Origin of the sequence: Streptacidiphilus alkalitolerans (assembly GCF_042511045.1) — a bacterium.
GTDB lineage: Bacteria > Actinomycetota > Actinomycetes > Streptomycetales > Streptomycetaceae > Streptacidiphilus > Streptacidiphilus alkalitolerans.
This window is the reverse complement of the sequence record NZ_JBHEZX010000015.1, coordinates 1-111,009: the sequence shown is the minus strand read 5'-3', so window position 1 is coordinate 111,009 and position 111,009 is coordinate 1. Positions and strand designations below refer to the sequence as shown.

Genomic DNA, 111,009 nt, shown 5'->3' with positions numbered 1-111,009 from the left:
AGCTCATGATGAGTGTGCAGAGCGTCGCCGCCCTGCTCACCTCACTCCTGGTCATCGCCCGGGCCGTCAGCATCCTGCACTGAGGACTGTCAGCCGTTGGTCCGGCCCAGCCGGATCCAGCGGTAGCCGTAGGGGCCGAGGGCGACGCCCCGCAGGCTCGGTTTGGGGTCGCCGTAGTCCTGGTCGCCGAAGACCTCGCCGAAGTCCGGCCCGGTGCCGGGCAGCCGCCCCAGGTCCAGTTCCACCGGCTGCTCGCCGAGGTTGTGCAGGAAGAGCACCGAGCCCTCGGCCGAGTCCGCCCGGTGCGCCAGCACCTGGCGCGGGACGACCAGGTCCACCACCTCGCTGGTGCCCTCGCCGATCTCCGGGCACTCACGCAGCATCCGCACCAGCCCCTCGAAGAACCCGAGCAGCGAGTCGGGGTCGCGGCGCTGCTCGGTGACGTTCAGCTTGCGGTAGCCGTAGCGGCCCCGGGTGATCAGGTGCGCGGCCCGCCCCCGCTCCGGCTCGGAGGAGAACCCGGCGCCGCGGTGCGCGGACCACTGCATCGGCGTACGGATGGCCTCCCGCCCGGGAAGTGACAGGTCGTCACCCATTCCGATCTCCTCGCCGTAGCGCAGCACCGGGGTCCCGCGCAGTGCGAACAGCAGGGAGTACGCCAGCCTGATCCGGCGCTGGTCGCCGCCCAGCATCGGGGCCAGCCGGCGGCGGATGCCGCGCCCGTACAGCTGCATCTCCGGCTTCGGGCCGAAGGCGGCGAACACCTCCTCGCGCTGGTCCGCGCTGAGCCGGCTCAGGTCCGCCTCGTCGTGGTTGCGCAGGAACGTCGCCCACTGGGCCGGTCCGGGGACGTCCGGGGTGTTGCGCAGGGCCTCCGCGACCGGCTCGGCGTCGCCGCGGGCCAGTCCCAGCATCAGCGGTCCGTTGAGGTGGAAGTCGAACATCATGTGCAGCCGGTTGGCCGAACCGCCCGCGTCGCCGAAGTACTCGGGCACGGCGGAGGGCTCCACATTGGCCTCGGCCAGCACCACCCCGTCGCCGCGGACCCAGGACAGCTGCTCGCGGAGCTCGGTCAGGAAGCCCAGGTCCTTCGGCGGATCGGGCACCCCCGGCACGGTCAGCTCGGTGACGAAGGGCGCCGCGTCCATCCGGAAGCCGGCCACGCCCAACTGGGCCCAGAAGCCGACGATCCGCTTGATCTCCTCGCGGACGGCCGGGTTGGCGATGTTGAGGTCCGGCTCGAAGTCGTAGAAGCGGTGGTAGTACCAGGCCTTGGCCTGCTCGTGCCAGGTCCAGGTCTCGGTCTGCTCGCCCGGGAACACCATGCCCTGCCGCCGGTCCTCGGGCTCCTGCTCGGACCAGACGTACCAGTCGCGGTAGGGGGAGTCGGGGTCGGACACCGCCGACTGGAACCAGGGGTGCTGGTCCGAGGTGTGGTTGACGACCAGGTCGATCATCACCCGGATACCGCGGTCCTGGGCCCGGTGCAGCAGTTCGGCGAAGTCGCCGAGGCTGCCCAGGCGCGGGTGGATGCCGTAGTGGTCGGTGATGTCGTAGCCGTCGTCCCGCATCGGGGACGGATGGACCGGGTTGAGCCACAGGCAGGTGGCCCCCAGTCGGGTGATGTGGTCCAGCCGGCTCGCCAGCCCCCGCAGGTCGCCCGTGCCGTCGCCGTCGGAGTCCTGGAAGGAGTCGACGTCGACGCAGTAGATCACAGCGCGCTTGTACCAGTACTCGGTCATGCCGGGCGTCTGCCCGGTTGTGCTGCTTCCGCACCTGCGGGTCGGCGGTGTGGCGGAAGGGGTTCGGTCTGACGGCTAGTCAACTGCAAGGCCCGCCCGTATGTTAAGCCCATCTTGCTGATGTTTGCAGCAAGACTTTGCCGCAGCAGTCCCCACCCGTACTGCAGGAGCATCCATGTCCGTACCACGTGTGCGCCTCGGCGCCGCCGCCGCCCTGCTCGCGATCGCCTCGCTCGGGGTCGCCGCCACCCCCGCCCACGCCGCCACCGCACCGGGCGGCCCCGGCTCCGCCTCGACCTGGAACGAACCGCTGGGCACCCAGGGCTACGCCACCGCGATCGGCCCGAACTCCAAGGTCTGGTACATGCTCGCCAACGGCGCGCTGCAGAACGTGTACTACCCGCAGACCGACAATCCGGACACCTACGGGCTGCAGTTCTACGTCACCGACGGCGCCGGCTTCACCGACAGCGAGACCACCAGCACCACCCACGCCATCACCCTGGCCGACCCCGCGTCCCTGACCTGGACCCAGACCAATACCGCGACCAGCGGCAAGTACAGCATCACCAAGACCTATGTCGCCGACCCGGCGCGCTCGGTGATCCTGGTCGACACGAAGTTCACCAACAACAGCTCCACCCCGCTGTCGCTGTACGCCGACTACCTGCCGCAGCTGAACAACCAGGGCAACGGCAACTCCGGCAGCACCGACGCCGCCTCGGGGGACCTGGTCGCCTCCAACGGACCGGTGGCCAGCGCGCTGGCCGCCTCGGTCCCGTTCAGCACCGCGTCCACCGGCTACGTCGGCACCGCCGGCAGCGGCAGCACCCAGCTGACCACCGGTCACACCCTGGCCACCGCCTACACCGGGACCACCAGCCCCGGCCACATCGACCAGACCGCCGGGATCCCGGTCGCCGCCTCCGGTTCGACCAGCTTCACCCTGGCGCTGGCCTTCAACAGCACCACCTCCGCGGCCGTCGCGGACGCCTCCGCCGCACTGGCCACCGGCTTCACCGCGACCGAGTCCGCCTTCCAGAACGGCTGGCACACCTGGAACGCCGGGCTCAACTCCCCACCCGCGTCCGTGACGTCGAGCCCCAGCCTGCTCACCCAGTACCGGGTCGCGCTGATGGAGACCAAGGCCGACGAGGACAAGACCTACGTCGGCGGGTTCGTCGCCTCCCCGTCCACCCCCTGGGGCAGCTCGGTCAGCGCCGACAGCCCCGGAGGCCACGGCTACCACCTGGTGTGGACCCGCGACGAGTACCAGATGGCCTCCGCGCTGCTCGCGGCGGGCGACAAGCAGGACGCCGATGACGCCCTGACCTACATCCTGGCCTACGAGGAGGGCGCCACCGGCCAGGTCAAGCAGAACACCTGGCTCAACGGCAATCCGATGTGGGGCGGCAACCAGCAGGACGAGGAGGCCGACCCGATCATCCTGGCCTACCAGCTGGGCCGGACCGGCGCCGCCGACTTCGCGAGGATCAAACTGCTGGCCGCGTTCATCGCCGCCAACGGGCCCACCACCGGGCAGGAGCGCTGGGAGGAGAACGGCGGCTACTCCCCCGCCACCATCGCCGCCGAGATCGCCGGCCTGGTCACCGCCTCCGCCATCGCCACCACCAACGGCGACACCGCCGACGCCGCCTCCTGGCTGGCCACCGCCAAGACCTGGGCCGCCAAGGTGGACAGCTGGACCTACACCACCAACGGCTCCTACGGCAACGGCAGTTACTTCCTGCGGATCACCCCCGACGGACAGCCGGACTCCGGTGCCACCATCGGCCTGGCCAACGGCGGCGGCAACCACGACGACCGCACCGTGGTCGACCAGAGCTTCCTGGACCTGGTACGCCTCGGCGTGCTGGCACCCGGCTCCACCGAGGTCGTCAACACCCTGGCCGTCGACGACGCCCAGATCGCGGTGAACACCGCCGAAGGGCAGATCGACCACCGCTACGGTTTCGACGGCTACGGTGAGAACAGCGCGGGAGCCGACTACACCGGCGCCGGCACGGGTCGGCCCTGGCCGGTCCTCAGCGGCGAACGCGGCGAGTACGACGTCGCCGCAGGCAATCTGACGGGTGCTCAGTCCACCCTGCAGACCATGGCCGACTCCGCCTCCAACTACCAGATCTCCGAGCAGGTCTGGGACGGTCCCACCGGCACCAACGGCTTCACCGCCGGCAAGCCCGACAACTCCGCCACCCCGCTGATGTGGGCCATGGCCCAGTTCGTCCGGCTGGCCGTGGACATCTCGGCCGGCCAGGACGTCGACACACCGGCCGTGGTGTGCCAGACGTTCAACAGCTGCGCCGCACCGCCCACCAAGGCCCCGGTGGCGCCCGCCGGCCTAGCGGCCACCGCGGTGCACACCACCGGAATCACCCTCTCCTGGACCGGTGCGCCGCTCGCGGCCGGCTACCAGGTCTACCGCGCCACCGGCACCGGCAGCCCGGCGCTGATCACGACCACGGCGAACACCACCTACAGCGACACCGGCCTGACGCCCAGCACCGCCTACACCTACCACGTCACTGCCTACAACAACATCGGCGCCTCGCCCGCCTCCAACAGCGTCACCGCCACCACCAAGGCCCCCAGCCCGCCACCGGACGCGCCGAGCGTCCTCAACTCCACCAGCACGACCAGCACCACCGTGGCGCTCACCTGGCAGGCCGCCACCGACACCGCCGGCGGCACGGTGGCAGGGTACGACGTCTACCGCGCCGACGGCACCGGCACCGCGGCCCTGGTCGGCAGCACCACCGCCACCGGCTACAGCGACACCGGGCTGAGCCCGACCACCGCCTACACCTACTACGTCACCGCCTTCGACACCGACGGCAACGAGTCCGCCCACTCCAACAGCATCACCGCCCTCACCACGGCGAACAACGTCGAGGTCGTCAACGTCACCGTCCCCGGCTACACCGACCAGACCGGGCTGAAGGTCTACCTGGACGGCACCCTCTCCGCCCTCGGCGGCGGCCTGCCCGACTGGGCCGCCGGCGGCATCCCGTTCACCCGCGTCGACGCCACCCACTGGACCGCCACCGTCACCGCGGCCGGCCCCACCACCCTGCAGTACAAGTACACGATCGGCGCCGCTTGGGCGAACAACGAGGAGACCGGCAGCTGCGGTTACGTCGGCAACCGCACCCTGGTCATCAACGGCGGCACCACCACCGACACCGTCGCCAACTGGGCCGGCCCCTACGCCTGCGGCACCGCGCCCACACCGACCCCCACGCCCACGCCGACCCCCACCCCGACTCCGACCCCCAGCACCGGCCCGACCGAAACGGTGAACGTCACGGTCCCGGCCTCCACCCCCGCCAACGCCCAGGTCTACCTGGCCGGGAACCTCAGCGTGCTCGGCGGGGGCCAGGCCGACTGGGCCGCCGGCGGCGTGCTGATGACCCGCGTCGACGCCACCCACTTCACCGCCACGGTCACCGCGACCAAGGCGGTCACGCTGGCCTACAAGTACACGGTCAACGCGAACTGGGCCAACAATGAGGAGACCAGCGGCTGCGCCTACGTGGGCAATCGCAGCATGAGCGTCAATGGCGGCACCGTCACTGACACCGTCGCCAACTGGAAGGGCTACGGCGGCTGCTGACTGATCATCAGTGGCCCTCGCGCGCGGCGAGCAGGGTGCGGAGCTGGTCGATGAGCTGGCCGGCGTCGCTCCTGTCCGCCGCGCGCCCGGCGCCGCCGAGGGCGTCGGTGACGTCCTGGAGCTGGCTGGCGACGTCGGTGTCATAGGCCTGCTCGTGCTCGACCATGCTGCCCGGCTGGCGCAGTCCGACGGTCAGGTCGACGGCCTTGCCGATCACCGCGGTCATCACGAAGGAGAACAGCCCCAGCGCCAGCACGGCCACCAGTTGGTTCCCCAGCAGGGTCCACGAGCCGTCGTAGAACAGGCCCTTCTTGCCGGTGACCGCGCCGGTCGCGGCCAGGCCGGTCATCAGCATGCCGAACAGCCCGCCCCAGCCGTGGATGCCGACCACGTCCAGGGTGTCGTCCACACCGAGGCGGTACTTCCAGCTGATCGCGAAGGCGCAACTCAGCCCGGCCAGGAAGCCGATCACGGTGGCCCACACCGGGGTGAGGTCGGCCGCGGCGGGGGTCATCGCCACCATGCCGGTCACCGCCCCCATGCACATGTCCAGCAGGGTGACCCGGCGGGTGCGCCAGTAGCTGGTGGCGGCCCAGCCGCTCATCGCCGCACCCGCCGCGAACTGGGTGTTGACGAAGGCCATGGTGGTGGATCCCGGCCCGCTCAGGTAGGAGCCGGCGTTGAAGCCGAACCAGCCGAACCACAGCAGCGCCAGGCCGATCACCACCAGCGGAAGATTGTGCGGACGGATCGGGCGGCGCTCGAAGTCCTCGCGCTTTCCGGCGACGATGGCCAGCGCCAACCCGGCGGCCCCCGAGCTGAGTTCGACCACGGTGCCGCCGGAGAAGTCCACCGCGCCGACCTGCTTGGCGACCCAGCCGTCGGTGTCGAAGACCCAGTGCGCCATCGGGACGTAGACCAGCAGCGTCCAGGCGCAGACGAAGACGGTCCAGCCCCGCATGGTGGCCCGTCCGGCGACCGATCCGCTGATCAGGGCGACGGTGACGATCGCGAAGCTCATGTGGAAGACCGAGTGGATGACCGTCGGCACATCGCCGGTGGCGCTGTTGAGGCCGATGCCGCGCAGGAACGCGTGGTCGAGGGTGCCGATCATGCCGAGGCCCGCCGCGTCCGGGCCGAAGGCGAGGGTGTAGCCGACGGCCCACCAGATCAGGGTGACCGCGGCCAGGCAGACGAAGCACATCTTGAGCATGGCGATGATCTGGCTGGTCCTGACCATGCCGCCGTAGAAGAAGGCGAGGCCGGGAGCCATCAGCAGGACCATGGCGGCGGCCATCATCAGCCAGGCGGTATTGCCGGAGTCGAACAGGTGGTTCATGGCGGTCCTCCCACGGACGGCTGGTCGGTACGGTCGGCCGCGGGCGCGGTCATTTGTTGTTCTCCCGCCGCTGCAGCGTGTCCAGCACCTCGTTGACGAGGGCGAGGTCGCCGGCCGGCCGGCGCGGCTGGTCGAGCCGGGCCTTGATCTGGTCCAGCGTGGTGTTGTCGTAGGCGATCTCCTCGTCCTGGCCGGGGACGTCCTCGTACTCGTCCCGGGTGCGGAAGCCCACCGTGCTGTTGATGGCCTTGGCGATCAGCCAGGTGGCGACGAAGGAGAAGGAGCCGCAGGCCAGTACGGCGACCGCCTGCCGCCAGAGCAGGTCGAAGCCGCCGCCGTAGAACAGGCCCTGCTTGCCGCTCATGGCGGCGGTGGCGAACAGGCCGATGGACCCGGTGCCGACGATGCCGCCCCAGCCGTGCACGCCGACCACGTCGAGGGTGTCGTCCACGCCGATCCTGAACTTGAGGTTGATGGCGAAGGCGCAGACGACCCCGGCGGCGAAGCCGACGCACACCGCGCCCAGCGGAGACACCTCGCCGCAGGAGGGGGTGATGGCGACCATGCCGGCCACCGCGGCCGAGGCGACGCCCAGCATGTCCACGCTGCCGAGCCGCCACTTCTCCACCATCGGCCAGCCGACCATGGCCGCGCAGGCGGCCAGTTGGGTGTTGAGGAAGGCGGTCGGCGCCGCGCCCTCCACCTGGAGCGCGGAGCCGGCGTTGAAGCCGAACCAGCCGAACCACAGCAGCGCCAGCCCGATCACCACCAGCGGCAGATTGTGCGGACGGACCGGCTGGCGCTCGAAGTCCTGCCGCTTGCGCAGCACAATGGCCACGGCCAGGGCGGCGGCGCCGGAGTTGAGCTCGACCACCAGGCCGCCCGCGAAGTCCAGCGCCCCCAGCTTCGCCGACACCCAGCCGTCCGGGGCGAAAACCCAGTGCGCCAGCGGCAGGTAGACCAGCAGGGTCCAGGCCACCACGAACACCAGCCAGCCCCGCATGGTGGCCCGCCCGGCGATGGAACCGCTGATCAGCGCGACGGTGATGACCGCGAAGGACATCTGGAAGCAGGAGAACAGCAGGGTCGGCACCGAGCCGTGCAGCTCGTTCATGCCGACCCCGCGCAGAAAGGCGTGGTCCAGGTTGCCCAGCAGGCCCCAGCCGAGGTCGGGGCCGAAGGCGAGCGTGTAGCCGACCGCCAGCCACAGCGGGGTCACCAGCGCCAGGCAGACGAAGCTCATCTTGAGCATCACCAGCACATGCTTGGTGGCGACCATGCCGCCGTAGAAGAACGCCAGACCCGGCGTCATCAGCAGCACCATCGCGGTGCTCGCCAGGAGCCAGGCGGTGTTCCCCGTGTCGGGGGATGCGGCCATGAGCAAGGAGTACTCCCTGGAGGGCTCGGGGTCGGTCAGGGTTTGCGCATCACGGGTGCCGGTGAGCCGGTCAGCAGTCGGCGCACGGCGTCCCAGGCGGCCCGCACGGCCGCGCTCGCCGCACAGGGATCGCTGGTGAGCAGCCGCACCCAGGCGCCGCAGTCCTGCGGCAGCACGCTCACCCCGAACAGGGTGCCGCTGTCGGCGAGGGCCCGGTGCAGGGCGTCGGCGACGGCAGCGGCCGGAGCGAGGGAGGTGACCGCGTAGAAGGTGCTGACGATGTCGTGTCCGGCCAGCACGGCCGGACCGGCCACCCCGGCCGTCCCGGGCACCAGGCGCATGGTGTCCAGCGCCAGCAGCCCGCCGTCCGGACGGCGCAGCTCGAAGTCGGAGGCGAGGACGTCGTAGTCGTAGCGCTCGCCGCGGGCCAGCCGGCCGGCGTAGAGGGTCTCCCCGGCCAGCACGGTCGCGGTGGGCGCGGCGGTGACCACGGTGCGCTGGTAGAGGCGGGAGCCGATGAACGGGATGGTGGGGTCGGGCAGGTACTCGACGTAGGAGTCGGCGCCGGCCTCGACCGCGACCTGCTGGGTCGCGTAGTCGAACTCCATCCGGTGCACCTTGGTCGCCGCCTGGGTGGTCAGATGGACACTGGCCCCGGGCCCGCAGCGCAGGTCGATCCGCAGCCGGTCGCCCTGCACGATGCCGCCGCCGGTGGACATCACCTGGATGATCGGCAGGTCCGGGCGGCACGGGTCGTAGTAGAGCGGTCGCATCACCTGCAACGGGGCCTTCTGGAACTGGCCGACCAGCTCGGTGCGCTCGCCGCGCCGCTCGAAGCAGAGCTCCAGCAGGCCGACCTTGCCGGCCTGGCCCACCGCGAGGGTGTCCGGCACGGCGGCGTGCCGAACCACCTCCCGGGGCACCCTGACCGGTTCGTAGTGCGCCGGGGCCAGCCGCTCCAAGGGAGTTGACGCAGGCTCGGCCGCCCGGCGGGGAGCCCGGGCGGCCCGAGCGGCAGCAAGCGTCATACCGGGACCTTGCGGTAGGACTCCAGGAAGCCGGCGATCTCCTCGATGCCCTGCCCGGTCAGGCAGTTGGTGAGGACCACCGGTCCGCCCTCGCGGACCCGGAGCGCGTCGGACTCCATCACGCCCACGTCACAGCGCACGTACTGGGCGATGTCGACCTTGTTGATGACCAGCAGGTCCGACTCGGTGATGCCGGGGCCGCGCTTGCGGGGCATCTTCTCGCCCTCGGCGGTGTCCAGCACAAACAGGAACAGGTCCACCAGGACCGGGCTGAAGGTCAGTGTCAGATTGTCCCCGCCGGACTCGAACAGCAGGGTGTCGACGTCGGGGAACCGGGCCAGCAGCTCGGCCCCGGCGGCCAGGTTCATGGTGGGGTCGTCGCGGACCGCGGTGTGCGGGCAGGCGCCGGTCTCCACGCCCACCACCCGCTCCGGGTCGAGCACCCCGTCCAGGGTGCGCCGGACGTGCTGGGCGTCCTCCTGGGTGTAGATGTCGTTGGTGACGACCGCGGGCCGGTGGCCCCGGGCGGTCAGGACCGGGACCAGCGCCTCGATCAGCGCGGTCTTGCCGGAGCCCACCGGGCCGCCGATGCCCACCCGCAGGACCTGGTGTTCCTTGTGCATATCTTCCACCTCAGGGGAGTTGGGGAGTCTGGTCAGGTCATGAACAGCCGGGCCTCGGCCCGTTCGTGGCGGCCGGACATGGCGTCGGCCACCGGGACGCAGCCGCCGAGGTCGGCCAGTTCCGCGTCCAGGGCCAGCGCGGCCACCTCCTCGATCACCGGCGCGACCGCCCGCAGCACCACCTGGGCCCGGACGTGGTCGGTCAGCCGCAGCCGCAGCGCCGCCCCGACGAAGCTGGCGGCGAAGGCATACAGGTCGCCGACCGCCGCCTGCCGCGCGTCCACGCCGCAGGCGGCGTAGACCACCCCGGCCACCGCGGCCTGCACTCCCGGCGCGGTTCCCGCCGCCACCAGCGCGGCGTAGCGCTGGACCACCGGGCCGCCGACCACGGTGCCGGCGAGGTCCAGCAGTTGCCGGCCGGTGCGGGTGGAGGCGAGCCGCAGCTCGCGGTTCAGCTTGGCGGCGTGCAGCCGCCGGTCGACCTCCGCCACCGCGTCCCAGTCCTCCGCGCACACCGCCCGGTGCGCGAGCACCAGGGCGGTGGCGTCCGAGGGACCGACCGTGTGGCGCAGCAGGTCGACCAGCAGCTCCGGCATGCTCTCCGCGGTGACCGCCCTGGCCTGGGCGAAGCCCTCCAGGCTGTGCGAGAGGGTGTAGAAGCCGCTGGGGAAGGCCGAGTCGGTCAGCTGCAGACTGACCAGCAGGGCCCCCGTGGTGTCGCTCATGCCAGGAAGAACAGCTGGTTCAGCGGCAGTTCCCGGGCCGGCTCGATGGTCGCGGGGGCGCCGTCCAGGGTGACCTTGTAGGTCTCCGGGTCCACCGTGATCTTCGGCAACGCGCTGTTGCGGACCATGTGCTGCTTGCCGATCGAGCGGCAGTGACGCACCGCCAGCACCCGGCTCTCCAGGCCGAGTTCGCCCGGGACCCCGGCCGCGATTCCGGCCTGGGACATGAACGAGACTCGGGTGGCCTGCTTGGCCCGCCCGAACGCGCCGAACATGGGCCGGTAGTAGATCGGCTGGGTGGTGGGCAGCGAGGCGTTGGGATCGCCCATCTGGGCCCAGTTGACCAGGCCGCCCTTGATCACCATCTTCGGCTTGGCCGCGAACGAGCCGATCGGCCAGAGCACGATGTCCGCCAGCTTGCCCGGTTCCAGCGAGCCGATGTGCTCGGCCATCCCGGCCGCGATGGCCGGGTTGATGGTGATCTTGGCGAGGTAGCGCAGCACCCGCTGGTTGTCGTTGCGCTCGCTGTCGCCGTCCAGCTTGCCGCGCTTGTCCTTGCAGTGGTGCGCGGTCTGGAAGGCGCGGGTGAAGGACTCGCCGACCCGGCCCATGGCCTGGGAGTCGGAGGAGAAGATGGAGATGACGCCCTCGTCGTGCAGCACGGTCTCGGCCGCGATGGTCTCCACCCGGACCCGGGAGTCCGCGACCGAGACGTCCTCGGGGATGTCGTGGCTCAGATGGTGGCAGACCATCACCATGTCCAGCAGCTCGTCCACCGAGTTCACCGTGTACGGCAGGGTGGGGTTGGTGGAGGACGGCAGGACGTTGGGCTCGCCGGCGATCCGCATGATGTCCGGGGCGTGCCCGCCGCCCGCGCCCTCGGTGTGGAAGGTGTGGATGGTGCGGCCGTCGATCGCGGCCAGGGTGTCCTCGAAGAAGCCGGACTCGTTGAAGGAGTCGGTGTGGATCGCCACCTGCACGTCGTAGTCGTCGGCGACCCGCAGCGCGGTGTCGATCACGGCCGGGGTGGTGCCCCAGTCCTCGTGCACCTTCAGCCCGCACGCCCCGGCCTCGACCTGCTCCACCAGTGCCTCGGGCAGCGATCCGTTGCCCTTGCCCAGCAGTCCGACGTTCACCGGCAGGTCCTCCGCCGCCTGGTACATCCGGGCCAGGTTCCACGGCCCGGGCGTGCAGGTGGTGCCGTTGGTGCCGTCGGTGGGGCCGGTGCCGCCGCCCACCAGGGTGGTGATCCCGTTGCTCAGCGCCGTCTCGGCCTGCTGCGGGGAGATGAAGTGGATGTGCGAGTCGATGCCGCCCGCGGTGGCGATCAGGTGCTCGCCGGAGATGACCTCGGTGCCGGGGCCGATGACCAGCTTGGGGTGCACCCCGTTCTGGGTGTGCGGGTTGCCGGACTTGCCCACCGCCGCGATGAAGCCGTCCTTGACCCCGATGTCGCCCTTGAGCACCCCGAGGATGGGGTCGAGCACCACCACATTGGTGATCACCAGGTCCAGCGCCCCCTGCAGCGCGGTGGCCTGCGGGTCCTGCGCCATGCCGTCGCGGACGCTCTTTCCGCCGCCGTAGACCGCCTCGTCCCCGTACAGGCCCTCGTTGAAGTCCTTCTCGACCTCGACCACTAGATTGGTGTCGGCCAGGTGGAACCGGTCGCCGACGGTGGGGCCGTAGAGGTCGGTGTACTGCTTGCGCGGGAGTACGGCCATCACCGGTCGCCCTTCGTCTGGTGCTGCGCGGAACTGTCCGCGGGGCTGCCCGCGGCGGTGTTCTTGAAGCCCAGGGCGGCGGCACGCGCCCTGGCGTGGATCCTGGTGCTCTCGGAGTTGACGCCGCCGCCGACCAGGTTGCTGAAGCCGACCAGCCGGTTGTGGCCGCCGAACGCGGTCAGCGGCACCTCGCGCGAGTCGCCGGGCTCGAAGCGGACCGAGGTGCCCGCCGGGATGTCCAGGTGCATTCCGTACGCGGCGTCACGGTCGAACTCCAGGGCCCGGTTCGCCTCGTAGAAGTGGTAGTGCGATCCGACCTGCACCCCGCGGTCGCCGGTGTTCGACACCGTGACCGTGCCCTTGGCACGGCCCGCGTTGATCTCCACGGGATCGTCGCCGTACAAGTAGTTCGGCATGGCTGGCTCTCTCTTTCCCGCAAGCAGCGGATCAGTGGTGCGTGTGGTCGTGGTCGTGGTCGCCCGGGCCGTGGGAGTGCGCGAATCCGTGCCCGTGCTCGGCGTCCAGGCCGGCCGCGACCCCGTTGTCGCCGTGGGCCAGCCGGTGCAGGGCCTCGGCGCAGCGCACCGCGAGGACCGCCTCGACCGCCGCCGGGCTCAGCAGCGGTCCGCCTTCGACCACCCCGAGCGCCTCCGGCAGCGCGGCGGGGGTCCCCAGACCGGCCGACACCCGCAGCACCCGCTCCGCGCCGAGCCGGCGGCAGCGCTCCACGCCCGACGCCGGGTCCGGGTCACCGCCGGCGAAGGCGACCTCCACCCAGCGGTGCCGGCCGTACTGGCGCACCAGCCGGGCCACCCGGAACAGCTCGGCGTCCGCGAACGGGTCGGCCGCCGGCGCGGTGACCAGGACGGCGGTCCCCGGCAGCGCGGCAGCGGGTACCGCGGCAGCGGCGCGCAGCCAGCCCACCAGGTGGTCCTGGGTGGCGAACGGTGCGCTCAGCACGGTGCGCCCGGGCCCGCCGCGGTCTCCCAGCCAGGCCAGCGCCCGGGCCGCTTCGGCGACCAGCGAGCGGTCCCGACCCAGCGTCATCGGCACCACGCAGACCGGAAGTTCACTGTCCGTCAGCGCGCGGGTGAGCGCCTCGGTGAGCGGCGCGCCGATCGGGACCGCGGTGCCGCCGATCCCGTCCCAGCAGGCGAGGTCCGCGCCCCGGGCGCTCTCGTGGCCGCCGACGAGCAGCAGCGTCGCGGCGCTGTCCCGCATCCGCTCGGCCGCCGGCGCGGGGACGGACCCGAGCGCGGTCATGCCCCGACCGGGTCGTGGCAGGAGACCAGCTTGGTGCCGTCCAGGAAGGCCGCCTCCACCTGGAGCAGCGGCAGCATGTCGCGGACCCCGGGCATCACCTGGTCGCCGCTGACCACCTGCTTGCCGAGCTCCATGCACTCCGCCACGGACCTGCCGTCCCGCGCGGCCTCCAGGATCGCTTCGCTGATCAGCGCGCAGGCCTCGCTGTAGTTCAGCTTCACACCGCGCTCACGGCGCTTGCGGGCCAGGTCGGCGACCACGTAGACGAGCAGCTTGTCGATTTCACGGGGCGCGAGGTTCATCCGTTCACTCTCTTCTTCGGCGGTTTCGGCGGTTTCGACGGTTTCGGCAGCGGAATTGACGACGGGTCAGGTACGGCGCAGCCGTGGGATCGAGGGCACCGCGGCCACGAAGAGCACCGCGGTCAGGACGAACGGCCAGGTGAAGGTGTGGCCGCCGAACGGTCCGACGAAGGAGTCGAAGGCCGAGGTCAGCACCGTCGCCGCACCGGCCCCGCCGATCGCGTAGGCCACGCTCCAGGCGCTGGGCGCGACGAAGACCCCGCACAGGGCCATCGCCACCAGGACCGCGTTGTAGCCCATCAGCCCCTGCGACACCCCTTCCGCGGGGGAGCCGAGCAGCACCGCGACCACCAGTCCGGTCACGCTCCCCAGGCAGGCCATCGCGGCGGCGAGCCGGTTGGCCAGGGCGATCCCGACCAGGAACATCAGCCCGACATACCACTGCGGCATGAAGAAGATCTGGCCGAAGTTGCCGAAGAAGGCATGCCAGGTCTGCTGCCAGCTCAGCGCCGTGGCGCCGCTCGCCGGCACCGGCAGGGCGGCCAGGCCGTGCGCCCCGTGCCAGGCCTTCTCAAGACCCGGGGCGCCCACCGTCATCACCGATGTGACCAGGCAGAACGGCATGGTGAAGGTCGGTACGTTCCAGGTCCCCAGCATGATCGCCAGCGCCGAGGTGACCACGACCACCAGGCTGGAGCCGAACAGGGTCAGCAGGAAGGTCGACAGGTGCGCGGGGCCGAGGAACACGGCGAAGCCCGTGCCGATCAGGCACCCGTTGAATCCGCGCAGGCCGGCCCCGACCAGCGCGTGGTCGATGCCCAGCGCATGGGCGGTCGCGGTGGCGACGGCCGCGCCCAGCAGCCCGTACAGCCCGTAGCGCCAGCCGGAGGCGAACAGGGCCGCGAGGAACACCGCCCCGCACAGCGCGCTGGGCATGAAGTCCACCTGCGCGATCCCGCGCAGCACCTCCAGCAGGAAGCGCGCCGGCCGGCTCTCCGCCGGAGCGCTGCTCGTACCGACTTCCTGGGGCATGCAGGAACCCGCGCCTTCGGTCAGTACGGCTGTCCGGACAAAAGCCGCAAAAGGTCAATGCCCGGCAAGCTAACAGCGCCGACCCCGCAGCCCGCCGCGACACGGCCGCAGTACGCCAAGTGGCGCAGCGGACCCGGACGGAACCCGCTCAGCCCAGCGCAAGCCGAACCCTCCCGGACACGGCCGATCCGGCCCGCCCCGAGGGGTGGGCCGGATCGGCTTCCTGCGTGTGCCTGTGTGCCTGGTACCGCCTACGAGGTCCAGACCTGGAACTCAGAGACCTGGCCGGCCGGCCAGCCGGTGTTGGCGGTGATGGTGACCCTCAGGTACCGCTCCGAGGCGGCCGGGAAGGTGAGGGTGACGGTGTTGTTGGCGGTCGGGGTGAAGGTGTAGGCCGCGGACGACTTCAGGGTGCTGAAGTTCGACCCGTCGGTCGAGCCGAGCAGCGACAGCGTCTCGTCCCGCGCGCCCCACCCGGCGGGCAGCTGCAGCACCACCCGGCTCACCGACTGGGACGACCCCAGATCCACCTGCACCCACTGCGGGAACGCGTTGTTGGCGCTCTCCCAGTACGAACCCTGGTTGCCGTCGGTGACATTGGACGACCCGTAGACGTCGTTGTGCGAGGACTCGGCGGTCGGCCTGCCCGCGGCCAGGTTGGTGCCGGCCGCGGCCGTGCCGGTGCCGGTCAGCGCGACCGTGGTCGGGCTGTTGGTCGCGCTGCCGGTGATGGCCAGCGATCCGGTCCTGGCGCCGGTCGCGCTGGGCTTGAAGCTGACGTTCACCGTGCAGGAGGCGTTCGCGGCGATGGAGCCGCCGCAGTTGTTCGTCTGGCTGAAGTCGCCGGTCGTGGCGACCGAGGCGACCGAGGCCGCCGCCGTGCCGGTGTTGGTGACCGTGACCGCCTGGGCCGCACTGGTCGTGGACACGGTCTGGCTGCCGAAGCCCAGCGCGGACGGGTTGGCCGTCAGCGTCGCGCTTCCGCCGCCGCCCGTGGCGGCGAACTGCAGGCTGTTGAGGTTCCAGCCGCCGTTGTCCTGATTGACCGTCAGCACCTGTTGCCCGGCGGGCAGGGTCACCTGGGCGGTCGCGGTGCCCCAGGCCTGCCAGTCGCCGGTGGCCGGCAGGTTGACCGCGCCGCTGAGGTTGGTCCCGGCCGCGTTGGACAGGTGCAGGGCGCCGGTGACCGCGCTGGGCGCGGCGACCCTCAGGCTGACCGTGTAGGTCCCGGCGGTGGCGACGTTGACGGTGTAGCGGAACCACTGGCCGCCCGAGGTCCAGCCGACGTTGTAGCCGCCGCCGGTGTCCGAGGTGGCCTCCAGGTCCACGCCGTCACCGCGGTAGCCGTTGCCGCTGCCGTTGCCGGAGGAGACGTTGTAGCCGAGGCCCTGGCCGCCGGTGTCGTAGTTCTCGGCCTGGACCAGACCGGGCACGGCCGCCGCGGTCCCGCCGTACGGTCCCTCCACCGGCCCGGTGCCGTTCTGCCAACTGTTGCCGCTCGCCGTGGCGGTGAAGCCGGACGAGTTGTTGATGAACGGCAGCATCCCGCTGGCGAGGCCGGTGACGGTGTTGCCGGTGAGGGTGGCCGACCCGGTCGGCGCCGGGTAGAACGGCGGCTGGATCACCACGCCGTTGCGCCAGGGCGCGGTGATGGTGTTGTTCTGCAGCAGCGTGTTGGTGGAGGTGGAGAACCCCACCCCGTCGTACAGGGCGTTGACCACGGTGTTGTTGGTGACGGTCACATGGTCGACCACGCCCACGTTCTGGCCGTCGCCGCCGTTGCCCACCTGCAGGGCCGGCTGGCCCTGGCTGTAGCCGTTGCCGCCCGACCGGACCACGACGTTGCCGTTGACCGTGGCGGTGAGCAGGTCGCTGCCGTTGACGCCGAAGCGTCCTGCGCCGAGGCCGATGTAGCGGGCGGTGTCGGCGATGTAGTTGTTCTCGACGTCCTGGTTGCTGCCGCCGTAGATGCCGATGCCCTTGCCGCCCCAGGGCGCGATGACGGTGTTGTGGGTCATCGTGATGTGCGACATGGCGGTGTAGTAGGTCTTGTTGCCGTTGGAATCGGTGTTGTAGTTCACCGAGTTGATGGCCATGCCGTCGTCACCGGTGCCGCGGACGAAGTTGTTGGTCGCGGTGATGTTGTTGCCGACGGTGTTGTTCAGCGAGACGTTGTTGAGGTTGATGCCGTCCGCCCACACCGCGGTGACCCGGCTGTTCTGCACGGTGCCGCCGGTGCCGGAGGCCCAGAAGCCGGACTCGGCGTGCTGGCTCCAGATGCTGTCGGCGACCCAGTTGGTCCCGGAGGTGTCCATCGCGCCGCCGCCGCCGTCGACCATCTCCCGGCTGGTGGAGTCGGAGTCGGTGTGGAAGTCGTGGACGTTGCAGGAGGTCAGCTCGAAGGTGGCGGCCAGCGGGGTGTTGTTGGGCAGCGGGACGTCACGGTAGATCGTGCTGTACCACATGCCCGCACCGGCGATGGTGATGCCCTGGGCCTTCAGGCCGGTGGTGCCCTTGAGGTAGAAGGTCCCGGCCGGGATCCACAGCACCTTGTTCTGGGTCTGGGCCTGGTTGATGCAGTTCTGGATGGCCGCGGTGCTGTCCACCGCGCCGCTGTCGGCGGATCCGTTGGTCGGGTTGTTGTCGGCCACCGCGCCACAACTGGTGATCGAGATCGAGTTGGCCGGCTGGGCGGCCGGGGCCGGCGGGTTCTCCGCGTCCAGGACGTCGAGGTAGTAGAAGGCGGCCGTATTCGCGGCGTCCTTCTTCAGCGCGATGGTGCTGCCGGGGGCGATCGGCGCGCCGGTGACGAAGGTGTGCGACTCGTCGAAGAACTCGCGGGGGTCGCCGTCCGCCGGGTTCTGGTCGCTGCCGTTGTAGTGGTTGCTGCCGCCCTCGTAGAACCAGCTCTGCTTGGAGTTGAGGTTCAGCGCCTGCCGGAACACCCCGTCGACGTAGAGGTCGAGCGTCGCGGTGCTGCCGCCGCCGGACGCGGAGTCCGGAATGCTCTCGCGGAGGTTGAGCGCGCTGATCGGCGCACCGGTGGTGTTGGTCCACTGCACGCCCTGGCCGGTGCCGTTGAGCTGCACATACGCGTGCCCGGACGCTTCCACCGCCGGGCTGGAGTACTGGGTGGTCGGCGCCGAGGTCAGCGACACGGCGGTGGCGCCGCCGGTGAGCGTGCCCGCCTCCGCCTCGAAACTGGTGAACGGGACGGTCGCCCCGGCCCCGGCCACCGGCGTCACGGCCCGCGCCGAGACGGCCGGGAGGAACGCCGAGCCTGCGAGTAACGCGGTGACGACCAGTCCGGTCCAGGCACGTGGGGCAATGTGCGGCAGATGCCTCATCGGCTTCCTCCCTGGGACTACGACACACAACGGAAATACAGTGCGCCGGAGGGGAACGTAGCCGGATCGACAGCAGTACGCAATGCTTTGATACATCTACGCAAAAACTGCACTTCTCCATCGGTTCGCCGCTGCGGACGCTGAGCCCCCGCTTGCGCGGAACCGTGCGGCGGGGTGCGATGAAGGACATGGAGAGGCCGCGGTCAGGACCGGCACTGCTGGCGATCCCGCTGGCCATGATGGCGGTGATCGCCACCGTCGACATCCTGTCGCCCTCCGACATCCACCTGGGCCCGCTGCTGGTCGTCGCCCCCGCCATCACCGCCTCCTTCGCCGGCCCGCGCCCGACCGCGTGCGTCGGCGCCCTGGCGGTGACCGTGCTGGTGGTGATCGGTCTCGCCCGAGGGGTCATCACCACGGCGAACCTGCAGGTCCAGATCGTCTCCCTGATCGCGATCTCCGCGTTCATCGTGGCCTTCGACTATCTGCGCGAGCACAGCCGACGCGAACTGGTCCAGGTGCGCACCGTCTCCGACGCGGCCCAACGCGTCCTGCTGCGCCCGCTGCCACCGCACCTGGGCCCGCTGACCGTGGCCTCCAGCTACCGCGCCGCGCACACCGGCGCCCACATCGGCGGCGACCTCTACGCCGCCGCGCGCACCCGCAGCAGCACCCGACTGATCATCGGCGACGTCCGCGGCAAGGGCCTGGGCACGCTCGGCGACACCGCCCAGCTGCTCGGCGCCTTCCGCGCCGCCGCCCACCGGCAGGCGCCGCTGACCGACCTGGTCGCCTACCTGGAGGGCAGCGTCGCCTGGGGGCTCGCCGAACCCGGCGCCCAGGAGGACCAGGATCCGGCCGCCCCGCCGCCGACCGAGATCGGCGAGGGCTTCGTGACCGCGCTGATCATCGACATCCCGGACCAGCAGGCCCAGCTGACGATGATCAACTGCGGGCACCCCTCCCCGCTGCTGCTGCGCCACGGCCGCGCCGTCGCCCTGGACGTGCCCCAGCCCGCACCGCCGCTGGGGCTCGGCACCCTCACCTCGGCCGCCCACCCCTACACTCCGACCTGCTTCCCGTTCCAGGCCGGCGACCTGCTGCTGCTCTACACCGACGGGGTCAGCGAGGCCCGGGACAGCGGCGGCGAGTTCTACCCGCTGCCGGCCCGCCTCGGGCACCTGCACCAGCTGGGGCTGCACACCCCCGACGCGCTGCTGACCGCGCTGAACGCCGACCTCGACACCCATGTCGGCGCCCCGCTGGCCGATGACGCCGCCATGCTCGCGGTCACCCGCAGGCCGTCGCCGCCGACCACCGCCGGGTAGCGGGTCGGGCGGCATGTCGGGCGGCATACTGGAAGGCGTGGCTGCTGCCGAGGGTGCGGGGATCCGGTGACCGGAAGTTATCTGAAGGGACGGATCCGCCGGGAGGACATCATCACGGCCACCGTCGCCGTGTACGCCGAGGCGGGGTACCACGGTTCCTCGCTCCGGGAGATCGCCCGCCGGGTCGGCATCACCCACGCCGGCCTGCTGTACTACTTCCCGACCAAGGAAGCGCTGCTGGCCGCGGTGCTGGAGCGCCGCGACGCCGAGGACACCGAGCGCGAGCGGCTGTCCGTACCGCCCGGGCTCGACGCCCTGCGCCGCCTGGTCGCGCTGGCCGCCCACAACATGCGCCATCCCGGCATCGTCGACCTGTACGCCAGGCTGGCCGCCGAGGCCGTCACCGTCGACCACCCGGCGCACGAGTACTTCGAGCAGCACTACCGGATGGCCCGCGGCTACGCGGTCGAGTCCTTCAGGGCCCTGGCCGCCCGCGGCGAGCTGCGGGCCGGCACCGACCCCGAGTGGGCCGGGCTGACCTTCGTCGCCCTGATGGACGGTCTGCAGGTCCAGTGGCTGTCCAACCGCGAGGAGGTGGACCTCGTCGGCTCACTGCGCTTCTACCTGCAGAACCTGCTGACCGTCCCGCTCGACCAGGACCAGCCCTGACCTAGAGCGTCCGGGCGAGGGGGTCCCAGTCGGTGGGCAGTACGGCCGGGACCTCGACCGTGCTCTGGACCGACACCGGCCCGCCCGCGGCGATCGACTCCTCGATGGCCTGCATGGTGTCCAGCACATGGTAGGCGAGCTCGCCCGAGGCCCGTTCCGGGACGCCCGCCCGGATCGCCCGGGCCAGCTCCAGCACACCCGTCCCGCGCGAGGCGGCATGGCCCTCCGGCAGCAGTTCCACCGGTTCCTGCTGACCCAGCAGGTGCAGCAGGACGGACCCGTCGAAGCGGTTCGGGTCCGGGAGCACGGCGGTGCCGAGCGTGCCGGCGACCTCGAAGCCGGTCCGCGGCAGCGCCGAGTCGAAGGTCAGCACCAGCTGCGCGGAGCCGCCCCCGGCGAACTCCAGCAGTGCGGTCACCGTGGTGTCCACGGTCACCGCGAACTCGGTGCCCGCGCGGGGCCCGGAGCCGATCACCCGGGTGTCCCGGGCCCGGCCGCCGGTCGCGGTGACCCGGCGGACCGGGCCCAGCGACAGCACCAGCGTGGTCAGGTAGTACGGGCCCATGTCCAGCAGCGGGCCGCCGCCCTCCTGGAACAGGAACTCCGGGGCCGGGTGCCAGCTCTCCGGCCCGGGCGACTGGAACAGCGCAAGCGCGGTCCTCGGCTCGCCGATCCTGCCCTGCTCCAGGGCGCGCCGCGCGGTCTGCAGCCCGGCCCCGAGCACGGTGTCCGGCGCGCTCGCCACCCGCAGGCCCAGATCCCGGGCCCGGTCCAGCAGCTTGCGGGCGGCGGACCGGTCCAGCGCCAGCGGCTTCTCGGTCCACACGTGCTTGCCGGCCTCCAGCGCGGCGAGCCCGACCTCCACATGCGCGGCCGGAACGGTGAGGTTGACGACCAGTTCGATCCCGGGGTCGTCCAGCAGCTCGGCCACCGTGCCGGATCGCGCCACGCCGTGCTCGGCCGCCTTCGCGGCGGCGCGGGCGAGGTCCAGGTCGGCGACCATCTCCACCCGTACGTCCGGAAAGCTGGAGAGGTTCTGCAGATAGGTGTCGCTGATGACGCCCGCGCCGATCACGCCGATCCGGATCGGCCCGGCCGTCACTGCTCGGCGCCGATCAGGAAGGCACGGCTGGCGGTCAGTCCGGCGAAGATGTCGCCGTCGTAGCGGTCGAACTCGACCACCCGGAGCGCGTTCGGCGCCGCGGCCAGCACCTCGGTCACCGGCACCCGGCCGCTGCCGGCCGGGACCTGGCCGGAGGCGTCGACGGCCAGGCCGCCGTCCTTGACGTGGATCGCGCGGACCCGGTCGCCGAGCCGGCGCAGCAGCGCGGGCGCGTCCTCGCCGCCCGCGGTGGCCCAGTAGCTGTCGACCTCCAGCACCAGCGCGGGGTCGAGCTGCTCGGCGAACACCTCCAGGGCGCTGCGGCCGTCGATCCGGGACTCCAGCTCCCACCAGTGGTTGTGGTAGCCGACCGTCACCCCGTGCTCGGCGGCGACCTTCGCCGCGTCGTTGAGCGCCGCCGCGGTGGCGGCGATGTCGGCCGGGTCCTGCCACTGCGCGGCGTCGACCAGCGGCTCGATGACCACCCCGATGCCGAGCTCGGCGGCGGCGGCGAACACCGCGGCCTGGTCGGCGCCGAGCAGCTTCGCGTGCGCGGTCGGCGCGCTCAGCCCGTTGGCCGCCAGGCCGGTGCGCAGGGCGGCGAGGTTCTCCACCACGCCGTACGGCTCGACCTGCGTGAAACCGATCCCGGCGAGCCGCGCGAGCGTGTCGGCGGGGTCCGCCGCGAACGCGTCCCGGACCGAGTACAACTGCACAGACACCTGACTCATCCGTTGCCTCCAAGGCAGTCGGCGGGTAGTGGTGGCCCGCTCGCAACATTTCTACCACTCGGTCAGGATCCTCGCTAGAGAGCGCTCTCTCGGAATCCGTTGTCAGTGCTCGGGTCTAGCGTGGGAGGTGGCAGAAACCCGGTGTGACCAAGGAGAGAGCATGACCACACTCAAGGACCGGCCGAACACCGCGCTGCTCGTCATCGACGTGCAGAACGGCGTCGTCGAGGGCGCGCACCAGCGCGACGCGGTGGTCGCCAACATCGGCGGCCTGGTCGAGAAGGCGCGGCGGGAACACGTCCCCGTCGTCTGGGTGCAGCACTCCGACGAGGAGCTCCAGGAGGGCAGCGACGCCTGGCGGATCGTCCCCGAGCTGGTCCCGGACGGGACCGAGCCGCGGGTCGGGAAGAACTACGGCGACTCCTTCGAGGCCACCACGCTTGAGGCCGCGCTGTCGGGCCTCGCGGTCGGGCGGCTGCTGGTCGTCGGCGCGGAGAGCGACGCCTGCGTCCGCTCCACCCTGCACGGCGCCTTCACCCGGGGGTACGACGTGACCCTGGTCGGCGACGCCCACACCACCGGCGACAAGTCGGCCTGGGGCGCGCCGCCGCCGGAGCAGGTCATCGCGCACACCAACCTGTACTGGACCTACCAGTCGGCCCCGGGGCGGACGGCCGGCACGGTCGAGACCAAGAATGTGGACTTCGGCGCCACGCCCTGAGGGAACGGCGGTCGCGAGCATGCCGTATCCGCACGGCCGGGGACAGTCACTGCGCGGGCTGCGCGAACGCCTGCGCGGGCGGGCGGCCGACCGGCGGTCGCGGGCCGCCGCGCGGCGCTGGAGCCACGACGGCTCCGAGCCGCGCCTGGCCCGCAGCGACCTGCCCGCGCGGCGGCTGCTCGCGGGCGTCTTCGCGCCGCTGCTCACGCTGGGCGCCGTGGCCTTCGCCCTGCTGGCGGCGGACGGGCCGCACCTCGACCGCGGTATCAACGCCGCGGTCGCCGCCCTGTGCGCGGTGTGCGCGGTCGCCGCCGTGGTGGACCTGCTGGTGATCCGCCGCCGCATGGCGGAGCAGCGCAGGTGGAGGCGCTGAGGCCAAAACCGCAGTGACGACCGGCCTGCCCGGCGGCGATAATCCGACCATGGGAAAGACCTATGACCGCATCGACGGTCGGCTGCGCGAGTTCATCGAGGCGCAGCCCCTCTTCTTCACCGCCACCGCACCGCTGGCGGACACCGGCACGATCAACCTCTCCCCCAAGGGCCTGACCGGCTCCTTCGCCGTCCTCGACGAACTGACCGTCGGCTACCTCGACTTCGCCGGCAGCAATGCCGAGACCATCGCCCACCTGCGCGAGAACGGCCGGATCACGCTGATGTGGTGCGCCTTCCAGGGGCCGCCGAACATCGTCCGGGTGCACGGCCGGGGCGAGCCGGTGTTCCGCGACGACCCGCGCTGGGGCGAACTGGTCAGCCGCTTCCCCGACATCGACGACAGCCTGCACGGGCTGCGCGCGATCATCGTCGTGCACGCCGAGCTGATCCGCGACAGCTGCGGCTACGCCGTGCCGTACCTGAGCTACGACGAGGACCGCGATCTGCACGCCAGGCGGTTCGCCCGCGAGGACGACGAGTCACTCAGCGCGTACTTCGAGAAGAAGGACCACATCGCCTCCAGCATCGACGGCCTGCCCGGGCTCCCGCTCCCGCTGCCGCCGATGCCGAACGCCTCCGTCTGAGCCGCCCGCGGCCGTCCGGGCCGCTCAGGGCCGGAGGTGGGTGCGCTGTCCGTCGTGGTCGAGGATGCCGAGGATCTCGACCGGGCCGCCGTGGGCTCCGAAGGCATGCGGGACCATGGTGGAGAACTGCGCCGCCTGCCCGGTCTCGACCAGGATGGTCCGCTCCCCCAGCAGCAGGGTCAGCGTTCCGGAGAGCACCGTGAACCAGTCCGTCCCCGGATGGACCTTGAGCTCGTCCACCCCCTGCCGGGCGGGTCTGGTGATCCGCATCTTGGCGACGGTCACCCCGGGGTCGGCGCTGAGCATCCAGGTGGTCACCCCGCGCGCGGGGTCACGGTGCGGCCTGATCACCACGTCCTCGTCGCCGGGCGGTTCCACCAGCTGGTCGATGGTGGTGCCCAGCGCCCTTGCTATGACGCTCAGTTGGTCCAGGCTGATGCGGCGGTGGCCGGTCTCGATCCGGCTCAGGGTGGACGGGCTCAGGAAGCAGCGGGCGGCCAGCTCGTCCAGCGACCAGCCCTTCGCCACCCGGAGCCCCCTGATCCGGGTGCGGACCAGGACGTCGAGCTCACTGTCTTGCGTCATACGCAAGAGTGTATGTCATACCGGCAAGGCCGTCGTAGGCTCGAACCATGGCACACCAACCGCACCACCACCATCACTGCACCAGCGAGACCGACCACGCGCCCCTGGCCGAACTGCTCGACCTCGACGCGGAGGTCCTGCACAAGCACCTGGCCAACCTGGTCGGCTGGGTCGACGAGCTCACCGGCGGCACTGCCCCGCGCCGGATCCTCGACCTGGGCTGCGGCACCGGGACCGGGACCTTCGCCCTGCTCCAGCACTTCGAGCGGGCCGAGGCCGTCGCCGTGGACGGCGACCCGCAGATGCTGCGGCACCTGAGCGGCAAGGCCCGCGCGCTCGGCCTGGCCGACCGGATCAGCACCGTCCAGGCGGACCTGGACGCGGACTGGCCCGCCGTCGGCACCGTCGACCTGGTCTGGGCGTCCGCCTCGCTGCACCACATGGCGGATCCCGACCGCACCCTGCGGGAGGTGTTCGCCGCGCTGCGTCCCGGCGGGCTGCTGCTGGCGATCGAGATCGACTCCTTCCCCCGGTTCCTGCCCGACGACCTCGGTTTCGGCCGCCCGGGGCTGGAGGCCCGCGCCCATGCCGCGATGGACGCCCGCCGCGCCGTGGACATGCCGCACCTGGGCTCCGACTGGGGACCGCGGCTGACCCGCAACGGCTTCACCGTCGAGGCCGAGCGCCGCTTCGCCATCGACCTGAAGCCGCCGCTGCCCGCCTCCGCCGGCCGCTACGCCCAGGCGTCCCTGCAGCGGATCCGCGGCGGCTTCGACGGCGAGCTCGCCGCGGACGACCTGGCCGCGCTCGACACCCTGCTCAGCAGCGAGAGCCCGGCCGGCCTGCTGCACCGCGACGACCTCACCGTCCGCGCCGCCCGCACGGCCTGGGCAGCCCGGCGCCCGGAATAGCCTCCCGGTTGCCCGGGAACCCTGTAGGCAGGGACGGACACATCCAGGAGGCCACGGTGTCGCAGGTGATCGGCGGGCGGTCGTTGCGGCGGTGGATCGGGTCGCGGGTGAACTCCACCGTCCACGGCGGCGACCTGCGGCTGCAGCGCTACCGGGAGCCGCCGGGCGATCCCGGGCTGTTCGGCCCGGACACCGTGGTGTGGCGGGTGCACTGCGACATCCCGGGGATGTTCACCGGCGGGCTCGCGGCGCTGCTGCTGCAGTCCCTGCACCCGCTGGCCATCGCCGGCGTCGACCAGCACTCGGACTTCCGGCAGAACCCGATCGACCGGCTCAACCGCACGGCCGGCTTCGTCTCGGTCACCAGCTACGGATCCACCGAGGCGGCCGAGGCCGCGCTGTCCCGGGTGCGCCGGGTGCACGAGTACGTCCGCGGCACGGCGCCGGACGGCAGGCCGTACTCGGCGGCCGATCCGGAGCTGCTCACCTGGGTGCATGTCGCCGAGACCAGCTGCTTCCTGGCCGGCTACCAGGTGTTCGGACGCGGCCGGCTCACCGCGGCGGAGCAGGACCGGTACTTCGCCGAGGTGGCGGTCGTGGCCGAGCGGCTCGGCGCGACGGACGTCCCGGCCTCGACCGCCGAGGTGCGCCGCTACTTCGCCGCGGTGCGCGGTGAACTCGCGGCCACCGAGGCGGCGTTGGCCGCGGTCGAGTTCCTGCGCGGCTTCGGCCCGACGCCGGGCCAGCGCGCCGCGGTCCGGGTGCTGATGAACGGCGCGGTCAGCCTGCTCCCCCCGTGGGCGGCGCAGACGCTGCGGGTGCGGCGCCCGCGCCCGGTCCAGGAGCTGGTCGACCGCCCGGCCGTGCACGCCCTGGGGGCAGTGATGCGCTACGGCTGCGAGCCGTCCGCGATCGTCGGGGCGGCCAGGGCCCGGGTCGCCGCACCGAGGGCGGAACCCGGCCGCGCGCCGGCCGGAAACCCGGTGCCGATGAATGGTTCCTGACCGCGATCCGCGAAAGACTGTCCCGTGGATCGTCCGACAGTGGAGGGAACCCCATGCTCAGCGTCTTCTCCTCCCCCGGGCACTACGTCCAGGGGCGTGACGCCACCGCGTCGCTCGGCCCGGAGATGGCCCGGCTCGGCCTCGCCGGACCGGTGCTGGTGGTCGCCTCCCCCAGCGCGGAACGCCTGCTGGCCGCGACCTGGCGGGAGACCTTCGCGACCGCCGGGTCCGACTACGCCGTGCACCGCTTCGGCGGCGAGTGCAGCCGCGCCGAGATCGCCCTGATCACCGGGGCCGCCACGGCCGACCGCAGCGCCGTGCTGGTCGGCGCCGGCGGCGGCAAGGCCCTGGACGCGGCCCGCGCCGCCGCGGACGAGCTGCGGCTGCCGATGGTCAGTTGCCCGACCGCGGCCTCGAACGACGCGCCGTGCAGCGCCCTGTCCGTCGTCTACACGCCGGAGGGGCAGTTCGAGTCCTACCGGCTGGTGCGGCGCAACCCGGCCCTGGTCCTGGTGGACAGCAGCGTGGTGGTGCGGGCGCCCGCGCGGCTCTTCTCCGCCGGCATGGGCGACGCCCTGGCCACCTGGTTCGAGGCCCGGACCTGTGTGGCCGGCCGGGTCCGCAACATGCGCGGCGGCGCGTCCACGAGCGCGGCCGCGGCGCTGGCCGAACTCTGCCACCGGACGCTGCTGGCGGACGGCCCGCAGGCCCTGGAGGCGGTCCGGCAGCAGGTCGTGGTCCCGGCCGTGGAGCGCCTGATCGAGGCCAACACCCTGCTGTCCGGCCTCGGGTTCGAGTCCTCCGGGCTCGCGGCGGCGCATGCCGTGCACAACGGCCTCACCGCCGTTCCGGAGACGCACGCCTACCTGCACGGCGAGAAGGTGGCCTTCGGGGTGCTGACCCAGCTGGTGCTGGAGGGCGCGCCCAGCAGCGAGACCGCTTCCGTGCTCGACTTCTGCACCGCGGTGGGCCTGCCGGTGACGCTCGCCGAGCTGGGCCTCGCCGACGTCAAGCGCGACACCGTCGAACAGATCGCCGTGCGGGCCACGGCCGAGGGCGAGACCATCCACAACGAGCCTTTCGCCGTCGACGCCGCGATGGTCGCCGACGCGATCCTGGCCGCGGACGCCCTGGGCCGGGCCCGGCCGTCCCGCCCCTCGGGCGGATGTTGACTTGGCCCCGGCGTGCTGTTGGACTGTGCTCCATGAGTACCGAGCAGCACCTGGTCACCCGGTGCCACATCGACTTCGGTCGGGTGTGGTCCGCGGCGTGTTGCCGGTAGCGCTCCGGTAGCGGGAGCCGCTCCGCCCGGCTCGTCCCGCACTCTCCTCCCACCCCGTGCTGTCCGATCAGCATCTCGCGCTCCCGCCCCGCGGCTGACGCGTCGTCATTTCCTGCTGCCTCCATGCCCCTTGTGCCGTCCGCCGGCGGGGCTGTGCGGCACGCCCACCCCCGGAAGGGCCCCAGCATGCCTGTCGAGTTCCTCGGTATCGCCGCCACCAATGACGGTTCGGAGACCAACCCCCGCAGCGGAGCCTCCTTCGACAAGGAGTACACCCTGCGGCTGGCCCGGGCCCACGAGGACCACGGCTGGGACCGGGTCCTGTTCGCCTACGGCTCCGGCTCGCCCGAGCCCGGCACCGCCGCCGCGTACATCGCGGCCCACACCAGCCGGCTGCAGATCCTGCTCGCGCACCGGCCCAATGTGTCCTACCCGACCTTCGCGGCCAAGGAGTTCGCGACCCTGGACCGGATCAGCGAGGGCCGGCTGACGGTCCACTTCATCACCGGCGGCAACGACCACGAGCAGCAGCGCGAGGGCGACTTCCTGCCCAAGGACCAGCGCTACGCCCGCACCCGCGAGTACATCGAGATCGTCAAGCGGGCCTGGACCGAGCACGAGCCCTTCGACCACCAGGGCGACTACTACCGGTTCAACGACTTCGCCGCCGACGTCTTCCCGGTGCAGCAGCCGCGCCCGGACGTCTCCTTCGGCGGGTCCTCGCCCGCCGCCTACGCGGCCGGTGCCGCCGTCGCCGACATCTACGCCCTGTGGGGCGAGCCGCTGGCGGAGACCGCCAAGCAGATCGAGGCCGTGAAGGCGGCGGCCAGGGCCGCCGGGCGGAGTACCCCGCCGCGGATCCAGGTCGCCTTCCGTCCGATCATCGCCCCCACCGAGGAACTGGCCTGGGAGAAGGCCCACCGCACCGTCGACACCATCAACTCCCGGCGCGAGTCCGGGGCCTGGAGCCGCCGGGCCGGTGCCGGAAGCCCGCAGAACACCGGGTCGCAGCGGCTGATCGCGATCGCCGAGCAGGGCGAGCGCTACGACCGCGCGCTGTGGACCCCCACCGCCGCGGCGACCGGCGGGGCGGGCAACTCCAACGCCCTGGTCGGCACCCCCGAGACGGTCGCCCAGGCCCTGCTCGACTACTACGACCTGGGCGTCGACATCCTCTCCGCCCGCGGCTACGACCTGCTCGGCGACGCCATCGACTTCGGCCGCCAGGTCATCCCGCTGGTCCGCGAGGAGGTCGCCAAGCGCGACGCCGAGAAGGCCCGCGCCGGCGCCCGCGCTGCCGCGGAAGGGGCGCTGCGTTGACCACCACCGCCCCGCAGTACGAGGTCCGCACCGCCGTGCTGGCCGACGAGCTGGTCCAACCACTGCTCAGGGAGCTGGAGTACGAGTACTCCACCCGCTACCCCGCGGTCGCCGGCGCGGCCGGCCGCAAGCGGGAGCTCGACCGCTACCCCGCCGAGGAGTTCGAGCCCGAGCACGGCGGCCTGCTGCTCCTGCTGCTCCAGGACGGCGCGGCCGTCGCCGGTGGCGCCTACCGCCGCTACGACGAGCACACCGCCGAGCTCAAGCGGATCTGGACGCACAGCGCGCACCGCCGCCGCGGCCTGGCCCGGCGTGTGGTGCACGAGCTGGAGCAGGCGGCGGCCGCCGCCGGGTACCAGCGGGTCTACCTGACCACCGGGCCGCGCCAGCCCGAGGCCAAGGGCCTCTACCTGGTCACCGGCTACACCGCCCTGTTCGACCTCGCGGCCGACCCGGAGACCCTCGGCGGGCCGCTGCCCTTCGCCAAGTCGCTGACCGGCGCCGCGGCCACCGATACCGTCGGTACTGCCAGTACCGACGACAAGGAGCTCCCGGGATGACCCGCTATGTGATCGTCGGAGCCGGGGCGGTCGGGGTCACCCTCGCCGCCGAGCTGCACCGCTCCGGCGCCGAGGTGCTGCTCGTCGCCCGCGGCGGGCAGCTCGCCGCGCTGCGCGAGGGGCGGCTGCGCTTCGTCCGCCCCAGCGGTACGACGACCCTTCAGATCCCTTACGCCGCAGGCCCCGAGGAGGTGCGGCTGACCGAGGGCGATGTGCTGGTGCTCGCGGTCAAGTCGCAGGACACCGAGCGGACCGTGGGCGACTGGGCCTGGCGCCCGGTGGCCCTGGCCGACGGCGGCCAGGGCCTCGCGGCGACCGCGCTGCCGCTGGTCACCCTGCAGAACGGCCTGGACAGCGAGCGGATCGCGCTGCGCCGCTTCGCCCAGGTCCTGGGCGCCACCATCTGGGTCCCGGCCGTCTACGTCGAGGACGGTGTGGTGGTCAACCCCGCCGCCCCGCTCCCGGCCGCGCTGTGGATCGGCCGCTACCCGCACGGCGACGACCACCCGGCGCTGGGCCCGCTGGCCGAGGACCTGCGGGCCGCGTCCTTCGCGGTCCAGGTGGTGCCGGACATCACCGCCTGGAAGACGGCCAAGCTGCTCGGCAACACCGTGAACGTGCTGGATGCCCTCTACCCGCCCAGCCCGCTGCGCGACCGGGCCGCGGGGCTGCTCGCCGAGGAGGCGCGCTCGGTGTTCGCCGACGCCGGCCTGCCGGTCGTCGACCACGGCGAACGCAGCACCCTGGACCTGGCGGGCTTCACCGTCCAGGAGCTCCCCGGGTATCCGCGCTTCGGCGCTTCCACCTGGCAGAGCCTGGTCCGGTCCGGCTCGCTGGAGGCCGACTTCCTCAACGGCGAGGTCGTGCTGCAGGCCCGGCTGGCCGGACGCACCGCCCCCGCCAACGCCGCCGTGCTGGAACGGATCCAGCGCGCCGTCCAGGAGGGGACACCGGCCGGCTCGCTGGACGACGCGGATCTCGCCGCCACCCTCCCGGAGTTGCGCGCCGCGGTCCCGGTCCCGGCCGGGAACAATCACTGACACGGAGCAGCGGAGAAAGGGAGCACATGACGACGTTGGAGGAAGCCGTCGCGCTCGGGCGCGAGGAGAACGGGCTTGCGGTGGTGTCCACCCTGCGGGCGGACAGCACCATCCAGTCCTCGGTCGTCAACGCCGGAGTGCTGGCGCACCCGGCCACCGGCGAACCGGTCCTGGCCTTCGTCACCTACGGGCGGGTGAAGCTGGCCAACCTCCGGGCGCGGCCCCAGCTCTCCGCCACCTTCCGGCACGGCTGGCAGTGGGCGACGGTCGAGGGCCGGGCCCAGCTGGCCGGCCCGGACGACCCCCAGCCCTGGCTGGACCCGGAGAGCCTGCGCCTGCTGCTGCGCGCGGTCTTCACCGCGGCCGGCGGCGACCACGAGGACTGGGACGAGTACGACCGGGTCATGGCCGAGCAGCGCCGCACGGCGGTCCTGGTCCAGCCGCTCCGCAGCTACAGCAACTAGGGTCCTAACGCCCTCCGCTGTTCGTCCATTCGTCCTCGTCGAGGACGCCGAGGTCGAGGTCGCGCAGCCGGTCCGGTTCCGCGATCACCTCGATGGCGGTGATCAGGTCGTCCGCCATGGTGAAGCGGAGGACCAGGAACAGCCGTCCGAGCGGGGCCATCGCCAGTCCGACCGCACCGTTGACCAGCGCCGGGCCGGTGGACCGAGCCCGCTGCATGGCGGCCATCGCGCCCTCGGCCACGGTCTGCGCGCCGCTGACGACGATCGGCTCGGGGCTGGGCACGACCCACCTGTCGGCCCGCAGCACCACATCCGGGTGCAGCAGGGTGACCAGCGCGTCGAAGTCCCCGCCCCGGGTGGCGGCCAGGAAGGCGTCGACGACCCGGCGCTGACGGGTCAGATCGGCCGCGGGCAGCGGGCTGCCCCCCTTGACCCGGCGGCGGGCCCGGCTGGCGAGCTGCCTCGTCGCGGCCGGGGTCTTCTCGATCATCGGGGCGATCTGGTCGAAGGGCACGGCGAACATGTCGTGCAGCACAAAGGCGAGCCGCTCCGCCGGTGCCAGCGTGTCGAGCACGACCAGGAGGGCGAGGCCCACCGAGTCGGCCATCAACGCCTCCTGCTCCGGATCGACCCCGGCTCCGGCCGCATTCACCGACCCGCGCTCGGGGACCGGATCCGACCCCCGCCCGTCGAACCCGTCGAGCGGGTCCTCGCGCCGGTTCCCACGGGCGCGCAGCATGTTCAGGCACACCCGGGCGACCACCGTGGTCAGCCACCCGCCGAGGTTCTCCACCTCGCCGGTGTCCGCCCGGTCGACCCGCAACCATGCCTCCTGGAGCGCGTCGTCGGCCTCGCTGAGCGAACCGAGCATCCGGTAGGCGACGGCCCGCAGCTGCGGGCGCTGCTCCTCGAATCGTTCCGTCACGCTGTCACATTCCTTGATGGCCGGGGGTCATAGCTGCAGAGGCAGTCAGACAAGATCAAACAAGGAGACAGTCATGGCGTCAACGATCCTGGTCACCGGTGGTACGGGCACCCTGGGCAGCCATGTGGTCCCGCTGCTGCGCGAGGCCGGCCGCGAGGTGCGGGTGCTGAGCCGGCACGGCCGTGCCTCCGCGGACGGCGTCGAGTACCTGACCGCCGACCTGCTCGGCGGCGAGGGCCTGGACCCGGCGCTGGCCGGGGTGGAGACCGTGCTGCACCTCGCCGGCGGCCCCAAGGGCGACGACCTGGCGACCCGGAACCTGGTGCGGGCCGCGGCGCGGGCCGGGGTGAAGCACCTCCTCTACATCTCCGTCGTCGGGGCGGACACCATGCCGATCGGCTGGTTCCGCGCCAAGCTGGGGGCCGAGCGGGCCGTCGCGGAGTCCGGCATCCCCTGGACCACCCTGCGGGCCGCGCAGTTCCACGACCTGGTCCTGGACACGGTGGGCAAAATGGCCAGGCTCCCGGCCGTCCCCTGCCCCGGCGGCCTGCGGTTCCAGCCGGTCGACGCCCGCGAAGTCGCGGCCCGGCTGGCGGAACTGACGCTCGGTGAGCCGTCCGGCCTGGTCCCCGACCTGGTCGGACCGACGGTGTACGGGGTGGCGGAGCTGGCCCGCGGCTACCTGGAGGCTCGCGGCAAGCGCCGCCCGCTGCTGCCGGTCCGGATGCCCGGCAAGGTCGGCCGCGCCTACCGCGCCGCCGACAACCTCTCCGTCACCGGAGCCCTCAAGGGCCACCGCACCTGGGAGGACTTCCTCGCCGAGCGGGTCGGCCAGTAGGTCGGCCAGTACGTCGGCTCCGGGTGGGTGGCAGCCCACCCCCCGCCTCCAGAATGACAGAGCACCGTCAACTCCCGCTCCGCAAAGAACTCCTGACGGATGGTCAGCCAACGGGCGTTCCTGTCGCCGACGGCCGTGTTGACTGAAGTTATTCATCTGCATACCATCACTGCCATGCACACGCTGCGCACATCACCGAAGCAGACGACCTACCGGGTCGTCCTGCTCGCCGTGAGCGCGCACAGCGTCGCCGACATCCTGTGTTGATGTCCATTTCGGGTTGATATTCCCCGGTTATCCCCTCACGGGTTGACGTTTCTTCACTTTCCGTGTGCGCCCACTGCCGCACGGTTGCCTCTGCCAGGGCACTCCTATCTTTCGAGGACCCCCACCATGCTTCGCCATGCCCGAATAGCTGTATTCAGCGTGTCCACTCTGCTGGTCGGCGGCCTGCTCGCCGCCTGCGGCGGCAGCGGCTCGACGTCCGCTTCCTCCTCCTCCGCCGCGTTCTCCGCGTCCACCTGCCAGGGCGGCACGCTGTACGTGCTGAACCAGAGCAAGAACAGCAGCGGTTTCGACCCGGCCGTGCTCTACACCTCCGGCGGCGGCGCCATCCCGCGGCTGCTGTTCCGGACGCTGACCACCCGGCAGAGCGTGGCCGGCACCGCGGGCACCAAGGTGGTCCCCGACCTCGCCACCGACACCGGCGAGCCCAGCCAGAACGCCACGGTGTGGACATACCACCTCAAGCCCGGCCTGACGTACGCGGACGGGACCGCGATCACCTCCGCGGACATCAAGTACGCCGTGGAGCGCTCCTTCTCCTCCCAGCTTGCCGGCGGCCCGCCGTACCTGCGCGACTGGCTGGTCGGCGGGGCGACCTACCAGGGGCCCTACAACGGCGGCGGCGAGCTGGCCTCGGTCAGCACGCCCGACCCCGCCACGATCGTGTTCCATCTGCGCAAGCCCGAGGGCGACTTCCCCTACCTGGCCGCCGAGACCCAGTTCGCGCCGGTCCCCAAGGCCAAGGACACCGGGAAGAACTACAACTCCGCGCCGGTCTCCTCCGGCCCGTACACCATCGCGAGCTACACCCAGGGGCAGTCGCTCGACCTGGTCCGCAATCCGCACTGGTCGCGCACCAGTGACAGCCAGCGGCTGGCCTGCCCCGACAAGATCGACATCAGTCTCGGCCTCTCCCCCGCCGTGATCAACCAGCGGCTGAGCGCCTCGGTCGGCCACGACGCGGACGCCATCAGCACCGACACCACCCTCGACCCGGCCACCCTGGCCAAGATCGCCGCCAACCCCGCGTTGAAGAAGCGCACCGTCAGCGGCACCTTCGCCCAGGCCAACTACCTGGCCTTCAACCTGACCAAGAAGCCCTTCGACAACCTGCTGGTCCGCGAGGCCTTCTCCTACGCGGTGGACCGCACCGCCGTGGTCAACGCCGAGGGCGGCACCCAGCTGGCCACCCCGGCCACCGCCTACACCCCGACCAGCCTCGTCGCCGCCTACCACCCCTACGACTACTTCCCGGCGGGCGCGACCGGGAACCCGGCCAAGGCCAAGCAGCTGCTCGCCCAGGCCGGCTACCCCGACGGGCTGACCGTGTCGCTGGCCTACAACAACAGCGACCCGGCCGCCGCCACCGCCCTGCAGCAGGCCTACGCCAAGGCCGGGATCACCCTCAAGCTCGACGCCATCGACGCCTCCAGCTTCGACGACAAGGTCACCAACACCACCACCCAGCCCGCCCTCACCCTGTTCGGCTGGGGAGCGGACTGGCCCAGCGGCGGCCCCTTCCTCACCCCGATCTTCGACGGCCGCGAGATCGTCAAGGGCGGCGGCAACTTCAACCTCGCGCAGTACAACGACGCCTCGGTGAACGCCGAGATCGACCGGATCAACCAGATCACCGACTACGCCACCGCCCAGAAGGCGTGGGGCGACCTGGACGCGCGGCTCGGCAAGCTCGCGCTGACCGTCCCGCTCTACACCGGCATCGACCAGGTCCTGTACGGCTCCAACGTCAAGAACGCCTACGTCGACGAATGGCGCGGCTGGTACGACATCGCCTCCGTCTCGGTCAAGTGAGCACCGGTCAGATGACGCTCGCCAGTACCGAATCCGGCGCCGAACCCGGCGCGGAGTCCGATCCCGGCGCCGCTGCCGCCGCCCTGCCGAGCTCCGGCTCGGCGGGCGGCGGCCCCGCCGTGCTGCGCCGGCTCTGGTCCCGGCCGGGCGCGCGGACCGCCCTGATCGCCGTCGCCCTGCTCGTCCTGGTCACCCTGACCGCGCCGCTGCTGACCCGGCTGGAGGGCCAGGACCCCGACACCTTCCACGACACCCTGCTCAACTCCGCCACCGGCGGCAGCCCGCTGGGCCACTTCGGCGGCATCAGCGGCCGGCACTGGCTCGGCGTCGAACCCACCACCGGCCGCGACCTGTTCGCCCGGCTGGTCTACGGCGCACGGATCTCGCTGTCCGTCGCGGCCGGGGCCACCCTCGGCCAACTGCTGCTCGGCCTGCTGGTGGGCCTCACCGCCGGACTCTCCGGGCGCCGGGTGGACGCCCTGCTCAGCAGGCTCACCGATCTGACGCTGTCCTTCCCCGGGCTGTTCTTCTCGATCGCCCTGCTCGCGGTCGTCCCGGCCTCCTTTCCGCGCCCGCTGCTGCTGTGCCTGATCCTGGCCGGTTTCGGCTGGGCCGCCACGGCCCGGATCGTCCGGGCCGAGACGATGGTGCTGCGCGAGCGCGACTACGTGTCCGCCGCGCTGCTCACCGGCGCCAGCACCTGGCGGATCGCCCGCCGGGAGATCCTGCCCGGCCTGGTCCCGCCGGTGGTGACGTACACCGCGCTCGCGCTGCCGGGGAACATGGTCGCCGAGGCCGGACTGTCCTTCCTCGGACTGGGCGTCAAACCGCCCACCCCGTCCTGGGGGCAGATGCTCTCCGGCGCCACCACCTGGTTCCAGGTCGACCCGACCTATGTGCTGATCCCGGCGCTCACCCTGCTGCTCTGCGTGTTCGCCTTCACCGCGCTGGGCGAGTCGCTCCGGGTCGCGCTCGACCCCAAGGCGACGACGACCACCGGAAGGACGGCCGGACGATGACCCGCTTCCTGCTGCGCCGGCTGCTGGGCGCGGCCGGGGTGCTGCTCGCCCTGGCCGCCGTGATCTATGCGATCTTCTACCTGATGCCGGGCGACCCCGCAGTACTGGCCTGCGGCAAGGGCTGCACTGCGCCCCAACTCGCCGCGGTCCGCCACTCCCTGGGCACCGACCGGCCCGTCCCCCAGCAGTTCTGGACGTTCCTGTCGACCCTGGTGGCCGGCCACCGCTACAGCACCGGGCCGACCACGGTCTGGTGCTCGGCGCCCTGCCTCGGCTACTCCTTCCAGAGCGCCGCGCCGGTCACCGGCATGCTGCTCGACCGCCTCCCGGTGGACGTCTCGCTGACCCTGGGCGCGGCCGTGATGTGGCTGGCCCTGGGCATCGGCGCCGGGCTGTACTCGGCCCGGCGGCCCGGTACGCTCCGGGACCGGATCACCAGCTTCGTGGTGCTCGCCCTGGGCTCCACCCCGGTGTTCATCCTGGCGCTGTTCCTGCTGCTGGCCGCCTGTGTGTGGCTGCAGGTGCTGCCCTTCCCCAGCTATGTGCCGTTCACCGAGAACCCGGCCCTGTGGGCGCAGAACCTGCTGCTGCCGTGGCTGGCGATCGCCCTGGTCTCCGCCGCCGGCTACGCCAGGCTCACCCGCGCGGGCGTCCTGGAGGCGCTCAGCCTCGACCACATCCGCACCCTGCGCGCCTACGGCTGGAGCGAGCGCCGGATCGTCACCCGGCACGCCGTCCGCGGGGCGCTGCCGACGCTGGCGACCGTGGCCGCGATGGACATCGGCGCGCTGCTCGCCGGGGCGGTGTTCACCGAGACCATGTTCGGCCTGCCGGGCCTTGGCAAGCTCACCGTGGACTCGGCCTCCTCGCTGGACCTGCCCGTGGTCTGCGGGGTCACCCTGCTCGCGGGAGTCCTGGTCATCGCCGCCAATACCGCCGCCGACCTGCTGTATGCGGCGCTCGACCCGAGAGTCAGAATCTGATGAGCACACCCGTTCCGCAGCCCGTTCTGCAGGTCGAGAACCTCCGGATCCAGTTCCCCGGTCCCGGGGGCTCCTTCGAGCAGGGAGCCGTCACCGCGCTGGAGGGACTGAACTTCGAGCTGTCCGCAGGCCAAGTGCTTGGCCTGGTGGGCGAGTCCGGTTCGGGCAAGTCCGCCGCCGCGCTGGCCCTGCTCGGTCTGCACCGCGGCACCGGCGCCCGGGTCGGCGGAGCCGTCCGGCTGCACCGGGACGGGGCACCGGTGACCGACATCAACACCGTGGACAACGCGCAGTTGCGCAAGCTGCGCGGCCCCGAACTGGCCATGGTCTTCCAGGAGCCGCTGACCAGCCTCGATCCCTACCGCACGGTCGGCGCGCAGATCGCCGCCGTCCACCGGTTGCACCACGGCAGCAGCCGCGCGGTCGCCCGGGAGCGCACGGCCGAGGCGCTCGACCGGGTCGGCATCGATCCGGCCACCCGCTACGGTGCCTATCCGCACCAGTTCTCCGGCGGCATGCGGCAGCGGGCCCTGATCGCGATGGCCCTGGTGCTGCGCCCCCGGGTACTGGTCGCCGACGAGCCGACCACCGCGCTGGACGTCACCGTCCAGGCCCAGATCCTGGACCTGCTGGACGAGTTGCGTGCGGAGACCGGCATGGGCCTGGTGCTGATCAGCCATGACCTGGGCGTGGTCGCGGGCATCGCCGACGAGGTGCTGGTGCTGCGGCGCGGCGAGGCCGTCGAACACGGGCCGGTGGGACGGGTACTGGCCACGCCGACGCACGACTACACCCGCCGGCTCCTCGCCGCCGTCCCGAGGATCGACGCTCCGCTGACACCGGCTCAGATCCCGTCTGTGGAAGCGGACCCGGTGGACGACGTGCTGCTGCGGACCGAGAAACTGACGGTCCGTTATCCCCGCGGCGCGTCCCGTTCGGCCTCGATCCACGCGCTGGACCAGGTCGATCTGGAGATCCGGCGCGGTGAGTCGCTCGGCATCGTCGGGGAGAGCGGCAGCGGCAAGACCACGCTCGGACGCGCCCTGGTCCGGCTGCTCGACCCGACCGAGGGCCGGGTGCTCTACCGGGGGCAGGACATCGGCGCCTGGCACGGTCAGCAGCTGCGCCGGTCCCGGCGCGACCTGCAGATGGTGTTCCAGGATCCCGCCTCCTCCCTCAACCCCCGTCGCAGCATCGGTGATTCGGTCGCCGAACCGCTGCGGGTCACCGGGGTCAGGGACTCCCGGCAGCTCAGGTCCAGGGCCGGCGGGCTGCTGGAGCGGGTCGGACTCGGGGCCGAGCTCTACGACCGCTATCCGCACCAACTGTCCGGCGGCCAGCGGCAGCGGGCCGCCATCGCCCGGGCGCTGATCCTCGAACCGCAGCTGGTCGTCTGCGACGAACCGGTGTCGGCCCTTGACGTCACCACCCAGGCACAGGTGGTGGCCCTGCTCGCGGAACTGCGCGCGGACTTCGACCTGACCCTGGTCTTCATCGCCCACGACCTCGCCGTGGTGCGGCAGGTCAGCGACCGGATCGCGGTGATGCGGCGGGGCGAGATCGTGGAGACCCTGACCGCCGCGTCCCTGGCCGAGGCCGCCCACCCCTACACCCGCTCGCTGCTCGACGCCGTGCCGATCCCCGACCCGGTGGCCGCGCGCGAACAGCGGAGGGCCAGGATCCCGGCGGCCTGAGGCATGGACCGGGTCGGACGGGCGGAGCGGCTCACCAGCTCTCCGCGTCGGCGGCGGCGGGGTTCGCGGTGCCCCGCACGGTGGACGCCGCGAGCGGGAACAGCAGCACGGACAGCATCCCGGCCCCCACCAGCGCGGCGGCGCCCGCGTCGCTCAGGCTTCCGGCCTGGGTCTCGATGGTGGTGATCGCCACGATCAGCGGCAGCCCGGTCGCGGCATAGAGGCCCAGTCCGACCCGGTCCCGGCGCGGAAGCGGCCCAGGGGCGGTGAGCGCGGCGGCCGTGCCGCGCAGCAGGAGCATCAGCAGCAGGAAGAGCGGCAGCAGGAGCAGCGCGGTGCCGCCGTCGAGCAGTGCGTCGAGGTCGAAGTTCAGTCCGCTGACGACGAAGAACACCGGCACCAGGTAGCCGAAGCCCAGGCCCTCGAGTTTGGCGTCGATCCACTGCGCCTGGCTCTCGGGGACCTCGCGCAGCAGCAGCCGGCAGACCACCCCGGCCGCGAACGCCCCCAGCAGGATGTCCAGTTGCAGCAGATAGGCCAGGGCCACCATCAGCGAGAGCACCGTGACCACCAGCCGGACGGCGAACTGTCCGCTGGTGCGCAGCGTCGCCTCGATCAGCCGGCCCAGGACCGGGTTCCGCGGGCGCCGGGCCCACCGCAGCGCGCCCAGGGTCAGCACCCCGAAGAAGGCCAGGACCAGGGCCGATTTCACCGAGGAGCGCTCGGTGGGGAGCAGCGAGATCGCCACGATCGGGGCGAACTCGCCGACCGCGCCGGTGGCGGTGACCAGCGCGCCGAAGCGGGTGCCCAGTTCCCCCGAGTCGCGCAGCACGGGGAGGACGGTGCCCAGGGCGGTGGTGGTCAGCGCGACCCCGACGAACGGGCTGGTGGTGATGGAGTCCGGCAGCAGGGCGGCCACCGCGACGGCCGCCAGCAGCGACACGCCCCAGGCGATCCCGGCCCGGCGCAGCGGCCCGCCGCTGAGGTCGGCGAAGTTGATCTCGAATCCGGCCAGGAAGATCAGCATGGCCAGGCCGAACTGCGACAGCGTCTGCAGAAAGCTTGAGTTCGGGTCGACCCAGTGCAGGACGGAGGGCCCGATCAGCACGCCCAGGGCGATCTCGAAGACCACGGTGGGCACATCGATCCAGCGCCGGGCCTGGTAGGCGAGCACCGGCGCGAGCAGCGCGGCGGTCGGCACAAGGATGAGGGCGGAAGCCTTGATTTCAGACGGATCGGACATATCGTCAGCGTGTCAGCCGACAGTCGCGCCGAACGGGATCCCACGCCGGGGCCGCCCCGGATCACCGCAGGCCGCAGCAGGTCACGGCGTGGCGGCACGGGCGAGCGTGGCGACCAGGTCGCGCAGTTGTCGCTGGAGGTCCGGCCCGTCGGCTCCGTAGCCGGTCATCAGCAGATGGTGGGTGGTGCCGATCAGCGCCAGGGCGAGGGAGCCGGTGTCCGCCGTGGCAGCGACACGGCCGAGCCGCTGTTCGGCGTCCAGGTAGCGGGTGACCGTGTCCTGGATGCTGCCGAATCCCGGGGCTCCGCCCTGCAGCGCCCGACGGATCCTCAGCGAGGCGCCCGGCCTGGTCAGCGCCACACCGGCGATGGTGGGGCTGGTGGACGTCAGCAGGGTGAGGGCGACCGCCAGCAGGTTGTCGGCGACGGTGTCCTGACCCGCCCGCGCGGAAAGCTGCTCGGCCTGCCGCGCCGCGCGCGCGAAGCGGTCCAGGACCAGATCGGCGACGAACTCGTCCAGCCCGGCGAAGTGGGCGTGCAGCAGCCCTTTGGCGCAGTCCGCCTCGGCGGTGACCGCCCTGCTGGTCAAGGCGCCGGGACCGTCGCGGTCCAGGACCCGCTCCGCGGCGGCGAACAGTCGCTCACGGACGTCGGGGGTGGCCACTCCACGCGGTGACATGGTGCCTCTTTCGCTTGCTCTTGCCAGTATGGGCACCCGCCCATACTGTTTGGGCATACGCCCATACTAGACCGGGCAAGGACTCGCTCCGCGCAGGAGGCACCGCATGGGACAGATCGTCAACACCGAACAGGCGCAGGCATGGAACGGTTACGAGGGCATCCAGTGGGCGCGCAGCCAGAGCCGCTGGGACGCGGTGAACGAGGGCTTCAACGCTCCGCTCCTGGGGGCTGCCGCGATCGGGGCGGACGCCACCGTCCTCGACGTCGGCTGCGGGGCGGGACGCACGACCAGGCTGGCCGCACGCCAGGCCGTCCACGGCCGCGTCCTGGGCCTGGATCTGTCACTGCCGATGCTGGAACGCGCCCGGGCGACCACTCGCCAGGAGGGCATCCGCAATGTCGCCTTCGAGCACGGGGACGCCCAGGTCCACCCCCTCGCACCCGGCGCCTTCGACACCGTGATCAGCCGCTTCGGGGTGATGTTCTTCGCCGACCCGGTCGCCGCCTTCGGCAACCTCGCACGCGCGCTGCGCCCCGGCGGCCGGATGGCGTTCATCTGCGGGGCCGATGCCGAACGCAACCAGTGGATCGAGGTGCTGGCGGTACTGCGGCCCTTTCTGCCGGCCAATGACTTCGGCGCCCCTGGCAGCGCCGGCATGTTCTCGCTGGCCGACCCCGGCCGCATCCATGACGTCCTGTCAGCCGCCGGCCTGGCCGCCGTCTCGGTGGAACGCGTGGAGGCCGAGGGCACTTGGGGGCAGGACGCGGACGACGCGGCGGCCTTCATGCTCGACACCGGCCCCGGACACCATCTGGCGGCCACGCTCGAACCGGCCACCCTGGACCGCGCCCGCCGGGCGCTCACCGAGGCCCTGCACGACCACGAGGTGCCGCAGCAGGAGGGCGGCCACACGGTCCGCCTTCGCGGCACCGGCTGGCTGGTCACCGCCGACCGCCCCGGCTGAGGCGGGAGCTGCGGCCCTGCCAGACCTCCCCAGGCGAGGCAGGGCCGCACGCGTCCGGCATCTACCTCGAACTGCCGGAAGCGGTAGGCAGTTTCGCACACGCCTCTGCTCGGCGTCTTGGCGTATCGGCGTCAAAGGACTGGTCAGTCGCCTTGCAGCGGGCCGCGCTGCCGCGGCAGCCAGGCCCGCTCGCGGCCGACGTCCTGGTCCGCGAAGGGGTCGGGGCCCGGCTCCGGATCGGGCCGGGTGAGGTCGGCGCCCAGTCCCAGGCATTCAAGGACCCGCCGGTGCAGGGGAGAGGGTGCCAGCACATGCACCGCGACGCCGTGGTCCCGACCGCGTCGGCGGGTGTCGCTGATCAGATGGGCGGTCTCGGTCCCCAGGAAGGTGGTCCCGCTGAGGTCGAACACGATCTCCCGTAACCGCGGGAGGGGCTCCCACAGTTGTGTCCGCGCTGCCGCGCGGACGTCCTCGATGTTGGTGATGTCGACTTCCGCCGGCAGCGCGACGACGGCGCGGCCCGCGATGGTGTGAATGCGCAAGGACACGGGTCCTCGCCTCCCATGGCAGTCGAAAGCCAGGGGTCCGGGCGGACTCCGGCCTTGTCACTACCACCCTGTCCCGACCTGCCGCGGCAATGCCCGCCGAGCGGCAATATCCCCCGAGAGGATGAACCGGTTGCGCGCGGAACACCCGCGCGCCGCGCGGACGTGCCTACACCCACCCCCCCGGGGGGCCTACGCTGCTCCGACGCCGGTCAGCAGCGTATGGACGCGCTGCCAGGCGTCGGCCGCCGCGGCCGGATCGGTGTTGAGGAAGCCGTGACCGGCCCCGGGATACACCACGACCTCGTGGTCGACGCCGGCCTCGCGCAGCGCGTCGGCGATCTCGCTCCGGTGGCCGGGCGGGACGACCTGGTCGTCCTCGCCGACCAGGAAGAGCACCTTCCCGGTGATGGACGGGGTCAGCGACAGGGTCGGCTGGGGTCGGCCCAGCGGAATGTCGGTCGTCGGCAGCCAGCCGCCGTAGAGGACGGCCACGGCGGCGAGGTCGAAGGCGGTGGCCGCGAGGTAGGCGATATGACCGCCCAGGCTCAGCCCGACCATGCTGACGGGTTCGCTGCCCGAGGCCCGCAGGTGGTCGATGCAGGCGCCGACGTCCTGGAGCACGGTGGTCCGTGTCATCAGCCCCAGGAGTTCGAAGCCCCGCTCCCGGCCCGCCGGGTCCCTGGCCAGTTCCTCGCCGGGCGCGGTCCGGTGGTGCAGGTCCGGTGCGAGCGCCACGAAGCCGAGCCCGGCCAGCCGGTCGCAGACGTCACGGACGGCGGCGTCAACGCCGAACAGCTCCATGCCCACCACCACGCCCGGAAACGGCCCGGGGTCGGCGGGACGGGCGAGATACGCCCCCATCGGCGGCCCCTCCCCCACCCGGACGTCAACGTGTTCGACCTGGATCGCATACGGCCCGGTGGCGCTCTGTGTGGTCATGGCGCCAAGGTAGCCGCGTCCTAAACTGGTAACCACAGCATGCTGTTCCTAGTCACAGGAGTACCAGGATGACCCGGCCCGCGGTCCCGGCACGGGAGTTGGGAGACCTGCTGCGTGCGCGGCGCGAACGGCTGCAGCCCGCCGACGTCGGCCTGCCGCCAGGTGTCCGGCGCCGGACCCGGGGCCTGCGCCGCGAGGAGGTGGCCCAGCTCGCGGCCATCTCCTCGACCTACTACACCGTCCTGGAACAGGGCCGCGACGTGCGCCCCTCCCGCCAGGTGCTCGACGCGCTGGCGACCGCGCTGCGGCTCGACAGCACCGAACGCACCCACATCCACGAGCTCATCCACGGCGCGCCGTCGGCGGCGGGCCGGGCCGCCGCCGAGTCGCTCCCGCCCGCGGTCCTCGCGCTCGTCGACCGGCTCGACCCGTCTCCGGCCTATGTCACCGGTCGCCGCTGGGACGTGCTGGCCTCCAACCGCGCGGCCCGGGCCCTGTGGACCGACTGGCCCGCCCGACCGGCCCAGGACCGCAATATGCTCTGGTGGACGTTCGCCGACCCCGAGGCCCGGGAGATCCTGGTCGACTGGCCGGCCGAGGCGTCCGCGCTGCTCGGCCGGTTCCGCACGGCCGCGGCCCGCCACCCGGGCGACCCCGGCTTCGCCGAGCTGCTGGAACGGCTGCACGCGGTGAGCCCCGAGGTGCGGGACTGGTGGCCCCGACACACCGTCACCCCGCTGAGCTCCGGCAGCAAACGGCTGCGCCATCCTGTGCTGGGAGAACTCGAACTCCAGCACCTCGTGCTTCAACTCGCCGACGATCCCGAACAGAAGCTCGTCACCTTCACAGCAGCCGAAGCGGACCAGGACCGAATCACCGCACTGCTGGGATGACCACCACCGAGGAGACACCATGCCGTTCGCCGACGAGCTGATCGGCGACCACGCCGCGAAGGCGCTGGTCACCGCGATCCGGGCGGCGGCGCCCGGCACGCCGCTGCCGACCCTGCGCGCCGCTGCGAAGGACCTGACCGGACGCGCGCTGCGGGAGCGCAGCGACCTGCTGCGCGACGCGCTGCTCGCGGACCTCCCCGGCGACTACGCCGCCTTCGCCGGGACGATCCGGGCCGCGCAGCAGGGGTCGCCGCCGTTCGAGGGCTGGCTGATCTGGCCGGTCACCAGCGCCGTCGCCACCCGAGCGATCACCGACGGGAGCAGCGGGGCCTTCGACGACGCGGTCCGGCTGCTGGCCGAGCTCACCCCCCGACTCACCTCCGAGTTCGCCCTCCGGGTGCTGCTGGACCACGACCTGGACCGGACCCTGGCCATCGTCCGGACCTGGACCGGCTCGCCCGACGAGCACGTACGGCGGCTGGCCTCCGAGGGGACCCGGCCGTTCCTGCCGTGGGCCCGGCGGGTCCCCGCCCTGCTGGCCCGGCCGGAGGAGACCCTGCCGGTCATCAACGCCCTCTACCGCGACGAGAGCGAGTACGTCCGCCGTTCCGTCGCCAACCACCTCAACGACCTGAGCCGGCAGCAGCCGGAGCTGACCGTGCGCACCGCCGCCGCCTGGCTCGCCGCCCCGGACCAGAACACACCGTGGCTGGTCCGGCACGGGCTGCGGACGCTGATCAAGAAGGGCCACCCCGGGGCGCTCGGCCTGATGGGCTTCGCGCCCGCCACCGTCGAGGTCACCGGCCCGGCACTGGCCGCCGCCGAGGTCCCGTTCGGCGGCGAGCTGGCCTTCACCGCCACCGTCGTCAACACCGGGACCGCACCAGCCACCCTGGCGATCGACTACATCGTGCACCATCGGAAGGCGACCGGTAAGCAGAGCGGCAAGACCTTCAAACTCACCACCGCCACCCTCGCGCCCGGGCGGAAGCTGGAGCTGTCCCGCAGGCACTCGTTCCGCGAGATCACCACCCGGCGCTACCACCCCGGCGTGCACGCCGTGGAACTCCAGGTCAACGGTGTGCAGCACGGCCGCACCGACTTCACCCTGCTGCCGCCGACCGGCTGAGGTGAACCCCCTGACCGGCGCTGACGCTGCTGCTGTCACCGTTGCCTCGGGAAATGGAGGAGAAGACGGTGGACAGCAGTCCCAGCAGCAGGAACAGCAGCACCAGGGCCTTGGCGGCACCGGAGAGGATCAGCGGACGGCTGGCCGACCGCGGCGGCACCAGTGAGGGCACCGGGTCGCCGAACAGGTGCTTGGGGTAGGCCGGAGTCAGCAGAACGACATAGGCGCTCAGCCGCATCGCATAGCGGGTGACCGCGGCGGTGGCCTCGAACAACGGCACCGGCAGGCGGCCCAGGACCAGCGCCACCAGCCAGATGACGATGCTGATCGCATACCAGCCCGTGGTGACCAGGCTCTCCACGATGGCGGCGGGGATCAGCAGGATGATCCGGAACAGCACCGCCAACCGGTTCAGTTCGGTCGGGTGCAGTTCGACCTGCACCGGGTGGTCCGGGGCGCTGAATCCGAACGGCGGGTAGCGGTCCACCAGCAGCATCCCGTAGGCGTACACCCGGGTCTGGTAGACCAGGCAGCCGCCCAGGAACCAGGCGATCGGCCCCGGCAGCCGGCCCAGGACCAGGGCCGCGAACCACCCCAGCACCATCACCAGGAAGCCGGCGATCCCCAGGAACACCAGGACGATGTACTGCGGGACCAGCAGCAGCCACCGCAGCAGGACGGTCCAGCGCCGCTGCTCGCCCGGCTCCGGCAGATCCAGCTCGGGAAGCACCTCTCCCGTCGTCGGGAACACCGGTGGGGACACTGCCCATGTCTCGCGCGCCATGCTCGGCTCCTGTCGTCCTGGTGCGGTGCGGCCGTTCCCGTCGTGCCCTTGGCCCCATGGTCGGTCCGGGCGGCCGGGCACGCCCCTGGCATGGGCCGGACAGGGCATCGGGCTCCGCCGAACGGGGTGACCGCGGCAGCGTCCGCCACACGATCGGCCCACCCCGGCGCACGATCGGCCCACCTCCGCACCTGCTGACCGCGCGTCAGCAGACGTCCCGTGAGCTGCGCGGACGTACGGGATCTGACGGCCGGTCGGGTGACGGGGCGTCGGCCGACACCCCGGTTCCCGTGGTGCGGCCGGCATCCGACTGCGGTCTGGTGGGTGGAGTGGGCCACTGGTCCCAGGTTCCGGGCCCCGAGACCCGGGGCCGAGGATGCGCCTGCCGTTGATCCGTCCTCCCTGGAAAGGCTGTTCCATGCGTACTGCGCGTACCCTCGCCGCCGTCGGTCTTACCGCTGCCGCGATAGCCCTGCCCTCGTCGGCCGCCTTCGCGGCCGGGAACCAGAACCAGATCGAGACCTCGCCCTCGACCGTGGCCCCCGGCGGAACGGTCACCCTGAGCACCGCGGTGACCTCGTGCCCGAAGGACAGCACGCTCAAGGTGACCGAGCAGAACAACGGCTGGGCCGCGACGCTGACCAAGGGCACCATGTCCCTGGTCGGAACACTGCAGGTGCCCGCGAGCGCCAAGCCCGGCGCCTACACCATGGTCGGCAGCTGCCCCACCGGCGGCCTGATCATCGCGGGTGGGTTCACCGTCTCCGGCGGCACCCCGGTCGGACCGGTCGGGACCGGCATGGGCGGCAGCATCGGCCCCGACACCGCCGAGCTGGCCGGCGGCGCCGGCCTGGCCGCCGCGGCCCTCGTGGGCGCGGTCGCGCTCAAGCGCCGCCGCACCGGCGGCGACGTCTGATCGCCAACTGACCGTGCGTCATGCATGCGCCGTGGGACGCAACGCGGCTCGGGGTGGGCACCGGCCCTGGCGCACCTCGCGCAGGCCGGCACCCACCCCGTCGTCCCGTCGTGCCGTCATCCCCCGATCAGCCGGCCGGCACCAGCACGATCGCGTTGACCTGGGGCTGGTTCGCACCGTCCCGGGTGAAGTCGAACGTCACCGTGCCCGAGGCGTCGACGGTGACCGGGAAGTCCCGCTCCACCCCGAACGCCTCCTGGCCGTCCGCACCGGCATTGATGGCCGTGCCGATGATATCGAAATTCGTCAACACCTTCGTACCGTTCACCGCCACATCGAACTCACGCTGACCCGCATGCGTGAAATACCAGTCCATGAAATACAACCGCGCCTGATACGACACCCCCGGCGTCAGACCAGGAACCACATAGTGCGACTCACCCACCCGCGACGTATTCCACACCGACGCCGCAATGGGATGCGCAACCGTCGGCCCCCAGTTCGGGAAAGTCGCCGCCCCACCCGGCAACGAATCCGCACTACCCCCACTGCCGTACGCATCCGCCACAAACCCACCGCCCCCGGCACCACCCAGATCGATCGACACCCCATTGCTGTTGGCGGGCACCAGCACGATGGCGTTGACCTGGGGCTGGTCGGCCCCGTCCCGGGTGAAGTCGAAGGTGGCCGTGCCCGAGGCGTCGACGGTGACTGGGAAGTCCCGCTCCACCCCGAACGCCTCCTGGCCGTCCGCACCGGCATTGATGGCCGTGCCGATGATATCGAAATTCGTCAGCACCTTCGTACCGTTCACCGCCACATCGAACTCACGCTGACCCGCATGCGTGAAATACCAGTCCATGAAATACAACCGCGCCTGATACGACACCCCCGGAGTCAGACCAGGAACCGCATAGTGCGACTCACCCACCCGCGACGTATTCCACACCGACGCCGCAATAGGATGCGCAACCGTCGGCCCCCAGTTCGGGAAAGTCGCCGCCCCACCCGGCAACGAATCCGCACTACCCCCACTGCCGTACGCATCCGCCACAAAGCCGCCGCCCCCGGCACCACCCAGGTCGATCGACACCCCGCTCGCAGTGTCCGCGTGGGCGGGCAGGGCGTTCACCAGGCCGTTGAGCAGAACGCCCAGGATCAGGGCCAGGACGGCCAGCAGAGCGAGGTGTGCGCGGCCTGCGGCCGGATGCGCAGCGAAACGTTTGCTCATGGATGCTCCTCATGTCTTCAGACGGGTGGGTGTGACGAAAGAAGCCTTGGAGAGCGCTCTCCGAGCCGTTTCCAGTGTTGCCTCCCAGCAGACGGACCGTCAAGAGTGCCGCATAACGCGCAAAGCGCCGAAGCCCTTGCCCGCTACGCCCCGGTGCGGACGTGCTGGGCGAGGAAGAGGGCCGCGCGATCCAGCGCCTCGTCGGCCTCGTCGAGCACGCCGGTGAACGACTGGAACACATGGGGCACGTCCGCGGTGATGTCGAGGATCACATCCACGCCGGCATCCCTCGCGCGCACCGCCAGGCGGGTGGAGTCGTCCAGCAGCACCTCATTGGCGCCCGCCTGCAGCAGCATCGGCGGGAAGCCGGTCAGGTCGGCGAGGACCGCCGGGCTGATCAGGTGGTGTCGCGGGTCGCGCCCCGCGAGGTACAGGTCCTTGGTGTGCTCCAGCTCCTCGCGCGTGAAGATCGGATCGATGCCGGCCTTGGTGTCCATGCTCGCTCCCGTCCGGGTGGCGTCGAGTCCGGCCGAGAACGCCAGGATCGCGGCGGGCAGCGGGAGGCCCGCCTCACGGGCGGCAAGGCAGGTGGTGACGGTGAGGCCGCCGCCGGCCGAGTCCCCGGCGAACACGACGGTCGAGGGGTCCTCGCCGCTGTCGAGTAGTGCGCGGTAGGCGCGCAGCGCGTCGTCGATCGCGGCCGGGAACGGGTGCTCGGGGGCGAGTCGGTAGTCCAGCGACAGGGCCCTGAAGCCGGTCCTGGCCACCAGGCTCCCGGTCAGCGACAGTGCGGTCTCGGGCGAACCGAACACAAAGGAGCCGCCGTGGAAGTACAGGATGGTGCCCGTGCGCGGGTTGGCGACCGGCTCGACGAGCAGCGCCGGACGGTCACCGAGCGTCACCGCTGTGGTGCGAATGCCGTCCGGGACGATCATCTCGGCCATGATCGCCCTGAACCCGGCCCGGATCTCCTCGACCGACTGCGGCTCCGCGGGACGGGGCTGCCGCAGCATGGCGTCGACGGCCGCGCGTTGTTCCTTGCTCATGGTGCTGCCTCCAGAAGTAGATTCCGCTACAGTATCTTCCATGGCATATAAGTCAACCGGCGGCCCGATCGACCTGCCGAGCCTCTTCTCCGACCTCGTCCGATGCGAGACGCGGCTCTACAACGCCCTCAACGACCGGCTCCGCGAGCGGCACGGGATCGTCACGTCCCAGTTCGAGTTCCTGAGCTACCTCCGTGACCGTCCCGGGGCGCGGGTGGCCGATGTCGCCGCCGAGTTCGCCATCGGGATCGGGGCGACCAGCAAGAGTGTCGACCGTCTGGAGAAGCTGGGGTGGGTGGTCCGGCAACCGAACCCCTCGGACCGCCGGTCGTCGTTGCTGGCCCTGACCGACGACGGCCTGACCCTGGTCGACGCGGCGGCGGAGACCTTCGCCGAGCACTTGGCCGAACTGCTCGGAGGCATGGTCGGAGACGTGCCCGGGGCGTCCCGCATGTCGGCCGTCGCCCAAGTCCTCGCGGAGCTCCGCCGCGCGCTGGAACGCGACCAGATCGGCATGCCCACCGGCTGAGTGAGCGGTCCGTACTCCCGGGTCAGCGACTGCCGCTGCCGCTGCGGCGGGCCTGCCAGAGCTGGACCACCAGCGGCAGCAGCGAGACCGCGACCACCGCGGCGACGATCGGCAGCAGGTAGCGCTCGACCCCGGGTACCGAGGCGCCCAGCACGTAGCCGGCCAGCACCAGCCCCTGCGACCAGACCAGCGAACCCACCGTCTGCCACAGCGTGAAGGTCCGCACGGGCACCTCCAGCGCGCCGGCCAGCGGGCTGACCACCGTGCGCGCCATCGGCACGAACCGGCTCAGCACGATCGCCCGGCGCACCCCGTACCGGGTCAGCAGTTCCTCGGAGCGCGCCACCCACCGCTTCACCTGCCGGTTCCCCCCGCGCGACAGCAGCGCGCGACCGCTGTGCCGTCCGATCCAGAAGCCCAACTGCGCACCGGCCACCGCGCCGACGGCCGCACACAGCAGCACCTGCCAGAGCACCAGATGCGGACCGCTCCGCTGTCCCGTGCCACAGAGGACCCCGGCCGGGAACAGCAGCGTGTCCCCGGGCAGGAAGAAGCCGACGACCAGCAGCCCCGACTCGGCGAACAGCACGATCAGCACGCCGAGCGCACCGAAGGCCGCCAGCACGGACGTGCCGTTCACCATCGGTCCCGAGGCCGTGACCATGCTCAGAACGTCCATGGCCAACGGCTGCATCGGGCGCATTCCTGTCCTCGGTCGACACCACGGAGTGGCTGGGGCGCGCACCCGTCTCGAACGCCCCAGCCTTTCACTCGCCGCACACCGTCACCACCACTCACACTACCCAGGTCCTGCTCTGACTGATCGTCGCAACAACAGCCCGGGCGCTGTGCTTCCCCGCTTGCGGGCTCAGGGGGTGACGATGGCGAAGTTCGGGTCGAAGGTGTCCAGCAGGCCGGCATAGGTCTGCAGGATGCCCTCGTCGCCTTCGAGCTTGATCTTTCCGGCCTGGGCGAGCTGTCCCGCGCTCGCGGGCTGCAGCAGTACGCCGGCCAGCGCGGACTTGGGCCCGGTGACGGTGAGCCCGGTGTCGGACGAGGCGCCGGGGCGGGCGTTGAGCACGCCGTGGCCGATCCACATGGTCCAGGTCTGGCCCTGGTCCCGGCCCTGTCCCTGGTCCCGGCCCTGGTCGGTGAAGTGGAAGTCGATGCGCAGGTCGGTGCCGGCGGCCCTGGGGCCGTCGACGTGGACGGCGGCGTAGTCGAAGAGGATGTCGATCGGCATCGCCAGGATGGTGTCGGGGCTGGCGGTGGCGAAGGTCGCGGGCTGGACGCCGGTGCGGAGCTCCTTGGCCGCGGTGAGCAGGATGCCGCGCCACTGCGGGCCCTCGGCCTGGTAGCCCATCTGCTCATAGGCGTCGGCCTGCAGTTCCCGGGCGGCCTGGTGCTCGGGCTGGGCGAAGACCAGGGTGTGCAGGATCTGGGCCGCCCAGCGGTAGTCCCCGGCCTCGAAGGCGCGTCGGCCCTCGGCCAGGACCTGCTCGGCGCCGATCAGGTCGACGAAGCGGCGGGCGGACTCGACCGGCGGGTGCGGGTGCAGCGAGACCGGGTCCCCGTCCCACATGCCCAGTTCCTTGGTGAACACCGCCCGCACATCGTGGTGCAGGGTGCCGTGGTAGCCGCGGTTGAACCACTTGCGGCCCAGCGCCTCCGGCAGCTCGATCTCCTCGGCCGCCTCCAGCGGGGTGTAGCCCTGGTTGGCCAGGCGCAGCGCCTGGTCGTGGACGTACTTGTAGGTGTCGCGCTGGGATTCGAGCAGGGTGACCACGCCGTCGTTGCCCCAGACCGGCCAGGTGTGCGGGCCGTAGTGCACCTGGGCGGCATCGCCCCAGCGCTGCAGGGTCTCGTCCAGGTAGCGGGCGAAGTTGCGGGCGTCGCGGGTACGGGCGCCGCGCAGCGTCTGGATGTTGTGCAGCGAGTGGTTGGCGTTCTCCGCGCAGGTCAGCGCGGCCAGTTGCGGAATCCAGATGTGCATCTCCTCGGGCGCCTCGGTGTCCGGGGCGTAGAGGAACTCGAACTCCAGCCCGGCCAGTTCGCGCCTGGTGCCGGTCTCGGTGATCCCGTCCGTCGGCGAGAGGTAGGAGACGGTGACACCGGGGACGGTGGTGATACCGATGCCGCAGGTGACATGGCCGGTGGCGTCCAGGTCGAGCAGGCTGCCGAAGGCGTAGGACGCGCGGCGGGACATGGCGTTGCCGGCGATCACGTTCTCACCCAGCGCGTACTTGTCGAAGGAGGCGACGGTGCCGGGGGCGATGACCGGCACCTTGCCCGACGCCACGTCAGCCGGGTCGACCACGCCCTTGACGCCGCCGTAGTGGTCGATGTGGGTGTGGGTGTAGATCACGGCGACGACCGGCTTGTCGCTGACATGCTCGCGGATCATGGCCATGCCCTGGGTCGCGGCCTCGACCGAGGCCATGCAGTCGATCACCACGAGCCCGTCCTCGCCCTCGACGACGGTCAGGTTCGCGATGTCGTTGTTGCGCACCTGGTAGAGGCCGTCGACCACCCGGTACAGGCCGCCCTTGCGGATCAGCTGGGACTGCCGCCACAGGCTCGGGTGCACGCTGTCGGGGGCGGGGGCGTCCTCGGCCAGGTAGTCGAACCGGGCCGGGTCGAAGATGACCCGCCCGTCCGTGGCGTACAGCTTGTCCGGGAACGGCGCGAGCAGGTCGCGGTCGGCGTCGGCGAAGTCCTGCCGGTCGTCCATGTCGTACCGGGACACTGCCTCGCGGTTCGCGGCGGCGGTCGCGGCGGTGGCGTCCTTCGGGCTGTAGGACATGGCGGGCCGGCCTCTCTGTCGGTCGCGACCGTCCGTGACCTGCGGCCCCTGCGGCAGCGACGCTCTGCTGTGCCTGCCCTCAGGCTTTCCCGGACCCCCGGGCTCGGCAAGGCGGATCCGCCATTAGGGGCAGGGCTCAGCAGAAGGGGAGACGCCGCGCCCCACCGCCGCCGTGTGTTGGGGGTGTCAGCCCGCCAGGTCCACCGGAGGCAGGTCTCCCAGCTCGGCCTTGGACAGGGCGACCCTGACGCCGCCGCCCTCGTAACTCACGGCGCGGATCGGGATGGCCACCGTCTTCTTCCCCCACAGGTGCCCCTCCTGGAGCAGCACATGGGTGACGCCGTGGTCGCGCGGGTCGATCACCAGGCCCTGGACCCGCCCGATCTCGCCGTCGGTCGCCGCGACCCGCTCGCCCCTGCGGATCTGCACCTCGCCGCTGGGCACCCGGTCGTAGGTCGTGGTGCCCGGGCCCTCCCCGATCGGCACGATGCCGGGCATGCCCATACCGATGGCGCCGGTGCCGGCGCTCGCGCCCAGGCCGAAGTAGGGCCAGACGATCATCTGCTCCGGGGTGTAGCCGAGGCCGTCCTCGGCGCCCGGCAGGAACTCGGTCTCCTCGGCCGCCTCCAGCCGAGCGAACTCGCGGGTCGTGCAGCCCAGGCGAATGCCGCCGCTGCCGCCACTGCCGGAGCCGTCGGAGCCGCCCGTGCCACCCGTGCCACCCGAGTCGTCGACCAGGTCGACCGGGACCAGCCGCTGGATCTCGTGGCCCGGGTCGACCACGAGGTGGGTGAGCCGCCGGGCCACCGGGTCGACGACCACCCGGTCCAGCCTGCCGCACTCGCCGTCCTTGCAGTGGACCTCGGTCCCGATGGCGTACTGCGTCGTCGCTGCTTCGTCACTCATGCCGTCGTCCTTTCCACGCTCACGTCCAAGCGCACGCGCACGCTCACGTCCACGCGCACGGTGTCACGGTGTCCGGACCTGGCGTCTTCCCGGCGGGGGCGGACGGAAACCGGGCTGGCGGTGCGGCCGACCGGGCGGGCATCGCGGCGGCCAAGCACTTCGTCTCCCAACTGCCGCTCCAAACCTTGACGTTGGCCACGCGGGCCCCTACGTTGGGGCCGCCGAGAGAGCGCTCTCTCACCAATGCTTGGGGGTAGGCAATGGAACTTCGCCCGATCACCGGAAGACGCCGCATCGCCGCGCTGGTCACCACCGTCACCGCCGTCGCCGGCGCCATGGTCCTCGCGCTGACACCGGGTACGGCCTCGGCGGTCACCACCTGGCACACCGGCAGCGGCCGGCCCGCGCTGGCCGTCGTCGGCAACCGGCTGTACGTCGCCTGGGCCGGCAGCAGCGGCACCGCCGCGGCCAAGGAGCTGGTCTTCGGCTACTCGACCAACCAGGGTGCCGACATCGTCAAGCTCGACAGCACCGAGCACGTGCCGCAGGACGAGGGCGCGGCCATCGACGGGGACGGCACCGGCGCGTACGTCGCCTGGCCGGCCGGCGACAACGGCGACACCCTGACCGCGTTCTACTACAGCGGCACGGCCAAGACCTGCCGCACCGCGTTCACCGGTGTGACCAGCCCGCATGCGCCCGCCCTGGTCAACGACCGGGCCGGCAACCGCTACCTGGCCTGGACCGACCCGTCCGGGCACGTCAATGTCGGCCGCCTCGACAGCAGCGGCTGCGCGACCACCCACACCCTGGCCCTGACGGACCGCCATACCTTCGCCGACACCTCCCCCGCCGGCCCCGCCCTGATGTTCGACGAGAGCGGCAGCAGCAACCTCGGCGTCGTCATCGCCTGGACCGGCACCGATCCTGCCCACACCCTCGACGTGGCCACCTACAACAGCAACGGCACGCTGACCGCGCGCTCCCACGTCACCTCCCCCGTCGGTGCGACGGACGGCCCCGGGCTCTCCTTTGCCGACAGTGATGTCTACATCGGCTTCCGCGGCACCGACGGCGGTTTCCACCTCGCCTACTCCGAGGGCTGCAACCCCACCTGCTTCAATGACGCGAGCAGCGGAAACCCGCAGGCCAGCGGCGGTATCGGCATGGTCGGCGGCTATCGCGTCGCCAACCTGTGGTCCTACTTCGACGCCACCGGCCACCTGGTCATCAGCCACTTCTGACGCCTGACGCCGGATGCCTGATGCCGGGTCAGCGGGCGTCACCAGTCCCGGGCGGCGATCAGTTCCTCGATGTCGGCCTCCGCGAATCCGTACGCGGAGGCCACGAACCAGAAGTCCTCGGCTATCTCCTCCCGGGCGACGGTCTCGATCTCGCTCCCCGCCGCCTCGAACTCCGCTTCCAGCGCGTTGAATTCCTCCGTCGCCACCTCGGTGAGCGCATAGAGCGCGGCGAGGTCCGCCGGCTGCTCGGCCTCGATCCGCGCGCACAGCCTCAGCAGGATCGCCTTCCCCTTGTCGACGACATGGTCGGGGAAGTACCCGTCCGCGTACAGCAGTCGTAGAAACGCATGCCCTGCCACCTGCTGGTTTGTGATCGACACAGCGATCCCCCCATCCCTTGAAGACCCTGCTGCAATCCTGCACCACACCACTGACAACAGCGGGTGGGGTTTTCCCCACCCCGCTGGCCCCACCCCGCTCCGGGGCGCAGCCCCATGGGAACGGCGGTCGTGGCGCGGAAGAGTAATGCCTCGTCAGCAGCTCTCCCGCGGTCCCGAGAAGGCGAACACGACGATGCCCCTCAGCAAGCGCAGCTCACGCTCCCGTGCCCGCACCCTCACCGTCGCCACGCTCTGCGTGTGCGCCGCGGTGGGTTCGGCGGCGCCGACGCTGGCCGCCGGACAGGTCCACCACGCGGGACTGCAGCGTGGCGCGCTGCTCTCCGCCACCGAGGTGGAGGGTTTGGACGCCGCGGAGGCCACCGCGTACGTCCGAGGCATGGGCTTCGCCGCCCCGGCCGCCCAGCACGGCGTCGACGTCTACCGCGTCACCTACCGGACGATCGGCCCGACCGGCCTGGCCACCATCGCCAGCGGCGTGGTCGCACTCCCCCGCGCCGCGTCCCGCCACGGCCGCCTGCAGGGGCTCCGCACCGTGGAGTACACCCATGGCACCCTCCCCTACCGCGGCGACGCGGCCTCGGTCACCGACGGCCCCGACCGCGCGGTGACGGTGATGTTCGCGGGTGCGGGCTTCGCCGCCGTCGCCCCCGACTACCTCGGGCTGGGGGTCGGCCCCGGGCAGCACCCCTACATGGACATCAACTCCGAGACCACGGCCTCGGTCGACCTGCTCAAGGCCGCGCGGACCTTCGAGGCCGGGAAGCGGGCCACCCTGGACGGCAAGGTCATGGTCACCGGCTTCTCCCAGGGCGGCACCGCCGCGCTGGGCCTGGGCCGGGCCCTGCAGCGCGACGCCGTCCCGGGCCTGCGGCTCGCGGCGCTGGCCCCGGTCAGCGGCCCGTACGACCTCAGCGGCGCCGAACTGCCCGCCGCCTTCGACGGGCGGCTCGCACCGCCGACCGCGACCTTCTACCTCGCCTATGTCCTGACCGCCTGGAACCGGTTGCACCATCTCTACCGCTCGCCCGCCGAGGCGTTCCGCGCCCCCTACGCCGGCACCGTCGAGGCCCTGTTCGACGGCAACCACACCGACGAGCAGATCGCGGCCGGCCTCCCCGGCACCCCGGAGGAGCTGCTCACCCCGCAGTTCATCCACTACCTGAAGCACCCCACCGGCGTCCTCGCCCAGATCCTGCGCACCGCGGACACGGTGTGCACGGACTGGGCCCCGCGCGCCCCGATCCGCCTCTACGACGCCGACCTCGACCGCGACGTGGCCGTCGCCGACACCCTCTCCTGCCAACACAGCCTGGCCGCCAACGGCGTGACCGCGCCGATCGTCAACGCCGGCAACGTCGACCACATCGGCTCCGCCCTGGCCTCCTACCCGAAGATCCTGCACTGGTTCAGCCAACTGACACCCACTCAGCAGTGACGCCGCCCTTCGATATCCTGGACCAGCGCCGACGTGAGCGGTTCTGTGCGGGCGGATGCACTCATGCCTGGCACCAGTTGAGGACGTGATCCGGGACCGCCCCGGTACGTGCCCGGATCTACCAACCGTCAACCCTCGCAGCTGAGTTCGCCCAGGTAACGGGTGGGGAAACTTCCTCAGACCCGGGCATTCCCGACGCCGACGACAGTATCGTGGTGCTGACGGCGAGGGGGGTCCGTATGGCGCGCTCTGTTCGATGGGGTCTGGTCGTTCTTGCGGTGGCTGCCGCCTACGTGCTGGCGGTGTGGTTGGCCGCCTCGGTCCGGGTGCCGTTCGGGCCGACGATGGAGGCCGACCGCTGGGTGGTCGACGCCGGATTCGCGACCGCGCTGTCGGCCGCCGTACTGACCTGGGCCGGCTGGTGGATGGACCGCGGCGAGCGGAGCGAGAAGGCGTCCGAGTCGACGGGCTCGGACGGCCGAAGCATCGTCTTTCACAATGAGCACAACACCCACTACGGGCCCACGCACACCGGCAGCGGCAACCAGTACAACACTCCGCCGAAAGAGGAGGAGGCCTCATGAGCAAGCGAAGAGAGCCTCCCAGCGGTGACCACTTCGACAACAGGGACAACACCCACCACGGGCCGACGCACACCGGCAGCGGCGACCAGACCAATTTCTTTCTCGCAGTGCCGCGGTGGTGGATTTACGGCCTGTCATCCGTCGTCGTCGCCGCCGCGATCACGGTGGCGATCCTCTTCCGGTCCGGCCCCGGAACCGGGGTGCCGGTTGCGAAGGGCTCCACTTCGCCGAAGGGCTCCACATCGTCACAGCACGCGGCCGAGGATCTGGAGACGCAGGCGAGCTGGTGCTGCAAGTTCGCCACCGTTCTCGCGAGCACCGGTTTCTACTGGCCAGGGACATCGGCCACCCTCACTACCGCGTTGGCGCCCACGGGAACTGCGCTCGATCCGGCGACGCTCATGCCGGCCGGGCTGGGGCTGATCGAGATCTTGCTGCAGACCAGCGGCACTGAACCGATCATGGTCGAGCCACCGAAGGCGATCGTTCGGACCCGCTCCCCGAACCTGCGCGACGGCGTAGTCGCCATCCTGCCGCGGGGTGGCCAGGGTGGCGGGGCCGCAGCCCAGTTCGAGGCGGACGTCGACGACACCGCGCCGGTCACCAGACCGGTCGGATCAGCCAACGCGCAGGGCGCCAACTACCAGTACGTGTCGGCCAACAGCCCCGAGGTGATGACGCTGTTCGTCGCCGACACGCACTACGACTGCAGCTTCGACGTCCAACTGACCTGGCTGGAGCAGGGCGTCACACACACGGCACTGCTGACCAACGGCGGCCGCCATTTCCGCATGGTCGGGTCCGAAGGCCTTCTCTGGTACGCCGGCGACCCGAGACTCGGGGCCCCATTGGCTCGGGTAGCGGGCAAGCCCTTCTCCTATTACGCCCAGGCCAAGTGAGGATGGAGAACGCATTGGCGCTCAAGGCACGCAGACGCCGGTGGATCGCGGTGGCCTGCATCGCGGTGGCCGCACTGGTCTCGGGCACAGTCGTCGGAGTCCGGCTCCTCTCCTCCAGCGGGGCCAAAGCCCCCTTGGGCTCTTCCGGCGGGGCAAAAGTCCACCTGGGCGTGGTCGTCGGGCTTCAGGTCGACGATCCGGTCGACGCCCTGCGGTTCAGCCCGAACGGCAAGTTACTGGCAGCCAGGCTGGAGACCGGTACCGTGCAGTTGCGGAACGCGGCCACCGGTGTGCTGCTGAAATCGGTGGGAGCGCCTGATGCCGTGGGCGCCGGCACCTACCCGACACTGGCCTTCAGCCCGGACAGTGGGACCATCGCGATAGGGGCCGAACCGAAGAACGGTGCCTCCGAGGTCGAGCTGATCAGTGCCGCCACCGGCAAGGTGACCGCGTCGGTGGCAGTCGGCGCGGGAGAGATCCACGGCCTCGCCTACAGCCCCGACGGCAAGACCTTGGCCGTCGCCGCAGGGTCAGAACTAATCTTCTGGAACTCCGCCACCCGCGCAACCGTGTCCGTGGCCACGAAGCAGTTCGACTTCACGGGCGACTCCATTTACGTCAACTACAGCGCCGACGGCAAGTCCCTCGTCGACGCGAACAATGAGGGCAATGTGCGGCTCTGGGACGTCGTCAAGAACGGGTTCACCAAGTCCACGACACTGAAAGCAGCCTCGGTCTCCGGTGCGTCAGTCAGCCGGGACGGCAACACCGTGGTGCTTTCCGGCAACATATCAGGCTACAAATCCAACGGAGCCGGCTACTCGAATCCGGAGGTATGGCTCTGGCACCCGGCCGGCGGGACCACCACGCCGGTCCCGATCACCGCACCGCGGAACGGAGCGGAGGACAACGTCGAGGAGCAGGCGCTCAGCCCTGACGGGAAGCTGCTGGCAACCGGCGACGACTTCGGGGCCATCGCCCTGTGGAGCACCGATTCCGGCCGGCTGGTGGCCAACGACCAGGCCCCCGCCGCCGTCCTCTCGATATCCGCGATGGCCTACGCACCGGACGGCAGGTCGCTGGCGACCGCGCAGTCCTCGGGGCGGACGGCGACCATCCAGCTGTGGAACCTCTACTCCTCGTCCGGGCACGCGTCCGGGCACGGTCCGGCCTCCGCGCCCCCGAACAGCTCCGGCCCGGCCGAGCCGCCACTCCGCGCGGGTGTGTACAACGTGGCCCGGAAGATCACGACCGAAGGCAGCTGGATCGTCACGCTGGACAGCGTCCAGGTGGCCGCGGACGGGCAGACGACCTTCGTCTTCTCGGCCACCAACACCAGCACGGTGGCCGGCCAGGTGTCCTGCGCCGGTTCCCAGGCCCCGCTCGGGGCCTCCATCAACCTGGCTTCCGGGAAGGTGCTCAACTCCACCTCCGCCTACTGCCCGGACAATCCTGACCAGGACGCCATCAGCGTGCCGTCGCAGAGTGCCCTCCGGGCCTACGCCGTGTTCGCGAACTCCCAGGGCCTGGGGCAGCCCTTCACCCTCACCTGGTCCGGGCCGAGCGGCCTGTCCGGAGCCGCGGCGAACGTGACGCTGGGCTCCCCGGCGGCCCTCAGCCCCAGTCCGTCCTCCCCGGCCTCTGCCGCAGGCGTGACCTGCGGGAGTGTCGGCACCGGCCCGCTCGGCGATCCGCTTCGACTCGTCATCAACTCCGGCCAGGTCACCTGCGCCCAGGCACAGCGTGTGCTCAAGGACTACCGCGCCACGAAGGACCGTCAGGGATCGGGAGGCTTCGCGACCGTGGACGGCTGGAGCTGCGGCCACAACAGCATCGCCGGGTACGGTGAGACCCATGAGTTCGAGTCCTGCCAGCACGGCAGCGACCAGCTCTCCACCGTCGGGACACCCTGACGTGCAGTTCGGGGACGGGTTGCGGGCGGAGTTGGGGCGGCCTCGGCGGGCGCGTCGGCTGGCGAGCAGCCCGCGTTCGCGGGTGTGGCGGGTCCAGTTGGACGGGCGGTCCGCGGTCGTCAAGCAGATCGTGGACGGTCCCGACGCCGCGCGGCGCTATGCGCGCGAGGTGGCCGCGCTGCGGCTCGCCGCCCGGGCCGAACCGGCCGTGGTGCCCGCGCTGCTGGGTACGGATCCCGGCAGGCGGATGCTGGTCCTGGAGCAGCTGGAGCACCGCGCGCCCCGGCCCGACTGGACCGTCGACTACGCCGCCGCACTGGCCCGGCTGCACGCCACCGGGACCCGTGCGGCGACGCGCTGGTGGAGCGGGACCGGCGGGAGACTGTCGACCATCTGGCCCGGATCCCGGGCCGCGAATGGGGCTGGGGCACCGCGACCGCGCGGCAGCGGCTGCTCCACCGCCTCGGCGTCGTCGCCGACCTGACGACCGATCGCACCGACCTGCGCGGCCTCCACCGCCTCAGCGCGGACCTGCGGCAGCGCGTCCGGGCCCGCTGGCCCAGCCTGACACCCGTACCGTCACAGCGCCCACCGGCCTAGGTCTGTCCGGCCGGTCCTGAACACCTCACGCAGCGGGCAGGATCCGGCCGGTCACCTCGCCCAGGCCGATCCGGGTGCCGCCGGGCCCCGGGGCGGTGGCGGAGATGACGACCTCGTCGCCGTCCTCCAGGAAGGTACGGGTGCTGCCGTCGGGCAGCTTGATCGGTTCGGTGCCGTTCCAGGCCAGCTCGATCAGCGAGCCGCGCTGGTCGTGGGCCGGGCCGCTGACGGTGCCCGACGCGAAGAAGTCACCCGCCCGCAGCCGGGCGCCATTGGCGGTGAGGTGCGCCAACTGCTGGGCCGCGGTCCAGTACAGGCTCGCCGCCGGCGGACGGGACAGCAGGTGGCCGTTCAGCCGGACCTCCAGGGTCAGGTCCAGCCCCCACGGCGGCGCGTCCTGGTCGTCCAGGTAGGGCAGCAGCGGCACGTCCCTGGGCGGCGGGGTGGTGCGGGCCTGCTCCAGCGCCTCCAGCGGGACGATCCACGGGGAGACCGAGGTGGCGAAGGACTTGCCCAGGAACGGGCCGAGCGGCACGTACTCCCAGGCCTGGAGGTCGCGCGCGGACCAGTCGTTGACCAGGCAGACGCCGAAGACGTGCTCGGGGAACTCGGCCAGGGAGACCGGTCGGCCGAGCTCGGTGGGCGCGCCGACCAGGAAGCCGACCTCCGCCTCGATGTCCAGACGCCGCGAGGGCCCGAAGCTGGGGGCCTCGTCCTCGGGGGCCCTGCGCTGCCCGTTCGGACGCACCACCTCGGTACCGGAGGCCACCAGCGACCCGGCCCGGCCGTGGTAACCGATGGGCAGGTGCTTCCAGTTGGGCGTCAGCGCGGGCGAGCCGGGCCGGAACAGCGCGCCCAGGTTCGCGGCGTGGTGCTCGGAGGCGTAGAAGTCCACGTAGTCGGCGGGTTCGAACGGCAGGTGCAGGCTGACCTCGGCCAACGGGTGCAGCTGCGGCTCGATCGCGGGCCGGTGCGCGGGGTCGGACAGCCAGCCGGTGACCGTGCGGCGCAGCGCGGTCCAGACCGGGCGCCCGGCGCCGAGCAGCGGCGTCAGCGAGGCGGCGTCCAGGTACGCGTCCCGCAGGCCGGTCGCGCGGGCCGCCGCGCCGAGGTCGAGCACCTGGTCGCCGATACGCACGCCCAGGCGGTGCCGGCCGTCGGGCAGGCTGAAGACGCCGTAGGGCAGGTTGGCGAGGCCGAACGGGCTGTCGTCCGGCAGGTCGAGCCAGGTGTGGCCGGTCATGCGGGCTCCGTGGAGTCGTGGTGGGCGATCAGGCCGAGCGCGGCCAGGTCGTGCAGTGGTTCGGCGATGTCGCAGGTGCCGTAGGCGGTGAACATCTCCCGCACCGAGTGGACCTGATGATCGCTCAACCGCCGCAGCTGCGCGGCCAGCACACGCCCGTCGCGTTCGTCCAGGACGCTGCGGACACGGGCCGGGTCGGCGCCGTCCAGGGCCGCGTAGGTGGCCGCGAGGATGTTGAGGAAGCCGTGATGGGTGAAGCCGGTCCGCGGGTCGGTGTGCCGGACCGCCCGGTGCAGCCCTGCGGTGCACTTGAACGGCAGGCCGCGCGCGACGCAGCCGCGTACGAAGCGGGCCAGCTCGTCCACGCTCGGGAACGCCTCGGCGACGGTGCCGCCGGTGCGCAGCTTGGCCCGGTGGCGGGAGTCGGCGACGGCGTCGAGCGCCGCCTCCAAGTCCTGGTCGCGCGGGATCTCCACCACACCGGCGGCGGGCAGCTCCGGCAGCATGGCGTCCAGCGCCTTCACCGCCTCGACCGGGTGGCCGCCCGGCCCGCAGGCCAGCTCGGCGCCGACGACCCGCAGGCCGGCGGCCTGCGCGGCGGCCAGGGCAGGCCCCAGCGTCTCCGGGCCGCCGGGGAGGACCAGCACCACTGGGCCGGGGTCCCCCGCCCGGCCCACCGCCGCCAGCTGCGCGGCACCGACCAGGAACGGGCCGACCAGCGGCGCGTACCAGGAGGCACGGTGACCGCGGTGGGCCGGTACGGCCCGCTCGGCCGGCAGATTTCCGGGCGGGAACATCGCCGCGTCGTCGCACAGGCCCGCGAACAGCTCCGGGACGACCGGCCTCGGAACGCCCGGCCTCGGGACGACCGGCTCCGGGTTCCGGACGCCACCGCCGCTCACTGCGCGGGCCCCCGTCCGGACCAGGTCCAGGCGTAGCCGGGGTCGGCGCAGGCCAGGCCGCCCTCACCGAGCTGCAGCGGGCGGAAGGTGTCGACCATGACCGCGAGTTCGTCGAAGAACTCGGCGCCGATGCTGCGTTCGTAGGCGCCGGGCTGGGGTCCGTGGGTGTGGCCGCCGGGGTGCAGCGAGACCGAGCCCTGGGCGATGCCGGAGCCCTTGCGGGCCTCGTAGTCGCCGCCGACGTAGAACATCACCTCGTCGCTGTCGACATTGGAGTGGTAGTAAGGCACCGGGATCGACAGCGGGTGGTAGTCCACCTTGCGCGGCACGAAGTTGCAGATCACAAAACCCTCGCCCTCGAACACCTGGTGGACCGGCGGCGGCTGGTGCAGCCGCCCGGTGATCGGCTCGAAGTCGGAGATGTTGAAGGTGTAGGGGTAGAGGCAGCCGTCCCAGCCGACCACGTCGAAGGGGTGCTCCGGGTAGGTGTAGCGGGTGCCCGCGATGCCGTCCGGGGTGCGGTGCTTGACCAGCACCCCCACGTCCTGCCCGGTGGTCTGCAGCGGTTCGACCGGTCCGTGCAGGTCGCGTTCGCAGAAGGGGGCGTGCTCCAGCAGCTGGCCGTACTTCGACAGGTAGCGGCGGGCGGGTGTGATGTGGCTGTTGGCCTCGATCAGATAGACCCGCAGCGGCCCTTCGCCGTCCGGTACCCAGCGGTGGGTGGTCGCCCGGGGCAGCAGGACGTAGTCGCCCTGACGCACCGGCAGGGCGCCGAAGACCGTCTCCACCACGCCCGCCCCCGCCTCGACATAGGCGCACTCGTCGCCGATCCCGTTGCGGTACAGCGGTGAGGGCGCGCCGGCGACCGCGTAGGACAGCCGGACATCGGCGTTGCCGAGCACCAGGCGGCGGCCGGTGACGGCGTCGGCGGCCTTCCACTCCTCGCCCGCGGCGAGCTCGTGCAGCCGCAGATGACGGGGGATCAGCGGGTGATTGCTGGTCAGGGCCTGGTCCGGCAGCTCCCAGACCGAGGCGTCGACGAGGGCCGAGGGCAGATGGCGGTGGTAGAGCAGCGAGGAGTCGGAGGAGAAGCCCTCCTCCCCCATCAGCTCCTCGAAGTACAGGCCGCCGTCGGGTCGGCGGTGCTGGGTGTGCCGCTTGGGCGGGACCGAGCCCAGTGCGCGGTAGTAGGCCATGGCCTGCTCTCCTCGGTTGCTCTCCTCGGCTGCGTCTCCTGGCGCTGCACGGCATGCGCTATGCGGCAGTAGACGGCCCAGGTAGGCCGTCTGACAACCTCCCTCTGACAGACTGGGCAATCTGTACAGTTCATCGCCGCAGCAAGGGGTTGACATGGAAGAACAGCACAGGAGTCTGGACCAGCTGGACACCCTGTTGATCCGCACCATGCGGGAGCAGCCCCGGGTCGGCTTCCTGGAGCTGTCGCGCCGCACCGGCGTCTCCCGGGCCACCGTCCAGGCCCGGGTCAGCCGCCTGGAGACGGCCGGCGTGATCACCGGCTACGGACCGGACCTGGACCTGCCCGCGGCCGGCTATCCGGTCCTGGCCTTCGTCACCCTGCAGATCGCCCAGGGCGGCCTGGACGAGATCGCGGCGGAGCTGGACCGGGTCCCGGAGGTGCTCGACGCCTACGGCACCACCGGCTCCGCCGACGTCGCCTGCCGGGTGGCCGCCGGCTCGCACCAGCATCTGCAGGAGGTGCTGATCCGGATCAACCGGATCCCGGCGGTGGTCCGGTCGACCAGCGAGGTCGCCCTGTCCGAGGTGGTCGCCCCGCGCTGCCTCCCGCTGCTGGAATCAGGACAGCTCCCCCGCCCCACCCGGGTCCCGGCGTATCGCACTGGCTGAGCCAGGCGGGAGTAAAACCTTGTAAAAAGGGTGATAATCGGTGTATCTGCAATCCTTCGGGAGGAAGTGAGTTGGATGTCTGACCTTGGGCATCGCACTCCTGACATCAGCGGCCATCCGGATGCCGCTGAGATGCGGGAGCGGTACGCGCAGGTGTTGGGTGGCAGCAGGGCCGTCGCCATCGACGGCCTGATGCTGCTGACGGGGCTGTACGCGGCGATCTCGCCGTGGGTGGTGCACTTCCACGGCACCAACCCCGAACTGTCCGCGAACAACCTGATCATCGGTATCGCCCTGGCCGCGTTCGGACTGGGGCTCGGCACGGTCGGTGAGCGGATGTACCCGCTCGGCTGGACGGCGGCCGTGCTCGGCGTGTGGATGATCATCTCGCCGTGGGTCGTCACCATCGGCCACAGCCCCACCTCGGGGATGATCTGGAACAACGTGCTGATCGGCGCCGTCGCCTGCGTGCTGGGCCTCGCCGCCTCCGGGATGACCATGCTCGGCGCCCGCCGCGGCAGCAACACCTAGTACCGGTCCGGCAAGTACCGGTCCGGCCCCGGCGACCCCGCCGCTGCCGGACACCAGCAGCCTGCGGCCACGTCCTCCGGCGTCGGCCGCAGGCTGTCGTGTCCGGCGGGTCCCGAACTGACGCATCCTTCAATCCGCTGGATGATGGCTCATACACGAATACCGGAGTCGGTCAGGGCGTGCGGTCGGCAGCAAGCGGGAGGTACCGGGATGGACGAGTTCAACCAGGGGCTGGTCGCGCGGGTGCAGGCGGCACGGCGCGGCGTGCAGGAGGCCGTGGCCTCGCACAATCCGGCCGCGGTGTCCACGGCGGTCGACGAGCTGGAGGACGCGCTGCGGTCGGCACGGGAGAACGGCCTGGAGGTCCCCCCGACCGGGGCGGAGGACGCGGCAGCGGCCAGGACCGAGCCCACGGCCGGGCCCGTCCCGTAACCGCCCCGTCCCGCAACCGCCCAGGCGGGGCGCCGCGGACGCGCCGGGGCAGAGTACACCGGGCGGTTCCGCGAGTTGCAGACTTCTGCAATTCATTCAGGGCGTAGTCGTTCGACTGCCTAGCGTTACTCCCATGGCGAATACGGAGATCGCGCTCAAGGAAGCAATGATGATCGAGGGCGCGCTTGGCGTCGCCCTCGTCGATGTGAACAGCGGAATGTCGCTGGGAGCGATGGGGGGCGGCAAGGACCTGGACATGGCGGTCGCCGCGGCCGGAAACACCGACCTGGTCCGGGCCAAGCTCCGGGTCATGGAGATGCTCGGCCTGACCGGGACCATCGAGGACATCCTGACCACCCTCAGCACCCAGTACCACGTGATCCGCCCGCTGACCGCGCACAGCGGCGCCGGCCTGTTCCTCTACCTGGTCCTGGACCGCAAGCGCGCCAACCTGGCCCTGGCCCGCCGCCAGCTGCAGCTGGTCGAAGCCGGCCTGGACCTGTGACCCAGCCACCGCTCTACCAGGTCAAGGCCGAGTTCTTCCGCCTACTCGGCCACCCGGTCCGGATCCGGGTCCTGGAACTGCTCCAGGACGGGCCGGTGCCGGTCCGCGACCTCCTGGCCGACATCGGGGTGGAGCCGTCCAGCCTGTCCCAGCAACTGGCCGTCATGCGGCGCTCGGGCCTGGTCACCTCCACCCGCCGGGGCACCACCGTGCTCTACGCGCTGGACAGCAGCGACGTCGCCGACCTGCTGCGGGTGGCCCGGCGCATCCTCACCACCATGCTCGCCGACCGGCAGGGAGTGCTGGAGCAGCTGCGCGAGGCCGACGCCCCGGCGGTGGCCCAGCGGCGGACCTGACCTGCCAGCAGACCTGACAGCTACCGCCGGGCCGAGTCGAGCGGGCCGGACTCAGTCGGAGTCATGGGTGAACTCACGGATGGCCCGGGCCAGCCCCGCCGGCTGGTCCAGCGGCAGGAGGGTGTAGCTGTCGTCGATCTCGACCAGCCGTCCCTGCGGAAGGAGCGCGGCCAGGCGCCGTCCGTGCTCCGGCGGCATCACCCGGTCGCCGGCGGCCCAGACCACCAGGGCCGGCTGCTTGAAGCCGGTCAGCCGCTCGGCCGCGGCGATCAGCAGGTCCGGGTCCGCCGCTGCCGCCCGCAGCAGCCGTACCGCGTCGCGGCGGATCTCCGGCTGCTTCAGCACGGGCCGCAGCCACCGGGCGGTGGCGGCGTCCCCGCGTTTGGTCAGCCACCCGAAGGCGATCGGCAGCCGCCGCATCGCCCGGAGCCGCATCTGCTGCATGAACAGCCCGAACAGGCGGGGCGGGAGCTTGCCGCTGAGCACCAGCGTCCGGCCGGTCAGCCCCGGCGGGAAGTTGTCGAACCCCTCGCAGGAGGCGAGCACGATCCGCCCCACCCGGCCGACGCCGACAGCGTCAGCCCCCTCGGCGATCAGCAGTTGGACCAGCGCTCCGCCCGTGTCATTGCCGACCAGGGTGACGTCCCGCAGGTCGAGGCGTTCGAGGAACTCCCCGACCAGCCGGGCGATCCCGGGCAGCGACAGCTCGGCGTCGGCGTGCGCCGGGCGGCGGTGGGCGCCGAGGGGCAGGGTGGGTGCCAGGCAGCGGTGGTCGGCGGACAGGTCGGCGACCGGTCCGTCCCAGAGCGAGGCGTCCATCATCAGCCCGTGCAGCAGCACCACGGTGGGGCCGTCGCCGCCGGTGTCCAGGTACTCCACGGTTCCGGCGGAGAGCTCGATCTCGCTCATGGCCGTCCCGCTCATGACCGGCGGCGCGGCGACGGGTCCGCATCGAGCAAGTTGCGTTGCAGAAAGGACAGTTCGGCGTCGACGATCTGCTCATGGCCGCCCAGGAAGGGCTCGTAGTGCCCACCGGGGATCCGGACCAGCTCCGCACAGGGTGCCCGCTTCGCCGCGGCGACGGAGGGCTCGCACAGCGCCGACTGGTCCTGTTCGCAGACCACGACCAGCAGCGGGCACCGCACCTTGGGCGCGTCGCGGCCCGGCCGGTAGAAACCGAGCCGCAGCGCCGAGCGGGCGGCGACCGCCTGCTGCCAGTCGGGGTACCTGTTGCCCGGGTTGAGCACCCTGTCGCTGTCGAGCGCGTCCGGTGTCGTCAGCATCGCCACCGTTCCCGGCGGCCCGACCAGCGGCACCAGCAGCGGCGGCCGGCCGACCAGGCCGCCGAGGGCGTCCAGGATGCCCAGGGCGGTCACCCGCAGCATCGCCAACGGTTTCTGATGGTGCATCAGGTTGCGTGCGCCGGCCACGCCGTCGGCGTTGGGCGTCTGCGCGATCGCCGCCGCGAGCTGCGGATTGCGCGCCGCGACCTGGAAGACATAACCGCCGGAGACGGAGAAGCCCCAGGCGGCGATCCTGGCCGGGTCGACCTCCGGCAGGGTGGCCGCGAACCCGATCGCGGCCTGCCAGTCGGCGAGTTGGTCGCTGACCCGCACCACCTGGCGCGGCTGCCCGCCGCTCTCGCCGAGGCCGCGGTAGTCGAAGGCGAGGACGCTGAACCCGGCCTGGTGGAACCGCTTGGCGAACGGGTCGGTGCCCGGCTCCTTGGTCACCGCGAAGCCGCCGGCCATGATCACGCAGGCGCCGTTGGTCCCCGGGTAGTGCCAGGCGGCGCAGTCGGCTCCCCCGCTGATGAAACGAACCTTCTCGCGTTGCACGGACACCTGCATGCCGACCTCCGAGTGGACGTTCTTCATCCTCCAAAAAGTGAACCACGTGGTTCGCAACCTGTCCATCCCGGCCCGAGCCGGGCTACGCCTCGGCGGCCTCCTCCCGGTCCAACGCGCGGACCAGGGCGTCGAACCCGGCGGCGACCCCCTCGGCGTCGCCGCTGGTCCGCGAGTCGACCAGGAAGCCGCGCAGCGTCGCGAGGATCATCTCCGCGACCTCCAGCTTGCGCCGGTCGGACCAGTGCTCCGGGCAGACCGACAGCAGGTACGGCAGGTACTGCTGCGACGCGCCCCGGCCGAGTTCCGCATAACGCTCGGAGTCGTACATCGCCAGGCCGATGGCCTGGTCGAGCACCCGCGCCTCGGCGCCCACCAGCACCGGCCACACCACCCGCACCCACTCCCCCAGCGGCAGCCGGGTCGGCCCCCGGGTCGCCGCGGCCAGCGCATTGTCGATGCGCCGGTCGCGCAGCTTGAGGATCGCCTGCACCAGCAGGTCGTCCGCCCCGTCGAAGTGGTAGAGCAGCACCTTGTGGGTGGTGTCGGCCGCCCGCGCGGCGCGGCGCAGCGAGAAGTCCACCAGCCCGTTGACCGCGAGGTCGTCGGTGACCCGGTCGAGCAGTTCCCTGCGCCTGGCCTCGCCGCGCGGCGACCCCGTCGATCGCCGGTAGCCCGCTCGTCCCTGTGAGCCGTCGTCGGCAGAAGTGTTCGTCACCTGCACAGCTTCCACGATCCGGGGTCCGCACGCACCGAACCCCCCGCCCCGCCCCACCCTCGCGTCGCGGCGCGGGGGTGGGGGTTGGGCAGTGGTGCGGTGTCCGGCTCAGCGGGGGTCCAGGCCCTCCAGCAGCTCCGGCAGTTCCCCGCTGTGGATGACCCCGAGGCTCCTCGTCGCGCGGGTGAGGGCGACATAGAGGTCGTTCACCCCGCGGGCGTGCGCCGCGAGGATCTCGGCGGGCTCCAGGACCAGGACCGCGTCGAACTCGAGCCCCTTGGCCTCGGCGGCCGTCAGCAGGACCACCGGCGAGTCCAGTGCCGACGGATCGTCAATAACGGTGACGCCGTCCAACTCGACCAGCCCGTAGAACAGTTCGGCCGACCAGGTGGGCGGGTAGATGATCGCCATCCGGCCGCCGTCCAACGCGGCGACCTCCCGCTCGACGGCGGCCCGCAGCACAGACGCCCGGCCGCCCTTGGCCTCGCCCCCGCCCTCGGGGAGCAGCCGCAGGCTCCACGGGCGGATCCCGCCACTGCGCACCGCGCTGGGGGCGGTCAGCGCCGGGTCGATCGCCCGCAGGACACCCTCGGTGATCCGCATGATCTCGGCCGGGGTGCGGTAGTTGACGGTGAGTTCCACCGAACGCCAGCGTCCCGCGGTGTACTCGTCCAGCGCCTCGCCCCAGGAGTTCAGCCCGGCCGACGCGCCGGTCTGCGCCAGGTCGCCGACGATCGTCATGGAACGGCCCGGGCAGCGGCGGGTCAGCAGCCGCCAGGCCATCGGCGACAGCTCCTGCGCCTCGTCCACGATCACATGCCCGAAGCCCCAGGTCCGGTCCTCGACCGCACGCTCCGCCAGGGGCCGGAACGACTCCTCGCCGCGGTACTGGCGGGCCAGCATCGCCGCGTCCATCTCGACCAGCCCCACGCCGAAGTCATCGAGGACGATCTTCGCGAACTCCAGCTCCCTGGCGTCGGCCGCGGCATCGGTCGGACCGGCCGCACCGCGGCCGGGAAGCGGGCCGAGCAGCTCGGCAGCCTCGTCCAGCAGCGGCACATCGGCGGTGGTCCAGGCGGCCTCCTCGTCCGGGTTCACCGCCTGGCCCGGGTCCGGGGCCGGAGGCTCGCGCAGCAGCGTGGCGCGTTCGGCCTCGGAGAAGTCCGGCATGGCCGCCGCCAGCAGTTCCGGGGAGCCGAACAGCGCAGTGAGCAGCTGCTCCGGGCTCAGCAGCGGCCACAGCCGCTCCACCAGCGCCCGGACATCGGGTTCGTCAACGAGTTCGTCGGCGAGGTCCGCCACCTCGTCCAGGTCCATCCTGCCGCCCTCGCTCCTGGCGTTGCGGTCCCTGGCGATCCGCAGCGCCAGTTCCGAGGACAGCCGCTCGACCAGGGCGGGCCGGGCCAGGTTGTGGGCTTCGCCGGTCCGGTGCGCGGCGGCGTGGGCCCGCTCGCAGAGGGCCCGGCTGATCTCCAGCTGCTCCTGGTGGGCCGACCGCCGGCCCACGGTGACGGTCCAGGACTCCTCCGGCAGCTGCCGGAAGCTCTCCAGCGCGGTGGCGAGCACCCGCGCCATCCGTGCGTCGCCCTTGACGGCCGCGGCTTCGGGCGTCTCCGTGTCGGCCCCGGTCACGCCCGGGTAGAGCGCGCCGATGCTGCTCAGCACGACCTCGCTCTCGCCGAGCGCGGGGAGCACCTGGTCGATGTAGCGCAGGAACATCCGGTTCGGCCCGATCACCAGCACCCCGCTCTTGGCCAGCCGGTCCCGGTGGGTGTAGAGCAGGTACGCCGCGCGGTGCAGCGCGACCACCGTCTTGCCGGTCCCCGGACCGCCCTGGACCACCAGCACGCCGCCCAGCTCGGAGCGGATGACCCGGTCCTGCTCGGCCTGGATGGTGGAGACGATGTCGCCCATCCTGCCGGTGCGGGGCGCCGTCAGCGAGGCCAGCAGCGCGGTCTCGCCGCTGAGCTCGGAGCTGTCCCGGCCCTCCAGGGCGCTCACCCCGAAGGCGTCGTCGTCGAAGTCGACCACGGCCCTGCCCCTGCTGCGCAGATGCCGTCGCGCGGTCACCGCGCCGGGCGCGGCGGGTGTCGCCCGGTAGAAGGGCTCGGCGGCCGACGCCCGCCAGTCGGTGAGCAGCGGCTCCTGCTCCTCGTCGGCCAGGGCGATCCGGCCGATGTACTGACGTTCGCCGTCGGCGCTCTCGATCCGGCCGAAGCAGAGGCCGTACTCGGCGGCGTGCAGTTCCGACAGCCGTCGGGTGTGGTGGATCTCCAGGGTGTCGCGTTCCATCCGGGACTGACTCGTCCCGCCCTTCTCCCGGCGGTGGATCTCGCGCAGCCGGGTCGCCGCGAGTTCGCGCTGGGCATCGAGGCGGTCGTACAGCTTTCCGACGTACTCGTTCTCCGCCCGCAACTCCCCGGCTCGCCAGCCGCCGGAGGGATTGGCAACCGAATCGGATTCGAATGAGGACGATGACGATGACGTGGGGACCAACACAAACTCCCATTCACAGCACAACAGGCACAGGCCCACGATTCTGCGCCAGGGCGGGGGCCTTGCCGCAAGCCCCCCAGTGCGCTATACGTTAGAAGTGGAAAGAAGTGGCTAATCCCCTTTCCCTCACACCCTCGTCGCGGTCAAGCACCGGAATTGACGCAGGGTCAGCTGGCCAGCATCTTCTGGATCGCCTGCCGGCTGACACCCAACTCCCGTGCGATGTCGGCCTGTGACAGGCCCTCGCGCAGGAGGCCCTGCATCAGCCGCCTCCGTTCCGCGGAGTACTCCCGGGCCAGCCGGGTGTGCCTGATGGCCTCGGCCCGCACCTCGCGGATGCGGTCGAAGGTCTGCTGATGCGTGGGAACGTTCTCGTCGGTTGCCATGCGGGCATCATGTCAACCCCCCGTTGTCAATGTCAACCCATGGTTGTCAAAACACTGACGGCAACAGCGGCCGTGGCCGCGCGGGTGTCGATCCCCCGCGCGGCCACGGCCGGGTCAGCGGCTCACCGCCGGCTCAGGAGGTGTGCCGCGCCGCCTCCTCGATGACCGCCGTCACCTTGTTCGGGTGGGAGATCAGCGACAGGTGGGAGGCGTTCAGCTTGGTGATGGTGGCTCCGGCCCGCTTGGCCATGAACTCCTGCGCGGCGGGCGGCACCGCGTGGTCGGCAGTGCCGACCACGGCCCAGCTGGGAATGCTGGTCCAGGCCGGTGCGCCGGACTCCTCGCCCAGCGCGGAGGCCGCCAGCGGGCGCTCGGTGGCGGCGAGTTCGGCGGCCTGACCGGCCGACAGGTCGTTGGCCATGATCTCGCGGAACTGCGCCGGCTTGATGTAGACGTCGACGACGCCGTCGGCCGACGGGACGAAGTTGAGGGCGTCAGGGACGACCTCGCTGCCCGGGAACTGGGCGCTGAGGCTGTTCAGGCTCTCGCCCTGGGCCGGGATATAGGCGTCGACGTAGACGAGTGCCTTGACGTTGGTGTTGCCGGTGGCGGCGTTGGTGATGACGAAGCCGCCGTAGGAGTGGCCGACCAGGACGATCGGCCCGGGGACGGTGGCGAGGTAGCTGGCGAGGTAGGCCGAGTCGCTCGCCGCACCCCGCAGCGGGTTCGGCGGCACGTCGACGGTGTAGCCGTCGTGCTGCAGGTCGCGGACGACGCCGCTCCAGCTCGAGCCGTCCGCCCACGCGCCGTGCACCAGCACGACCGTCGGCTTGGCCGCCGCCGGGTGGCCCGACCTGGCGCCGGTGGCGCCGGAGGCCGTCGAGGCGGGGATGATCGCGGCCGCGAGGACCAGGGCGGCGCCCAGTAAGGCGAACCGTCCTCCGCGCAGACGCAGGTTCAGCGGAAACTGCATGGTCGTTCCCTTCCAGGTAGACTTACCAGTAACTCCACCTCACAGTAGCACGTCGTCCTGGGCGCGGGAACGACCGAAGACGCGTCACAATCGGGGGAGGATGGAATGGTGAACCACATGACACAGCAGCACTCCGACCCGGCGCGCACCGATCCGGCAGCGACCGATCCGGCGCAGACCGGCCCGGCGCAGACCGGCAAGCCCTCGATGCGGCAGCGAATCATCGAGGCCGCGACGGAGCTGTTCTATACGCAGGGCATCCGGGCGGTGAGCGCGGAGAAGATCATCGCCAGGGTGGGGATCACCAAGGTGACCTTCTACCGGCACTTCCCCACCAAGGACGACCTGATCGTGGCCTATCTCGAACGTCGCGCCGCCTGGGAGCGCGACGCCGTCGGCGGAGCCCGGCGGGCCGCCGCGGGCAACGCCTGCGAGGCGTTCCGGATGATCGCCGAGGGGATCGGCGCCGAGAGCTGCGGCCCGGGCTTCCGAGGCTGCCCCTTCATCAACGCCGCGGCCGAGTACGCCGAAGCCGAGCACCCGGTCCGGCAGGTCGTGGACTCACACCGCCGCTGGTTCAAGGGCACCATCGAGGAGATGCTCCAGGAGCTCCACGTGGCGGACGCCTCCGGCGTCGCCGACCAGTTGGTGATGCTGCGGGACGGCGCCATGGTCGGCGGCTACCTCGGCGACCCGCAGACCATCGCCCGCTCCCTCTACAACGGGGGCCGTGCCGTGGTCGAGTTCCACGCCCCCCAGGACGCGCCGTCCTAGAGTTGGCGCATGGGAGATCCGCGGCCGACTTCGGCGTTCCACGCAGACAATATGTCGGCCACGGCCACCGACCGGCTGGTCGGCGCGCTGGACGCGCAGGCGGCGAACGCCGGCGTCCGGAACCTGCGCGCCTGGGCGCACCGCGGTCTGGCCGCGCGTCCCGGCGAGCGGGCCCTGGACATCGGGGCCGGGACCGGATCGGAGACCCAGGTGCTGGCCTCGGCGGTCGGCTCCGGCGGTGACGCGACCGGGGTCGAGCCCCATCCCGGGCTGCGCGAGGTCGCCGAGCAGCGGGCCTCAGCGAGCGGCAGCACCGCCCGCTTTGTCGACGGCAACGCGCTGGACCTGCCGGTGGCGGACGCCGCGGTCGACCTGGTCTGGTGCGAGCGGGTGTTCCAGCACCTCGACGAGCCGGAGCGGGCCGCGGCGGAGATCGCCCGGGTGCTCCGGCCCGGCGGCCGGGTCGCCCTGCTCGACAGCGACTGGGGGACCACGCTGCTCCACCCCGGCGAGCCCGCCGTCGTCGCGGCGCTGACCGGTGGCGCCCTGGCCGCGGCGGCCAATCCGCAGGCCGGACGGAGGCTGCCGGCCCAGCTGGCCGAGGCCGGTCTCGTGGTCGACGAGATCGGCTCGCAGGCGCTGGTCCAGGACCACCGCCGGGTCAACTGGGCGATCGTCCGGATGCTGGCCGAGACGGCGGTGCGCCGCGGGCTGATCACCGAGGAGCAGCGGGACACCCTCTACGCCGACCTCACCGCGGCCGCCGCGAAGGGCGCGCTGCACATGTCCGTCACCATGTTCGGCGTCCTCGCGCACCGCCCCGGCCCCGCCCCACAGACATCGGGCAGCGAATGAGGGCAATCGGGCACATCCCGCCCCGGTGATATGCATGAACATGCCAGCACGCTGCGCACTCCCGGTTTTCCGATCGGGCAGATCCGGGCAACGTATTGCCCGGTCTGGGCCGGTGCACCGGCCCGGGGCGACGGTATAAATCTCTTACGGGCAGAACCGGGCCCCGGACACCCGAACGGGCACAACGCTGGGAGGAGGGATTCCACGGATGCGGGCAGAGGAGCGGCAACACCGACTGCTCGTCCTCGCCCGTCATGAGGGCCGGGTGGAAGTCGCCACCGCGGCCACCGATTTCGGGGTCGCCCCGGAGACCATCCGCCGCGACCTGAGCGAGTTGGAGCGCAGGGGCCTGGTGCGCCGCACCCACGGTGCCGCCTACCCCGTCGAGAGCGCGGGCTTCGAGACCAACCTGGCCCAGCGGGTCACGCTCCACGTCGAGAACAAGCGCCGGATCGCCGCCGAGGCGGTCAAACTCATCGGCGAGGCGGAGACCGTCTTCGTGGACGAGGGCTACACCCCGCAGATCCTGGCCGCGCTCCTGCCCAGCGACCGGCCGCTGACGGTGGTGACGGCCTCGCTGTCCACGGCCGCGGCCATCGCCGACTCCCCCAATACGACGGTGCTGCTGCTGGGCGGCCGGGTCCGAGCCCGGACCCTGGCCACCGTGGGCTCCTGGGCCTGCGCCATGCTCTCCGGCTTCGTCATCGACCTGGCGTTCCTGGGAGCGAACGGGATCTCCCGGGAACTCGGCCTGACCACACCCGACCCGGTCGTGGCCGACGTCAAGGCCAAGGCCCTCCAGGTGTCACGCCGACGCATCTTCCTGGGCGACCACAGCAAGTTCGGAGCCATCAGCTTCTGCCGCTTCGCGGAGGTCTCCGACTTCGAAGCCATCGTCACCGACAACGGACTGTCCGGTGCCGAGGCCCACCGCTACGCGCTCCTCGGCCCGCAGGTCATCCGGGTCTGAGCCCCGCCCCACCCCGCTTCGACAACCCGCGGCCGATCGGCCGCCGGGCAGCCCCGCCATTGCCTCACCCAGCCGTACCCCCACCCACCTTCTGCCCGGTCCCATCCGGCCGGGTCCCTCGCGAAGGGGAACACCATGACAATCAGACCGAGCATCCTGCGGCGCACCGTCCCGATCGGGGCCATGGTGCTGTGCGGCGCCCTCCTCGCGGGCTGCGGCGGCGCGGGCGGGGCCGGCGGCGGCTCCGCGGCGCACTCCGTCAATGTGCTGATGGTCAACAACCCGCAGATGCTTGACCTGCAGAAACTGACCGCGGCCAACTTCACCAAGTCCACCGGCATCAAGGTCAACTTCACGGTCCTGCCCGAGAACGACGTCCGCGACAAGATCAGCCAGGACTTCGCCAGCCAGGCCGGCCAGTACGACGTGGCCACCATCAGCAACTACGAGACCCCGATCTTCGCCAAGAACGGCTGGCTCAGCCCGCTCAGCGCCGACGCGGCCGGCGACAGCAGCTTCGACCAGAGCGACATCCTGCCCACCATCGCGGCCTCGCTGACCTACCAGGGCAAGGTCTACGCCGAGCCCTTCTACGGCGAGTCCTCGTTCCTGATGTACCGCAAGGACGTCTTCGCGGCCAAGGGGCTGACCATGCCCGCCAATCCGACCTGGACCCAGGTCGCCGACCTGGCGGCGAAGGCGGACGGGGCGCAGCCCGGGATGAAGGGCATCTGCCTGCGCGGCCAGCCGGGTTGGGGCGAGGTGATAGCCCCGCTGACCACCGTGGTCAACACCATGGGCGGCACCTGGTTCAACTCCGACTGGTCGGCCCAGCTGACCGGCCCGGGGTTCACCAAGGCGACCAACTTCTATGTGAACCTGGTCCGCGCCCACGGCGAGCCGGGAGCGCCCCAGTCCGGCTTCACCGAATGCCTGAACGACCTGGAGCAGGGCAAGGTCGCCATGTGGTACGACGCCACCTCCGCGGCCGGGTCGCTGGAGGGCAGCGGCTCACCCGTCGCCGGGAAGATCGGCTACGTGCCCGCGCCGGTCGAGCAGACCAAGAGCTCCGGCTGGCTCTACAGCTGGGCCTGGGGCCTGCAGAAGAGCAGCAAGCACCAGGACGACGCCTGGAAGTTCATCTCCTGGGCGTCGAGCAAGCAGTACGAGGCCCTGGTCGGCAACACCCTGGGCTGGTCCCGGGTCCCGGCCGGCAAGCGCACCTCCACCTACGCCGACCCGCAGTACCTGGCCTCCGCGGGACCCTTCGCCGCCGCCACCAAGACCGCCATCGAGAGCGCCGACCCGGCCCAGCCCGGCGTCCAGCCCAGGCCCGCGGCCGGGATCCAGTTCGTCGACATCCCCGAGTTCGAGGACCTGGGCACCCAGGTCTCGCAGCAGATCAGCTCGGCCATCGCCGGGCAGACCAGCGTCGCCCAGGCCCTGACGGCCAGTCAGGCCCTCGCCGCCAAGGTCGGCGCCAAGTACTCCGGCAAGTAGCCGCCCGCCCGCCCACCCCTGATTGCCTCCCGGCCCGCTCCCCCGGGTCGGGAGGCCGCCCGCGGACCGGAGAGACCCATGAGTTTTCCCTCGACCGCCGGACGTCTGCGTCCGGCCCCGCACAGACAGACCGACCCGCCCCTGTCACTGACGAAGCCCCGTGGCGCCTGGGCCCGGCGGGCCCCGCTGCTGCCGGCCCTGATCTTCATGATCGTGGTCACCCAACTGCCCTTCGTGGGAACCGTGGTGATCTCCTTCATGCGCTGGAACGCGCTGGACCCTTCCGACCGCGGCTTCGGCGGCGTGGCGAACTACAAGTCCGCGTTCACCGACCCGTCGCTGCGCTCCTCGATCGTCACCACCGTGGTGCTGACCGTGGCGGTGGTCCTGGTCAGCCTGCTGCTGGGGCTCGGCCTGGCGCTGCTGCTGGACCGGAAGTTCCTCGGCCGGGGCATTGTCCGCACCCTGCTGATCACCCCCTTCCTGGTCGTCCCGGTGGCCTCGGCGCTGCTGTGGAAGCACGCGATCTACAACGCCACCTACGGGCTCCTCAACGGCACGCTGACCTGGGTCTGGAGCCTGTTCGGCAGCAGCCGCGCACCGCAGCCGGACTGGCTCTCCAGCATCCCGCTGATCTCCGTCGAGGCGTCACTGGTGTGGCAGTGGACCCCGTTCATGATGCTGATCCTGCTGGCCGGGCTGCAGAGCCGGCCGATGGACGTGGTCGAGGCGGCCCGGGTGGACGGGGCGGGCACCTGGCAGGTGTTCCGCTACCTCACCTTCCCGCACCTGCGCCGCTACCTGGAACTGGCCGCGCTGCTCGGCAGCATCTACGTGGTCCAGAACTTCGACGCGGTGTTCACCCTCACCTCCGGCGGCCTGGGCACCGCCAACCTGCCCTACACCGTCTACGAGACCTTCTACCAGGCCCACGACTACGGTCAGGCCTCCGCCGAGGGCGTGATCGTGGTCATCTGCTCCATCGCCATCGCCACCTTCGCGCTGCGCAGCGTCTCATCGCTGTTCCGAGAGGAGTCACTGTGACGACGACGGCCGCGGCAGCGACCACCCACGCCCCGATCACCCGTTCCCCCGTGCGCCACCGCCGCAGCGTGCTGGGCCTGCTGGCCTGGCTCTGCGGGCTGGTGTTCTTCCTGCCCTTCGCCTGGATGGTGCTGACCTCGCTGCACAGCGAGTCCAACGCGGCGACCAACCCGCCGAGCGTCGGCGCGGGTCTGACGCTGCAGGGCTACCGCGAGTTCTTCGGCGCCAGCTCGGGGGTCAGCCCCTGGCCGCCGCTGATCAACTCGCTGACCGCGAGCGTCGCCTCCACCCTGCTGGTGCTGGCCCTGGCGATCCCGGCCGCCTACGCGCTGTCGATCAAGCCGGTGCGCAAGTGGACCAATGTGATGTTCTTCTTCCTCTCCACCAAGATGATGCCCGCCGTGGCCGGACTGCTGCCGGTGTACCTGATCGCCCAGCACGCCGGGCTGCTGGACAACATCTGGCTGCTGGTCATCCTCTACACCTCGATGAACCTGCCGATCGCGGTGTGGATGATGCGGTCCTTCCTGGCCGAGGTGCCCAAGGAGATCCTGGAGGCCGCCGCCATCGACGGCGCCGGACTGCTGACCACTCTGGGCCGGATAGTGGCGCCGGTGGCCGCGCCCGGCATCGCCGCGACCGCGCTGATCTCCTTCATCTTCAGCTGGAACGAACTGCTCTTCGCCCGAGTGCTGACCGGCGTCGTCGCCGGCACCGCACCGGTCTTCCTGACCGGCTTCGTCACCAGCCAGGGGCTGTTCCTGGCCAAGGTCTGCGCCGCTGCCGTCTGCATCTCCCTGCCGGTGCTCGTCGCCGGGTTCGCCGCCCAGGACAAGCTCGTCCAGGGCCTCTCCCTTGGAGCAGTCAAGTGAAGGCAGCTGTCATCAGCTCACCCGGCGTGGTGGGGATCGAGACCGTCGAGGACCCGGCGCCGGGGCCCAGGGACGTGGTGGTCAAGGTCTCCGCCTGCGGCCTGTGCGGCACCGATCTGCACATCCTGCAGGGCGAGTTCGCGCCGACCCTGCCGATCGTCCCGGGCCATGAGTTCGCCGGCGAGATCGTCGCGATCGGCGCCGAGGCCCGCCGGCTGAACCAGGTGGCCGTGGGGGACCGGGTGGCGGTGGACCCCTCGCTGTACTGCCACGAGTGCCACTACTGCCGGCTGGGACGCAACAACCTCTGCGAGCGCTGGGCCGCGATCGGCGTGACCGCCCCGGGCGGCGCGGCCGAGTTCGCGGTCGCCCCGGCCGCCAACTGCGTCCGGCTGCCGGACCACATCCGCACCCGGGACGCGGCACTGATCGAACCGCTGTCCTGCGCCGTGCGCGGCTACGACATCCTGCGCAGCCAACTGGCCACCAATGTCCTGATCTACGGCTCCGGCACGATGGGCCTGATGATGCTGGAACTGGCCAAGCGCACCGGCGCCGCCACCGTGGACGTGGTCGACGTCAACAGCGAACGGCTGGCCACGGCCAGGTCCCTGGGCTGCAGCAACGCGGCCACCTCGGCCGACGAGATCGAGCGCCCGCGCGGCTGGGACGTGGTCATCGACGCCACCGGTAACGAGAAGGCGATCCAGGACGCCCTGGGACGGGTCGGCAAGGGCGGCACCTACCTGCAGTTCGGCGTCTCCCCCTACGAGGCGCGGGCCACCATCGAGCCCTACCGGATCTACAACCAGGAGATCACCATCACCGGCTCGATGGCCGTGCTGCACAGCTACGAACGCGCCGCGGACCTCTTCGCGGCCGGAGTGCTCGACCCGGAGGTCTTCATCAGCGACCGGCTCCCACTGGACGACTACGCCGCCGCGCTCCAGCAGTTCCAGGCCGGCCGAGGCCGCAAGATCCAGGTCGTCCCCTGAGATGCCCGATATACCTGACGCATCGTCAACTGCACTGCCAGTCCTGGTCGTCGGCGAAGCACTCACCGACGTCCTGGTCGATCCGGACGGCCGCCGCCGCGCCTGCCCCGGCGGAAGTCCGGCCAATGTCGCCCTGGGGCTGGCCCGGCTCGGCCACCCGGTCAAGCTGGCCACCCTGGTCGGCCGGGACCACTTCGGCCGACTGCTGCAGGCCCACCTGGGCGGCAGCGGCGTGCTGCTCACCGAGGGCTCGGTCACCGGCGGGCCGACCTCCACCGCCACCGCCAGGATCGACCCGCGCGGCGCGGCGAGCTATCAGTTCGACATCCGCTGGGACCCGGCCCCGGCCGCCGTCGACCCGGCCCGCACCGGTCCGATCGCGCATCTGCACACCGGATCGATCGCGGCGGCCCTGGCCCCCGGCGCCGCCCGGGTACTGGCCGCGGTCCACGCCGCCCGGCCCGGGGCCACCGTCTCCTACGACCCCAATCTGCGGCCCGCCCTGCTGGCGGCGGCGGACGTCGAACGGCCGCGCGTCGAAGAGCTGGTCGCCGCCAGTGACCTGGTCAAGGCCAGCGACGAGGACCTCGGCTGGCTCTACCCCGGCCGGAGCGTCCGGGAGGTGGCGGCCCGCTGGGTCCGGTCGGGGCCCGCGCTGGTGGTGGTCACCCTGGGCGCCGCCGGGGCGCTGGCCGTGTGGCGGCACCGGCAGTTGGCGCTGCCCGCGGCGCCGGTGCAGGTCAGCGACAGCGTGGGGGCCGGCGACGCCTTTATGTCCGGGCTGATCGGCGGGCTGCTCCGGGCCGGGCTGCTCGGCGCAGCCGCACCGGAGGTGCCCTCGGCCCGGACCAGGCTGCGGGAGGCGACGGGCGGCGCCCAGCCGCCCCCGGAGCTGGTCCGGGCGCTCTCGCTGGCGATCCGCGCCGCCGCCCTCACCTGCACCCGTCAGGGCGCCGACCCGCCGACCGGGGCCGAGCTGCGGCAGTGGACGCCGGTGGGCAGTTGACCCGGGGCAGTTAGTTGACCCGGGGCAGTTGACCCGGGCCGTCGGCCGCCCTTCCCGGCGCCGGTGTGGCAGGGTGGCTGGGCAGGCAGCGATGGGAGGCTGACGACCCGTGACCGTACTCGTCTGGATCACCGAGGGCACCTGGCAGGCCGCCGTGGACGCCGCCCGGGCCCACGCCCCGGCCGGCGCCGAGGTCACCCTGTTGCACGTCACCGGGGACGACATCGCCGCGACCGCCCACGGCTCCTTCGCCGGGCTGCTCGGCCGCGGCCACCGCGAGCGCGACCCCGGGGACCAGTTGGAGGTCCTGTCCGTGAGCGCGGTGACCGCCCTGCTGGACGCCGCGGCCGAGCGCCTCGGCCGCCCGGCGGCCCGGTCGCAGGCCCACGGCCGGGTCGAGCGCGAGGTGGTGCGGGCCGCCGAGGGCGCCGAGCTGCTCATCTGCGCCCGGGACGGGGACCGCCACCGCCTGGGCCCGCGCAGCCTGGGGCACACCACCCGCTTCGTGGTCGACCACGCCCCCTGCCCGGTGCTGCTGGTCTGGCCCGGGGCGGCACCGGACCTGGGCTCGATCCCGCCCCCGCCGGACCGACCGTGATCAAGCCATCAGTAAAACTGTTCAGTACAGACTTATGATATAGGTGTCCCATGAGTGATTCCCTGACTGCGGAAACTGTTCGGATCGCCGGTCACGGCGGCGACGAGGTCGAGGCCTACCTGGCCCGGCCCGAAGGCGGCGAGCGGCGCGGCGGCGTCGTCGTCATCCACCACATGCCCGGATACGACCGGGGCAGCAAGGAGATCGTCCGCCGCTTCGCCGAGCTCGGCTACGACGCGATCTGCCCCAACCTCTACTTCCGCGAGGCGCCCGGTGCCGCACCGGACGACGCCGCCGCGGTCGGCCGCGCCAACGGCGGCGTGCCGGACCCCCGCCTGATCGGCGACGTCGAGGGCACCGCCGCGTACCTGCGCGCGCTCCCCACGTCCAACGGCAAGGTCGGCGTGATCGGCTACTGCTCCGGCGGACGCCAGAGCGTGCTGGCCGCCTGCAACCTGGACCTGGACGCCGCCGTGGACTGCTACGGCGCCTTCGTCACCGGCATCGTCCCGGAGGGCTTCCCGCTGCGGATCACCAACCTGGTCGACCAGCTGCCGCAGCTGCGCGCACCGCTGCTCGGCCTGTTCGGCGCCGAGGACCAGTACCCCACCCAGGCACAGGTCGCCGAGCTGGAGCAGATCCTCACCGCCAACGGCAAGGACTTCGAGTTCCACAGCTACGAGGGCGCGGGCCACGCCTTCTTCTCCACCGACCGGCCCTCCTACAACGTCGCCGCCGCCAACGACGGCTGGGAGCAGATCAGCACCTTCTACGCCAAGCACCTGGGAGCCTGACCATGTGCACCTACACCACCGTCAAGGAGACGATCGACGGCAGCGCCAAGGGGCCGAACGGCTCCTGGTTCCACGTCACCGACGTGACCGTGTACTTCGACCACCCGGTGCACGCCATGGCCGAGCACACCCTCAACATCGACTTCGCGGACCCGTCCAAGGGCCCCGCCGCGCGGGTCGCCCTGGAGCTGACCGCCGAGTCCGGACGCCGGCTGGTCGCCGCCATCCAGGAGGCGCTGGCCGCGGTCCCCGCCGAACTGGCCGTCTGACGACCCGCTCGTCCTCCCGCCGGGTGCGCCCGGGGCTTAACCGCCCCGGTGCGCGCCCGGCGGTTCTGCTTGACGCCTCCCTGGAGTGGGCCTAACGTCGGTGCCTGATCTAAACTAGCCGGGCGGCAAGTAAGTGCTCGGACCCTGCGAGAGGGAGAAGCCAATGGCTGATACCAAGCCGCTGTCCACGGCGGAGGCCGACGCTCCTGTCGTCCTCGGCCGCTCCGTCTACATCGCGGTGTTCGGGCTGATGCTCGGCATGCTGATGGCGATGCTCGACAACCTGATCGTCAGCACCGCGCTGCCGACCATCGTCGGCGACCTCGGCGGACTCTCCCACCTCTCCTGGGTGGTCACCGCCTACGCCCTCGGCGCGGCCGTGACCACGCCGGTCTGGGGCAAGCTCGGCGACCTCTACGGCCGCAAGCCGATCTTCATGATCGCCATTGTGCTCTTCCTGATCGGCTCGGCGCTGACCGGCCTGGCGCAGAACATGGACCAGCTGATCGCCTTCCGCGCGCTGCAGGGCCTGGGCGCGGGCGGCCTGATGGTCGGCGCCATGGCCGTGCTCGGCGACCTGGTGCCGCCCCGCGAGCGCGGCCGGTTCCAGGCGATGATCGGCGGCATGATGCCGGTCGCGTTCGTCGGCGGCCCGCTGGTCGGCGGCCTGCTGACGGAGCATCTGAGCTGGCGCTGGTGCTTCTACATCAACCTCCCGCTGGGCATCGCCGCGCTGCTGGTCACCGGCCTGGGCATGAAGCTGCCGCGCCAGCACATCGAGGCCAGGATCGACTACCTGGGCGCCGCGCTGCTGGGCCTCGGCGTGGTCGCGATCACCCTGGTCGCCTCCTGGGGCGGCAACCAGTACGCCTGGGGCTCGACCGTCATCATCGCGCTGGCCCTCGGCGGTGTGGTGGCGCTGATCGCCTTCGTCTACTCGCAGAGCAGGGTGGCCGAACCGATCCTGCCGCCGTCGATGTTCCGCGACCGCAACTTCACCACCGCCCAGATCATCAGCTTCCTGGTCGGCGCGGCGATGTTCGGCGCCATCAACTTCCTTCCGCAGTACCTCCAGTACGTCCGCGGCGCCTCCCCGACCGCGAGCGGACTGCTGCTGCTGCCGCTGATGTTCGGGATGCTGGCGGTGATGATCGGCAGCGGACAGGTGGTCTCCCGCACCGGCAAGTACCGCACCCTGATGCTGGTCGGCGGCGCGGTGATGACCGCCGGCATGGCCCTGCTGCTGGTGCTGAAGGTGGACACCAGCACGGTGTCGGCCTCGCTGCTGACCACCGTGCTCGGCCTGGGCATGGGCTTCCTGATGCAGAACACCATGCTGATCACCCAGAACAGCGTCCCGCTGCGCAACATGGGGGCCGCCAGCGGCGCCGTCACCCTGTTCCGCACCGTCGGCGGCTCGCTCGGCATCGCGGTCTTCGGCTCGCTCTACACCCAGCGCCTCACCAGCTCGCTCACCAAGAGCCTGGGCCCGTCCGGCCACCAGCTGGCCGCCAACGGGACCAGGATCCCGCCCTCGGCGCTGCCCGGGCTCCCGGCCCCGGTGCAGCACGCCTTCAAGGTCGCGGTCACCGACGGCCTGCACAGCGTGCTGATCGGCGGCACGGTGCTGGCGCTGCTGACCTTCCTGGTCACCTTTCTGATCCGCGAGGTCCCGCTGCGCTCCGGCGCGGCGCCGGGCGCCCCGCTGGAGTAGCGGCTCACGGGACCACGGTCACCGGCCAGCGCCGGGCCTTGACCAGCCGCACCGCGGCCGAGCCGAGGACCCGGTGGCCCAGGCCCTTCGAGGCCCCGACCACCACCGCGTCCGCCCGCAGTTCGTCGGCCAGTTGGGACAGCGCCGCCACCACGTCGGCGCCGACCACCCGGTGGAACTCCCAGCGCAGGGCCCGGACCTCGGCCATGCCGGCCAGCCCGGCCCGCATCCGTCCGCAGATCGCGTCGGCCGCGGCCAAGTCGGACTCGGCGGTCACCGTCGAGATCCCGGCCACGGCGGCCATCGAGGACACCGGCTGCACATAGACCATGGCGAGCAGCGCGCCCTGACGGCGCGCCAGCCCGACCGCGTAGGCCGCCGCACGCCAGGACGGGTCGGAGCCGTCCACGCCGACCACTATCACCCTGGGGCCGTCCGTCCCGCACTCGAACACCGTGGCACCCCTCCCGGGTCCGGCCCGGCGCGGCGCCCGTGGACGCCGGCGAGGAGCCGAGTGATACTTAGTTTACGTGCGCTAAGTACTATCGGGTAAGTACCCGGGCCCGAACGGACGAGGAGACAACGATTCAGACCCCTCCCGAGACCGACCAGGACACCGAGGTCACCCGGCTGCGGCTGGCCATCGCCCGGATGTACCGGCAGATGGCCCAGGCCTCCCACACCCAGGACCTCACCTTCGCCCAACTGTCGGCGCTGGCCCGGATCGAGGAGCACGGCCCGCTGCGGCTGGGCGAGCTGGCCGCCAAGGAGTGCGTCACCGCGCCGTCGATGACCCGGACCCTCACCGCGCTGCGCTTCGGCGGCCTGATCGAGCGCACCTCCGACCCCAGCGACGGCCGCTCCGCCCTGGTCACCGTCACCCGCCGGGGCGCCGCGCTGCTGCTGAGGCTGCGTCAGGAGCGCTCCGAGCTGCTCACCGGCCGGGTCGCCCGGCTCACCGGCGAGCAGCGGGAGACCCTGTGGTCCGCCGTCGGGATCCTGGAGCTCCTGGTCACCCCCGAGGACGAGTCCTAAGGTGTGGCGCTCGGGGTCGGCGGTGTCGGGGGCGGCTTGGACAGGGCCTGCTGGTCGGCGAGGGCGATGGCGAGTTCGCCGGCCGCGGTCGGGTGCAGCGGGGCGTTGGCGTCCAGGCCCTGGACGAAGGACTGGTCGCTGCAGAGCTGGTGCCCCTCGAAGTGCTGCGGCACGTCGGTGAAGTCGAAGGTCCCGGCGCCCTGCCGGAGCACGGTGTTGAGGGTGTCGAGGCGGGATTGCAGGATCTTCGCCTTGGCGGTGGTGATGCCCTGGGACTTCAGGCAGTCGACGTTCTCGCCGAACGGGTTGTAGTACTCGTTGACCAGCACCCGCGGGTGCTGCGGCAGCGCGGCCAGATCGCCGAGCAGCTGGTAGTAGTCGGTGGCGAAGCCGGCGATCTGCTGCTGGAAGTAGGCGGTGGAGGCCCGGTCGTCGCAGGCGTCGGCCGCCGCGCACAGCGCGGTCAGCGCGGACCAGTGGATGTCGTTGGCGCCGATGCTGACGATGACCACCGACGCCTTGGCGGCCTGCGCGGCGACCGAGAGCTGGGAGGGCGCCTCGGCGGTGCCCAGCTGCTGCGGGCCGAGCAGGCCGTCGCGGATGGTGGCGCTGCTGCAGGCCAGGTTGAGCGTGTTCCACCCGTTCACCGCGCCCAGGTAGACCGCGTAGGAGTCCCGGCTGCGCCCGCAGGCCTTGTCCAGCGCGTCGGGGTGCTCGACCAGGGGGTTGCCGATCGCGGCGGCGGTGGAGTCGCCGAGCACCACCGCCTGGACGCCCTTGAGGACCGGACCGTTGCGGGCCGGCGGAGCCGTCGGGCTCTGTCCGACCAGGTCCGCGATGCTGCGCACCTGCCGCAGCGCCTTCGGCGTGGACGAGGCCAGCAGATAGACGCCGACCGCGTTCAGGGCGCACACCGCCGCCACCGCCGCGGCCAGCGTGCCGAGCATCAGCCGGCGGCTGGAGCGGCGGATCCCGGCGATGGCGACCGCGACCAGCGCCGCGAAGCCCACCGCGATCAGGGTCTCCCAGAGCAGGTAGCGGGTCCAGCCCGCGGTGAGCGCCCGGCTCAGCCCGGCCTCGGCCGCCCGCTGCTCCCCCGGCTTGGTGATCGTGCTCGCCTGGGCGTTCAGGGAGATATGAGTGAGCCTCAGCCGCGGCCGGATCGGCCCGTCGAACCGCGGCTGGGTGGGGACGACCTCGCCGAAGAGGTCGAGCTCACCGGGCCCGGACAGGCTCAGGCTCGGCGAGGCCGCTCCCACCTGCACGCTCTGGCCGACTGCGGACACCGACTGCAGCGGGGTGACCCGCACCGACAGCCAGACCGAGAGCGCCGCGACGACCAGCAGCACGACGAGGGCGGAGATCACGGACAGCACACGGCGCTGCCACCGACGCATGGGCATCCCTCCGATTCGTCCGGTGTCACCAGCGGTGGTGCACCTGGTCCCGGATCCGCCGGTCGTAGAGCGCGCGGACGGCGCTCAGGGTGGCTTCCGGCAGCGCCGGGACGGCGGCGGCCCGGGCGTTGGCGCGGGCCTGCTCGGTCGACCGCGCGCCGGGGATCACGGTGCTCACCCCCGGCTGCTGGATGATCCAGCGCAGCGCGGTCTGCGCGGGGGTGGTGCCGGGCGCGGCCAGGGCCGAGAACTCGGCGGCGGCCTCCACCCCGGTGTCGTAGTCGACCCCGGCGAAGGTCTCGCCCTGGTCGAAGGCCTCGCCGTGGCGGTTGTAGCTGCGGTGGTCGTCGGCGGCGAACACGGTGTCGTGCCGGTAGCGGCCGGAGAGCAGCCCCGAGGCCAGCGGGACCCGGGCGATGATGCCGACCCCGGCCGCCTCGGCGGCGGGCAGCACCTGGTCCAGCGGCTTCAGCCGGAAGGCGTTGAAGATGATCTGCACGGTCGCGGTACCGGGCCGGGCGATGGCCTCCAGTGCCTGTTCGCAGGTCTCCACGCTGACCCCGTAGGCGGCCACGGAGCCCGACTCCACCAGCGCGTCCAGGGCGTCGAACACCGCGTCCGACTCGATCACCGCGCTGGGCGGGCAGTGCAGTTGCACCAGGTCCAGCCGGTCAACGCCCAGATTCTGCCGGGAACGGTCGGTCCAGGCACGGAAGTTGGCGGCGGTGTAGTGCTCCGGCAGCTGCTCGGCCCGGCGTCCCATCTTGGTGGCGGTGAACACCCCGGCGCCCGGATTCTCCTTGGTCCAGCGGCCGATGACGCGTTCGCTGCGCCCGTCGCCGTAGACGTCGGCGGTGTCGAAGAAGGTCACGCCCTCCTCGGCGGCGGCGTCCAGGACGGCCAGCGCGTCCTTCTCCTCGACCTGGCCCCAGTCGGCGCCGAGCTGCCAGGTGCCCAGGCCGACGACCGAGACCTCGCGGCCGAGACGGCCCATGATTCGCTTGTCCATGCTGACATTCTCGCAGGTCGATGATCCGCACCGGAAACCGCGACGCGGATGAGTCGTCCGCCGCACGGACGTCCGCAAGACGGTATTCACCGGGCGGCCATGAGCTTCCACCAGGGTTCGGTAGTCTGCCGCGCCAATCTGGAGGAACCCGATGGACTCAGAGCTTGAGACGCCCCAGCCTTCCGCGCTGTCCACTCCGTCCGACCAGGCCGAGCCGTCCGGGGGGCTCTCCCGTCGGCACGCCCTCGGCCTGCTGGGCACCGCCGGCGCCGGCGCCGTCGCGGTACCGCTGCTCGGCGCCGGGACCGCCGCGGCCGACGCGCCGATCGGCGCCCCCGCGTTCAACCCGACCCCGGACACCGCCGGCGCCCCGCCGGTGCAGGGCCTGCACCTGACCTTCGGCGCGGACCCGCGCACCCAGATGGTGGTCTCCTGGCTGACCGACGGACCTGTCAAGAAGCCGCGGGTGCTCTACGGCACGCTCAAGCACGGCTTCGGCTCCAGCGCCGACGCGCGGACCCGCACCTACGTCGACGGCAAGTCCGGCCGCACGGTGTACGTGCACCACGCCGCGCTGAACCGGCTCAGCCCCGGCACCGACTACCTCTACCTGGTGTCGCACCAGGGCAGCACCCCCGACAGCGGCAACTTCCGCACCGCCCCCAGCGGCCGGGCGCCGCTCACCTTCACCAGCTTCGGCGACCAGTCCGCCCCGCAGGTGACCTGGACGGCCGACGGCACGGTGGGCCTGGACGCCAACTCCACCCCCGCGACCAAGGACATCGTCAGCGGGATCGAGCAGGTGGCGCCGCTGTTCCACCTGCTCAACGGCGACCTCTGCTACGCCAACCTGGACGTCGACCGGGTCCGCACCTGGAACAACTTCTTCACCAACAACACCCGCTCGGCCCGCTTCCGCCCGTGGATGCCCGCGGCCGGCAACCACGAGATCGAGTCCGCCAACGGGCCGATCGGCCTCGGCGCCTACCAGACCTACTTCTCGCTGCCCTCGACCGAGACCGACCCCGAGCTGGCCGGTCTCTGGTACGCCTTCACCGCGGGCTCGGTCCGGGTGATCGTGCTGCAGAACGACGACAACTGCCTCCAGGACGGCGGCGACGTCTACATCAGCGGCTACTCCGGCGGCCGTCAGCTGGCCTTCCTGGAGAAGGAGCTGCGCGCGGCCCGGGCCTCCCGGGAGACCGACTGGATCGTGGTCGCCATGCACCAGGTGATGATCAGCTCCTCCGACGCCAACGGCGCCGACCTGGGCCTGCGTCAGAAGTACGGCCCGCTGTTCGACAAGTACGGGGTGGACCTGGTGGTCTGCGGCCACGAGCACAACTACGAGCGGTCGCTGGCCGTCCGCGGCGTGGTCACCAGCAGCGAGACGCTCACCCCGAACCCGGTGTCGACCGCCACCGACGACATCGACACCTCGCTCGGCACCGTCCACATGATCCTCGGCGGCGGCGGTGTGTCGGGCACGACCAACCAGGCGTTCTTCAAGGACGGCACCGCGAAGGTGATCACCGCCGTGGCGTCCAGCGCCCCGACCGGCTCCAAGCGCGCCGCCACCTACGTCAAGGAGCAGGCGATCTGGACCGGGGTGCGCGACCTGGAGCACCCCTACGGCTTCGCCGCGTTCACGGTCGACCCGGGCCGCTTCCCCGGCGACACCACCCGGCTGCACGTCACCTACTACAACGTCAACAAGCCGCACGGCGAGCTCTCGGTCTTCGAGAAGTTCACCCTGCACCGCAAGCGTTCGGACGGGCACCGCTGACCCGGCGTCACCGCCGGGCCAACGCGACCCTCTACGGCCGGCCGAGCTCCAGCAGCTCGGCCAGCCGGCGCCAGCCGTCGCGCGGCAGACCGGGCTGGTCGCCGCCGGTGACCAGTTGCAGCGCCAGATGGTCCGCGCCCGCCGCCAGGAACTCCTCGGCGCGGGCGCGGACCGCGTCCGCGTCGCCCCAGGCGAACAGGGCGTCGACCAGCCGGTCGCTGCCGCCGTCCGCGAAGTCCTGCTCGGAGAAGCCCAGCCGCAGCAGGTTGCCGGTGTAGTTGGGCAGTTGCAGATAGCGCGCCAGGTAGTCGCGGCCGGTGCTGCGGGCCCGCTCCGGGTCGGCGTCGAGCACCACCTTCACCTCGGGGGCGAGCAGCGGGCCCGGGCCCAGCGCCGCCCGCGCCTCGGCCGTGTGCTCCACGGTGACCAGGTACGGATGGGCCCCGGCGGTCCGCTCCCCCGACAGCCGCAGCATCTTCGGGCCGAGCGCGGCCAGTACCCGGGCCTCGGCCGGGACCGGGACCGGGGCGGCGTCGAGCGCGTCCAGGTAGGCGACCATCGCCGAGTACGGGCGCTGGTAGCGGTCGCCGGCCAGCAGCGCGTGGCTGGCGCCGAGGCCGAGCAGGAACCGGCCGGGATGGGCGGCGGCCAGCTCGGCGGTCTGCGCGGCGACGTCCGCCGCCTCCTCGTCCCAGATGCTGAGGATGCCGGTGGCGACGGTCAGCGAGTCCGTGGCCGCGATCAGCGCCGCCGCGTGCCGGACCGAGCTGCTGCCGCCGATCCACACCGCGCCGTAGCCGAGCTTCTCCAACTCCTGGGTCGCCGCGAGGACCTCGCCGTCCGCGGACGAGCCCTTCACCTGCAATGCCGAACTCCAGATACCGAACCGGCCGAGAGACATGGACCACTCCTGTTCAGAACAGTGCGTACACCTGCGGCAACCCGGCCCCTGCCGCAGGGTATTCCCGGCCCCGTCCCCGCCGCGATCGGCTCAGGCGGGTTCCGGGGCCGGGCGGGCGCGGAAGCGGAAGCCGACGCCGCGCTCGGTGGTGAGCAGTCCGGCCGCGCAGGGTTCGAGCTTGCGGCGTATCCGGTGCATGTGCAGGTCGACCGAGCGGCTGCGGCTGCCGGACCAGTCGCCGATGCTGCTCCGCAGCTCGTCCCGGGTGACCACCCGCCCGTTGCTCCGCAGCAGTTCGCTGACCAGTCGGAACTCCAGCGGGGTCAGCGCCACCGGCCGGCCTTCCACCAGCAGCCTGCTGCCGGTGGGGTCCAGGATGATCCGGCTGGACACCGCCGCGACATAGGAGCCGGTCATCGTCGGCCCCGGAACGACCGGCAGGCCGGCCTCCGCCCAGGCCTCGAAGCCGCCGATCACATCGGTGGCCCGGTGCAGCCCCAGGTCGTGCAGGCCGGCCGCGGCGAGGCTGGAGGTGTAGCCCTGCGGGCAGACCAGCACCACCCGTAACGAGTGGTCCGCCGCCTCCTCGATCCGGGAGCCGCTCTGCGGATCGAGCCGCCATTCCAGCACATTGCGTTCCAGCACCAGCGATCCGGGGATCTCGCCCTGCACCCGTCGCTGCAGCTCGGAGCGGAGGTCCACCAGCAGCGCGCCCTCGGCCTGCGCGCAAGCCGCCTGACTCGGCGTCAGCCGTTGCAGCCGGGCCCGGGCGTCCCGCAGCAACTGCTCCACCGAGCGGTACGTGCCTGTCTGCTGAGGCTGCATGTCTGACTGCTCCTGGGCCTGATCCGGAGGCGACACCGACGCTGACTGCTGCCGCAAGGGCGACAGCGCTCGGTGGTGCACATGGGGCTCGTGGTGGAGGTCACGGGGCCAGCCTACGTGAACGGTCGGGCTCGGCACACGAACTGTGTCTCGATTCCGAAACACTCCATCCATTGTGGCCGGACCGCGCCCGCTGCTATCAATGACCTTGTGACCAGGACCGAGACGCTGACCCGGAGACTCCACGTGGACCTCCAGCGGGTCGGCGCGTCCGTGTGTCCGCTCTGCCGCCGATAGGCCCGGCCTTTCCCGCTCCTCGCACCGCGTTCCCCCGCGCACCGCAGCACCACACCGGCCCGCGCTCCCCCGCAGTGAGCTTTCTCCGCCCGTAGCCGTCCCCGGCCGAAACCGAGGACAACTGCGGGCCGCCCGACGTATCCGCCCACTCGACTCCACGGAGACCTCCGATGTCCGAGACCCCCACTGCCGACGCTCCGTCAGAACGCTGGCAGGACCGGCTTCCTGGCGCCACCCGACGCGGATTCCTGGCCGCCGGCGCCGGCGGTGCGATCGCCGCGCTGCTCGCCGCCTGCGGTTCGCAGAGCTCCGGCGGAACGGCCGCCAAGCCGGGCAAGGGAGGCAGCGGTGGCGCGGCGAGACGCGGCGGCACCCTGCGTGCGGGCTCGCCACCGCCGCCCACCGCCGTCGACCCGGTGACCGCCTACGACGGCACCTCGGTCGCCCTGATCCAGCTGGTGGCGGAGTACCTGGTCTGGCTGGACGAGGACTTCAAACTGGTCCCCAAGCTGGCCACCGCCTGGAAGTCCGACCCCGCCGCCAAGGTCTGGACCTTCACCCTGCGCAAGGGCGTGACCTTCTCCGACGGCACCCCGCTGGACGCCGCCGCGGTCAAGGCCAGCTTCGACCGGCTGCTCGACCCGAAGAACAAGTCCTCAGCGCTCTCCGCCTTCGACACCGTGCTGGGGCAGGGCGGCGTCAGCGCCCCCGACGACTCCTCCGTCGTCTTCACCCTGAAGCGCCCGTTCTCCGACTTCCCCTACCTGGTCTCCGCCGGGAACTACAACGCGGTGATCCTCAAGAAGGACTACGCCGGGAACTTCACCAGCAAGGCGATCGGCACCGGACCGTTCCTGCTGAAGTCCTACGACCTTTCCACCGGCGCGGTGTTCACCCGCAACCCCTCCTACTGGGACGCCCCCAAGCCCTACCTGGACGGGGTGGACATCACCTTCTTCGCCGACGACCAGGCCGACCTGGTCGCGCTGCAGAGCGGCAGCATCGACGTGCAGGTGATCAGCCAGCCCGACCTGGTGCAGCCGCTGGCCGCCGCGGGCGGGGACATCACCGTCGACCAGGTCCAGAGCACCGGCGTGACCGTGCTGACGCTGCGCACCGACAAGGCCCCGTTCGACCGCAAGGAGGTCCGGCAGGCCGTCGCCTACGCCCTGGACCGGCCCGCGATCAAGACGGGGGTGGCCGCGGGCGTCGGCGACCTGGGCAACGACCACCTGTTCGCCCCGCTGTTCCCGGCCGCGCCCAAGGACATCGAGCAGCGGGCCAAGGACCAGGCCAAGGTCACCCAGCTGCTGCAGACGGCCGGGGTCGGCAGCCTGCGCTTCACCCTCACCTTCGACCCGCCGAACAAGAACTACGCGGTGACCATCCAGAGCCAGCTCAAGCAGGTCGGCATCACCGTCGATTTGGACCAGCGCTCCTCCAACGACTTCTACGGCGGCGACCAGGCCAAGGACACCCCCTGGCTGTTCACCACCGCCAACCTGGTCGCCTGGGCCGGCCGTCCGGTGCCGAGCCAGTTCATCACCCCGATGGTGAAGAGCGGCGCGGTGTGGAACGGCTCCAAGTACGCCAACAAGGCGCTGGACGACGCCGCCGACGCCTACGACGCGGCGACCACCGACACCGCCCGCGCCGCCCAGGCCGAGATCATCGCCAAGGCGCTGCACGAGGACGTGCCGATCATCGTCAGCTACTGGGCCGGAACCGTGCGCGCCTTCAACGGCAGGAAGTTCACCGGCATCAAGGCGCACCCCAGCGAGTTCGTGGACTTCAGCACGGTCTCCCAGGTCTGAGGGGGCCGCCGCGATGAGGTCCTTCCTGCTCCGCCGGCTGGCCGCCGTCCCGCTGACCCTGTTCCTGCTGTCGTTCCTGGTCTTCGCCGCCACCCAGGTGCTGCCCGGCGACGTCGGCCGGACCGTGCTCGGGCACGAGGCGAGCGACGCCTCGGTGCGCCAGCTGGACCACCAACTCGGCCTGGACCGGCCGATACTGAACCAGTACGGGCACTGGCTCAGCCAGTTCCTGACCGGGAACTGGGGCACCTCCTACACCCTGCACACCCCGGTCAGGGAACTGCTGCTGACCCGGCTCGGGCACTCGCTCCAACTCGCCCTGTTCGCCTTCGTCCTGCTGGTCCCGATCGCGCTGACGCTGGGCGTGCTGGCCGGTCTGTACCACGACCGCCCGCTGGACCGGGTGATCAGCACGGCGGGCCTGGCGCTGGGCGCCACACCGGAGTTCGTCACCGGCGTGGTGCTGCTGGTGGTGTTCTCGGTGAACCTGCACTGGCTGCCCGCCTCCGCACAGACCGAGCCGGGACAGGGCGGGCTCGGCCAGACGCTCTATCACTTCCTGCTGCCCGCAGTCTCGTTGGTGCTGGTCTGCCTCGGTTATGTGGCCCGGCACGTCCGTGCGGGCACCATCGCCGTGCTGTCCGGGCCGCATGTCCGCGCGGCCCGGCTGCGCGGACTGCCGGAGCGCCGGGTGGTGCTGCGGCATGTGCTGCGCAACGCCACCGTCCCGGCGACCAGTGCGCTGGGGGTGCAGCTGCAGTACCTGCTCGGCGGGATCGTGGTGGTGGAGCTGCTGTTCAACTACCCCGGCGTCGGCGCGCTACTGCTGCAGTCCGCGGTGGACAAGGACCTGCCGACGCTGCAGGCCACCGCCATGGTGCTGGGCCTGCTCTACATGCTGGTGGTGCTGCTGGCGGACCTGGCCTACCGGCTGCTCGACCCCCGGGTGCGGCTGGGGGTGGCCGCGTGACCGCGCTCACCGTACCCGCCGAGGCGACGGCCGGGGCGCCCGCGCCGCGCCGGCGCCGACCGCAGCTGCTGCTGTGGCTTGGCACCGGCGTCCTGGTCGCCTGGACCCTGGTGGCGCTGCTCTGGCCGCACTTCGCGCCCTACCCGCCGGACGCCCAAGCGCCGCAGGACCGCTTCCTGGCTCCGGGCACGGCGCACTGGCTGGGCACCGACCAGTTCGGCCGGGACGTGCTGTCCCGGATGCTGGCCGGCTCGCGTCCGGTGATCGAGGTCGCGCCCGCCGCCACCGCGATCGCGGTGCTGGCCGGCACCGCGATCGGCCTGGTCACCGGTGCCTACGGCGGCTGGCTCGACGAGGTGGTGATGCGCATCGTGGACGCCGCCGTGGTGTTCCCTGCGATCATCGCGGCGGTGCTGTTCGTGGCCCTGCTGGGCCACTCGGTGGTGGTGCTGCTGCTGGTGATCGGCACCGCGCTGGTCCCGCTGGTCTCCCGCAGCGTACGGGCGGCCACCCTGGTGGAGCGTGAGAAACCGTATGTGGAGGCGGCCAGGCTGCGCGGTGAGCCCGGCCTCTCGCTGCTGCTGCGCGAGCTGCTGCCCAACATCCGCGGCACCGTGCTGGTCGAGGCCACCTCCCGGCTGGGCGACGCGGTGTTCGCCGCGGCGACGCTGTCCTTCCTCGGCCTCGGCCAACCGCCCGGCTCCCCGGAGTGGGGGTCGACCATCGCCGACAACCGGGTCTGGCTGCAGAACGCGCCCTGGACCGTACTGGCCCCAGCGCTGGCCATCGCCACCCTGGTGGTGGGCGTGGCGCTGGTGGCGGACACGCTCAGGAACAGAAGGGACCGAGCATGGTGACCCCGCCGGAACCGCGGACCGAAGCGCTGCCGCAGACGGAGGGCCTGCGCGTGGAGGGGCTGAGCATCAGCTATGACTCGGCGTCAGGCCCGGCCCAGGTGCTGCACGACGTGTCCTTCCGGGTCGCCCCCGGCGAGATCTTCGGGCTGGTCGGCGAGTCCGGCTGCGGCAAGTCGACGCTGGCCTACGCGCTGGCCCGGCACCTCGCCCCCGGCGGCCGGATCCTCGGCGGGCGGATCCGCCTCGACGGCACCGACCTGCTCGCCCTCGACCCCCGCGAGTTGCGCCGCTGGCGCGGCTCCGATCTGGCCTTTGTGCACCAGGATGCGGCCGGGGCGCTGGACCCCACCATGCGCATCGGCGCCCAGTTGGACGAGGTGCTGCGGCAGCGCGGCCTGACCCGGGCCCAGTCCTCCGCCCGCACCCTGGAGCTGCTGCGCCAGGTCCGGCTGCCGGACCCGCAGGCGGTGGTCCGCCGCTACCCGCACCAGCTCTCCGGCGGCCAGCAGCAGCGCGTGGTCATCGCCGCCGCCCTCGCCGTCGAACCCCGGCTGCTGGTCCTGGACGAGCCGACCACCGGCCTGGACGCCTCGGTCGAGCACGAGGTGCTGAGCCTGCTGGCCGAACTGCGCCGGGATCTGCGGGCCTCGGTGGTCTTCGTCAGCCATGACCTCGGCCTGGTCGGCCGGATGTGCGACCGGGTCGGGGTGCTGTACGCGGGGCGGCTGGTCGAGGTGGGCCAGGTCGGCCCGGTGCTGGACGCACCGGCCCACCCGTACACCTCGGGGCTGCTCGGCGCGGTGCCGCAGCTCGGCACCACCCGGCGGACCCGGCCGCTGCGGCCGATCCCCGGACGGCTGCCGCTGCCCGGCGCCGCCGAGCCGGGCTGCGCCTTCGCCCCGCGCTGCGCCTGGGCCGAGGACGCCTGCCGCGCGGAGGAGCCCGCGCTGGACACCGCCGTCCTGCCCGGACGCGCGGTGCGCTGCCTGCACCCGCTGCGCTCGGCCCCCGAGCCGGTACCGCTGCTGCCCCCGCAGAAGGCCGGGGACCGTGCCGGGGCCGCCGACGACGCCGGGCCCGCGGTCCTGCTGGAGGCCCGCGGCCTGGTCCGCGGCTTCGGCCGCAGCACGGTGGTGGACCAGGTTGATCTGACCATCCATCAGGGCGAGGTGCTGGGGCTGGTCGGCGAGTCCGGCAGCGGCAAGACCACGCTGGCCCGGGCCGTGGCCGGGCTCGGCCCGGACGGGGCCGGCACGCTGCGGCTGCACGGGCGCGCGCTGCCGTCCCGGCTGTCCCGGCGCAGCCCGCAGGACCGGCGCCGGGTGCAACTGGTGTTCCAGAACCCGGACACCGCGCTGAATCCCAGTCACACCGTCAGAACCGTGCTGACCAGGGCGCTGCGCACGCTCGCGGGTCCGGAGGGCCCCGGCCCGCTGGACCGGCTCACCGAGCGCACCAGGATCGACGCCGACCTGCTGGACAGCAGGCCGGACCGGCTCTCCGGGGGCCAGCGGCAGCGGGTCGCCATCGCCCGCAGCTTCGCCGGCGAGCCCGAACTCGTGGTCTGCGACGAGCCGGTGTCCTCGCTGGACGCCAGTGTGCAGGCGGGCGTGCTGGAGCTGCTGGCGGAGCAGCGCGACCGCACCGGCACCTCGTACCTCTTCATCTCCCACGACCTCGCCGTGGTCGGCTACCTGGCCGACCGGATCGCGGTCATGTACCGGGGGGTGATCGTCGAGGAGGGGCCCGCCGCGGAGGTCCTGCACGGCCCGTCCCACCCCTACACGGCGGTGCTGATGGAGGCGGCCTCGCGGACCGTCGGCAGTTCCGCCGCCGCCCTGCCCGAACCGCTGCCGGAACCGCTGCCCGCGGCCTCCCGCCGCGCGGGGCACCCGGGCGGGTGCCGCTTCGCCGAGCGCTGCGCGCTGCGCATCGACGGCCTGTGTGCCGAGGTCCGGCCGCCGGAACGGGTGGTCGGGCCGGGACACCTGGTCCAGTGCCATCTGGAGGTCGAGTCGCTGCCGGTGTGGCGCACCGAGGCCACCGTCGCCGCGGCCGACCCGCCGTAAAGCCTGTCTGTCCGATCCCATCCGAGGGAGTACCCATGACCCAGCCCGCCACGGGCGCCGCCCCGCCCGGCACCCCCGCCGCCCAGGAGTTCGCCGACCTGGCCGACCCGGAGTCCCCCGCGCCCCCGCCGACCGTCGAGCGCCGCTGGGTCACCGTGACCACCGGCGGCCACATCAGCGGCGTCTTCTGGGGCAGCGCCGCCCCGGAACTGCTGCTGCTGCACGACTCCGCCTCCAGCGCCCGTTCCTGGGACGGGCTGCTGCTGGTCCTGGACCGCCCGGCCGTCGCGGTGGACCTGCCGGGGCACGGCCGGTCCAGCCAGCGTGCCGACCTCCGCCCCCGGCGGCTCGCGGCGGGGCTGGCCCAGGCGGCGCACTCCTTCGCCCCGCCCGGGGTCCCGGTGGTCGGCCGGGGCCTCGGCGCTCTCGCGGCCATCGCGGTGACCGCCAAGGCCCCGGGGGTGCTCGGGCGGCTGGTCCTGCTGGACACCCTCCCCGGCTCCCCCGCCGAAACAGGCACCGGCGCCCCGGCCGACGCCGCCGGAACCGCGGCGGACGACGAGGCCCTCTGGGCCCAACTGGCCGCCGTGCCCGACCCGGTGCTGGTCCGCACCGAGGGAGGCCCGCTCGGCGACGACCTGGCCGACCGCTTCCGCGCCGAGGTCCCGCACGGGGAGACCACCATCAGCGGCGCCGACCCGGACGCCCTCGCCGCCACCCTGCGCGCACTGCTGCAGCTTTCCTGACTCCAGCCCCGCCCCTCCCGCCGCCCGAGGAGAAACCGCATGTCAGTGAACATCCCTGTGATCGACCTGCAGGCCGCCCTGAGCGAGGACGCGCCCGAGGACCTGCTCGCCACCGTCCGCGCGGCGATCGAGCAGGTCGGCATCGTCCAGTTCGTGAACCACGGCGTCCCGCAGCAGGTGATCGACGAGTTCCACCAGTCCGTGGGCCGGGTGCTGGCACTGCCCCGCGCCGAGAAGGAGAAGCTGGCCAGCCCCACCGGCCACCCCTACCGGGGTTGGCGGCAGTGGCCGGACGACTTCGGCCGGCTGGAGCTGGAGCGCATCAACATCGGCCAGTACGACAGCGCCGAGGACGCCCTCGCCGCCGGGCTGAGCCCGGAGCACGCCGACCTGTTCACCCACGTCAACGTCTGGCCGCCGAGCGAGCCCGGGCTGCGCGAGGCCGCGTTCCGCTACCGCGACGCGCTGTTCGGGGTCGGCCGCCGGGCGCTCGCCCTCTACGCCCGGGTCCTCGGCCTCCCCGAGGACACCTTCCCGGTGGGGGACGACGCGTACACCACCTTCGTCGTCAACGACTACCCCACCTGGACCCACACCGGCACCGACGCCGACACCGAGAAACTGCTGCTGCTGGAGCACGCCGACGGCTCGGCCGTCACCGTGCTGCACCAGGAGGGCGACTACGCCGGGCTCCAGGGCCAACGCCCGGACGGCAGTTGGCAGTCCGTGCCGATCCTGCCGGGGGCGCTGCAGGTCTTCAGCGGCACCCTGCTCGCCAACTGGACCGAGGGACGGCTCCGTCCCGGCCGGCACCGGGTGGTGTCCGGCGGCTCGGTGACCCGCCGCTCCTCCGCCGTCTTCATCAACCCGGGCCTGGACACCGTGGTCGAGCCGCTGCCGCCGTTCGCCGACCCGGAGGACTCCGACTTCGAGCCGGTCTCGGTCTGGGAGCAGGCCTCGCGGAACGTGGAGGAGTACCTCCAGGTCTTCGGCCGCCCGGACCAGGTGGCGGCCTGGCGCGACGGCCGCCCCTACGTCGCCGAGCTGGCCCAGTGACCGCCGCCCCCGGCGTCACCGCCGACACCGCCGCCTCCCCCGCCCCCGGCGTCACGGTCGAGCGCCGCCACCCGGTGCCGGAGGGCACCATCACCTGGGAGCCCAGCGCCCGCCGGGTCCGCGGCACCAAGGGCGACACCACCGTCGTCGACAGCCGCCGTCCGATCCTGGTCTGGGAGCCCGGCCAGGCCGTCCCGCTCTACGCGTTCCCGCGCGAGGACGTCCGCACGGACCTGCTGCGCCCGGCCGCCGCGCCGGAGACCGGCCGGCACTCGGGCTCGGAGGTCTTCTACGACCTGGTGCTGGAGGACGGCGAGACGGTGCCCGACGCCGCCTGGACCTTCCCCGGCGAGGAGCTGGCCGGATACATCGCCTTCGAGTGGTTCCAGCGGGTCGGCCGCGGCCTGGACCACTGGTTCGAGGAGGAAGAGGAGATCTTCATTCACCCGCGCGACCCCTACAAGCGGGTGGACGCGCTGCTCAGCAGCCGGCATGTGCAGGTCGAGATCGGCGGAGTGGTGGTCGCGGACACCCGGACCCCGGTGCTGCTGTTCGAGACCCGGCTGCCGACCCGCTACTACATCCCCCGCAAGGACGTCCGGCTCGACCTCTTCACCCCCACCGAGTTGCGGACCGGCTGCCCCTACAAGGGCACCGCCGAGTACTGGTCGCTCGCGGGCCAGAACCCGGGCCAGGACGCGGGCCAGAGCGCGGAGGTGCCGCCGAACATCGCCTGGAGCTACCCCGACCCGATCCCCGCGGCGCAGGCCGTCCGCGGCCACATCGCCTTCTACAACGAGGCGGTGGACATCATCGTGGACGGCGAGCGGCTGGAACGGCCGGTCACCAACTTCAGCAGCAGCCTGAAGGCCCAGCGGGAATCGGCACGATAGGACCGGTCCCCGCCAGGTCTCTCCTTGCCCTGCCGACCGCTACTGCCGGGAGCGGCCCCGTAGCAGGCCGTATCCGGCGGCGGCCAGGGCCAGCACCGCGACCACCAGGCCCGCGATGCCCAGGGTGCGCGCCGTGGAGTCACTGCTGCTCGACGCCGCCGCGGTCGTGGCCTTGGCGGCGGTCGACGGCGCGGCCGAGGCCGGGGTGGCGTTGGCGCCGGCCGTGGCACCGCCGTCGCTGTCGTCGGGCGCGGCGGCGGTGAGGGTCAGCACCGGCGCCGGGTGCTCCGGCTCCGCCTGGCCCGGCTGCTGCTGGTCGATCCAGCGGACGATGTCCCCGTCCGAGTACGTCTGCAGCGTCTTGAACGCCAGCGAGTCGGCGCCGGACGGCAGTTGGCCGAAGGCCACGGTGAAGTCCTGGTACTGGCCCGGGGTGATCCTTCCGCCGGTCCACAGGACCTCGGAGACCGCGTCGGTGATGTTCCCGTCGTCGGTGACGATCGGCTTGGTGAGCTTGACGGTCTTGACCGTCGCGGTCCAGCCCGGCACCGGGGAGACCAGCACCGAGGCGATCGGCTGGTCGCTCGGGAAGAAGACGTCCACCTTGGTGGTGTCGGCCTTGTCCTCCTCGTTGGGCACCCGGAAGGTCAGGGTGCCGTCCGAGGCGCCCTTGGGGTAGCTGTCGGGGTGAACGGTGACATGCGCGAACGCCGCCCCGGCACCGGCCAGGACACCGGCCGCGGCAAGCGCGCCGACCACGGCCGTACGGCGCAGAGCGCGCCGCGCCCGGGCCGGGCCCGTGCCGGGCGCGAGGGAACGGGAAAGCGGAAAAGCGGACATGGCTGTGTGCTCCGAGTGTCGAGCCGACGGACGCACCGGTCCGTCGGAGATACGTGCGGGGGGACGACTCACCCGGTCGGGACCGGGAGGGATCCCCGCGGCGGACCGCGACGTATCACCGCATGGCGGAGCAGGAGCGGGAACTTCCGGCTGGGCCCGTCCACATGGCCCGGCGCCGGGACGCGCGGCGGCACCGCCGGGGGCACCACCCTCGCCCGGACCCAGGCCGCAGGGCCGGGGACGAGTGCCGCCGCGCAGCGCACCAGCGCCCACACCGCCGCCTCACCGCAGCGCAGCCACCAGGCGGCGGCCAGCGCCGCCAGCGCGTGCGCGACCACGGCCGACCCGCTCATGGCGTGCGGCGGCACCGGGACGGCGGGCCCGTCCATGCCGGGCATCGCACCCATCCCCGGTATGTTCGCCATGGCCATGTTCGCCATCGCCGCGGCCCCGGTCGTGCCGGGCAGTACCGAGGATCCGCCCGCGGTCGCGTCGAAGAGCAGGTGCAGGCCGACCTGGACCAGGGCCATGGCCCCGCAGATCGCCGCCAACGAGCGCTCGCGCGAAGCCGCCAGGAAACTCAGCACGAAGACGACGGCGGACGCCGCCGACATCGTCCGCAGGGTGGGCACAGCGCCCATGGCCAGACCGTGCGCGGAGGCGGCGAGGGCCACGCACAGGACGGCGAACACGCCGGCCCGCAGGCATCGCAGCACCGGGGCGGCACGCACCTCGCCGGGATCCTCTCGCCAGATGGCGGCCACTGTTGACCGTCGCCACTGTACGCGGATGCCTGCGGCCCACGGGCCGGGTGGGCAACATTGGTGCGGCCGTCCAGGCTCTTGGCCGGGCCGCTGCTACCTGGGCCACTGCCAGGGGCGGTCGGACCAGTCGACCTGCGCCGGATCCTCCAGGTCGATGTCGGGGAACGCCGCACGCACAGAGTCCTCGAACTCGTGCGCGCTCATCGGGCTCCAGCCCAGTCCGCCCATCCGCACCAGGCGGTAGCGGGTGTCGGTGTGGAAGGCACTGATCTCGACCAGGGCCGCTCGACGCGGCCCGGTGCTTTGCTCGCTCATGTCTGCCACCGTGCCGCACCCGCCTTCCGGCCGCGAGCCGGACTACGCCAGGCGAACCGGTGGCAGACCGCCGGGCAACCACCGCGACCGTGCGCCCGGCGAAGCACGGGAGGACAATCGACAGGCAGGGAAGTCGACAGGCGGGAAGTCACGAGCCCTTCACTCCGGAGCCCGCGATCCACGGCCGTGCCGACCTGCCGGGGGGGTGTCGGGGCTGCGGCCGGCCGCAGCCCGGCCTTCCAGTCCCTGGAGGCAAGGATGAGTCCCCAATCGCCTGCCGACCCGCCGACCGGCCCCCCGACCGGCTCCCCCAGCGGCTCTCTGACCGGATCCTCTCCCAGCGGCGGTCCGCGCCCGCCCGGCCGCCACCGGGCGCCGCCGTCCAGGGGCCCGCGCCCGCCCTGGTGGCGCCGCCGCAGCCTGCTCGCCTTCATCGCCGGCGCCGCCACCGCGGCACTGGTGCTGGGCCTGGTCCTGGCCACCACCAGGCACAGCAAGCCGGAGACGCCCGCCGCGCAGCAGGTGGCCCTGCAGCCGGTGGACACCCAGGGGCCGGACCCCTTCGTCCCCAGCCGTCCCAAGCCCCCGTCCAAGCCGAAGTCGACGTCCGAGGTGCCCGGCTCAAGATCCGGCACCAGGTCCGGCGCCGTACCCGTCGCCGCCCATGGGACCAGCCAGGTCCAGGGCTCCACCCGTGGCCTGTACGCGGGGACGCAGCAGCTCTCCAGCTGCGACACCGCGCAGTTGTCGTCCTACCTCGGCTCCCACCCCGACCAGGCCCGCGCCTGGGCGGGTGCGCAGGGCATCGCGCCCAGCTCCATCGGGTCCTATCTGCGGACGCTCACCCCGGTCGTGCTGCGCCTGGACACCCGGGTGACCAACCACGGCTACGCGGGAGGCGTGGCCACCACGTTCCAGTCGGTGCTGCAGACCGGCACCGCGGTCCTGATCGACTCGCACGGGCTGCCGCGGATGCGCTGCGCGTGCGGAAACCCGCTGCTGGCGCCGAGCAGCACCAAGGCCGCCTACACCGGGCCGGCCTGGACCTCGTTCCAGGCGGCGAGCGTGGTCGTGGTGGTCCCGTCGGTGACCAGGGTGACGGCCGTGGTGCTCTTCGACTCCCGGCACCGCTCCTGGTTCGAACGCCCGGTCGGCAGCAGCGGACACACCGACCACCGGGTGCAACCCCCGCCGACGGCAACCCAGTTGACGCCGTGGACCACGTCCGCCGCGGCCACCCCGTCGACCCGAGTGCCGCCGCCCACCAGGACGCACACCCACACCGCCACGCCCACCCACACCCCCACCACGACGGTTCACCCCGCCCCCGCGCTCAGGACGCCCACGCCCTCGGCCACCACGGCGACACCGACGCCGACTCCGACCGCAACTCCCCCGCCGTCCTCCCCGCCCACACCGAGCAATCCGCCTTCGAGCACAACAACCCCCGGTACCGAAAGCCCCACCGAACTCACGCCGCTCCCCTGACCCCCTGCGCGGCCGGGCGACCGGCGAACTGGCGGCTCAGCCGCAGCAGTTGGGCCGGTGTGGTGTGCGGAAGGTACGCCTTGCCGATGGCGGTGCCGATCAGGGCCAGTTGGGCCGGGTCCGGGTAGGCCATGTAGAGGGGCTGGTACTCGGGCTGGAACTTGGCCTTGAAGGCCAGCAACGAGCGGAAGCCGTAGACCGGTTCGAGCGCCTGGCCCGCGACGTCGAGCAACCGCTGCAGCGGGACGGCCTGTTCGCCGCGGTCGATCCGGGCCAGCGGGGCTCCGGACAGGCTCATGAACCGGGCCCCTTCCTCCTTGAAACCCAGTGCGGCGGAAGCGATCAGGAACTCCATGACACCGCGGAACCCCTCGTTGCTGCGACGCATGAAGTCCAGGGTCCAGCCGACCGGTTCACCCTGCCGGTAGCTGGGCAGCCAGCTGGTGATGCCGTGCAGCCGCCCGTCCGCGTCCAGCGCCACCAGGCAGCGCACCCGGGGGTCGTCGAGTTCGTCCAGCCCACCGAGGGTGAAGCCCATCTCCGGGAGCCCCTTGTCCGCCACCCACTCCTCGGACAGCGCACGGATCTGCTCCTGCAACGCGAGGGAGGCGGTGGGGAAGGTGGTCCACTGGGCGGTGATACCGGCCTTGCCGGCCTTGTTCAGGGCGGTGCGCACGTCCTGCCACTTCTTGCCGGTGAAGGCGAGTTCGGGCAGCGGCAGGAAGGTGTCCTCGGCGACCTGGACCGCGCTCCAACCCAGGCCGTCCGTGGCCTCCTTGGTCGCGGCGGTGACGCTGTAGAAGCAGGGGCTCCAGCCCTGGCTGTCGCAGTGCGCGGTGAACTCGGCGACCGCCGCCGCCCGCGCCTGCGGGGCGCCGTAGGGGTCGCCCAGGGTCAGCGCGATGGTGCCCACCACCCGGTAGGCCACGGCGGCCCGGCCGTCCGGGCTGATCCAGTGGGTGTTGCCGGGCCAGGTGGTCATGTAGGAGATGGCCGAGCCGCCGTACTGCTCCAGCAGGGCCTGTGCGCGCTGGGTGCTGTCCTGGCGGCCGGACGCGTTGGCGCGCCAGAAGGCAAGGAACAGTCCGGCCAGGGTGACCAGCCAGAACACCGGGCCGACCGCGACATACAGGGCCTTGGCGGTGCCGCCGACCGGGACGAAGGCCGCGTTCTCGGTGCCGAACAGCGCCAGGTAGGTCGGCGGGAGCAGCCGTTCCGGGTAGTCGACCAGCAGTTGGTGGAAACTCGGCTCGGGGGCGAACTGGTCCCGCAGGTCGTAGCCGAACTTGATGTAGAGCGCGCCGACCACCACGAACGCCAGCGCGGCGGCCCCCAGCAGCGCCAGCGCGCTCCAACGCGGTGCCCGCAGGGCAAAGTGACGCCGGGTCAGCAGCAGCACGACGATGACGGCCAGTGGCACCAGCATCAGCAGGCTGGAGTAGACGATCAGGGCGGTGGTGACGCCGGGCTCGGTGGTGGGGTCGTCGCGGAACCCCTGCAGCGCGATCAGGGTGTAGCGCAAGGTGGCCGCGCCCAGGGCGAGTTCGAAGACCAGCGCGGCCCACCAGGCCATCCGCCGTCCGCGCCACAGCCCGATCGCGATGATCACCAGGATCAGCGCGGGCACCAGCAGGATCAGCACCGAGGGGCTGTTGGAGAGGATCTGGTCGGCGTGCAGTTCCCGGCACAGCCCGGGGTCGGCCGCGGAACCGGTGCAGGCCCGCTCGATCTCGTCCGGGACCGGGGCGTCGTCGATGAAGAGGTTGCGGTAGATGGCGAGCGGTCCGGACTGGGAGTCGGTGATCCAGGTGACGGCCGGCCCCAGGGCCGAGGTGGCGGCGAACAGGGCCACCAGGACCCGGGTCTCCGCGTGCGAGGAGGCCAGCCGCCAGCCTCGGCGCGGGGCCCGGGGCCGCGGCAGCAGCAGCCCGGCCAGCAGTCCGGTGGCCGCGCCGCCCAGGCGCAGGATGTCCAGCACCTCCCCGGCGTAGAAGGTGAACAGCAGGCAGGTGACGATCAGCAGCAGCCGCAGCCGGCGGCGCCAGAGCGCGGTCAGGTCGGCGCTCAGCGCCAGCCCCACGCCGACGATGCCGACGCTGGGCCCGACCGCCAGTTGCCCGACCGCCTCGTCCAGCCAGAGGTCGCCGGCCGCGGAGCCGAGCTCGATGCCGATGGCGCCCAGCAGCACCCCGCCGACCTGGCACACCACCAGCAGCACACCGGTGCGCAGGCTGCCCGACCGGCGCTCGGCCGGGATGAGCAGCAGCAGCGCCAGCACGGTCACCGCCAGGTAGGACCACAGGCCGCTGCACCACAGCCCCGAGCTGAGCAGCGTCCACACCCGTCCCCCGGCCAGCGTCGGAGTGCCCGCGCCGACGCTCTTGAGCAGGCTGTCGCCGGGCCCGTGCGCCACGCTGCCAGTGGCGATCGCGACGATCCACAGCGCCGCGAGGAAACCCAGCGTCAGCGGCGCCTTCCGGAGCAGCGGCAGCGCGCCGGAGGCCGCCCGCAGCCAGCGCTGGAGCCGGCCCTGCGGCGCGGACGCGGTGGGCGCCCGGTCGGCGTCGGCACGGGTGCCTGTGTCCGGGCCCGCGCCCGCCGGGCTCTCGGCTGGGGTGCTCATGGGTACTCCGTTCCGCTTCATGGCGTGCTTCATGGCGTCAGTCCGGTGTGCTGGGCGACCCAGGGAAGTTCCTGTTCGAGCCCGGCCCGCCAGACCTGCCAGTTGTGGCCGCCGGGCAGCAGACGCCAGGTGACGTCCATCCCGGCCTGCCGGCAGGCCGTCAGAACCCGCTGCTGCTGGGGGGTGTAGATGCTGTCGGAGGCTCCGGAGACGATCGCGCCGGCCGTGTGCGGGAAGGAGCGGTGGGCCATCACATCCAGCGGGTTGACCTTGGCGAAGGCCGCCGCGTCGCCGCCGAACGCCTTCGAGACGGTCTTGTCGCGACTGCCCAGCGTGGGTTCGTCCTGGCCGGAGATGTCCAGGAAGCTGCCGTAGACGTCCGGCGCGTTGACCGCGAGTTGCAGGGAGCAGGTGCCGCCGAAGGACAGTCCGCCGATCGCGGTGGCGCCGCGGCCGGGGGCCACCTGCAGGTGCGTACCGATCCAGTCCGGGACGTCACGGGCCAGGTAGGTCTGCGCCTGGGCGATCCTCGAGTCCAGGCACAGGGTGTTGGCGAACGCCGAGCCCAGCGGGTCGACCACGGCGACCACCGGGGCCAGCCCCTGGTGCGCGGCGGCGAAACCGTCCAAAACGGTGACCAGTTGGCCTGAGTCGACCCAGTCGTCCGGGGAGCCCGGCTGCCCGGCCAACAGGACCAGCACCGGCAGCCGTGGGCGGGGCGAGGCCTGGTAGGCCGGCGGCAGGTAGACATGGGCGTCGCGGGCGGCGAAGTGGGAGACCGTCCCGGGGATGGCGGTGGTGGCGAGCGTGCCGGTGGCGGGCAGCCCGGCCGGCGGCTTCCACACCTGGCTCAGCGCCCGACCGTCCGGGACGCTGACGGTGGGCCTCCTGGCCAGGTCCTCGGCGGACAACGGGCCGGCCTTCACCTGCCAGGGGCCCGGTGCGGCCCGCAGGGTCGGGTACTCCTGGAACTGCACATTGAGCTGCGAGGCGCAGAGCAGCAGCACCAGCGCCCCGCACCCGACCATCCCGCCCCGTTCGCGCCAGCGCAGGCCGGGCATCCGGAACAGGACCAGGACCACGGCCAGGATCCCCACCCCGATCCACAGCAGGCTGTCGCTCGGCAGCCCCTCGGGAAACGGCTGCCACCAGTCGTCCACCACGAGCGCGACCAGCCAGGTCAACGCACCCGCCACCAGCAGGGCGAGCGGCGCTCGACGCAGCCACCAGCCACGATGCCGGGAGAAGCACAGCAGAAGCAGCGCGACCGCGCCCACCACGGCGACCGTCACCGGCACCGCTCCGGAGAGCAGCGACCAGTCCAACGGCCCGGCGGCCTCAGGCACGCGGGTCATCCGCTTCCTCCGCTTCCTCCTCGGCGCGAACGACGCCAGCGGGTGGCCCGCCCCCGGAGGGAACGGCCACCCGCTGCTCACGCGGACTCAGCTGTGACGTCAGCTGTGGTTGCCGGAGCGGCGGCGGACCGCCAGGCCCAGCCCACCCAGCGCCAGTACCGCCAGCGCGCCACCACCGGCCAGCTCGGCCGGGCTCATCGACCCGTTGCCACCGCCCAGACCGGTCTTCACCGCACCGGTCGGCACCGCCGTCGCCGGCGACGTGGTCGCCGACCCGCCCGCGACGGTCAGCGTGGTGGTGCCGGACGAGCTGCCACAGGTGAACTTCACGTCGTACTGCGCCCCCGGCTTGGCATCCGCGTCCACCGTCGCCGCACCCACGTACTCACCCTTGGTACCGGTCGAGGGCAGCGTCACCGTGTCGAACACCCCCGACGACGCCGTCGCCGACGTCGCGTCACAGCCAGACACCCCCAGACCGATATTGCCACCGGCCTTCACCGTCGTCGGATAGATCTTGAACGCGAACGGCGTCACATTGCTCGCCGTCCCCCCACCGTCAGCGGCGAACGCGACCGGACCGGCCAGCGACAGAGCGCCCACCGTCAGAACAGAACCAGCTATCAGACGTGCAGCACGCATACGGAACAACCTCCGAAAGCTCGGGCACCGATCCACCCCAGTGGGGATCGGGCTCTGCCTTCATCCGACAAGCCGTCCCGCGCACCCGCAGCCCGAGCCGCCCGCCCCCACGAGCGTTTTCCGGCCCGCCGCCCCGCCCCGATCCCAACGCCCACCGGCCCGTACGCCCTCCGGACACAGCGTCAGCCCCGCCGATTCCCTGCTGCGCCACAAGAGTGACACCCCGCTCGAACCGTCCCCCGCACCCACCTGCACAGCCGTCAGGAGCACGAATCAGCTGCGCTACTGACCCCCGCCCAGCGGCTGCGGACCTGGTCACGGAATCGCGGGTGCTGCCGGAGACCACGGCCGTGGGCAGGTGCTGAGGGCCGTACTCGATGTGCGGCAGAATCCCCGGGACCGCCCCTCGCCGGAGCGGTTGCGCCGACCGTGCCCGCACCACCCCACTGCCGGGCTTCTGTCCCCGCGTCCGTTACGCTGCCGACCTCATCGATCCTGCGCGAAGGCATGAAACACCATGAGCGAGCAGCCGCAGGCGGGTCACGACCTGCCCCGTGCCCGGTGTCGGCTCGACGCCGCGTTGGGCGGCCTCGCCGACGTCTTCCGAGGGATGGCCGCCCACCCTGACGAGCACAACTGTGAGTGCCACTGGGGCAGCGCCGCGGATCTGGCCCAGCTCAAGGTCGCAGACACGGAGCTGGACCCAGACCTCCTGCGGCGCACCTGGCAAGCGATCGACTGGAACGACCACGCAGCTGTGCTCCGCCGGATCCTCCCGCAGTTCGCCACAGCCCTCGTCGGCGGCCTCATCGAGCCCCTCTTCGGTTTGGAGGAGGCCGGGGACGCCTTCGCTCGTGGCCACTGGCAGGAGTGGCCCGCCGAGCAGGCGGCGGCAGTGCAGGAATTCCTGCAGGCCTGGTGGGCGTACACGCTCATCGATCCGGATCCCGCCGTACCCGCGCACGATGTCCTCGCGCTGTGCTCCGCGGCGGGGGGCACGCTGGACCCGTGGGCCGTCAACGACTGAGGGGCACCGGGCGGACCCTGCGGGTCACGCCTGTTCGTGGGCCAGTTGCTCCAGCAGGGTCAGTGCGTCGTCCAGGCCGTCCTCCATGCCGGACTGCAGTTGCATGTCCCGGTTTGCCTTGGTCTGGTGCTCGACCAGGATCTCCAGGTAGGTCAGGCCGTCCTTCTCGGTGAACGTCGTGGTGGTGAGCGCCTGGGCGTCCGGGGCACCGGAGAAGGTCTCCGTGGTGACCAGCCGCTCGTCCGGGACGACCTCCTGGTACTCGCCGTAGAAGGCGAACTCGTAGCCGTTGAACGCCTTCGCCGCCCAGCGCCACGCACCGCCGACGCGTACGTCCATCTCGATGCCGGTCACCTCGGCGCGGTTCGCGTGCCACCAGCGGCGCAGCAGCTCCGGGGTGGTGAAGGCCCGGTACACCAGCTCCCGGGGCGCGTCGAACTCACGCGTGATCAGGATCCGAGTGTCGCTGGGGGTGGTGACGGTCGCCCGCCGGTCGTTCGTCGCAGTCATGATTCCCGCTCCTTGTCCGTCGTTTCCGATGCACCTGGTTGCGATCCGGGGCGGCCGGCTCCGGCCTGCTGCCCCTTGAGGTCGTCGAGCACCGCGTCCAGGAGTCCGAAGCGCTCGGTCCACAGCTGCTCGTAGTCCTTGACCCACTCGTAGACCTCGCGCAGCGGCGCCGGTTCCAGCCGGTACATCCGCTGCCGGCCCTGGTCGCGGACCTGGACGAGCCCGACCTCGCGCAGCACCCGGAGGTGTTTGGACACCACCGGCTGGGCCACGCCGAGCTGCTCGACCAGGTCGGTGACGGACCGTTCGCCCCGCACCAGGGCGTCGAGGATCTCCCGCCGCCGGGGCTCGGCGACGGCGTTGAACGCGTCGGTCGTGGTCGCAGCTCTTGCCATGACTCCATCGTATGCCTATATCGGCATACGTCAAGCACGTCAGTCCTCGGCCCGCTGCCGACCCTCCTCCACGGGTGGACGCCCGGTCGTATCGGAGGGAGTGGGGACGCCGCTGAGCGCGCCCTTGACCCGCTCCATCCCACCCCGGCGCTGGGCCCGGCGCAGCGCCCTGGCGCGCTTGGACGATCCCGGCGGATAGAACGTGCGGAACCACACCGACCCGGGCCGGGCCAGCCGGACCAGGGCGATCAGCGCGAGGAACGGGACGAGCACCCCGCCGACCCCGAGCAGCAACCGCCCCTTGAGGATCGCCACCAGCGCCAGCAGGAGGTTCAGGACCAGGAAGCCGACGAAGAACGGCGTCCCCTCCCCCGGTTCGCGGGCCAGCGGATTGGAGGCAACCAGCCCCAGCACCCCCAGCCCCGCGACGAACACCACCGCGTCCACGGACTTGCGGCCCTCCTGGGCCCAGTACACGTCGTCGAGGTGCAGCCACAGGGCGAACTCGTCCAACGTCAGCGCGGCTCCCATGCCGAACGCTGCCGCCAAACCGTCGCGCACCAGTCCGTGCGGCACCAGCAGGAATTCCGCGCAGGAGGCGATCAGCATCACAAAGATGCCAGGAACCAGGTGGTGAATATGCAGCCCGTCAACGCTGACATTCGCAAAAGGCCCCCGCCCGGAACGGATCAGCCGCACCACGACGCGGGTGACCACAAATGTCACCACAAACGCCACCAGCATGAACAGCAGGGCGGTACGACCGCTGTCATGCAACAGGTCGACGGATACTCCCGTCCCCTCGGCGACGGCACGCATTCTCATACGTGGACATTAACCCCGAATATCGCCTTTACGGGGCAATCAACTCGCCCTGCAGACAGCAAAGCAGGGCCCGGGCGAACCCGGACCCTGCTTCAACTGCTGGAGCGAACTGTCAACCGGTCAGTTGATGCGGCCGGCGAAGTCGGGGGCCCAGTTGCTGATGGTGTCGGTTTTGACGCCGGCGCTGGGGTTGGCGGCTTCGACGTAGGTGCCGTTGCCGGTGTAGAGGGCGACGTGGTAGGCGCCGGCGGCGGTGCCGTCGTTGGACCAGAAGAGGAGGTCGCCGGGCTGGAGGTTGTCCAGGGAGACGCGGGTGCTGGCGGCGGCCTGGTCCTCGCTGGTGCGCGGGATGCTGATGCCGGCCTTGGCGAGTGCGGCCTGGGTCAGGCCGGAGCAGTCCCAGGAGTTGGGGCCGGTGGCGCCGTAGACGTAGGGGTCTCCGACCTGGGCCTGGGCGAAGGAGATCGCCGCGGCCATGCTCCCGTCCACCGCCGTGCTGGACGCCGAGTCCGAGCTGTCGCTCGCGCTGGCGCTGGAGTCGGTGGTGCTGGTGTCGGTGGAGGAGGCCTGGGTGTCGGACTGCGGGGCGGCCTGGGTGCCGGCGGCGGCCTTGACCTTGGCGTCGAACGAGGAGTCGTCCGAGGTGCTGCCGGTGGTCGAGCTGGTCTTGGTGGTGGTGCTGGTGGCGCCGAGGGTGAGGTGTTCGCCGGGGTAGATCCAGTCGGGGCCCTCGGTCAGGGTGCTGCGGTTGAGCTCGTACAGCCGCTGCCAGCCGCCGGCGACGTTCTCCTTGATCGCGATCGTCGACAG

General features: G+C 71.9%; 109 protein-coding genes and 1 pseudogene (1 of these 110 only partly in view). 59 read left to right on the top strand and 51 right to left on the bottom strand.

The features are described 5' to 3' along the window. Positions 1-83, top strand: partial view of a hypothetical protein gene (locus tag ACEZDG_RS28540; protein WP_380514719.1) — the end only. 559 nt of this gene lie to the left of the window's left edge; 83 of the gene's 642 nt are visible here — the last part of the coding sequence; its start codon lies off the left edge, out of view; the stop codon is at positions 81-83. A 6-nt stretch (positions 84-89) separates the two neighbouring features. Here ACEZDG_RS28540 and ACEZDG_RS28535 read toward each other — a convergent pair whose 3' ends face one another. Then, positions 90-1,742: an alpha-amylase family protein gene (locus ACEZDG_RS28535; RefSeq protein WP_380514716.1), complete on the bottom strand. Its 1,653-nt coding sequence runs from the start codon at positions 1,740-1,742 to the stop codon at positions 90-92. Between the two features lie 175 nt (positions 1,743-1,917). Between ACEZDG_RS28535 and ACEZDG_RS28530 the strand changes: the two genes are divergently transcribed. Continuing rightward, the gene (locus ACEZDG_RS28530; RefSeq protein WP_380514714.1) at positions 1,918-5,376 is read left to right on the top strand and encodes a glycoside hydrolase family 15 protein; all 3,459 of its coding nucleotides are present in this window, start codon (positions 1,918-1,920) and stop codon (positions 5,374-5,376) included. Between the two features lie 7 nt (positions 5,377-5,383). Here the strand turns inward: ACEZDG_RS28530 and ACEZDG_RS28525 are convergent, their stop codons facing one another. From ACEZDG_RS28525 to ACEZDG_RS28475, 11 genes are all read right to left on the bottom strand, one after another. Next, the gene (locus tag ACEZDG_RS28525; RefSeq protein WP_380514712.1) at positions 5,384-6,715 is read right to left on the bottom strand and encodes an ammonium transporter; all 1,332 of its coding nucleotides are present in this window, start codon (positions 6,713-6,715) and stop codon (positions 5,384-5,386) included. A gap of 49 nt (positions 6,716-6,764) precedes the next feature. Continuing rightward, positions 6,765-8,093, bottom strand: coding sequence for an ammonium transporter (locus ACEZDG_RS28520; RefSeq protein WP_380514709.1), 1,329 nt, complete (start codon positions 8,091-8,093; stop codon positions 6,765-6,767). A 35-nt stretch (positions 8,094-8,128) separates the two neighbouring features. Beyond that, entirely contained in the window at positions 8,129-9,121 is a 993-nt protein-coding gene (locus ACEZDG_RS28515) for an urease accessory protein UreD (protein WP_380514707.1), read from the bottom strand. Continuing rightward, positions 9,118-9,744: an urease accessory protein UreG gene (ureG, locus tag ACEZDG_RS28510; protein WP_380514704.1), complete on the bottom strand. Its 627-nt coding sequence runs from the start codon at positions 9,742-9,744 to the stop codon at positions 9,118-9,120. Before ureG ends, ACEZDG_RS28515 begins: the two co-directional genes overlap by 4 nt. Positions 9,745-9,776: 32 nt before the next feature. After that, positions 9,777-10,469 carry an urease accessory protein UreF gene (locus tag ACEZDG_RS28505; RefSeq protein ID WP_380514701.1) on the bottom strand — a complete coding sequence of 231 codons (693 nt, stop codon included), beginning with the start codon at positions 10,467-10,469 and terminating at the stop codon, positions 9,777-9,779. Next, positions 10,466-12,190, bottom strand: a complete 1,725-nt coding sequence (gene ureC / locus ACEZDG_RS28500) for an urease subunit alpha (RefSeq protein WP_380514698.1) — start codon at positions 12,188-12,190, stop codon at positions 10,466-10,468. The genes ACEZDG_RS28505 and ureC overlap by 4 nt, the downstream gene beginning before the upstream one ends. Further along, complete coding sequence (locus ACEZDG_RS28495; protein WP_380514696.1) at positions 12,190-12,606, bottom strand: urease subunit beta; 417 nt, start codon at positions 12,604-12,606, stop codon at positions 12,190-12,192. The genes ureC and ACEZDG_RS28495 overlap by 1 nt, the downstream gene beginning before the upstream one ends. Positions 12,607-12,637: 31 nt before the next feature. Next, positions 12,638-13,453: a sirohydrochlorin chelatase gene (locus tag ACEZDG_RS28490; RefSeq protein WP_380514693.1), complete on the bottom strand. Its 816-nt coding sequence runs from the start codon at positions 13,451-13,453 to the stop codon at positions 12,638-12,640. Beyond that, positions 13,450-13,755, bottom strand: coding sequence for an urease subunit gamma (locus tag ACEZDG_RS28485; RefSeq protein WP_380514690.1), 306 nt, complete (start codon positions 13,753-13,755; stop codon positions 13,450-13,452). Before ACEZDG_RS28485 ends, ACEZDG_RS28490 begins: the two co-directional genes overlap by 4 nt. 66 nt (positions 13,756-13,821) lie before the next feature. After that, complete coding sequence (locus tag ACEZDG_RS28480) at positions 13,822-14,787, bottom strand: urea transporter (protein WP_380514687.1); 966 nt, start codon at positions 14,785-14,787, stop codon at positions 13,822-13,824. A gap of 251 nt (positions 14,788-15,038) precedes the next feature. Beyond that, on the bottom strand, positions 15,039-18,134 hold the full coding sequence (locus tag ACEZDG_RS28475) for a discoidin domain-containing protein (RefSeq protein ID WP_380514684.1): 3,096 nt from the start codon (positions 18,132-18,134) through the stop codon (positions 15,039-15,041). A 188-nt stretch (positions 18,135-18,322) separates the two neighbouring features. Here ACEZDG_RS28475 and ACEZDG_RS28470 point away from each other — a divergent pair, with 188 nt between their 5' ends. Beyond that, complete coding sequence (locus ACEZDG_RS28470) at positions 18,323-19,462, top strand: PP2C family protein-serine/threonine phosphatase (protein WP_380514681.1); 1,140 nt, start codon at positions 18,323-18,325, stop codon at positions 19,460-19,462. A gap of 66 nt (positions 19,463-19,528) precedes the next feature. Further along, the gene (locus ACEZDG_RS28465; protein ID WP_380514678.1) at positions 19,529-20,131 is read left to right on the top strand and encodes a TetR/AcrR family transcriptional regulator; all 603 of its coding nucleotides are present in this window, start codon (positions 19,529-19,531) and stop codon (positions 20,129-20,131) included. A gap of 1 nt (position 20,132) precedes the next feature. Here ACEZDG_RS28465 and ACEZDG_RS28460 read toward each other — a convergent pair whose 3' ends face one another. Together ACEZDG_RS28460 and ACEZDG_RS28455 are read right to left on the bottom strand one after the other, a co-directional pair. Further along, positions 20,133-21,233, bottom strand: a complete 1,101-nt coding sequence (locus ACEZDG_RS28460; RefSeq protein WP_380514675.1) for a Gfo/Idh/MocA family protein — start codon at positions 21,231-21,233, stop codon at positions 20,133-20,135. Next, positions 21,230-21,964: a sugar phosphate isomerase/epimerase family protein gene (locus ACEZDG_RS28455; protein ID WP_380514672.1), complete on the bottom strand. Its 735-nt coding sequence runs from the start codon at positions 21,962-21,964 to the stop codon at positions 21,230-21,232. Before ACEZDG_RS28455 ends, ACEZDG_RS28460 begins: the two co-directional genes overlap by 4 nt. A 160-nt stretch (positions 21,965-22,124) precedes the next feature. Between ACEZDG_RS28455 and ACEZDG_RS28450 the strand changes: the two genes are divergently transcribed. From ACEZDG_RS28450 to ACEZDG_RS28440, 3 genes are read left to right on the top strand one after another with little or no spacing between them, the layout of a single operon-like run. Continuing rightward, on the top strand, positions 22,125-22,685 hold the full coding sequence (locus tag ACEZDG_RS28450; protein WP_380514669.1) for an isochorismatase family protein: 561 nt from the start codon (positions 22,125-22,127) through the stop codon (positions 22,683-22,685). A gap of 19 nt (positions 22,686-22,704) precedes the next feature. Continuing rightward, positions 22,705-23,058: a hypothetical protein gene (locus ACEZDG_RS28445; RefSeq protein WP_380514667.1), complete on the top strand. Its 354-nt coding sequence runs from the start codon at positions 22,705-22,707 to the stop codon at positions 23,056-23,058. Between the two features lie 49 nt (positions 23,059-23,107). After that, positions 23,108-23,704, top strand: a complete 597-nt coding sequence (locus ACEZDG_RS28440) for a pyridoxamine 5'-phosphate oxidase family protein (protein WP_380514665.1) — start codon at positions 23,108-23,110, stop codon at positions 23,702-23,704. Positions 23,705-23,728: 24 nt separating this feature from the next. On the opposite strand, the gene ACEZDG_RS28435 is transcribed toward ACEZDG_RS28440, so the two are convergent. Continuing rightward, a complete protein-coding gene (locus tag ACEZDG_RS28435) occupies positions 23,729-24,289 on the bottom strand; it encodes a helix-turn-helix domain-containing protein (RefSeq protein ID WP_380514662.1) in 561 nt (186 codons plus the stop codon). Between the two features lie 47 nt (positions 24,290-24,336). Here ACEZDG_RS28435 and ACEZDG_RS28430 point away from each other — a divergent pair, with 47 nt between their 5' ends. From ACEZDG_RS28430 to ACEZDG_RS28400, 7 genes are all read left to right on the top strand, one after another. Further along, complete coding sequence (locus ACEZDG_RS28430) at positions 24,337-25,200, top strand: class I SAM-dependent methyltransferase (protein ID WP_380514659.1); 864 nt, start codon at positions 24,337-24,339, stop codon at positions 25,198-25,200. 56 nt (positions 25,201-25,256) lie between these two features. Then, positions 25,257-26,204: an oxygenase MpaB family protein gene (locus ACEZDG_RS28425; RefSeq protein WP_380514656.1), complete on the top strand. Its 948-nt coding sequence runs from the start codon at positions 25,257-25,259 to the stop codon at positions 26,202-26,204. A 53-nt stretch (positions 26,205-26,257) separates the two neighbouring features. Continuing rightward, positions 26,258-27,376, top strand: coding sequence for a glycerol dehydrogenase (locus ACEZDG_RS28420; protein WP_380514653.1), 1,119 nt, complete (start codon positions 26,258-26,260; stop codon positions 27,374-27,376). Positions 27,377-27,672: 296 nt separating this feature from the next. After that, on the top strand, positions 27,673-28,806 hold the full coding sequence (locus ACEZDG_RS28415) for an LLM class flavin-dependent oxidoreductase (RefSeq protein WP_380514650.1): 1,134 nt from the start codon (positions 27,673-27,675) through the stop codon (positions 28,804-28,806). Continuing rightward, a complete protein-coding gene (locus ACEZDG_RS28410) occupies positions 28,803-29,366 on the top strand; it encodes a GNAT family N-acetyltransferase (protein ID WP_380514647.1) in 564 nt (187 codons plus the stop codon). The genes ACEZDG_RS28415 and ACEZDG_RS28410 overlap by 4 nt, the downstream gene beginning before the upstream one ends. Continuing rightward, positions 29,363-30,406, top strand: a complete 1,044-nt coding sequence (locus ACEZDG_RS28405; RefSeq protein ID WP_380514644.1) for a ketopantoate reductase family protein — start codon at positions 29,363-29,365, stop codon at positions 30,404-30,406. Before ACEZDG_RS28410 ends, ACEZDG_RS28405 begins: the two co-directional genes overlap by 4 nt. Positions 30,407-30,432: 26 nt before the next feature. Then, positions 30,433-30,870: a TIGR03618 family F420-dependent PPOX class oxidoreductase gene (locus tag ACEZDG_RS28400; RefSeq protein ID WP_380514641.1), complete on the top strand. Its 438-nt coding sequence runs from the start codon at positions 30,433-30,435 to the stop codon at positions 30,868-30,870. Between the two features lie 4 nt (positions 30,871-30,874). Here the strand turns inward: ACEZDG_RS28400 and ACEZDG_RS28395 are convergent, their stop codons facing one another. Continuing rightward, on the bottom strand, positions 30,875-31,795 hold the full coding sequence (locus ACEZDG_RS28395; protein ID WP_449341739.1) for a sigma-70 family RNA polymerase sigma factor: 921 nt from the start codon (positions 31,793-31,795) through the stop codon (positions 30,875-30,877). A 73-nt stretch (positions 31,796-31,868) separates the two neighbouring features. Here ACEZDG_RS28395 and ACEZDG_RS28390 point away from each other — a divergent pair, with 73 nt between their 5' ends. The 6 genes from ACEZDG_RS28390 (at position 31,869) to ACEZDG_RS28365 (ending at position 38,426) form a co-directional block, all read left to right on the top strand. After that, positions 31,869-32,633, top strand: a complete 765-nt coding sequence (locus ACEZDG_RS28390; protein ID WP_380514638.1) for an SDR family oxidoreductase — start codon at positions 31,869-31,871, stop codon at positions 32,631-32,633. 99 nt (positions 32,634-32,732) lie between these two features. Further along, positions 32,733-32,900 carry a hypothetical protein gene (locus ACEZDG_RS28385; protein WP_380514635.1) on the top strand — a complete coding sequence of 56 codons (168 nt, stop codon included), beginning with the start codon at positions 32,733-32,735 and terminating at the stop codon, positions 32,898-32,900. A gap of 126 nt (positions 32,901-33,026) precedes the next feature. Then, the gene (locus tag ACEZDG_RS28380; protein ID WP_380514634.1) at positions 33,027-34,730 is read left to right on the top strand and encodes an ABC transporter substrate-binding protein; all 1,704 of its coding nucleotides are present in this window, start codon (positions 33,027-33,029) and stop codon (positions 34,728-34,730) included. A gap of 11 nt (positions 34,731-34,741) precedes the next feature. After that, positions 34,742-35,749, top strand: a complete 1,008-nt coding sequence (locus ACEZDG_RS28375) for an ABC transporter permease (protein ID WP_380514631.1) — start codon at positions 34,742-34,744, stop codon at positions 35,747-35,749. Further along, on the top strand, positions 35,746-36,732 hold the full coding sequence (locus ACEZDG_RS28370) for an ABC transporter permease (protein WP_380514628.1): 987 nt from the start codon (positions 35,746-35,748) through the stop codon (positions 36,730-36,732). Before ACEZDG_RS28375 ends, ACEZDG_RS28370 begins: the two co-directional genes overlap by 4 nt. Continuing rightward, positions 36,732-38,426, top strand: a complete 1,695-nt coding sequence (locus ACEZDG_RS28365) for a dipeptide ABC transporter ATP-binding protein (protein ID WP_380514625.1) — start codon at positions 36,732-36,734, stop codon at positions 38,424-38,426. The genes ACEZDG_RS28370 and ACEZDG_RS28365 overlap by 1 nt, the downstream gene beginning before the upstream one ends. A gap of 31 nt (positions 38,427-38,457) precedes the next feature. On the opposite strand, the gene ACEZDG_RS28360 is transcribed toward ACEZDG_RS28365, so the two are convergent. Both ACEZDG_RS28360 and ACEZDG_RS28355 read right to left on the bottom strand, forming a co-directional pair. Then, positions 38,458-39,669 (bottom strand): cation:proton antiporter, encoded by a 1,212-nt coding sequence (locus ACEZDG_RS28360; RefSeq protein ID WP_380514622.1) that lies wholly within the window; start codon positions 39,667-39,669, stop codon positions 38,458-38,460. An 81-nt stretch (positions 39,670-39,750) separates the two neighbouring features. Beyond that, complete coding sequence (locus ACEZDG_RS28355) at positions 39,751-40,347, bottom strand: TetR family transcriptional regulator (RefSeq protein WP_380514619.1); 597 nt, start codon at positions 40,345-40,347, stop codon at positions 39,751-39,753. 106 nt (positions 40,348-40,453) lie between these two features. On the opposite strand from ACEZDG_RS28355, the gene ACEZDG_RS28350 reads away from it, so the two are divergent. Continuing rightward, positions 40,454-41,314, top strand: a complete 861-nt coding sequence (locus tag ACEZDG_RS28350; RefSeq protein WP_380514617.1) for a class I SAM-dependent methyltransferase — start codon at positions 40,454-40,456, stop codon at positions 41,312-41,314. Between the two features lie 143 nt (positions 41,315-41,457). Here the strand turns inward: ACEZDG_RS28350 and ACEZDG_RS28345 are convergent, their stop codons facing one another. Both ACEZDG_RS28345 and ACEZDG_RS28340 read right to left on the bottom strand, forming a co-directional pair. Beyond that, positions 41,458-41,862, bottom strand: coding sequence for an STAS domain-containing protein (locus ACEZDG_RS28345; RefSeq protein ID WP_380514614.1), 405 nt, complete (start codon positions 41,860-41,862; stop codon positions 41,458-41,460). A 189-nt stretch (positions 41,863-42,051) separates the two neighbouring features. Further along, a complete protein-coding gene (locus ACEZDG_RS28340; protein ID WP_380514611.1) occupies positions 42,052-42,801 on the bottom strand; it encodes a dienelactone hydrolase family protein in 750 nt (249 codons plus the stop codon). 68 nt (positions 42,802-42,869) lie between these two features. Here ACEZDG_RS28340 and ACEZDG_RS28335 point away from each other — a divergent pair, with 68 nt between their 5' ends. Both ACEZDG_RS28335 and ACEZDG_RS28330 read left to right on the top strand, forming a co-directional pair. Beyond that, positions 42,870-43,694 carry a helix-turn-helix transcriptional regulator gene (locus ACEZDG_RS28335; protein WP_380514608.1) on the top strand — a complete coding sequence of 275 codons (825 nt, stop codon included), beginning with the start codon at positions 42,870-42,872 and terminating at the stop codon, positions 43,692-43,694. Positions 43,695-43,713: 19 nt separating this feature from the next. Beyond that, positions 43,714-44,823, top strand: a complete 1,110-nt coding sequence (locus ACEZDG_RS28330; protein ID WP_380514606.1) for a DNA alkylation repair protein — start codon at positions 43,714-43,716, stop codon at positions 44,821-44,823. On the opposite strand, the gene ACEZDG_RS28325 is transcribed toward ACEZDG_RS28330, so the two are convergent. Beyond that, on the bottom strand, positions 44,798-45,607 hold the full coding sequence (locus ACEZDG_RS28325) for a DUF4389 domain-containing protein (protein ID WP_380514603.1): 810 nt from the start codon (positions 45,605-45,607) through the stop codon (positions 44,798-44,800). The genes ACEZDG_RS28330 and ACEZDG_RS28325 overlap by 26 nt on opposite strands. Positions 45,608-46,025: 418 nt before the next feature. Between ACEZDG_RS28325 and ACEZDG_RS28320 the strand changes: the two genes are divergently transcribed. Continuing rightward, on the top strand, positions 46,026-46,523 hold the full coding sequence (locus ACEZDG_RS28320) for a hypothetical protein (protein WP_380514600.1): 498 nt from the start codon (positions 46,026-46,028) through the stop codon (positions 46,521-46,523). A 127-nt stretch (positions 46,524-46,650) separates the two neighbouring features. Here ACEZDG_RS28320 and ACEZDG_RS28315 read toward each other — a convergent pair whose 3' ends face one another. Both ACEZDG_RS28315 and ACEZDG_RS28310 read right to left on the bottom strand, forming a co-directional pair. Beyond that, positions 46,651-47,754, bottom strand: a complete 1,104-nt coding sequence (locus ACEZDG_RS28315; protein WP_380514598.1) for a malectin domain-containing carbohydrate-binding protein — start codon at positions 47,752-47,754, stop codon at positions 46,651-46,653. A gap of 143 nt (positions 47,755-47,897) precedes the next feature. Continuing rightward, positions 47,898-48,800, bottom strand: coding sequence for an alpha/beta hydrolase (locus tag ACEZDG_RS28310; RefSeq protein WP_380514596.1), 903 nt, complete (start codon positions 48,798-48,800; stop codon positions 47,898-47,900). A 40-nt stretch (positions 48,801-48,840) separates the two neighbouring features. Between ACEZDG_RS28310 and ACEZDG_RS28305 the strand changes: the two genes are divergently transcribed. Further along, entirely contained in the window at positions 48,841-49,329 is a 489-nt protein-coding gene (locus ACEZDG_RS28305) for a MarR family winged helix-turn-helix transcriptional regulator (protein WP_380514593.1), read from the top strand. 22 nt (positions 49,330-49,351) lie between these two features. On the opposite strand, the gene ACEZDG_RS28300 is transcribed toward ACEZDG_RS28305, so the two are convergent. The 3 genes from ACEZDG_RS28300 to ACEZDG_RS28290 form a co-directional block, all read right to left on the bottom strand. Further along, a complete protein-coding gene (locus ACEZDG_RS28300) occupies positions 49,352-50,008 on the bottom strand; it encodes a DedA family protein (protein WP_380514590.1) in 657 nt (218 codons plus the stop codon). A gap of 189 nt (positions 50,009-50,197) precedes the next feature. Further along, positions 50,198-52,132, bottom strand: coding sequence for an alkyl/aryl-sulfatase (locus tag ACEZDG_RS28295; protein WP_380514587.1), 1,935 nt, complete (start codon positions 52,130-52,132; stop codon positions 50,198-50,200). Positions 52,133-52,318: 186 nt separating this feature from the next. Next, positions 52,319-53,038, bottom strand: a complete 720-nt coding sequence (locus ACEZDG_RS28290; RefSeq protein WP_380514584.1) for a PRC-barrel domain-containing protein — start codon at positions 53,036-53,038, stop codon at positions 52,319-52,321. Between the two features lie 260 nt (positions 53,039-53,298). On the opposite strand from ACEZDG_RS28290, the gene ACEZDG_RS28285 reads away from it, so the two are divergent. Then, complete coding sequence (locus ACEZDG_RS28285) at positions 53,299-54,282, top strand: hypothetical protein (protein WP_380514581.1); 984 nt, start codon at positions 53,299-53,301, stop codon at positions 54,280-54,282. Positions 54,283-54,320: 38 nt separating this feature from the next. On the opposite strand, the gene ACEZDG_RS28280 is transcribed toward ACEZDG_RS28285, so the two are convergent. Continuing rightward, the gene (locus tag ACEZDG_RS28280) at positions 54,321-54,662 is read right to left on the bottom strand and encodes a DUF5713 family protein (protein ID WP_380514579.1); all 342 of its coding nucleotides are present in this window, start codon (positions 54,660-54,662) and stop codon (positions 54,321-54,323) included. A 193-nt stretch (positions 54,663-54,855) separates the two neighbouring features. On the opposite strand from ACEZDG_RS28280, the gene ACEZDG_RS28275 reads away from it, so the two are divergent. From ACEZDG_RS28275 to ACEZDG_RS28255, 5 genes and pseudogenes are all read left to right on the top strand, one after another. Continuing rightward, the gene (locus ACEZDG_RS28275; RefSeq protein WP_380514576.1) at positions 54,856-56,118 is read left to right on the top strand and encodes a hypothetical protein; all 1,263 of its coding nucleotides are present in this window, start codon (positions 54,856-54,858) and stop codon (positions 56,116-56,118) included. A 278-nt stretch (positions 56,119-56,396) separates the two neighbouring features. After that, positions 56,397-56,702: a hypothetical protein gene (locus ACEZDG_RS28270; RefSeq protein ID WP_380514573.1), complete on the top strand. Its 306-nt coding sequence runs from the start codon at positions 56,397-56,399 to the stop codon at positions 56,700-56,702. Then, positions 56,699-57,601 (top strand): hypothetical protein, encoded by a 903-nt coding sequence (locus ACEZDG_RS28265; RefSeq protein WP_380514570.1) that lies wholly within the window; start codon positions 56,699-56,701, stop codon positions 57,599-57,601. Before ACEZDG_RS28270 ends, ACEZDG_RS28265 begins: the two co-directional genes overlap by 4 nt. A gap of 14 nt (positions 57,602-57,615) precedes the next feature. Then, entirely contained in the window at positions 57,616-59,514 is a 1,899-nt protein-coding gene (locus tag ACEZDG_RS28260) for a WD40 repeat domain-containing protein (protein WP_380514568.1), read from the top strand. Next, a pseudogene (locus ACEZDG_RS28255) lies at positions 59,456-60,114 on the top strand (hypothetical protein). The gene ACEZDG_RS28260 and the pseudogene ACEZDG_RS28255 overlap by 59 nt, the downstream one beginning before the upstream one ends. A gap of 25 nt (positions 60,115-60,139) precedes the next feature. Here ACEZDG_RS28255 and fahA read toward each other — a convergent pair. Genes fahA through ACEZDG_RS28240 form a run of 3 tightly spaced genes read right to left on the bottom strand, consistent with a single transcriptional unit; the run spans position 60,140 to position 63,455 of the window. Further along, positions 60,140-61,357 (bottom strand): fumarylacetoacetase, encoded by a 1,218-nt coding sequence (fahA, locus tag ACEZDG_RS28250; protein WP_380514566.1) that lies wholly within the window; start codon positions 61,355-61,357, stop codon positions 60,140-60,142. Further along, positions 61,354-62,259: a hypothetical protein gene (locus tag ACEZDG_RS28245; protein ID WP_380514563.1), complete on the bottom strand. Its 906-nt coding sequence runs from the start codon at positions 62,257-62,259 to the stop codon at positions 61,354-61,356. Before ACEZDG_RS28245 ends, fahA begins: the two co-directional genes overlap by 4 nt. Next, positions 62,256-63,455 carry a homogentisate 1,2-dioxygenase gene (locus ACEZDG_RS28240; RefSeq protein WP_380514561.1) on the bottom strand — a complete coding sequence of 400 codons (1,200 nt, stop codon included), beginning with the start codon at positions 63,453-63,455 and terminating at the stop codon, positions 62,256-62,258. The genes ACEZDG_RS28245 and ACEZDG_RS28240 overlap by 4 nt, the downstream gene beginning before the upstream one ends. 154 nt (positions 63,456-63,609) lie before the next feature. Here ACEZDG_RS28240 and ACEZDG_RS28235 point away from each other — a divergent pair, with 154 nt between their 5' ends. From ACEZDG_RS28235 to ACEZDG_RS28215, 5 genes are all read left to right on the top strand, one after another. Continuing rightward, positions 63,610-64,125: an Lrp/AsnC family transcriptional regulator gene (locus ACEZDG_RS28235; RefSeq protein ID WP_380514558.1), complete on the top strand. Its 516-nt coding sequence runs from the start codon at positions 63,610-63,612 to the stop codon at positions 64,123-64,125. A gap of 75 nt (positions 64,126-64,200) precedes the next feature. Then, entirely contained in the window at positions 64,201-64,656 is a 456-nt protein-coding gene (locus ACEZDG_RS28230) for an SPW repeat protein (RefSeq protein WP_380514555.1), read from the top strand. Positions 64,657-64,866: 210 nt separating this feature from the next. Continuing rightward, a complete protein-coding gene (locus ACEZDG_RS28225) occupies positions 64,867-65,088 on the top strand; it encodes a hypothetical protein (RefSeq protein ID WP_380514553.1) in 222 nt (73 codons plus the stop codon). A gap of 133 nt (positions 65,089-65,221) precedes the next feature. Beyond that, entirely contained in the window at positions 65,222-65,593 is a 372-nt protein-coding gene (locus ACEZDG_RS28220) for a hypothetical protein (RefSeq protein ID WP_380514550.1), read from the top strand. After that, on the top strand, positions 65,590-65,949 hold the full coding sequence (locus ACEZDG_RS28215; RefSeq protein ID WP_380514548.1) for an ArsR/SmtB family transcription factor: 360 nt from the start codon (positions 65,590-65,592) through the stop codon (positions 65,947-65,949). The genes ACEZDG_RS28220 and ACEZDG_RS28215 overlap by 4 nt, the downstream gene beginning before the upstream one ends. Positions 65,950-66,000: 51 nt before the next feature. Here ACEZDG_RS28215 and ACEZDG_RS28210 read toward each other — a convergent pair whose 3' ends face one another. The 6 genes from ACEZDG_RS28210 to ACEZDG_RS28185 all read right to left on the bottom strand — a co-directional run bounded on the left by ACEZDG_RS28210 (position 66,001) and on the right by ACEZDG_RS28185 (position 72,369). After that, complete coding sequence (locus ACEZDG_RS28210) at positions 66,001-66,858, bottom strand: alpha/beta fold hydrolase (protein WP_380514545.1); 858 nt, start codon at positions 66,856-66,858, stop codon at positions 66,001-66,003. A gap of 11 nt (positions 66,859-66,869) precedes the next feature. Next, complete coding sequence (locus tag ACEZDG_RS28205) at positions 66,870-67,826, bottom strand: alpha/beta hydrolase (RefSeq protein WP_380514542.1); 957 nt, start codon at positions 67,824-67,826, stop codon at positions 66,870-66,872. Positions 67,827-67,881: 55 nt separating this feature from the next. Continuing rightward, positions 67,882-68,514, bottom strand: a complete 633-nt coding sequence (locus tag ACEZDG_RS28200) for a TetR/AcrR family transcriptional regulator (protein WP_380514540.1) — start codon at positions 68,512-68,514, stop codon at positions 67,882-67,884. A gap of 108 nt (positions 68,515-68,622) precedes the next feature. Continuing rightward, positions 68,623-70,929: a HelD family protein gene (locus tag ACEZDG_RS28195; protein WP_380514537.1), complete on the bottom strand. Its 2,307-nt coding sequence runs from the start codon at positions 70,927-70,929 to the stop codon at positions 68,623-68,625. A 248-nt stretch (positions 70,930-71,177) separates the two neighbouring features. Beyond that, positions 71,178-71,396 carry a helix-turn-helix domain-containing protein gene (locus tag ACEZDG_RS28190; protein ID WP_380514535.1) on the bottom strand — a complete coding sequence of 73 codons (219 nt, stop codon included), beginning with the start codon at positions 71,394-71,396 and terminating at the stop codon, positions 71,178-71,180. 133 nt (positions 71,397-71,529) lie between these two features. Then, complete coding sequence (locus ACEZDG_RS28185; protein ID WP_380514533.1) at positions 71,530-72,369, bottom strand: alpha/beta fold hydrolase; 840 nt, start codon at positions 72,367-72,369, stop codon at positions 71,530-71,532. 117 nt (positions 72,370-72,486) lie between these two features. Between ACEZDG_RS28185 and ACEZDG_RS28180 the strand changes: the two genes are divergently transcribed. From ACEZDG_RS28180 to ACEZDG_RS28125, 12 genes are all read left to right on the top strand, one after another. Next, entirely contained in the window at positions 72,487-73,143 is a 657-nt protein-coding gene (locus ACEZDG_RS28180) for a TetR/AcrR family transcriptional regulator (RefSeq protein WP_380514531.1), read from the top strand. A 9-nt stretch (positions 73,144-73,152) separates the two neighbouring features. After that, positions 73,153-73,998, top strand: a complete 846-nt coding sequence (locus tag ACEZDG_RS28175; RefSeq protein WP_380514529.1) for a methyltransferase domain-containing protein — start codon at positions 73,153-73,155, stop codon at positions 73,996-73,998. 208 nt (positions 73,999-74,206) lie between these two features. Further along, positions 74,207-74,968 (top strand): DeoR/GlpR family DNA-binding transcription regulator, encoded by a 762-nt coding sequence (locus ACEZDG_RS28170; protein WP_380514526.1) that lies wholly within the window; start codon positions 74,207-74,209, stop codon positions 74,966-74,968. A 135-nt stretch (positions 74,969-75,103) separates the two neighbouring features. Then, positions 75,104-76,468 carry an ABC transporter substrate-binding protein gene (locus ACEZDG_RS28165; RefSeq protein ID WP_380514524.1) on the top strand — a complete coding sequence of 455 codons (1,365 nt, stop codon included), beginning with the start codon at positions 75,104-75,106 and terminating at the stop codon, positions 76,466-76,468. 207 nt (positions 76,469-76,675) lie between these two features. After that, entirely contained in the window at positions 76,676-77,512 is an 837-nt protein-coding gene (locus tag ACEZDG_RS28160; protein WP_380514949.1) for a carbohydrate ABC transporter permease, read from the top strand. Between the two features lie 35 nt (positions 77,513-77,547). Then, on the top strand, positions 77,548-78,384 hold the full coding sequence (locus ACEZDG_RS28155; RefSeq protein WP_380514946.1) for a carbohydrate ABC transporter permease: 837 nt from the start codon (positions 77,548-77,550) through the stop codon (positions 78,382-78,384). Beyond that, entirely contained in the window at positions 78,381-79,379 is a 999-nt protein-coding gene (locus ACEZDG_RS28150) for a zinc-dependent alcohol dehydrogenase family protein (RefSeq protein ID WP_380514521.1), read from the top strand. Before ACEZDG_RS28155 ends, ACEZDG_RS28150 begins: the two co-directional genes overlap by 4 nt. A 1-nt stretch (position 79,380) precedes the next feature. Beyond that, positions 79,381-80,385, top strand: coding sequence for a carbohydrate kinase family protein (locus ACEZDG_RS28145; RefSeq protein ID WP_380514518.1), 1,005 nt, complete (start codon positions 79,381-79,383; stop codon positions 80,383-80,385). 109 nt (positions 80,386-80,494) lie between these two features. Beyond that, the gene (locus ACEZDG_RS28140; protein ID WP_380514515.1) at positions 80,495-80,983 is read left to right on the top strand and encodes a universal stress protein; all 489 of its coding nucleotides are present in this window, start codon (positions 80,495-80,497) and stop codon (positions 80,981-80,983) included. Between the two features lie 50 nt (positions 80,984-81,033). After that, positions 81,034-81,777 (top strand): dienelactone hydrolase family protein, encoded by a 744-nt coding sequence (locus tag ACEZDG_RS28135; protein WP_380514512.1) that lies wholly within the window; start codon positions 81,034-81,036, stop codon positions 81,775-81,777. Between the two features lie 2 nt (positions 81,778-81,779). Next, the gene (locus tag ACEZDG_RS28130; RefSeq protein WP_380514510.1) at positions 81,780-82,046 is read left to right on the top strand and encodes a DUF6295 family protein; all 267 of its coding nucleotides are present in this window, start codon (positions 81,780-81,782) and stop codon (positions 82,044-82,046) included. A gap of 163 nt (positions 82,047-82,209) precedes the next feature. Beyond that, positions 82,210-83,760, top strand: a complete 1,551-nt coding sequence (locus ACEZDG_RS28125; protein WP_380514507.1) for an MDR family MFS transporter — start codon at positions 82,210-82,212, stop codon at positions 83,758-83,760. A gap of 4 nt (positions 83,761-83,764) precedes the next feature. Here ACEZDG_RS28125 and ACEZDG_RS28120 read toward each other — a convergent pair whose 3' ends face one another. Beyond that, on the bottom strand, positions 83,765-84,214 hold the full coding sequence (locus tag ACEZDG_RS28120; protein ID WP_380514504.1) for a universal stress protein: 450 nt from the start codon (positions 84,212-84,214) through the stop codon (positions 83,765-83,767). A gap of 197 nt (positions 84,215-84,411) precedes the next feature. Between ACEZDG_RS28120 and ACEZDG_RS28115 the strand changes: the two genes are divergently transcribed. Next, entirely contained in the window at positions 84,412-84,795 is a 384-nt protein-coding gene (locus ACEZDG_RS28115) for a MarR family transcriptional regulator (protein WP_380514502.1), read from the top strand. On the opposite strand, the gene ACEZDG_RS28110 is transcribed toward ACEZDG_RS28115, so the two are convergent. Both ACEZDG_RS28110 and ACEZDG_RS28105 read right to left on the bottom strand, forming a co-directional pair. After that, a complete protein-coding gene (locus tag ACEZDG_RS28110) occupies positions 84,792-86,198 on the bottom strand; it encodes a GDSL-type esterase/lipase family protein (protein WP_380514499.1) in 1,407 nt (468 codons plus the stop codon). The two genes, ACEZDG_RS28115 and ACEZDG_RS28110, sit on opposite strands and share 4 nt — an antisense overlap. A 19-nt stretch (positions 86,199-86,217) precedes the next feature. After that, positions 86,218-87,201 carry an aldo/keto reductase gene (locus ACEZDG_RS28105; RefSeq protein WP_380514498.1) on the bottom strand — a complete coding sequence of 328 codons (984 nt, stop codon included), beginning with the start codon at positions 87,199-87,201 and terminating at the stop codon, positions 86,218-86,220. Positions 87,202-87,352: 151 nt separating this feature from the next. On the opposite strand from ACEZDG_RS28105, the gene ACEZDG_RS28100 reads away from it, so the two are divergent. Then, positions 87,353-88,987, top strand: a complete 1,635-nt coding sequence (locus ACEZDG_RS28100) for a purple acid phosphatase family protein (protein ID WP_380514495.1) — start codon at positions 87,353-87,355, stop codon at positions 88,985-88,987. A 31-nt stretch (positions 88,988-89,018) separates the two neighbouring features. Here ACEZDG_RS28100 and ACEZDG_RS28095 read toward each other — a convergent pair whose 3' ends face one another. Next, on the bottom strand, positions 89,019-89,888 hold the full coding sequence (locus tag ACEZDG_RS28095) for an LLM class F420-dependent oxidoreductase (protein ID WP_380514494.1): 870 nt from the start codon (positions 89,886-89,888) through the stop codon (positions 89,019-89,021). A gap of 90 nt (positions 89,889-89,978) precedes the next feature. Next, on the bottom strand, positions 89,979-90,713 hold the full coding sequence (locus ACEZDG_RS28090; protein WP_380514492.1) for a winged helix-turn-helix domain-containing protein: 735 nt from the start codon (positions 90,711-90,713) through the stop codon (positions 89,979-89,981). Positions 90,714-91,180: 467 nt separating this feature from the next. Here ACEZDG_RS28090 and ACEZDG_RS28085 point away from each other — a divergent pair, with 467 nt between their 5' ends. From ACEZDG_RS28085 to ACEZDG_RS28055, 7 genes are all read left to right on the top strand, one after another. After that, positions 91,181-92,824, top strand: coding sequence for an ABC transporter substrate-binding protein (locus ACEZDG_RS28085; protein WP_380514490.1), 1,644 nt, complete (start codon positions 91,181-91,183; stop codon positions 92,822-92,824). 13 nt (positions 92,825-92,837) lie between these two features. Further along, a complete protein-coding gene (locus tag ACEZDG_RS28080) occupies positions 92,838-93,794 on the top strand; it encodes an ABC transporter permease (protein ID WP_380514487.1) in 957 nt (318 codons plus the stop codon). Beyond that, positions 93,791-94,651 (top strand): ABC transporter permease, encoded by an 861-nt coding sequence (locus ACEZDG_RS28075; RefSeq protein WP_380514484.1) that lies wholly within the window; start codon positions 93,791-93,793, stop codon positions 94,649-94,651. The genes ACEZDG_RS28080 and ACEZDG_RS28075 overlap by 4 nt, the downstream gene beginning before the upstream one ends. Then, positions 94,645-96,720, top strand: coding sequence for a dipeptide ABC transporter ATP-binding protein (locus ACEZDG_RS28070; protein WP_380514482.1), 2,076 nt, complete (start codon positions 94,645-94,647; stop codon positions 96,718-96,720). Before ACEZDG_RS28075 ends, ACEZDG_RS28070 begins: the two co-directional genes overlap by 7 nt. Positions 96,721-96,755: 35 nt before the next feature. After that, the gene (locus ACEZDG_RS28065; RefSeq protein ID WP_380514479.1) at positions 96,756-97,466 is read left to right on the top strand and encodes an alpha/beta fold hydrolase; all 711 of its coding nucleotides are present in this window, start codon (positions 96,756-96,758) and stop codon (positions 97,464-97,466) included. 39 nt (positions 97,467-97,505) lie between these two features. Then, entirely contained in the window at positions 97,506-98,522 is a 1,017-nt protein-coding gene (locus ACEZDG_RS28060; protein WP_380514476.1) for a 2-oxoglutarate and iron-dependent oxygenase domain-containing protein, read from the top strand. A gap of 74 nt (positions 98,523-98,596) precedes the next feature. Continuing rightward, positions 98,597-99,415, top strand: coding sequence for a DUF427 domain-containing protein (locus tag ACEZDG_RS28055; RefSeq protein WP_380514941.1), 819 nt, complete (start codon positions 98,597-98,599; stop codon positions 99,413-99,415). Positions 99,416-99,454: 39 nt separating this feature from the next. Here ACEZDG_RS28055 and ACEZDG_RS28050 read toward each other — a convergent pair whose 3' ends face one another. From ACEZDG_RS28050 to ACEZDG_RS28040, 3 genes are all read right to left on the bottom strand, one after another. Beyond that, positions 99,455-100,255, bottom strand: coding sequence for a YcnI family copper-binding membrane protein (locus ACEZDG_RS28050; RefSeq protein WP_380514474.1), 801 nt, complete (start codon positions 100,253-100,255; stop codon positions 99,455-99,457). A gap of 68 nt (positions 100,256-100,323) precedes the next feature. After that, complete coding sequence (locus tag ACEZDG_RS28045) at positions 100,324-100,986, bottom strand: hypothetical protein (RefSeq protein WP_380514471.1); 663 nt, start codon at positions 100,984-100,986, stop codon at positions 100,324-100,326. Between the two features lie 126 nt (positions 100,987-101,112). Beyond that, positions 101,113-101,334 (bottom strand): hypothetical protein, encoded by a 222-nt coding sequence (locus ACEZDG_RS28040; RefSeq protein WP_380514468.1) that lies wholly within the window; start codon positions 101,332-101,334, stop codon positions 101,113-101,115. Positions 101,335-101,592: 258 nt separating this feature from the next. On the opposite strand from ACEZDG_RS28040, the gene ACEZDG_RS28035 reads away from it, so the two are divergent. Next, positions 101,593-102,822, top strand: a complete 1,230-nt coding sequence (locus ACEZDG_RS28035; RefSeq protein WP_380514466.1) for a DUF6777 domain-containing protein — start codon at positions 101,593-101,595, stop codon at positions 102,820-102,822. Here ACEZDG_RS28035 and ACEZDG_RS28030 read toward each other — a convergent pair. From ACEZDG_RS28030 to ACEZDG_RS28020, 3 genes are all read right to left on the bottom strand, one after another. Further along, positions 102,806-105,445 carry a bifunctional lysylphosphatidylglycerol flippase/synthetase MprF gene (locus ACEZDG_RS28030; protein WP_380514464.1) on the bottom strand — a complete coding sequence of 880 codons (2,640 nt, stop codon included), beginning with the start codon at positions 105,443-105,445 and terminating at the stop codon, positions 102,806-102,808. The genes ACEZDG_RS28035 and ACEZDG_RS28030 overlap by 17 nt on opposite strands. Positions 105,446-105,474: 29 nt before the next feature. Then, positions 105,475-106,800, bottom strand: a complete 1,326-nt coding sequence (locus ACEZDG_RS28025) for an alpha/beta hydrolase (protein ID WP_380514462.1) — start codon at positions 106,798-106,800, stop codon at positions 105,475-105,477. A 99-nt stretch (positions 106,801-106,899) separates the two neighbouring features. Continuing rightward, complete coding sequence (locus ACEZDG_RS28020; RefSeq protein ID WP_380514460.1) at positions 106,900-107,442, bottom strand: hypothetical protein; 543 nt, start codon at positions 107,440-107,442, stop codon at positions 106,900-106,902. Positions 107,443-107,959: 517 nt separating this feature from the next. Between ACEZDG_RS28020 and ACEZDG_RS28015 the strand changes: the two genes are divergently transcribed. Continuing rightward, the gene (locus ACEZDG_RS28015; RefSeq protein ID WP_380514458.1) at positions 107,960-108,469 is read left to right on the top strand and encodes a hypothetical protein; all 510 of its coding nucleotides are present in this window, start codon (positions 107,960-107,962) and stop codon (positions 108,467-108,469) included. 24 nt (positions 108,470-108,493) lie between these two features. Here the strand turns inward: ACEZDG_RS28015 and ACEZDG_RS28010 are convergent, their stop codons facing one another. From ACEZDG_RS28010 to ACEZDG_RS27995, 4 genes are all read right to left on the bottom strand, one after another. Then, positions 108,494-108,979 carry an SRPBCC family protein gene (locus ACEZDG_RS28010; RefSeq protein ID WP_380514456.1) on the bottom strand — a complete coding sequence of 162 codons (486 nt, stop codon included), beginning with the start codon at positions 108,977-108,979 and terminating at the stop codon, positions 108,494-108,496. Then, complete coding sequence (locus ACEZDG_RS28005; protein WP_380514454.1) at positions 108,976-109,374, bottom strand: ArsR/SmtB family transcription factor; 399 nt, start codon at positions 109,372-109,374, stop codon at positions 108,976-108,978. The genes ACEZDG_RS28010 and ACEZDG_RS28005 overlap by 4 nt, the downstream gene beginning before the upstream one ends. A gap of 39 nt (positions 109,375-109,413) precedes the next feature. Beyond that, entirely contained in the window at positions 109,414-110,199 is a 786-nt protein-coding gene (locus ACEZDG_RS28000; RefSeq protein ID WP_380514452.1) for a hypothetical protein, read from the bottom strand. A 120-nt stretch (positions 110,200-110,319) separates the two neighbouring features. Next, on the bottom strand, positions 110,320-111,009 hold a 690-nt coding region (locus tag ACEZDG_RS27995), incomplete at its 5' end, for a C40 family peptidase (RefSeq protein ID WP_380514450.1).

Bases quoted from the DNA above. Each gene is read 5' to 3' on its own strand.
- ACEZDG_RS28420 (WP_380514653.1), top strand. From the start codon at position 26,258: ATGCTCAGCGTCTTCTCCTCCCCCGGGCACTACGTCCAGGGGCGTGAC.
- ACEZDG_RS28070 (WP_380514482.1), top strand. From the start codon at position 94,645: ATGGTGACCCCGCCGGAACCGCGGACCGAAGCGCTGCCGCAGACGGAG.
- ACEZDG_RS28470 (WP_380514681.1), top strand. From the start codon at position 18,323: ATGGAGAGGCCGCGGTCAGGACCGGCACTGCTGGCGATCCCGCTGGCC.
- ACEZDG_RS28135 (WP_380514512.1), top strand. From the start codon at position 81,034: ATGAGTGATTCCCTGACTGCGGAAACTGTTCGGATCGCCGGTCACGGC.
- ACEZDG_RS28355 (WP_380514619.1), bottom strand. From the start codon at position 40,347: ATGTCACCGCGTGGAGTGGCCACCCCCGACGTCCGTGAGCGACTGTTC.
- ACEZDG_RS28030 (WP_380514464.1), bottom strand. From the start codon at position 105,445: ATGAGCACCCCAGCCGAGAGCCCGGCGGGCGCGGGCCCGGACACAGGC.
- ACEZDG_RS28105 (WP_380514498.1), bottom strand. From the start codon at position 87,201: ATGGACAAGCGAATCATGGGCCGTCTCGGCCGCGAGGTCTCGGTCGTC.
- ACEZDG_RS28210 (WP_380514545.1), bottom strand. From the start codon at position 66,858: ATGAGCGAGATCGAGCTCTCCGCCGGAACCGTGGAGTACCTGGACACC.
- ACEZDG_RS28160 (WP_380514949.1), top strand. From the start codon at position 76,676: ATGATCGTGGTCACCCAACTGCCCTTCGTGGGAACCGTGGTGATCTCC.
- ACEZDG_RS28480 (WP_380514687.1), bottom strand. From the start codon at position 14,787: ATGCCCCAGGAAGTCGGTACGAGCAGCGCTCCGGCGGAGAGCCGGCCG.
- ACEZDG_RS28040 (WP_380514468.1), bottom strand. From the start codon at position 101,334: ATGAGCGAGCAAAGCACCGGGCCGCGTCGAGCGGCCCTGGTCGAGATC.
- ACEZDG_RS28015 (WP_380514458.1), top strand. From the start codon at position 107,960: ATGAGCGAGCAGCCGCAGGCGGGTCACGACCTGCCCCGTGCCCGGTGT.
- ACEZDG_RS28165 (WP_380514524.1), top strand. From the start codon at position 75,104: ATGACAATCAGACCGAGCATCCTGCGGCGCACCGTCCCGATCGGGGCC.
- ACEZDG_RS28060 (WP_380514476.1), top strand. From the start codon at position 97,506: ATGTCAGTGAACATCCCTGTGATCGACCTGCAGGCCGCCCTGAGCGAG.
- ACEZDG_RS28380 (WP_380514634.1), top strand. From the start codon at position 33,027: ATGCTTCGCCATGCCCGAATAGCTGTATTCAGCGTGTCCACTCTGCTG.
- ACEZDG_RS28000 (WP_380514452.1), bottom strand. From the start codon at position 110,199: ATGAGAATGCGTGCCGTCGCCGAGGGGACGGGAGTATCCGTCGACCTG.
- fahA (WP_380514566.1), bottom strand. From the start codon at position 61,357: ATGACCGGCCACACCTGGCTCGACCTGCCGGACGACAGCCCGTTCGGC.
- ureG (WP_380514704.1), bottom strand. From the start codon at position 9,744: ATGCACAAGGAACACCAGGTCCTGCGGGTGGGCATCGGCGGCCCGGTG.
- ACEZDG_RS28320 (WP_380514600.1), top strand. From the start codon at position 46,026: ATGCGTACTGCGCGTACCCTCGCCGCCGTCGGTCTTACCGCTGCCGCG.
- ACEZDG_RS28330 (WP_380514606.1), top strand. From the start codon at position 43,714: ATGCCGTTCGCCGACGAGCTGATCGGCGACCACGCCGCGAAGGCGCTG.
- ureC (WP_380514698.1), bottom strand. From the start codon at position 12,190: ATGGCCGTACTCCCGCGCAAGCAGTACACCGACCTCTACGGCCCCACC.
- ACEZDG_RS28440 (WP_380514665.1), top strand. From the start codon at position 23,108: ATGGGAAAGACCTATGACCGCATCGACGGTCGGCTGCGCGAGTTCATC.
- ACEZDG_RS28515 (WP_380514707.1), bottom strand. From the start codon at position 9,121: ATGACGCTTGCTGCCGCTCGGGCCGCCCGGGCTCCCCGCCGGGCGGCC.
- ACEZDG_RS28205 (WP_380514542.1), bottom strand. From the start codon at position 67,826: ATGAAGAACGTCCACTCGGAGGTCGGCATGCAGGTGTCCGTGCAACGC.
- ACEZDG_RS28370 (WP_380514628.1), top strand. From the start codon at position 35,746: ATGACCCGCTTCCTGCTGCGCCGGCTGCTGGGCGCGGCCGGGGTGCTG.
- ACEZDG_RS28530 (WP_380514714.1), top strand. From the start codon at position 1,918: ATGTCCGTACCACGTGTGCGCCTCGGCGCCGCCGCCGCCCTGCTCGCG.
- ACEZDG_RS28115 (WP_380514502.1), top strand. From the start codon at position 84,412: ATGTACCGGCAGATGGCCCAGGCCTCCCACACCCAGGACCTCACCTTC.
- ACEZDG_RS28405 (WP_380514644.1), top strand. From the start codon at position 29,363: ATGACCCGCTATGTGATCGTCGGAGCCGGGGCGGTCGGGGTCACCCTC.
- ACEZDG_RS28235 (WP_380514558.1), top strand. From the start codon at position 63,610: ATGGAAGAACAGCACAGGAGTCTGGACCAGCTGGACACCCTGTTGATC.
- ACEZDG_RS28475 (WP_380514684.1), bottom strand. From the start codon at position 18,134: ATGAGGCATCTGCCGCACATTGCCCCACGTGCCTGGACCGGACTGGTC.
- ACEZDG_RS28385 (WP_380514635.1), top strand. From the start codon at position 32,733: ATGGTCAGCCAACGGGCGTTCCTGTCGCCGACGGCCGTGTTGACTGAA.
- ACEZDG_RS28305 (WP_380514593.1), top strand. From the start codon at position 48,841: ATGGCATATAAGTCAACCGGCGGCCCGATCGACCTGCCGAGCCTCTTC.
- ACEZDG_RS28495 (WP_380514696.1), bottom strand. From the start codon at position 12,606: ATGCCGAACTACTTGTACGGCGACGATCCCGTGGAGATCAACGCGGGC.
- ACEZDG_RS28240 (WP_380514561.1), bottom strand. From the start codon at position 63,455: ATGGCCTACTACCGCGCACTGGGCTCGGTCCCGCCCAAGCGGCACACC.
- ACEZDG_RS28430 (WP_380514659.1), top strand. From the start codon at position 24,337: ATGGCACACCAACCGCACCACCACCATCACTGCACCAGCGAGACCGAC.
- ACEZDG_RS28170 (WP_380514526.1), top strand. From the start codon at position 74,207: ATGCGGGCAGAGGAGCGGCAACACCGACTGCTCGTCCTCGCCCGTCAT.
- ACEZDG_RS28315 (WP_380514598.1), bottom strand. From the start codon at position 47,754: ATGAGCAAACGTTTCGCTGCGCATCCGGCCGCAGGCCGCGCACACCTC.
- ACEZDG_RS28095 (WP_380514494.1), bottom strand. From the start codon at position 89,888: ATGTCTCTCGGCCGGTTCGGTATCTGGAGTTCGGCATTGCAGGTGAAG.
- ACEZDG_RS28005 (WP_380514454.1), bottom strand. From the start codon at position 109,374: ATGGCAAGAGCTGCGACCACGACCGACGCGTTCAACGCCGTCGCCGAG.
- ACEZDG_RS28310 (WP_380514596.1), bottom strand. From the start codon at position 48,800: ATGAGCAAGGAACAACGCGCGGCCGTCGACGCCATGCTGCGGCAGCCC.
- ACEZDG_RS28490 (WP_380514693.1), bottom strand. From the start codon at position 13,453: ATGACCGCGCTCGGGTCCGTCCCCGCGCCGGCGGCCGAGCGGATGCGG.
- ACEZDG_RS28285 (WP_380514581.1), top strand. From the start codon at position 53,299: ATGGAACTTCGCCCGATCACCGGAAGACGCCGCATCGCCGCGCTGGTC.
- ACEZDG_RS28525 (WP_380514712.1), bottom strand. From the start codon at position 6,715: ATGAACCACCTGTTCGACTCCGGCAATACCGCCTGGCTGATGATGGCC.
- ACEZDG_RS28295 (WP_380514587.1), bottom strand. From the start codon at position 52,132: ATGTCCTACAGCCCGAAGGACGCCACCGCCGCGACCGCCGCCGCGAAC.
- ACEZDG_RS28020 (WP_380514460.1), bottom strand. From the start codon at position 107,442: ATGCGTGCTGCACGTCTGATAGCTGGTTCTGTTCTGACGGTGGGCGCT.
- ACEZDG_RS28505 (WP_380514701.1), bottom strand. From the start codon at position 10,469: ATGAGCGACACCACGGGGGCCCTGCTGGTCAGTCTGCAGCTGACCGAC.
- ACEZDG_RS28360 (WP_380514622.1), bottom strand. From the start codon at position 39,669: ATGTCCGATCCGTCTGAAATCAAGGCTTCCGCCCTCATCCTTGTGCCG.
- ACEZDG_RS28340 (WP_380514611.1), bottom strand. From the start codon at position 42,801: ATGACCACACAGAGCGCCACCGGGCCGTATGCGATCCAGGTCGAACAC.
- ACEZDG_RS28435 (WP_380514662.1), bottom strand. From the start codon at position 24,289: ATGACGCAAGACAGTGAGCTCGACGTCCTGGTCCGCACCCGGATCAGG.
- ACEZDG_RS28130 (WP_380514510.1), top strand. From the start codon at position 81,780: ATGTGCACCTACACCACCGTCAAGGAGACGATCGACGGCAGCGCCAAG.
- ACEZDG_RS28535 (WP_380514716.1), bottom strand. From the start codon at position 1,742: ATGACCGAGTACTGGTACAAGCGCGCTGTGATCTACTGCGTCGACGTC.
- ACEZDG_RS28185 (WP_380514533.1), bottom strand. From the start codon at position 72,369: ATGCAGTTTCCGCTGAACCTGCGTCTGCGCGGAGGACGGTTCGCCTTA.
- ACEZDG_RS28335 (WP_380514608.1), top strand. From the start codon at position 42,870: ATGACCCGGCCCGCGGTCCCGGCACGGGAGTTGGGAGACCTGCTGCGT.
- ACEZDG_RS28090 (WP_380514492.1), bottom strand. From the start codon at position 90,713: ATGCAGCCTCAGCAGACAGGCACGTACCGCTCGGTGGAGCAGTTGCTG.
- ACEZDG_RS28100 (WP_380514495.1), top strand. From the start codon at position 87,353: ATGGACTCAGAGCTTGAGACGCCCCAGCCTTCCGCGCTGTCCACTCCG.
- ACEZDG_RS28025 (WP_380514462.1), bottom strand. From the start codon at position 106,800: ATGACCCGCGTGCCTGAGGCCGCCGGGCCGTTGGACTGGTCGCTGCTC.
- ACEZDG_RS28050 (WP_380514474.1), bottom strand. From the start codon at position 100,255: ATGTCCGCTTTTCCGCTTTCCCGTTCCCTCGCGCCCGGCACGGGCCCG.
- ACEZDG_RS28035 (WP_380514466.1), top strand. From the start codon at position 101,593: ATGAGTCCCCAATCGCCTGCCGACCCGCCGACCGGCCCCCCGACCGGC.
- ACEZDG_RS28225 (WP_380514553.1), top strand. From the start codon at position 64,867: ATGGACGAGTTCAACCAGGGGCTGGTCGCGCGGGTGCAGGCGGCACGG.
- ACEZDG_RS28145 (WP_380514518.1), top strand. From the start codon at position 79,381: ATGCCCGATATACCTGACGCATCGTCAACTGCACTGCCAGTCCTGGTC.
- ACEZDG_RS28325 (WP_380514603.1), bottom strand. From the start codon at position 45,607: ATGGCGCGCGAGACATGGGCAGTGTCCCCACCGGTGTTCCCGACGACG.
- ACEZDG_RS28175 (WP_380514529.1), top strand. From the start codon at position 73,153: ATGGGAGATCCGCGGCCGACTTCGGCGTTCCACGCAGACAATATGTCG.
- ACEZDG_RS28415 (WP_380514650.1), top strand. From the start codon at position 27,673: ATGCCTGTCGAGTTCCTCGGTATCGCCGCCACCAATGACGGTTCGGAG.
- ACEZDG_RS28125 (WP_380514507.1), top strand. From the start codon at position 82,210: ATGGCTGATACCAAGCCGCTGTCCACGGCGGAGGCCGACGCTCCTGTC.
- ACEZDG_RS28485 (WP_380514690.1), bottom strand. From the start codon at position 13,755: ATGAACCTCGCGCCCCGTGAAATCGACAAGCTGCTCGTCTACGTGGTC.
- ACEZDG_RS28375 (WP_380514631.1), top strand. From the start codon at position 34,742: ATGACGCTCGCCAGTACCGAATCCGGCGCCGAACCCGGCGCGGAGTCC.
- ACEZDG_RS28220 (WP_380514550.1), top strand. From the start codon at position 65,222: ATGGCGAATACGGAGATCGCGCTCAAGGAAGCAATGATGATCGAGGGC.
- ACEZDG_RS28230 (WP_380514555.1), top strand. From the start codon at position 64,201: ATGTCTGACCTTGGGCATCGCACTCCTGACATCAGCGGCCATCCGGAT.
- ACEZDG_RS28110 (WP_380514499.1), bottom strand. From the start codon at position 86,198: ATGCCCATGCGTCGGTGGCAGCGCCGTGTGCTGTCCGTGATCTCCGCC.
- ACEZDG_RS28275 (WP_380514576.1), top strand. From the start codon at position 54,856: ATGCCCCTCAGCAAGCGCAGCTCACGCTCCCGTGCCCGCACCCTCACC.
- ACEZDG_RS28010 (WP_380514456.1), bottom strand. From the start codon at position 108,979: ATGACTGCGACGAACGACCGGCGGGCGACCGTCACCACCCCCAGCGAC.
- ACEZDG_RS28445 (WP_380514667.1), top strand. From the start codon at position 22,705: ATGCCGTATCCGCACGGCCGGGGACAGTCACTGCGCGGGCTGCGCGAA.
- ACEZDG_RS28390 (WP_380514638.1), top strand. From the start codon at position 31,869: ATGGCGTCAACGATCCTGGTCACCGGTGGTACGGGCACCCTGGGCAGC.
- ACEZDG_RS28365 (WP_380514625.1), top strand. From the start codon at position 36,732: ATGAGCACACCCGTTCCGCAGCCCGTTCTGCAGGTCGAGAACCTCCGG.
- ACEZDG_RS28180 (WP_380514531.1), top strand. From the start codon at position 72,487: ATGACACAGCAGCACTCCGACCCGGCGCGCACCGATCCGGCAGCGACC.
- ACEZDG_RS28300 (WP_380514590.1), bottom strand. From the start codon at position 50,008: ATGGACGTTCTGAGCATGGTCACGGCCTCGGGACCGATGGTGAACGGC.
- ACEZDG_RS28190 (WP_380514535.1), bottom strand. From the start codon at position 71,396: ATGGCAACCGACGAGAACGTTCCCACGCATCAGCAGACCTTCGACCGC.
- ACEZDG_RS28085 (WP_380514490.1), top strand. From the start codon at position 91,181: ATGTCCGAGACCCCCACTGCCGACGCTCCGTCAGAACGCTGGCAGGAC.
- ACEZDG_RS28450 (WP_380514669.1), top strand. From the start codon at position 22,125: ATGACCACACTCAAGGACCGGCCGAACACCGCGCTGCTCGTCATCGAC.
- ACEZDG_RS28080 (WP_380514487.1), top strand. From the start codon at position 92,838: ATGAGGTCCTTCCTGCTCCGCCGGCTGGCCGCCGTCCCGCTGACCCTG.
- ACEZDG_RS28290 (WP_380514584.1), bottom strand. From the start codon at position 53,038: ATGAGTGACGAAGCAGCGACGACGCAGTACGCCATCGGGACCGAGGTC.
- ACEZDG_RS28350 (WP_380514617.1), top strand. From the start codon at position 40,454: ATGGGACAGATCGTCAACACCGAACAGGCGCAGGCATGGAACGGTTAC.
- ACEZDG_RS28400 (WP_380514641.1), top strand. From the start codon at position 30,433: ATGACGACGTTGGAGGAAGCCGTCGCGCTCGGGCGCGAGGAGAACGGG.
- ACEZDG_RS28265 (WP_380514570.1), top strand. From the start codon at position 56,699: ATGAGCAAGCGAAGAGAGCCTCCCAGCGGTGACCACTTCGACAACAGG.
- ACEZDG_RS28520 (WP_380514709.1), bottom strand. From the start codon at position 8,093: ATGGCCGCATCCCCCGACACGGGGAACACCGCCTGGCTCCTGGCGAGC.
- ACEZDG_RS28065 (WP_380514479.1), top strand. From the start codon at position 96,756: ATGACCCAGCCCGCCACGGGCGCCGCCCCGCCCGGCACCCCCGCCGCC.
- ACEZDG_RS28455 (WP_380514672.1), bottom strand. From the start codon at position 21,964: ATGAGTCAGGTGTCTGTGCAGTTGTACTCGGTCCGGGACGCGTTCGCG.